This window comes from Pantoea sp. PNT03, assembly GCF_014852515.1.
Lineage (GTDB): Bacteria > Pseudomonadota > Gammaproteobacteria > Enterobacterales > Enterobacteriaceae > Pantoea > Pantoea leporis.
In genome coordinates, this window is the sequence record NZ_JACVBT010000002.1 from 576716 (window position 1) to 691432 (window position 114717).

The window sequence follows — 114717 nt, forward strand, 5'->3', positions numbered from 1 at the left end:
AACTATGACCGGCGTCTATATTCTTCACTACTCGGTTTTCCATCTGCTCACCGCGCTGATTCCCATCACCTCGCTGGCGACTAAGCTGACGCTGATTGCCGTGACCTTTGCCGCTTCGGTGCTGCTCTCCAGAGTGATCCTCGCCAGCGGCTGGCTGAAAAAAGTCATAACCCTTTGATGCAGGCCGGCAGATTGCTCTGACTGCTGCAGTCAATGCGCCCCTTGATTTGCAACATCATGTAATCGAAAAACGGATTGGAGGTGTTGCGCATCAGCGTATCCAGCCCAACGATCAGGCTGGCGGTTTCACCGCGCAGCGAGATGGTGCCAAAGCTAATGCCATAACGATTCTTTTCCGTTGGCTCGCGGCCATACAGCGAGTCGCTGAGTGGGAACGGCACGGCAATGTGCGACAACGAATAGGTATCCTGCGGCCAGGCTTCATGCATCGAACGCACGATCTCTTGCGTTTGATCTGCCGCTGTAATGCGCGCCACGGTTTGATAGGTGGTCGGTGACGCGTTGGTGATGACCGTTGAGGCATAGCGGCGCGGCGCAGGCGGCAACAAATTATTGACCGCTGAGTAGAGCGCGGGCCTGAACAGCGCGCGCAAGTTCGCCGCCTGGTTGACGTCGAACATCACCAGTTCACTGCCGTTATCCGGCAGATAGCGATAGAACGCATTGACCACCGCGCGGGTGCTGACGGTGGAATCCAGCACTGACTGGAAGGTCAGCACCGGAGGAAACGCCGGCATGCTGCCGCCGCGAATCACATGCAGCAGCTGATCCTGCATCGCCAGCGTCAGCAACCACGATTGCCGCGCCGCGCGCACCGGGAACGAGTTGTACTTGAAGGGATTGTATTCCGGAATGATGCTCAGCCACGCCGCTTTGGCGAAGCCGGGAATGATAGCGGGCCAGCCGGCTAAGCCGGCAAATCGCGCATAGGCGGTGACGCCAATCATCGGTGACAGCAATACCAGCTGTTGCGGCTTGCGCAGCGCGTTATTTTGCAATGTATCGAGGCTGTATTTCACCGCCAGCGCGCCGCCGTTCGAGTATCCAACCAGATGCAAAGGTACGTTGCTGCCCGCCAGGCGTGTCGCTTCGCGCACCGCTAAGCGGGTTGCCGCCATCCACATTTGCCAGTCAACTTTGGTGAGCGAACCGGGCGCCGTGCCGTGTCCCGGCAGTCGCGGCACTACCGCCACAAAACCCTTCTGCTGATACGCCTGCGCCAGATAGCGCATGCTGTACGGCGAATCGGTTAATCCATGCAGCAGCACCACCGCACCTTTCGCTTTTCCTTCTGGCTCAAGGATATATGAGCGATTCCAGTCGGTGTCGAATCGCGCCGGATAAACCGGGCTTTGCGCGTTAAAGCGGTTGAGCGCCGTTTTCTCATCGCCACTAAGCTGGTCGGTCACGTTGAGCTTCATGTCGTGGAAAATCGCTGCTTCACGCGTCAGATAATCCGCGAAGCTGGCGCGATCGATCTCATCCACCGACATTTCATCCGCCGACCACGTATGCCAGCGATGCAGCGGCGGTCCCTGTTCGGATTGATAACCACGGATCACCAGGAACATCACCAGCAAAGCCAGCAAGCCTAACGCTACGCGCTTGAGCACTTTGCTGATGCGATCTTTATGCAACGCGTTGACGGAATCAGAAGGCATAGCGAACCCAGGCAAACAGCACGTTACCGTTATTGTAAGTGCCGGGAATATAGGTGAACTGCACGTTGAAACGTTTATAACCAGCGGAGAACAGCGGCAGCACGATAGGCAGCGGCACGTAATTGGCGAAGTCATCGCGCGCGGTGATACCGGCGGTTAGCCCAAGTCCGAGACGAAAATCGCGCGATTGATCCAGATACCAGCCTTTCTCCCAGCCATAACCAATGATCGGCTGCCATTCGTTATGGGAATCTTTAAACGCCATCGCGTAGAGCGCGCTCCAGTTACCGTCTTCATTGATGCGCGAGACGCCCAACCCGCCGCCCCACGGCGTTTCATTGTAGTTATCGGTTTTATCTTTATCGTATGCAAAACGAGCATGCCAGCTGATGAAAGGCAGATAGAGATCGTAATACTGCGGTTCCTGCCAGGTTTGTGAAACGTCCTGCTTGAGCCATTCCCAGCCATCGCTGATCGTGTTGGCCGCCGAGGCGGGACAGACAAACAGGGACAGAGTAAGCAACCAGGCCGCCTGAAGAGTACGCATCATGTATGCCTCTGAAATTCACCGCCGCGAAAAGGAGTGGAAAAGCTGATGTGCTCACAAAGCAGATCAAGCCACTTAACCGGTGAGATTATAGTTGCTTGTTATTGCTATAAGTAGCATCACCACGCAGATAACAAACCACCTTGTGATAATCGGCGCGGCAAAGCGCAGCCAAAGATGAAGCGTGACCGGCCGTTCAGCCATCCAGGTCTTTAAATGGTTAAAATAAATAAACATATTCGTTGCTAAATTATTATCGCTATGTCTTAATGCGTCATCGGTTTGGAACACAGACCTTATGAAAGCAGTTTTAGTAAAGCAGTCCTCAGTTCAAGTGTTATCCCTAGATATCCTTCTTCGAGAGCCTCCTCCTAAGTGCCCAATAAGTAAATCTTTCACTTCAGGCCAATTTTCGCCGCTACAAGTGGCTCATCAATTAAGGAATTATCTATGTCTAACAAAATGACTGGTTTAGTAAAATGGTTTAACTCTGATAAAGGTTTTGGCTTTATCACTCCTAACGATGGCAGCAAGGATGTTTTCGTCCATTTCTCTGCAATCCAGAGCGACAACTACAAAACTCTTGATGAAGGTCAGCAAGTTTCCTTCACCATTGAAAATGGCGCCAAAGGCCCAGCAGCGGGCAACGTTACTCCGCTGTAAGCCGCGCTCATTATCAGCAGCGCTTACAATAGCGATGAAGACAATAGTCTGAGCAGATAAGAACCGCTGATAATAAAAAAACCCGCCTCGTGCGGGTTTTTTATTGCCTGAAATTTGGTGTGACTAAGGTTTGCGTAGTGAATAAACTGCTCGCCAGCGGAATTTACGTAGTAGCAGCGCCTTCCAGTCGTTAAAGCTGCAATGCAGGTAATGTACGTCTGTGGTTGTGCGACTTTACTCGGATCGAATGTGGCATTAGCCAGTATCTTGCGCACAGCTCAAGCCCAACTCTGCATAGAAGATTACGGTTTTGAATCTAAGAAAAAATGAGGTAGGTTTTTTTTTGCCTTATCCACAAGCGAAGAGCTGTAAAAACAACGATGTTAGAATTGCTTGTTTATAAAAATCTTTTTAAGCGTAGCTTTGATGGTTATATTTACTACGATTTGATTATGTGCGTAGCCAGGAAGTTACCGCTAATCCAGGTATCTAACGTAAACCAAGGGAATGAAATTAATGAGAGCAGTCGAGTTATTGCAGTACATTCTGAAGCCAGGCACTGGACGAGAATTCCATACAATCATGGTTGAAATAAGTGCTCCTCTCCATCGTGGAGCGGATATCGACATCATTGCATTTGGCAACTCGATTCATGATGAGGATTTTTACTTTCTGATTCGGGCATTTGATGATATTGAACATATGAAAGCGTCTCAGGAAAAATTTTATATGAGTGATAAATGGCCCTCGAGAAGCAATCATCGAACGAATTCAAACCAGCGTAAAATCGGTATTGATGCTACCGACTATGGCAATTGAGGCGCTTAGAAGTAATTAAAAACAAGGTGATAAAAGGGACATTACATGCATTGTTGATATAAATTACCTTATCGCTTTGGATGATGAAGCGTGAAAACTATAAGATGTCACCAGATATTAGTTATGAGATACCTCGCATCACTCATGCCGGACAGCGTTAAACGCTGTCCACTTTGGCCAGAAGCCGAGGCTGTCTGTATTAAGGCATCATCAGTGCCATCACTTTTCGGAAAACAATAAAACTACTCAATGGTGGCTTAAGTGCGGATGACGCATTTAGAGGTATTCGATAATTTCAAATCCTTCGTCAACTGTAGGTTCTGAGAAATAACTCGTAATGGTATTGAACTGTTGATCTGTAGCTGCAAAGTCGTGCGTACCTTCTGCGTTACGGGCGTGTAACCGGGCTCTGCAGACTTCATCAGATACGTTCAAATAATGCAGACGATTATCAGCACCTGACTCCTTAATAATACTCATCATCCATTCACGCTGTGTCCGTGTGTTTGCCGGAAAGTCCAGAACAACGGATAAACCCGCTTTAAGTAGTGCCACCAGGTGGGGCTTCATAGCCCTTCTGAGCTTTGAAGAACAATGAATATAATCCGCCAATGATTGCATTTCATTTTCATAGATCGCAGCCAGCCAGTTGTCCTCACTAACAATTACGGAGCCAGGTAAAGTACCTAATTTTGCAGATAATGTGGATTTGCCTGATGCAATTTTTCCGCATAAAAGATGCAGGGTTGGTTTTGCTGAAGTTGCCACTGTGTCGAAGTCCATATTTACCTCAATGGTTTGTTCGTTAAGGCCCATTTTACTGGCGGGAAATGGCGAACGTAATCCCACCTAAAAATTGGAAGTGATGATAATGAGTGGGTGAGATTGTACTGAGCCGGTTGCTGCATTTTTCCAGGCTAACAGGCGACAACATAAAAATCAGCTTTTTTTTAAATTTTTACTTTTAAACGTCCGCTGCTCGCTCAAAGCTGCCCATTAACGCCTCTCTGCTTAAATAACAAGCGTACAGAGAGAAGTTTTCCTTTTGCTAATCGGATCCCCTAAACTCCATCGTGTAGATCGCAACATATGGGCATTGACCTTAAATGAATTTACCATCAGAAAATTAGACTCGTAACTTAAAGCCATTGCCACAATCTCCATCAGTGTCTGTTATGAGAGCCTTTCATTTAGTTCACGCTGACGCGCCAGACAGCTTCACCGGACGTAGAAAGTGGACACCGGTTAATAAGAAGGAAATAGGATGCTTTTGCCCGGTTTGAATTTCACACAAACGCTACATCACCCGTCATTTCGACTATGAGCCGTCCGCTATTTGTTTCTCTGGATGGACCCAAAGGCGTTGGTAAAACCACGCTGTTGGAAGCCATCACGAAACTACTTCGGTCAGATAACATTAAGGTAATCCGGCTTTGCGAGAAAAAAAGCGATCCCTTCAGGAGAGAAACAATGGCTCTGGTGAACAGGCTGGCCAGAAATCCCTCCATGGATTTAGAGTGGGAAGTTTGTGCGCGCTTTGCTGATAGCCGTGCATGGATTTCCCAACATGTGCTGACTAAACAGCCACCGGACAGCATCATTTTGATGGATCGCTGGTACCCGTCCGATGCCGCGTTTCGCAGGATGGTTCCATTTGCAGAGATTTTACAGCTAAACATTGATCGAAATGTGCAAGCGCCGGACCTGCATGTCGGGGTTGTTACTGCGCCTGAAATTTCATGGGCAAGGGCTGCAGCCAGAACGCGCGGGTTAAGTAGTACGGTGATGCATAAACTGGAAGATCATGTAGCTTGTACTCAGTCGTTCAGGCGAGCCGTTGCAGAACACGGCTGGGTTTTATGTCGTAATGAAGGGATGATCGAACACGCAGCCATGCAGGTTGTCAATGAGATCTACAAACTGCTGAATGCCCTTTAGGCATCAGTTCTGAGACCCTTTTTCTGCCGCATTCGGTTAAACCTATTAGTGGAAACACATCACTCTGACTGCACACTGAACACATCCGTCTATGGTTATCAGTTGCTACTCGGGCAACCTATACATCGGGGCAGTCCCTGAAAGTTCTACAGACGCACGTCTTGTGGATACGCTATGGCTGGGTGGGGCTCCAGATATAACAGCGCGGTGCATAATATGCAGCTGGTGTCCGCCAACTTCCGCGTAATAAGCTGGCTTTCCGTAAATGTAACGAAACCAATATCGTTACCTGCAAAGGGTTTTATTGCATCCTTGCGCTTTCATATTTATACAGCTGTTCATGGATTACTTTAGAATTAAATATATCAGCCCTTTTTGTAGTGCCTTCCCATTATTTCACCGAGTTAATATCCATCATTGAGAAGCGCTTAACACCTTTAACATTAAACCTCTTTCATGCAAAATTGTACATAATATCACCCTGCATTAGCACCTAATAACGGCAGTGAATAGTCACTCAGAAAATATATAAATCTAAGATTTCATGACTTTTAGGAATTAACCTTTAGCTAAATCCGTCATAGCGCCTACAGTTTAAGTCGAGGTTGTCATAAACGTGAAAATGGAGGATGGTTAATGTCTTTTCAACACGACGGGAAAGGCTACGTCATTATTGGCGAAGCGGCACTGAGTATTGCCTTGGGACAGAGAGTTGTCAGCGTACAATCGCTGATTGACGAACTGGAACATATGGCAAATGCAGGCGGCAGCAAGGCAAGGTTGTCTGATATTTCTGAAGCCACAAAATGGCTGAAGAGTTTCGAAGAGCCCGATCGCGCTGTCCATAACGTGCCATACCTGCAAACGCTTGCAGGCTTGAACGACGAAACGAACTGACGCCTAAGGACGTAGTCCGGCTCTGGCCGGAAGACGACGACGAAGATGACCTCAACGGTCGCGTTTAACGTGTACCGGCTGGAGAAAATGTCAGGGACGACACTCTCCCCTTCCTTAATTAATCCCCACCTGTCATTTGGCAATATTCATTTCCCATTCCCAAATTACGTATCAAAATCTTCATTAATTGAGGCAAGTTTTGTCTTGAAAACGATTTCATTATTTTCCCTCGAAATTTGAGACTTTTCTTTATCATCAAGCAATGCGTTTACATCTGGCATAATTTAAGATAATTATCAGCAAGTTGAGCAGCAACGTTAACATGCAAAATTTGATAAACCGTAATCTCTAAACAATCTTAAAGACCTTAAGGAAGTTTGTTACTACACTATTCCTACGGTAATCGAAAATATTGGAGGAAACGCAGTGTTATTTCATGACGAAGAACAAGGCCATATCATTATTGGCGAGGCAGTGATTAATCTTGCTGTGAGTCAGAAGGAAATCAACATTCACTCCCTCATCATTGAGTTGGGCACCATGGCCGAAGGCGATGCCAGCGACAATAGACTTGCTCAGATAGCCGACGCCAGACGCTGGCTAAAAGCCTTTGTCGAAACCTCCCCACGAAACCGCGAAGAGCTACGTTGGCTTTCAGCATCCAGACATTTACGCGCTATCAACAATGATCGTTAATGGGTGACTAACGTTGATTCAGGTTAAGGATGCGCCTCAGGGCGCTCCGCATTATGTCGATAAGTAAGTGAGTTAAACAGACTTCATTCCCTGAACCTTTCAATACCCCCTCCTCCAGTTAATCGCCTCCTCTCTCTTTGTACAAATTTACCCTTATCTTCAACAACCAGAACCCGACAGCCGATCTCACAACCAAACATAACTACCTGAATAAAAAGGATAAGCATCTTTTGCTTGAAAAGAAAATCTGTACAGATAAATTAATCCTGTACAAGTTTTAAAAGATTGTCTAACTTTATGTTCAGACAGAATCGACTATCCCAACTTTTACGAGGTTCGCATGCGTCAGAGTGTTTCTAAATTTCCCGATACAGCCAGCGATATTGCACATTATTTTAGCAAAGCAAGCGCGCCAACTCAGCAAGAAACGCTAGGTCAAATTGTTGTCGAAATCCTTCGGGCAGGCAAGAACCTTAATCGTAAGGCTATCTGCACTAAACTGTTAAGACGTCTCGAAGTCGCAGCCACTCAAGAAGAAGAACGCCACTATCAGACACTAATCGGCATGCTCTTTGATCGCTAAGTTTTATCTGTTGGCGAGATAAGCCAGTCACGATCCCGTCGAAGGGATTCAGGCTTTAAACCGCTCATTAATGGATTTTTATCCATGAAAGGCGTGCCATAACAGAAATATGCGCTAAATTTAGTTTTGAATGACTTTTAACTGGGTAAATAGCCCTGAAAGCAAGGGTTTGTTTAGCCAACACCCAACGCAATAGCGTAAACATCTTTCAAACGTTGCCGCAGAAATATCTGATCACAAGGAGAGAAAATGCAACAAAGCGCACAGCAAACGTCCCGCGAAATAGACATTACTGACTATCTCCAAAACGCAGGTGACAACCTTTCTGCGGAGAAGACACTGATTGACTCCGCCATCCAGACGCTTGAGAGTCAGGGTAAGAGTGTCTCCAATAGCGCCATTATTTTGTACTTCATCTCGGAAATTGAAAATACCACGGACCCGTTGCAACTTGACGCGTTACTCAACGCGTTGAAAATGGTGGTGGGCTTTACTCCGGGTGAAGAAGAACGTTGGGCATTTTTTTACTGGTGAGTAAAGTCTCAGGGAAATGAGGATCAGTATTTTTAATATGGATGTAGCGGTCAGAAAAGCGGGGAATTGACACAACTCTCCCCGCTGATAGGCAAATAGAATAGATTGGTTTTATTAATCATCATCATTAGGCGTACGGCCTACAACGATTTCAAGGCAGTTGCGCAGCACATCGAGTTGCTCAATATCTGTCGCACTCTCCAGCTCCGCTATCAGACTCATAATGATGGCCTTGTTCGTCACTCTTCCTCTCTCTGCGATCAATGACTTTACGATGATACCAATGACTTCTTTTTCCTCTGCATACTGGTCACCGGTGCTGTGTAAATAACTCTGCAGGTCTGACTCGATAGTATTCTGCTGCATAAAATATCCTTACTGAGTTGCGCATTTTTGTCTCTCTTCCACGCACTTAAGCCCTTAGCCGGCGTTAATGTCGGGTTGAGTCGTCATTACCGAATTTGTCTATATCAAAATTTGCCATGTGCTCCCGGTCTCCAACTTTAGGGGATTCACTCTCGGCAATTTCTTTCTTAACATCCTGCGTAGCGAGAAGTATTACGCGCGCACGTTCTTCATCCTTTTCAGCCTTCAGCATGCATTCAAGCTTCGAGAGGAGCGCACGTCGCGAGATGCCGGCTTTTTCGCGCAGCAATGCTATTACCGCCTCGCCGATGAGAAGGTCACTCAACTTTTGTTCATGGTGATTTTTCATATCACTCTCTGTTCAACATTTAGTGTTGAGAAGAGAGAGAGATGCGGCTGAAAAACGCTGCAATATCATTTACTGAATGGCATTTTCCCAGGTTCTGTTGCAAGGAAACCTCACGTGTTCATAATTTAATCAGATCGTCATGCAGTAAACTTATACAATGATCGCAATGTTGTACAGCTTTATTGGCGTGAATTGATGAATATTTAATATGAGATAGGGCAAGTAAAACAGGATTGGACTTTTATGGCAGGAAAAAATGACCTCTGAAAGTGGAAATCTCTAACGCTTTCAGAGGCGATGCAAAGCATCATTCGTTACGTGCGGAGAGTACCGCTGGGTCAATTTATAGGAGATTAAAAAAAATGCACGGGTTATATTTTTTTATTTTAGCTCCTATTACAGTCATTTAAATTGCATCTTTATCAAAATGAAACCGCTTCGGTTATTTATGAAATCAATCATCAAGAATATTGATAATTTTTATTTGGCCATTCCAAATAAATGCCACTTATTAATCGATTTCTCATTTTTGAAAGAGCACGTTGATAAGTAACGCTCGGGTTTTACTGACGAGGATAAACGAAGCCAGGCAGTGATTTCAGGACTGTCTACCAGACCATTGCTGTGATGATTGAAGTGATAAAGGCCTCGTGCCCGAGCCTTTTCATTTTTATTTGTGGACCTGAGTTGCAGGCGTTAAATACTGCTACTACTCTTTTATCGCTTCATACTTGGTACGAAGGTTACACACAGCACGCACAGCGTGCGAGAGTCTTTGCATATTGTTCATACTTCCTTCCCCGCTCCAGGCGGGGATTTTTTTCAGCATTAGCCTACCTGACACGGAACCAGATGGCATACATCGCCGGTAAAAACACCAGCGTCATAATGGTGCCGCCCAGCGTCCCGCCAATCAGCGTGTAAGCCAGCGTGCCCCAGAACACGGAGTGCGTCAGTGGAATAAATGCCAGAATCGCCGCTAGCGCTGTCAGCAGAACCGGCCGGGCGCGCTGCACCGTTGCCTCAACGATAGCCTTGAAAGGATCGTGGCCTTCCCGCTCATTTTGATGGATTTGTCCGATCAGGATCAGCGTATTACGCATCAGAATCCCTGACAGCGCGATCAGCCCAACCAGTGCATTGATGCCAAAGGGCTGCTGGAATAGCAGCAGCATGGGCACAACGCCAACCAGCCCGAGGGGCGCGGTCAGAAAAACCATCACCATCGCTGCCATGGAACGCACCTGCAGGATGATGATCAGCAGCGTCAGGGCAATCATAATTGGGAACAGCGGCAGCATCGCTTTGGTCGCTTTACCCGACTCCTCAATCGAGCCCGCCTGTTCAATACGGTACCCCGGCGGCAGTGACGCGATTAATGGCTGAAGTTCCCGGCTCAACGCACTTGAGACATCCGGTGGCTGCAATCCGTCAGCAATATCGCCGCGCACCGTTATGGTTGGCGTTCTGTCGCGGCGGCGCAGCAGCGGATCTTCCATGCGGATGTCGATTTCACCGAGTTGCGAGAGTGGAATGCGCTGCCCATCGGCTCCGGCTAGCGTCAGAGCGTCAAGGCGCGCGGGATCGAGGCGCACCTCTCCGGCTGCACGACCAACCACTTCCACAGATCGGATATCTTCACGAATCGCCGTGATCGATGCCCCGCTTAGCAGGAACTGCAGTTGACGAGCCGCTCCGGCAGCCGTTAGCCCCATCGCCTGCAGCCGATCCTGATCCAGCCTGAAATGCATTACCGGTACACGTGAACCCCAGTCGGTGTTGACGGTGCGCATCATCGGGCTGGCCTGCATCAGTACTTTCACTTTCGCGGCCAGCTGGCGCAGTACGTCTGGATCGGGACCCATCACCCGGTAAGCGACCGGATAAGGCGAATAGGGACCGAAAACCAGCTGTGTTACGCGCACCTGCGCTTCAGGCGCGAGCCCATCTGCTGCCGCTTCTCGCAGACGCTGCTTCAGCGCATCGCGATCGTGCTCGCCGTTGGTCAGCACCACGATTTTGGCAAAAGAGGGATCCGGCAATTCCGGGGCCATCGCCAGATAAAAACGCGGCGCGCCCTGCCCGATATACGCGGTTACCGTGCGGGTTTCTTTTTGCTTTTTCAGCCAGTGCTCAATTCGCGCCGTGGTCTGGCTGGTCTGCTCTATTGAGGTGCCGTAAGGCATTTGCACTTCAACCAGCACCTCAGGACGATCGGAGGTTGGGAAGAACTGTTTTTTCACCAGCCCCATGCCAATGATCGCCAGCACAAAGCAGCCAATCACCGCGCCTGCCACCCACCACTTATGCGCGATGACTTTGGTTAGCAGCCGTCTAAAGCGATTGTAGTGGCGGGTGTTATAGATTGCCGCGTGGCCACCGACTACCGGCTTGATGTCGGGCAGCATCTTCACGCCCAGATAAGGGGTAAACAATACTGCCACCACCCACGAGGCAATCAGGGCAATCCCCACTATCCAGAACATATTGCTGGTGTATTCACCGGCGGTGGACTGCGCAAAGCCGTTGGGCATGAAGCCGATCGCGGTTACCAGCGTGCCGGCCAGCATCGGCGCGGCTGTATGGCTCCAGGCGTAGGCCGATGCTTTGATGCGGTCATAGCCCTCTTCCATTTTCACCACCATCATCTCTATCGCAATGATGGCGTCATCAACCAGTAAACCCAGTGCGAGGATAAGTGAACCCAGCGTGATGCGGTCAAAGTTTTTTCCCGTGGCGGCCATCACCACAAATACCACGGCAAGCGTCAGCGGAACCGCGGCAGCAACCACGATGCCAACGCGCCAGCCCATGCTGACAAAGCACACCACCATCACCACCAGCAGAGCCACGAAGAACTTCACCATGAACTCATCGACAGCCGAACTGATGTTAACCGCCTGGTCGGAAACGTTGGTGAGCGTCATGCCCAGCGGCATGTCACTATTTATATTTCGGACCTCTTGTTCCAGCGCTTTACCCAGCTCAAGACCGTTCCAGCCTTCCCTCATTACCACGCTCAACATCAGTGCAGGTTCACCCTCATTACGGATGAGAAAATCGGGCGGATCGACATAGCCACGTTCGACCTTGGCCACGTCGACAAGCCGTAGCGTGTGATTACCGGAGACGACCGGCGTGTTGCGGATTTTTTCGAGCGTATCCAGCGCACCGTCAAGGCGGATAAACACCTCGGGCCCGCGCGTTTGTATCGAACCGGCGGGTGACAGGGCATTTTGCCCGTTCAGGGCGTTAAATATCTGTTCCGGTGTAATGCCCAGCGTAGCGAGGCGATCGCTGGAAAAGGAGACATAAATACGTTCTGCCTGCTCGCCGGTAATGGTAACTTTTTTTACGCCCGCAACGTGTAGCAGCTGCTGGCGGAGTTTTTCGGCATCACGAGACAGAAATCGCTGCGGTTCACCCTTTGCTTTCAGTGCATAGAGGGCAAAAACCACATCCGAGAATTCATCGTTAACCATCGGCCCGATCACACCTGCCGGCAGGTTGCGCGCCTCATCGCTGAGCTTTTTGCGTGCCTGGTAAAACTGCTCCTGCACTTCAGAAGGTGGCGTGCTGTCCTGTAGGGAAAGCATGGTGTATGCCATTCCGGGACGAGTATAGGTCTCGGTGCGGTCATACCACTTCAGCTCCTGCAGCCGCTTCTCCAGCGGCTCAGCCACCTGATCCTGCATCTCCTGCGCGGTGGCGCCAGGCCAGGCGGTGATCACCGTCAACTGCTTGACGGTAAACGGGGGATCTTCCGCTCTTCCCAGCCCCAGAAAAGCCACTATGCCGGCAACCGTAACGAGAATGATCAGGAACAGCGTGACCGATCGTTCACGCACCGCCAGCGCCGAGAGGTTAAAGCGATTGCGGCTCATGGCTCGGCTCCTTGCGCCCCAGGCATTACGATGCGGACGGCTTCACCTTCATGCAGCAGGTGTGCGCCCAGCGCGGCCACCTGTTCCCCGCTCTGAAGCGGACCCGACACGCGCGCACTGTCGTCGCTGATACCGAGCAGCGTCACGGCCCGCCAGGTGACTTTGGCGGGTTTGCCTTCCACCAGCCAGACGCCAGCACCGCGTCCCGCATCCCACACTGCACTGAGCGGTACTGACCAGGATTCTTGCGTCGCCGCAGATTCCGGGATACGCAGGGTTACGGTTGAACCCAGCGGAGCACCGGCTGCGGCACCGCTCAGCACATAGCGTGCTTCGTAGGTGCGGGTTGCTGCATCCGCCGAGTCTGACAACTCGCGCAGCCTGGCATCATTCTCGATCCCACTGCCATACAGGATGGCTGTGGCCGGCGATCCCACCTGCGGGCGCAATGTCTCCGGCAGACTGACCATCGCCTCACGCTGACCAGCGCGGGCGAGGCGCACAACCGTTTGACCGGCGCTAACCACCTGGCCTGGGTCGGCCAACGTATCCACCACCACGCCATCGGCATCAGCACTCAGTACGGCATATTCCGAGGCGTTGAGCGCCACGCGTGCCTGCGCCTGCGCGGCGCTCAGATCGGCACGCGCGGCATCTGCCGCTGCACGAATTTGACTGTAAGAGGATGCAGAGACCGCGCCAGAACCCACCAATCCACGATAGCGTTTCTCATCATCGCCGGTCTGGCGCGCGCGTGCCTGGGCGGCGTTTACCGCACCCTCCGCAGCGCGGACCTGCAGCGCGAGATCAGCGGGATCGAGCCTCATCAGCAGCTGGCCGCGTTTGACGCTTTGCCCCTTATCAACCAGACGCTCAAGCACCTTGCCCGACACGCGAAAACCCAGGTCGCTCTGAAAACGTGCGGCCACAATGCCGGTAAAAACGCGAGATTGACCCGCCGCAGGCTCGACGGTCGCCGTCCTGATGAGTGGCGGCCGGGAGCGCGGATCGTCAGCGGCTGATAGAGGTTCGCCGCAACCAGTCAGAATGACCGGCAGCAGGCAGATGACGGACAACAAAGGGAGATGCCGGAGCATGGGTTACCTTACTCAAGGGAAGTATGAGGACGCCATTCTCTGACTAGTGACCAATTATGTCAATGGTCACAAACTACGGAGCGAGACTTCTAAGTACTAATGCAGCCAATTGGTTTGCATCTTCTCCGGCCGTATCAAGTGAGGATTGCAATTGAAGTGGATCGGCAAGAGGTCTGAGTACCAGATAGACGGCGGCGGCCGTTTCATCCAGCGGCGTTTTACGCTCAAATTCCCCGGCAGTGCGTCCTGCGCGCAGGATGGCGAGCACGATTTCACGCAGGGAATCCTCATATTGCACAGCAGCAGGCCAGTGCTCACGCGAGGAAGCGGCGGCGATGTCATACAGCCGACGTTCGCGGAAGAACAGCTCGCAGCCTGCCACAGCAAGCGTCTGAAACAGCTGCTTTATTTTTTCCGTGGCGGAAGGTGACTTCTCCAGCGCAGCGTTCAGCCTTTCCGTGATATCCGTAAGGCAATTGGCGCAGATGACTTCACCGATTTCCTGCTTAGAACCGAAAAACTTGTAAATGTAGGCTTTTGAGAAGCCGATTGATCGCGCGAGATCGGATACGGTGGTTTTCTCAAAGCCGTAGTGGCTAAAGTATTCCATGGCGGCAGCCACAATCTGATCGCGGATGGTGTGGTCGGAAGGCCCACGCGTGGCGGCGGTAGTTTTTTTCTCTGTCATATTTCAACTTTGCTCGGTGAGCTGATGTAAACGATGAGTGACCAGTGGATATTTTGGTCACAATTTCTCATCGCTTCAAGGCCTGATTGCTATCATCACAATCTCAGCGGAATCTCTGAAAAACCGCTTTCGGTAATGTCGTGCGCCCTGCCCGACATAACGCTGGCGTAAATTGGCCGGGCTGCGGGAATTATCATCTACGCTTCTTAAGTGAAATTTAACTTTTACCCGGAGAACGTAGTGCCAACTTTGAATTCCAGTCCTCAATCCGATCTGAAACGTTCATTCATAGCCACCCTTCCACTGGGAATCGGTATGATGGCGGCAATTGATGAAGTGGTATTTCATCAGATTCTGGCCTGGCATCACTTCTTTGACTGGGGCACACCCGCGTTTAGCCTGCTTTCAGATGGATTATTGCACGCAGGCGAGCTGATTCTTTTCGTGCTTGGTTTTTTCATGTTTGCGGACCTGCGAAGCCGTGGAAAACTCAACCGCACGGCAGCATGGGCAGGATTCATTGTGGGGTTGGGTGCGTTTCAACTGTTTGATGGAATTGTTGATCACAAGCTGCTCAGGCTGCATCAGATCCGCTATGTTGATAACGTGCTGCTTTATGACCTCATCTGGAATCTGTCTGCTGTGCTGTTATTGGTGGCAGGCTTGCTGATTTATCGTCACGCGCGGTCTGCTCTATCCGCTAAAACGGAAGTTTGATCCGTGGATCCCATGATGCATCCTGCGGCGATGCCCCATTCAGTCGCGCTATTTACTCTTCTGATCATAGCTCCGGCTGTCATCCTCTTTTTTTATTTGATCGCCGCTGTCCGTTTACGGCGGGTTGCCCACTGGAGCGCCTGGCGCATGGCCAGCTTCACCGCCGGCATCGTCACGATCGTGGCATCCATGCTGCCGCCTTTGGCTAACTGGGCGCATCATGACTTACGCGGTCATATGTTGCAGCATCTGTTACTTGGTATGTTTGGACCTCTCGGATTGGTATTTGGGGCGCCCGGCTCACTGATATTACGCACTCTATCCGCACGGTGGGCGCGCGCTATGATGACTATTCTCCGCACCCGCCCGATACGCTTTTTAATCCATCCATTTACCGCTGCTTCGCTGGATATTGGCGGGATGTATCTTCTTTATCTCACTCCGTTATATGCGTTGAGCATGGCCATTCCTGCCCTGTTTATTTTCCTGCATCTGCATTTTGTCCTCTCCGGCTACCTGTTTACCTGGTCTGTTGCCGGGCCCGATCCCGCGCCTCACCGTCCATCGAGAACTGTGCGTCTGGCGGCAATTTTTTTTGCTACGACCGCTCACGCTATTCTTGCGAAGTTGATGTACGGCTTCGGATACCCACGTGGAACCTTAGCCAGCGCTGAAGAAATTCAGCAGGCTGCGCAGTGGATGTATTACGGCGGAGATATTGCCGAGTTTTGCATTATCGTCGGCTTTTTTGCCGCGTGGTTCCGGCAACGCAGCACGCTGCCAGAAATGCTGGCGGGGAAATAATGACCATTTCATGGCAAAATTATTTGCCAACATAAGAAGTAATAACATTTGTAGGTAAGACGTGGTTACCGTAATCAATAATGTGGCTATCATTGCCCCTTTGAACACCCGCTGGCTCCAAAGGACTGTCTGCTGCTATGCCTGTAAACTTTGACCTTAACGATCTTTATGCCTTCCGTGCGCTGGTTGAATACAGTAATTTTCGGCTTGCCGCTGAGTCCATCTGCCTTTCACAGTCAGCATTGAGTCGTAGGATAGAAAAGCTAGAATCCGCGTTAGGGATTAAGTTGTTCGACAGAACGACCCGGCGTGTCACGTTGACACTATATGGACGGACCTTTGCTGAACGCTCAGATCAGCTGCTGGCGAATGTTGAACTGGTATTAGCGGATATTAATAAGGTGAGTCAGGATCGTGTAGGGCTGGTCACCGTTGCCACTGTGCCCTCGGCAGCCTACTATTTTATGCCCGATGTTATCCGCCGTTTCCAGACACGCTATCCACGAGTGCGTGTGAAAATCATTGATAGTAGCGCTGGAAACGTCATTGAAGCAGTGGCCAGTGGTCAGGCAGACTTCGGCATCTGTTTTGCCAGGGATCTGCAAACCACTATCGAATTTATACCCTTGACGAGCGATGTCTACGTGGCGGCCTGCAGGCGGGATCATCCATTAGCCAATAAAAAAAACCTGACCTGGCGAGAGTTTTATCAGCAGGATTACATTGAGCTGGATAAGACCTCCGGTAACCGCCATCTACTTGATAAGATGCTGGATCACATCGTTCCTGAGCGCCCCAGTATCTGCGAAACCCGTCATGTGACCACCATGCTAGGTATGGTTGAAGCGGGTATCGGCATGGCTGCCGTACCCGCTATGTCGATGCCGATGTCAGAGCATTCAGTACTCACACACCTTTCACTCACTGAGCCGGTGGTAAAGCGTACGGTTGGCCTGATCAGGCGCAGTGGCCGTATGCAATCCTACATTGCAGCTGAGTTAGAGAAGTTGATCACTGAACAGTATCGTGTTGTTTAACCGGCAGTTCAGCCGTCACCGATCGCAATCCGGTAGCGCGCACAGTATCTTGCGCCTCAGCCGAAGAGAGGAAGTTGAGTAACGCTTTGCCCTCCTGCCCGTTTGTTGCTTTGGCGGTCACCGCACCGGCAAAACGGGTAACGTATTGCACATCTTCAGGCAGTTCACCCACAAAGGTGACGCCCGGTACGGGTAGCAATTCACTCACTTGCTGGAAACCGACGGCATAATTGCCTTTAGCCACTTCGGATGCCACCGGAATGCGCTCTATCCTATGCGCTTTTGTTTTTACCTGGTCTTCTATACCCAGCTTTTTAAACAGTTGGCTGCTGACATAGCGGCCGCTGGCACTGTCAGAATAAGCAATAGATTTGGCCTGCAAAAGGGCATTACGCAGATCTGTATCCGTTTTAATATTTAGTTTAGGCTCACCTTCTTTAACGACCATACCAATTGAAGAGTCGGCTAGCTCAACGCGCGAACCCGGCTGAAGCCAGTTATCCTTCTCCAGGTTTTTCAGCGCATCACCGACCATAATCACCACATCCGCCTTCTCCCCGCGCGCCAGGCGCGCAGGAATCGCCTGAGGCGTTCTCCCCATCGAGGGGCCAGAGATCAAAATGATCTTGTCGCCGCTTTTTGCTTCAAATTGTGGGGCCAGTTTTTCCAGCGCCGCTTTAAATCCGCCCGAAATCATAACGGTGACATCTTTGGCCGCCGCTGAAAAACTAACGGAACTCACTAACAGCGTAATGAGAAGTGAACGATGTATTTTTTGCATGATGTTATTCCTGAACTAACCAGCGGTTTGAAGTGATAACGCGCTGCGACGGTATAAATAGAGGGTGGCCAGTAATGCACAAATCGCAGCAAAGCTCATCCAGTAGCCGGGTGAAGCTTTATCGCCGGTGTACTCAATCAGTGCAGTTGAAATGACTGGCGTAAATCCACCGAAAATAGCCGTAGCCAGACTGTAGGCCAGAGAGAAGCCTGCAACTCGCACTTCTACCGGCATAATCTCTGTTAATGCCGGGATCATGGCGCCGTTATACAGACCGTAAAGGAAGGAGAGCCACAACAGCACTGTCAGCATCATGGAAAAGCTGGGTGCTTCAGCAAGCAGGTTAAGTGCCGGATAAGCAGTCATCAGCGCTAACATCGCCATGGTCACCAATACAGGCTTACGGCCATAGCGGTCTGACAGGGCTCCCCCAACCGGTAGCCAAAAGAAGTTTGATACCGCAACCAGCAGAGTCACCAGCAGGCTGTCAGAAGCGCTCAGCATCAGCACCTTTTTACCAAAGGTAGGGGCATATACGGTGATCAGATAAAACGCGGTGGTGGTCATGGCGACCATCAACATTCCGGCGATAACCACCTGCCAGTTTGCTAACAGCGTTTTAAACACGTCACGCATCGCCAGGTGGTTGCGGCGAGCAGTGAACGCTTCGGTCTCTTCCAGTTTACGGCGCAGAACAAAAATGAACGGAACAATCAGGCAGCCGAACAGGAAAGGCAAACGCCATCCCCACTCGCGAAGGGTGCTTTCTTCCATGGCCGCATTCAGTGCGAAGCCCATGGCCGCTGCCACCATAATGGCCACTTGCTGGCTGCCAGATTGCCAACTGGTGTAAAAACCTTTACGGCCGGGCGTGGCAATTTCTGCCAGATAGACGGATACGCCGCCTAACTCTGCGCCCGCTGAGAAGCCTTGCAATAAGCGACCACATAGCACTAAAAAGGGTGCCCAGAGCCCAATCGTTTGATAAGACGGAATGAGAACAATCAGGAATGTCCCCGCCGCCATGATCGACAAGGTAACAATGAGCCCTTTACGTCTGCCAACTTTATCAATATACGCGCCCAGCACAATCGCGCCGACCGGACGCATTAAAAACCCTGCGCCAAAGACCGCAAAGGTCATCATCAGCGAAGCAAATTCACTGCTGGCCGGAAAGAAAGTATGGGCGATATAAGTGGCATAAAACCCGAAAAGGAAAAAATCGAATTGTTCCAGAAAGTTGCCAGAAGTCACCCGCAGTATCGCACTGCATCGGGTTCGGGCCGTCATGGGTAGGTTAGAGGAATGCATGTTTATCTCCAGTTTGTCATTAGCGCTTTTACAGCGCCTGCTTCTGCAGACTGGATGAGCAAAACAAACTATATAAGCGCAATAAACTCATGGGTTGATGCGTTTGATGCATTAATCTGCGTTAACAAATTCATTAACAAGCTGCAACGGGCCTTTAACAGCCCCTTACTTCTTAGCGTTACTTTTTGAGGGCTAAAAACGTCATACGTATTTTGTGACAAGGCTCATATCTGGTGAGGATGAAAATGACGGCGGTCGGGAAACGTCGTTTTCGGAATCTTAAAATCGCCAGGAATGCGCTGCTGTTCACATTCCGTGCAAATAAAATTTCTGGCACCGCCTTCTTCGCTGCAAGAAAGATACGACGCGGTCAAATATTTCTCTTTTGTTGCTTTATTGGAAATAAATTGTTAATAGAAACACCCCATCACCTCTGAAATTCGGGATGCCGGGAAAGGAAGGAGTGTTTATTTACTTTTTATTAACATAAGTAAGCTTTAAATTTAACAAAAATGGGCATCGTTCACATTCTGATCACAATCATGCGAAAACCGGTGTCTCCTTCAGTTAATCTCTGAGTGTGAATTGAATACCAACCGTCCGCTCCCTACTGCAAAACATCATAAGAAAGGTATCGCAATGAAATTTAACCTCGCATTAGTCAGTGCATGTGTGGTTTCAGCATGCATGTTATTCACAACACCCTCTTTCGCCGCTAAGCCTTACGATATTGCCGTGGTCGCCAAAGTCACCGGCATTCCATGGTTTACCCGCATGGAAGTCGGCGTGAAAGAAGCCGCGCAAAAACTGGATGTCAACGCTTATCAAGTCGGCGGCTCCACTCCAGACCCGGCCCAGCAAGTCAAAGTGATTGAAGATTTGATTGCTAAAAAAGTCGACGCCATCATCGTGGTGCCAAACGATGCCAAAGTATTGGAGCCGGTATTAAAGAAAGCGCGTGACCAGGGCATCGTGGTATTAACCCATGAATCGCCGGACCAGCAAATTGGTCAATGGGATATCGAAACCATCGACAGCCAGAAATATGCTGAAGCCAATATGGACGAACTGGCAAAAGATATGGGTAGCAAAGGAGGGTACGCCATTTATGTTGGATCCCTGACTGTGCCGCTGCATAACGCGTGGGCGGATGCTGCGATCAAATATCAGAAAGAAAAGTACCCGGATATGCATGAAGTAACGTCTCGCCTGCCGGTGGCGGAAAATATTGATAAGTCATACTCGACCACGTTGGATTTAATGAAGACCTATCCCGACCTGAAAGGGATTATCGGTTTCGGTTCGCTCGGCCCGATTGGTGCGGGTCAGGCGGTTCAACAGAAACGCGCTAAAAATAAAATCGCCGTTGTTGGTATCGCTATGCCCGCTCAAGCTGCTCCGTATTTAATGCGCGGTGATATTAAGAAAGCGCTGCTGTGGGATCCGAAAGATGCCGGCTATGCCTTAGTAACGGTTGCTGATCAGCTATTGCAGGGTAAAGAAGTCACCAAAGATCTGACTATCGAAGGGCTGGGGAAAGCCGACGTAGATATGGATAAAAAAGTCATTCGCTTTAATAAAATTCTGGAAGTGACACCAGAGAATGCGAAATCACTTGGATTCTGATCAGGCTTTTTAATTCAGGTATATTCCGGAGACAGATTATCTCCAGCGCCACACCAGGCTAAGAGAAATAAATACGGCGTTGTATGTTGTGCCGTATTTAGATCTCGACTCAGACATGAAAATTTATACCCAAAATAATTCCAGCCAGGGCAAAGTTGCCAATGAGAAAATGTAACTCATTGATTCAATTAAAACTGTGCAGCCAACGCCCACTGGAATTATAAAGGATATGCTTAAGGATCGGTGATGAATACGCTTAATACGTCCCCTGCCCCTTATGAGGCCTTTATCAGCCTTGAAAGAATCAGTAAAGAATTTCCCGGCGTACTAGCATTAGACAATGTCAGCCTGACGTTAAATAAAGGCGAAGTTCATTGCCTTGCTGGTCAAAATGGCTGTGGCAAAAGTACCATCATTAAAGTCATTTCTGGTGTTTATCAGCCGGAAAAAGGCGCGGCCATTACGCTGGACGGAAAACTATTTCATACTCTTACGCCCCAGCTCTCTTCGTATTACGGCATTCAGGTTATTTATCAGGATTTGTCTTTATTTCCCAATCTGTCGGTAGCCGAAAATATTGCCATTCACCGTTATTTACCAGGCGGAGATTTTTGGGTACATCGCGAGGCAATGCGCAAAAAAGCGGTGGCAGCGATGCAACGGGTCGGAGTCTCTCTGGATCCGGATCGTAAAGTCGAAAAGCTGTCGATCGCCGATCGCCAATTAGTCGCCATATGCCGCGCTATCGCCGCTGACGCCAGTTTAGTGATTATGGATGAACCGACCGCATCGCTGACTCGTACTGAAGTGAATGGTCTGTTGCGCGTGGTGAATGAGCTCAAATCCGCCGGTATCTGCGTGGTGTTTGTCAGCCACCGTCTTGATGAGGTGATGGAAGTGGCCGATCGCATCAGCGTGATGCGCGACGGCAAACTGGTTGGCACCTATCCGGCCAGCGAACTCGACAGTAATGAACTGGCGTTCCTGATGACCGGACAACGTTTTACCTACAGTCATCTGCCGCATCGTGCGCCAGCCAACGTAACGCCACTCCTTGAAGTCAGCCAACTAAGCCGCAAAGGTCAGTATCAGAATATTTCAGTGGCGCTGCGCCAGGGTGAAATCACCTCGATTATTGGCCTGCTCGGTTCGGGCCGGACGGAACTCTGTCTGAGCCTGTTCGGCATGAGCCAACCAGATAGCGGAGAAATCCGCGTTAACGGCAATGTGGTGCAATTCCACAGTAACCGCGACGCCATCCGTCACGGCATTGCTTATGTTTCAGAAGACCGTCTGACGCAGGGTCTGATCATGGAGCAATCCATTTATGACAACACGCTGGTGTCCATTTTCGACAAGCTGCACACCGGCGCAGGATTAATGGACCATAAGAAAGCCGCAGCGGTGGTAAGAGACCTAATCCGCGATTTGAACATCAAAGTTTCGGATAGCCAGTTACCCGTTAAAACCCTTTCCGGTGGTAACGCGCAGCGGATCGCCATCGCCAAATGGGTAGCAACGCGACCCCATATTCTGATCCTCGATTCCCCGACCGTCGGCGTAGATATTGCCAACAAAGAGGGAATTTATCGCATCGCACGCGATTTGGCGGAATCTGGCATGGCGGTGCTGATGATTTGCGATGAAATTCCGGAAGCCTATTACAACAGTCATCGCGTGCTGGTGATGCGCAAAGGCGAACTGGTAGCGGAATTCGCGCCGCACCAAAGCAGCGAAGCGCAGATTGCGGAGGTGATTAATGGATAATAAATCTCTGTCGAAACTGTTTTCCCAGCACGAATTCTGGCTGGGATTACTGGTTCTGCTGCTGGTGATTGGCTTAAGCGTCAGCACCAGTGAATTTATGACCCTGGGTAACCTGACTGACGTCGCCACCAGTTACGCCATTCTTGCCATTCTGGCCTGTGGACTGTTTGTGGTGTTAATTGCCGGAGGCATCGACATCTCCTTTCCGGCCATTACCTCAATCGGTCAGTACGTGATGGCCAGTTACATCATCCATCACGGCGGTAGCTTTCCGTTGGCATTTGCCCTGTCGATGGGCAGCGGGTTGCTGCTCGGGCTGGTCAACGGTTTTCTGGTGTACTGGCTACGCGTTCCGGCCATCATTATCACCATTGCCACGTTAAACCTGTTTTACGGTCTGCTGGTGTATGTCACCAATGGCACCTGGTTATACGGGTTTCCCGACTGGTTTATGAACGGTATTAATTGGTTCTCCTTTACCGCCGCCGACGGTTACGACTATGGCCTGACTCTGCCGCTGCTTAGCTTGCTGGGCGTGATCATCGCCACCGGCGTGTTGATGAACCGCACACGCGTGGGGCGCCAGATTTATGCCATGGGCAGCAACCGTGACGCTGCGTCGCGTCTCGGCCTGAACATCCTGCGACTGCATTTTTGTGTATACGGATTTATGGGATTGCTGGCGGGTATAGCGGCCGTGGTTCAGGCGCAAATCACCCAGTCTGTCGCGCCTAATTCCCTGCTGGGTTATGAGCTGACGGTGCTGGCGGCGGTGGTATTAGGCGGCACCAGCATGACCGGTGGCCGTGGCTCGCTGACCGGCACCATTCTAGGGGTAATGCTGCTGGCCTTCCTGCAAAATGGTATGACCTTGCTGAGCATTTCATCTTACTGGCATCAGGTTTTCAGCGGCGTGATCATTCTGGTCAGCATCAGCAGCACCGCATGGAATGAAAAACGCAAACTGGCAAAGGGAATGTGACATGACAACCTTAAACCGCTTCTTTCCTGGCGATCGCATCATCCGCTTGCAGTTATTGATCATCGTCGCCGTTGCCGTGCTGTTCTCGTTCACGCTGGGCGGCAGTTTTTACAGCGTCGGCAATTTCCAGTCGATCTCCTCTCAATTACCGATTCTGGGCATGCTGGCGCTGGGGATGGGTATCACCATGCTCACCGGCGGTATCAATCTTTCGGTCATTGCCGGAGCCAATGCCTGTTCGCTGGCGATGGCGGCCATTCTGGTCGCGCACCCGAACCAGCCAGAATATTTCGCGCTGGCGATGCTCGCGGGTCTGGTCATCGCTGTGCTCATTGGCGCGCTCAATGGCGCACTGATCGCCTATATCGGTGTTTCGCCGATTCTGGCGACCCTCGGTACCATGACGCTGATTGGCGGGCTGAATATTCTGCTAACCAATGGTGCTGTGATTTCCGGTTTCCCGGCAGCCATTCAATATCTCAGCAACGGCAGCCTGCTCGGCATTCCGGTGGCGCTGCTGTTATTCCTGCTGGTGGCGCTGCTGTTGTGGGTGTTACTGGAACATACCACGCTGGGACGCAGCCTCTATCTGATGGGTTCTAACGAACAGGCCACGCGGTTCAGTGGTGTTAACACCCACAAAGTTACCCTCGCGGTGTATGTGCTTTCCGCGCTGCTCGGATGGGGCGCGGCACTGCTGATGATGTCCAAATTCAACTCGGCCAAAGCAGGCTATGGCGACTCCTATTTGCTGGTGACCATTCTGGCTTCTGTACTCGGTGGAATTAATCCCGACGGCGGGTTTGGCCGGGTCATCGGACTGGTACTGGCGTTGATCGTCCTGCAAATGCTCGAGAGCGGCCTTAACCTGATGGGCGTTAGCAGTTATCTGACCATGGCGCTGTGGGGTTGCGTTCTGATCCTGTTTATCGCTCTGCAAAACAGAAAATCATAAGCGAAAGATTTTTACGAAGGGAAAAAACATGGCGACATATTTTATTGGAATAGACGTAGGAACCGGCAGCGCCCGCGCAGGCGTCTTCGATATGACCGGCCGCATGGTCGGCCAGGCCAGCCGTGAGATCACGCTGTACCGCCCGAAAGCCGATTTCGTCGAACAGTCTTCCGATGAGATTTGGCAATCCGTCTGTAACGCCGTAAAAGACGCGGTTAATCAGGCAGATATCAATCCTATTCAGGTGAAAGGCATCGGTTTTGACGCCACTTGTTCGCTGGTGGTGCTGGATAAAGAAGGTAAACCGCTGACCGTCAGCCCGTCCGGGCGAAGCGAGCAGAACATTATTGTATGGATGGATCACCGTGCTATCACGCAGGCAGAACGCATCAATGCCACCGGCCACCGCGTGCTGGAATTTGTCGGCGGAATCATCTCACCAGAAATGCAGACGCCAAAACTGCTGTGGCTGAAGCAACACATGCCGACGACCTGGAGCAACGTCGGGCATCTGTTCGACCTGCCTGATTTTCTTACCTGGCGCGCCACGCAGGACACCACGCGTTCGTTGTGCTCTACCGTCTGCAAATGGACGTATATCGGTCACGAAGACCGCTGGGACTCAAGCTATTTCCGCCAGATCGGTCTGGAAGATTTGCTGGAAAACAACGCGTCAAAAATCGGTAGTGAAGTAAAAACCATGGGTGAGCCGCTGGGGCATGGATTAACTCAGCGCGCCGCTGCAGAAATGGGGTTGATTGCCGGTACGGCGGTCAGCGTCTCCATTATTGATGCCCACGCGGGTAGCCTCGGCATTCTGGGTGCCAGCGGCGTATCCGGCGAATCAGCGGATTTCGATAATCGCATCGCGCTGATTGGCGGGACATCCACCGCTCATATGGCGATGTCGCGTAGCGCGCGCTATATCGGTGGGATCTGGGGGCCATATTATTCGGCGATTCTGCCGGATTACTGGCTGAATGAAGGCGGACAATCGACTACCGGCGCGTTAATTGATCATGTCATTCAGTCACACCCGTGTTATCAGGATTTACTCAAACAGGGAAAAGACAGCGGCAAAACGATTTATGAAATTCTGAATGGTATTTTGCGCAAAATGGCGGGTGAGCCAGAAAATATCGCGTTCCTGACCAAAGACATTCATATGTTGCCCTATTTCCACGGCAACCGCTCACCGCGTGCTAATCCAACACTCACGGGCACGTTGACTGGCCTGAAATTGTCTCGCACGCCGGAAGACATGGCGCTGCATTATCTCGCCACCATTCAGGCGCTGGCGCTCGGCACTCGTCATATTATTGAAACCATGAACCAGAGTGGTTATTGCATTGATACCATGATGGCGAGTGGTGGCGGCACTAAAAACCCGATTTTTGTGCAGGAGCATTCCAACGCGACAGGCTGCGCAATGCTGTTGCCGGAAGAGAGTGAAGCGATGTTGCTCGGCAGCGCCATGATGGGCACCGTTGCAGCGGGTGTCTATGATTCGCTGCCGGAAGCCATGGCTGCAATGAGCCGTATTGGTAAAACCATCACACCTCAGACCAACAAAATTAAAGAGTATTACGATCGTAAATACCGCGTATTCCACGAGATGTATCACGACAGCATGAAATATCGTGACCTGATGCAGGGGAAAACCGAATGAATGCGGAAGAAGAATTTACTCAGGCATGTCAGGCCTGGCAGACCTATAGCGAGGAATTACTGGCGTTACAGCGTAATCTTGATGCCGAAACCTGGCATCAGCTCCTGATGCTGGTTACCGGATGTCACGGTAAAATTGTTGTGACCGGTGTTGGCACCTCGGGCATTGCCGCGCGGAAAATCGCCCATATGCTGGCGTGCGTCGAACAACCGGCAGTGTACCTCAACGCTACCGATGCAGCCCACGGTGACCTGGGATTTATGCGCAACAACGACCTGATGATCCTGATTTCACGTGGCGGTAATTCTGAAGAACTGACGCGCCTGCTGCCGACGCTTAAAACCAAAGGCGTTGCTATCATCAGCGTGACGGAAAACTTGGACTCAGCGATTGCCGACGCCGCTACGCTGGTGGTGAAAACGCATATTCAGCGGGAGATCGACCCGCTTAATATGCTGGCTACCACTTCTATCATGCTGGTGCTGGCGGTGTTCGATGCGCTGTGCTGTAACATCATGCTGCGTAACGGCTTCGATCAGCAGCGGCTGCTCAACGTCCATCCGGGCGGAAATGTCGGCAAAATACTGCGCGAACAGGATATGTGATCGACACCTTCATCCTGTAATTTCTTCCGCTAATAACATGCCAACACTACTTAATCATTTGAGGAGTGATACCCGATCGACATCACTCCATAAAACCGTTAATGCTGACTTCAGGCAGTGGTATTAATGTTGCGCCCAATTGCAGGGTTTGCAGGCAACTGAGGAATCGAATCCAGAATGCCGCTCGCCATCGATTGCTGATTATCTAATGTCTTTTTCAGTACTAACGTGCTTATTTTATTAGCCAGTTCCATGTTATCAAGGCCGGTAGCCAGTGATGTAATTTGTGATACATCCATCTTGCTCTCCTGATTAATACGAATATTGAGTACAAAAACAGTTTTTAAAAGCCTGAAAGGCTTATCGGCATTTGCACGCATTACTTTAACGTTCATTCATAAGGCGATTCCGCAGAATCGCCCCTCAAGCCACTCACCGCATTATGAATGTCTGCGAGGCCAGCACCACAACAAAGCTCAGCTGCAGCAGGCTGTAAGCCACAGCGGTACTGACGTGGTCAGAAATCAGCCTGATGAAATAGGGCATAATCGCGCAATGAATTGCGCCGCTACACTGTGTGCTCTCGGTAATTAGCCCCGTTAAAGAAAATCATGATCATCATCACAATATATAGAGTCGAACACAATTAAATAATGGACTCAATATTTGAAAACGCACGTCATTAATCTGATTAATAAAAAATCCCTTCACTAATTGGATATCAGCAGCCACACTGTCAACCTAATTAATTTAGCCTACAGAATAAACAGTGACATTGGATGTTTTTTATATGAATATTTCGCAATAAAACACAACATAAATGCATATAGAAGAAAGCTTCAATTTTTGCGGATGGCTTGTAAACAGTCCTTAACGCTATCAACACAGCTCTGTAGATGAGAGACATGCAATGTACTCTAACTCAATATGGATCATGTTAGAAAAGTCAGTCAATATCATCGGGCTACTGTATATTAATGCGCTGATGGCAAAATACGTTGGCCCTGAAGACTATGGCAAAATAAACATTTCAACTTCTCTGTTTATATTTGTGCAAACGCTATCGTGGTTTGGCGGTCAGAACATCATCTTTAAACGCATGAGTGAAAAGAGTAAGTCTGGGATCGCATTAGCGATACACACACGAAATCAACGGCGATTTTTCTTTCTCCTGTCATCAAGCGCGGTGTTGATCTACCTCTACTTCTTCACTGACATCATTGTGTTTCTATTTGGTATGGCCAACTGTATTGCCACTTACTACATTGTGATGGACTTCTTTTCCATCTACAACAACACGCAATTAAAATCAAAAATAAACACTATCACCAATGTGATCGGCTTATCTGTTGCCTTGTTGATTCGATTCTCTATTTCATACTTCAAAATGCCCGTGTACTACTTCACCATTCCTATTATTATCATCCCGCTCATACCTTATTTCCTGCGTCTTATCTATTTTAACTACACCACAAAAGTAAATGAGAATCGTAAAGGCGCCGGAATGTATAACCGTCATATGTTATTCACCGGCGGTGCGCTGATTTTATCAAGTCTATCGGCTGACATCTATACGCAGATATCGAGCATTTTTTTGGCAAAAATCCTTTCTTACTCAAATCTGGGCGTGTATAGCGTCGCGTTAACCATAGGAGGTGCCTGGTCATTTATCGTATTGGCATTAATAACAAGCTTCTTCTCAAAGATATACAGTGAAAAAGATCAAATCACCGTTGAAATGCTACTCATTAAAATCAACCGAATTGTCATCTTGTGTTCGCTTATAGCGTTAGCTGGATTCTACTTTTTTGGTGAATACTTCATCCATTTATTGTATGGCGATAAGTATATGGATTCCGTGAGTATCATTCCCATCATTATCATCGGCACTATGTTCTCTGCATTAGGTACAATTTGTTATCGCTATATGATCAAAGAGTCCGGATACAGTTACCTGGCTAAAAAGATGTTTTTATGTTGTGTCTTAACCATACCGCTTTCATGGCTAATGATTAATTCCTTCGGCATTAATGGGGCCGCATACTGTTTTTTGATCGTTGAGATTATGTCTTGCACTTTACTCAATTACTTCTTCAGAAATAAAACAATCATCAAAATGCATCTTAACATTTTCAAACTGAGATAATTTTAATGAAAATGATAAAACACACAGTCAAATCAGCGTTAAAAATCAGCGCATATATGTACCCAGAATTTTGCGCTAAAACACATTACTATATTAAGTTCAAGAAAAAGCTGAACTTAACCAATCCAATCAATTTCAATGAAAAAATTCAGTGGCTCAAATTCAATGAGTTAAATGGCGACATTTATACCTTGTGCGCGGACAAGTATAAGGTTCGGGAGTATGTGATAGCGAAAGGGTGTGGTGAAATCCTGAATGAACTCTACGGCGTGTATGATGACCCAATGGATATTGACTACCGCGCATTACCCAATAAATTCGCACTTAAGTGTAACCATGGCGCAGGTTACAACATAATCTGTGATAGCAAAGCATCGCTGGACATTGAAAAAACCAACAAGCAACTCAGTAAGTGGTTGAAGCAGGATTTCTCCTCCCATTTCATTGAGCCGCAGTATAAGAAAATTGACCGTAAAATCTTATGCGAAAAATACATTGAGAATGAACGTGGTGGATTCCCAGAGGATTATAAATTCTACTGTTTCAATGGAAAACCTTATGCGGTAATGGTGTGCATGGAGCGAGAGAAAGGTACACCTAAATTCTACTATTTTGATATGAACTGGCATCCGCTTCCCTTTGAAGATACTGTTGAATTAATCAATACCAACAGCTATCCAAAAATGCCGGAAGGTTTCAATAACATGAAAGAGTATGCGGTTAAACTGGCCGCTGATTTTAAATTTGTTCGTGCTGACTTCTACCTTCTCAACGGTAAGGTTATTTTTGGCGAATTGACATTTACGCCCTCTGCGGGACTCGATGTGACACTGCAGGAAGCCGATGCTATTTTAGGCAGCCAGCTAAAGTTGTAGTTTCAAAGTGATTGATTTACCTCCTTTCGTAACAGGTGCGCATCAATGCGCACCCTACAAAAACCTCGCCAAACTGCCTAAGGGTCGCCATTGGTGGCGACCGATGCATACGCCACCCATCCCCTGCCTGCTACAGCGTCTATACTGATAAGTATGAATAAATAATCTGCAGATAACCGATATCAGAATGGTTACTGAATTTTTTGACTTATCTGACAACCACGGTTGTTGGCTTAATAAAAGGGAAAGTAATGCCATTATTATTTGATGAGTTATCTGGTGCCCCAACATGGGTGCCTGCTGTTATGCTTGTCACTCTCTCACTCGCAATAGGATTTCTGGCGCGATTTATTCTCCTTAGATTTATTCGCTACTGGCAAAAACGTGACAGAAAACTGTTCAAGTCACTGGAAAAGCATCTGCGCGGGTCGCTGTTTCTGTTTATCCCTTTACTGTTAATTAGTGCTGGACTTAATTATGTTAATATCCAGCCAGGATCTCTGAGCTTTATTACCACCACCGTTAATATTTTCATTATCTTATCCTTCTGCTCGGTGCTTATTCGATTGATCAATGTGGCGCAGGATATGCTATTTATTCGCTATGACATCAATCTTTCGAATAACCTTCGTGCGCGAAAAATTCGCACGCAGATAATGTATGTGAAAAAAGTCGCGATTGTCGTACTGGTGACACTGTGTCTTTCGCTAATTTTGCTCAGTTTCCCTGGCGTGCGAAAATTCGGCACGACCATTCTCGCCGGTGCCGGCGTTGCCGGTATAATCATTGGCTTTGCTCTGCAGAAATCGCTGGTTAACCTGTTCGCCGGGATTCAGATCGCCTTTACCCAACCGATAAAAATTGATGATGCTGTGGTGGTGGAAAATGAATGGGGCTGGATTGAAGAGATCAACCTGACTTATGTTGTGGTGCGTATTTGGGATCTGCGTCGTTTAGTTTTGCCCATAACCTACTTTACCGAAAATGCCTTCCAGAACTGGACGCGCAATAACGCCCAAATATTAGGCTCTGTTTTTCTTTACCTTGATTATTCGATGCCATTAGATCCTCTACGTAAGCATTTTGAAAAAGTCCTCAGTGAAACTAAACTCTGGGATCAACAAACTCAGGTGCTTCAGGTTACGGATACCACTGACAAAACCATGACCATCAGATTATTAATGACGGCGCAGAATTCCCCCACCGCCTTTGATTTACGCTGTTACGTGCGGGAAAAGATGATTGAGTTTATTCAGCAAAATTATCCGCAGAGTCTTCCTCATGTGCGGGCGACATTGACTGATGCCGGGTTTAGAGAGGCGAGTCAATGAAGTTGTTGTGGAAAATCTTATACAGCACATGCTCAGCTAGCACGTGATCGGCAGGTAACGCGGGATGGAGAAAGGTAGTGCGTTTCTGCATCCCCAATCGCTGCATCAGCTTCTCAGATGGCGTGTTATGAGTACTGGTGAACGAAACGACCTCGGGAAGATGCAAAACATTAAACGCGTAAGCCAACGATGCCTGGGCGGCCTCTTTGGCGATTCCCTGCCCCCAGAACTTTTTATTGATACGCCAGCCAATTTCCGTGCAGGGAGAAAAATCGAAGCGATCTGGCTGCTGTGCTAAACCCACGCTGCCGACAAATTCGCCGGTGGCTTTCATCTCAACGGCCCAAAAACCCCAACCCTGGTTTGCACCAATCATCGCCTTAAATCTTGCAACGACGTTGTCGCTTTCCTGACGACTCAGCGTTTTCGGGAAATACTTCATCACTTCGGGATCGGCATTGAGTTCGGCAAAGGGTTGTAAGTCTGTTTGCTGCCATTGTCGGAGGATCAGGCGGTTTGTCTCTAACATGGTAAATTTTCCCTTAAACGATATCCGATTCCTTAAGTTTACCTAACAGCCTTCGCTATAAACAAATTACACGGCCCCTTTCCTTTCATGAAAATCGATATCACCAATCGCAGGCGTTGTAGCAGCAATTCCTGATAGTCTGCTGATGTCATGTTCATTTTAAAAGGAGCATCAGTAATGGCAGCAAAAGAACACCATTATCAGGTCACGGTGCGCTGGACCGGCAACCGCGGCAACGGCACCGCATCTTATACCGCTTACGATCGTAACGCGGAGCTGATTGCCGCTGGCAAAGAGACGATAGCGCTAAGCGCCGATCCAGCGTTTCGCGGGGATGCGACGCGCTGGAATCCGGAAGAGTTATTGCTGGCTTCGGCCTCGGCATGCCACAAATTGTGGTATCTGCATTTATGTTCTGACGCCGGAATTGTGGTGGAAGCTTATGAAGATGCAGCGGAAGGGACAATGATTGAGGGCACGCGCGGTCGGTTTACCAACATCACGTTGAAACCGCGCATTGCGCTGCGCGATCCGGCGGATGCGGACCGCGCGCGTGAACTGCATCATCAGGCCCACGAAGCCTGCTTTATTGCTAACTCGCTTAACTTCCCAGTGAACTGCGAACCCGAGTTCGTGTAATTCAGGCCGCGCCGGCCAGCGACGGTTGCCACAAGCGCACGCCGTTGCGTCCGGCGCGTTTCACCTCATACAGCGCTTCATCGGCATGCCGCAACCAGTGACGTATGGATTCTGCATGCGCTGCCGATGCAATACCTATACTTACCGAACAACGAAACTCCGCCGATGCCGGTAAACGCACCTGCGCAATCTTCTCCTGCAAACGTTGGGCCAGCGCCACCACCGATTCGTCGCTGGCATGATGCACAATCACGCCTAGCTCATCGCCGCCAAAACGCGCCGGAATATCCTGCAATCCCACATGATTTCGCAGCAGCGATGAAATTTCCGCCAGCAGGAAATCCCCCGCCTCGTGTCCCCACGTATCGTTTACCGATTTGAAATAATCGAGATCTATAAGCAGTAAATAGCCAGCGCTGTCGCCACGACGCGTGCTGAGAAATTCGCTCTCCAGCCGACGTTCAAACAAGCGACGATTGGGAATCCCCAGACCGGGATCCATCAGCGCAATGCGCTCCAGCTCGCGGTTGCGTTTGCGCAGTTGCCAGGTGAGATTGTACGAGGTGACGCTGAGTACCAGCATGTAGCAGGTTGCCAGCGGCAGGCTCAGCCAGACGGTTCGCGTGCTGAACGCCAAATCAACGCCTGCGCCATCTACCAGCCATACCAGCACAAAGGCGCAGAGAAATGCCTGCATCGCTGCAATCAACTGGGCAGCACCGCCCGCTGCATAGCGGTCCGAGGCTAGCACCGCCATGATGACAAAGGAAGGCAGCGGACTCAGCGCCATCAGCGCTACCCAAATGCCACCAAAGGCGGCATCAAGGGTTAAGTTGTGTCGCTCGGTGGCGGTGGAATCTTCGGCCCGCAGCGCGCGCTGATATGCCAGCCACGGCCAGAGAAACGCATTGACAAATAACAGGGCGCTAAACGCCAGGCCACGATCCCGCTCCATCAGTACCGAGAGAATCGGGAAAAAACATAACATCGTGCCGAGCTGACGCATGATAAACATGCGGCGGACGAAGCGTTGGGAGCGCCGCTTCAAATGGCTATCGTCAGGTGAGTAGTAGTTCATGCAAGGAAAGTATCAGGACGACAAGAATTGCAGTTTAACGGGAAATATCGGCGGCAGGTCGCTTTATTTTAAGAATATTTACCTTGCATTTCTGCGGCCGAAAAAAAGTATTGCAAGCTGACCCAAAGAAAGACCGTGGAAGTAAATCTGGAGCTACTTCCACGCTGTTTTTCTAAAGTGCAGCACCTTGCAGGCGGAACTGCGACACCAATCGCTCCAGCATCAGCGCCTGCTCTTCCAGGGAGTTCGCCGAGTGCGAAGAGGCGCTCACCAGCGTGGCGTTCTGCTGCGTGGTGGTATCCAGCTCGCCGACCGCGCGGGCAATTTGCTCGATTCCGCGGCTCTGTTCATCCGACGCCGCGGAAATCTCTTCCATAATTTGATTCACACGCGCAATGCTGCCGAGAATCTGATCCATGGTTTCACCGGCGCGCGCCACCTGCTGATGGCCATTGCTGATGCGTCCGACCGATTCATTGATCAACTGTTCGATGTCTTTCGCCGCCCCGGCGCTGCGCTGTGCCAGATTGCGCACTTCGCTGGCGACCACGGCAAAACCGCGTCCCTGCTCGCCGGCACGCGCGGCTTCTACCGCCGCGTTCAGTGCGAGGATGTTGGTCTGGAACGCGATGCTGTTAATCACGGCGGTGATATCGGCAATCTTCTTCGAGCTGTCAGAGATTTCGCCCATGGTGTTCACCACATCACGCACCGCGATGCCGCCTTTATTGGCGTTGTACGAGGCTTCCGCCGCAATCTGACTCGCCTGTCGCGCATTGGCGGCGTTGTTTTTCACCGTGGCGGTGAGTTGCTCCATGCTGGCAGCGGTTTCCACCACCGCCGCCGCTTGTTGTTCGGTGCGTGAAGACAAATCGAGGTTGCCTTGATTAATGGCGCTGGCCGCCTGCGATACACTGCTAACGCTGCTCAGCACATCGCCGATCATGCTGCGCAGCCGTTCGTTCATGCGTCCCATCGCCGAAGTCAGCTTGCCGAACTCATCATGCCGATCGGTGGCAAACTGCGAGCTGAGATCGCCATTGGCAATGCGCTCCGCCAGTTCGAGGTTATGGAATACCGGACGCGTGATCTGACGAATGATGTACCACGCCACCAGCACGCCGAACAAAATCGCCAGACCACCAATCAGCAGCGAAATTGCCGCCGAGCCGTTGGCCAATTCATCGTTACGCGCTTTGACGATGGTAATGATCTGTTTGATCGCTGCACTGCTCTTGTCGCCCGCCACTTTGACGGTGTCTTCCGCCGCACGCAGCTGGCCATAGGCATCCGCCGCTTGCAGACTCAGGCTTTTGAATTTCTCGGTGTCCTGCCACAGTGCGGTGAATTCGCCCTGCTGTTCCGGCGGCAACTGCGCCAGCAGCGCTTTCATGCCTTGATCCGCCTGCTGGAAATGATTCTCCAGCGTTTTACGCAGCGCATCGCTGACGTTAAAACGCAGCGCCCAGGCTTCTTCGCGCACATTGCTGATAGCGAACAGCTGCTGGTAAATTTGATTGGTAAGTTCAGGATTAGTAACCGGTGTGCGAATCAGTTGGGTGTAGCGCGAAGTCATATCTTGCCGGCTTAAAGCGTCAAGTTGCGAGCGCAGGCTATTGAGTTGCTGCGTGGCTTGCGTCATCGCGCCAATGCTGTTCTGGAAACTGGCGAGGTGCGTTCCCAGTTCATCCACCCGCGCTCTGGCACCTTCCGACCATGAAAGCTGCTTCGCATCGCTGGTGAGTTGCTGCGCATGCGTGACGTAATTTGCCATCACCTGGCCGGATTTGTCATCGCCATACAGATATTTGAGGCGGTTAATTTTGGCCTGGAACACTTCAATGTTGATGTCATAAATCAGGTTGGTTTTCTGATAGATGTCATGAATGGCGTTAAAGCGCTGCACGCTTAATCCGGTTGCCAGCGCCACTAACAACAACACGATGCCGAATCCTGCCGACAGCTTACGCGTGATGCGCACGTTACGTAATCGGGATACCAGCCCCATCTTCCCTGCTCCTGCGTTAATTATTTTTGTATGGTTTGTAAGGGAGTTATCGGAGCGTTGCGGGAAATGTTTATTCAGGATGGTGCAAAAAGTGATTGCAGGATGTGACGCGCTATTGAGAGCAGTGCGCAAAATTTAGGGGCAAACCTGTTGCGCTAACTGGCTAAAACCTAAACGGGGTGGTAACCCCATCACCCACGACTTTTCTTTTTTTCCTGACTAACCCAAACCAGCTCGTTAGCAAAAGTTTGCTCTACTGGTTAGCATTTCACATTAAAGTATGTTGTAACTATATGAGCTAAAATCTACGTTTGTCGAAAATATTGGTCTGTCTTGCTTTAAAATTCAATGATATCAGCAGTTTGTGTCTCGGCAAAGATGGCGATTTCAGGATGAACTCGCCTGCGGAAAAGCGCAGGCGTTAATGGTTTTACCAGCGTGTCGCTTGCATATCGATAACGAAACGATATTTCACATCGCCCTTCAACATGCGCGCGAAGGCTGTTTCGATCTCTTGACCGGCAATCACTTCAATATCGGCAGTAATATTATGTTTGCCGCAGAAATCCAGCATCTCCTGAGTTTCCTGAATGCTGCCAATCGATGAGCCGCTAATGCTCAAACGACGATTTACCAGCGGCGTCACATTTGGAGACTGGTGCGGTTGCTCCGGGATACCCACCAGCACCAGGCGACCGTTGGTTTTCAGCGTGGCAAGGTAAGGATCGAGATCGTGCGGAGCCGAGACGCAGTCTACGATGAAATCCAGTGAAGTTTGCGCGGCGGCCATCTGCCCGGCGTCACGTGAAACCACCACGCGCGTCGCACCCAAGCGCAGCGCATCTTCACCTTTGCCGGGTGAAGTGGTGAAAAGCGTGACTTCCGCGCCCATTGCGCTCGCCAGCTTAACTGCCATATGCCCTAATCCGCCCAAACCGACTACGCCAACTTTATCGCCGGCTTTTACGTTAAAGTGACGCAGCGGCGACCATACGGTAACGCCCGCACACAACAGCGGTGCAACGCCAGACAGTGGCAAGGTTTGCGGTACGGACACCACAAAGTGCTGATCGACCACCACATTCTGCGCATAGCCGCCCCACGTGCTGTCGCCGGTGTATTTGTCGATGCCGTTATAGGTCGCCACAAAGCCGGATTCACAATATTGCTCTTCTTGCTGCTGACAGAAATGGCATTCGCGGCAGGAATCGACCATTACGCCGACGCCAACTACATCACCGGCTTTGAAATTCGTTACGTCCGCGCCGGTTTCAACAACGCGTCCGACAATTTCATGTCCCGGCACCAGCGGATAGCGGCTGACCGCCCATTCGTTACGGGCCATGTGCAGATCCGAATGGCACACACCGCAATACAGAATTTCAATTTTGACATCCTGCTGTTGCAGCGGTCGCAATGCAATCTGGCCTGAAGAGAGCGGTTGGACCGCGTCGTGCGCGACTAATGCATTGATTTTCATAAGGCCTCCGAAATGAGTTGGCTTTGGCTAGCTGAAGGCGGCAGACTATAGTGAACATGGTGCAAAATTGATAGTAGTTACCTTTTGGTAACCATTCAGGAGAAGAGAACTATGCCCGCGATGGTAGACGGTAAACTGTTTTTTTATGCGGATTCGCCGCCGCGACGGTTAATGGATCTGTTTTCGGTGAAATGGAGCAGCATGGTTCTGCATGCGCTCTATCATTGGCCTAACCATCGCGCGCGCACCGGCGAGCTTCAGCGCAGCCTACAGGGAATTTCGAAGAAGATGCTGTTTCAGACGTTGAAAGAGCTGGAGCAGCGCGGGCTGATTGCGCGTCACGTTTATGATGTGGTGCCGCCGAAAGTCGATTATCGCCTAACACCGCTCGGCATGACGTTCGCGGCACCGATCGAGCAGATGTATCAATGGGGGCTGGAGAATCAGGCGGCGCTGGATGAGATGGAAGCCCACTTTCGCGCTGCTACGGACGTGCCATCAGCCGCGCCACACATTCCCGATCGTGCTGCTGACGCGGATTAAACACCACCAGGCTTAAACCCGGTTTACCTTCAACCGCAAAGGTGCTGTATTCCAGCTCGAGCACGCCTTCGTCCGGCAGCCACAGCTGTTTAATACCTTCGCCATGCTGACTCACTTCCTGTGATTGCCACAGCTGGCGGAAGGTGTCGCTCATCTCGCACAGCTCCTCCACTAGCGCGCGCACATGCTCGCTGGCGCCGGTGCGCGCCACATCTGCGCGGAAGTTGGCCACCATGCCGCGTGTCACTTTATGCCAGTCCGGCAGACGCTTTTTCATCTCCTCGTTGCGAAACATCATCAGCAGGATATTGCGCTGGGCAGGCGGCAGTTCAGCGTAATCGACAAACACTTTGGTTGCCGCACGGTTCCACGCCACCACTTGCCACTCTGCGGTTTTGACCAGCGCTGGCGTGTTCTCCATGCTGTCGAGCACGCGCTGCAGCGATGGCGAAACATCCACGCCCGCCTGCCATGTCACGCCAGGCAGACGATTTTGCGCCAGCAAAAACAGATGATCGCGCTCGGCGGCGCTCAGCTCTAATGCGCGGGCTAAGCGTTCCAATACTTCTTCCGATGGCGCGCCGCCTCTGCCCTGCTCCAGCCACGTATACCAGGTAGTGCTGACACACGCGCGCACCGCCACTTCTTCCCGGCGCAGGCCCGGCGTGCGGCGACGAAGTAGGGTGTAACCAAGTTTCGCCGCATCCAGCCGCTGGCGACGTTCACGCAGATAGTTGCCGAGCAGGTTGTCATCTTGGGGAGTCATGCCTTTATCCTGTTAGTGCGTATACCAGTATAAGCTCACGACTTTTCGTCGCGTTGCAGACTTTTATGATAGTGCTTCAACTTTGAAAAAGTGGAGCACCAATATGCGTATTTTTGTGACCGGGGCGAGCGGCTTTATCGGTTCCGCCATTGTGAAAAAACTGCAGGCACGCGGTTATCAGGTGCAAGGTCTGGCGCGCAGCGAAGTTTCCGCAGAAAAACTTCAGCAGCAAGGTGTGCAGGTAATTCGCGGCGATCTGCAAGATCTCGACGGCCTGCGTAAGGCGGTCGAACAGAGCGATGGCGTGATCCACGCAGGATATATTCATGATTTCAGCCGCATGGATCATGCCGCCGAGGTCGACCAACGCGCGATTCAGGCGATGGGTGACGTATTGGCAGGTTCAGATCGCCCGCTGATTGTCACCACCGGCACCGCGCTGGTGTCGCCGGGACGTCTCGCCACCGAACAGATTCAACCAGCAGCGGGCGCGCATCCACGTTCCAACTCCAACGTCGCCGCGCTGGCGCTGGCCGACAGCGGTGTGCGCGTGGCGCTGGTGCGTTTACCGCCAACCGTACATGGCGCAGGCGATCACGGATTTATTCCGATGATCATCAATATGGCGAAGGAAAAAGGCGCAGCGGTGTATGTCGGCGAGGGTGAGAATCGCTGGCCCGCGGTGCATCGCGATGATGCCGCTGAACTGTTTTGCCTCGCGGCTGAAAAAGCTGAGCCGGGCGCGATTCTGCATGCAGTGCAGGAAGAAGGGGTGCCATTCCGGCAGATTGCCGAAACCATCGGCACCGGATTATCACTGCCGGTGAAAAGCCTGACGCTGGAAGAAGCAAAAGCGTGGTTAGGCTGGATGGCATTTTTCGCCTCTACCGATAATCCGTCATCCAGCGCGTGGACGCGTCAGACGTTTAACTGGCAGCCGAGCGGGCCGGAGTTATTGCAGGATATGCGTGAAGGCGGGTACTTTGCATAAGGTTTAAAAGAATGAGTAGCGCACCTTGATTGGTGCGCTTATGTCTACTTTCATTATCAGAAATTTCAAAAATATGGCGCAGTTAAAAAAAGAGAATTGGTATGTTAACTTTCATATTCATATCATGAATATGATAATCATCAGGGATAATATATCGATCATTCAGATTACCTGGCTCAAGTTCTTTCATTACAAAACTTTCAACTTCTTGCTTATAAGTTGCATCATCCTCGATCTCTTCAAGCCCTTCTATTTCCTTAATAAGGGCATGCAAGCCAGTCAAACACTTTTCAAAATCCATTATAGCTTTGCCAGAAGAATCGCAAATGCTAATACCATGCCCTCGGCGTTTAAGCCAGGAGAACAATAAAACCCCAGTTGCCGCATCAAAATTACTCGTCGCATCGTGTTGAGCAGGGTAACGGACCAACCTCTCAAATAAAATAAACTCGGTCACTTCTCGCCACCAAGGATAATGCTGCTGTTGCACTCTAATAATGGTTTGGCAATCAACTTTTATTTCTTCTAAAACACCTACCCAAAAATTCATTTTAACGTGAATATTTTTATTAAAAGGACGGGGTCCGCAGTGGTGATAATAGTCGTGCAAGTATCCCCATACCGAGCGCGCTGCATAGCAATTCTCTGCGCTTAGTAAATGAGATAATTTCCCTTCAAACTCCAATAATGATTCTACTCTACGCAATGTGTCTTTTTGATAGATAGCATGAAATTTATTAAAAAAGAACATCGCAAAATGTTGTTTAACAACCCTATTTTTTGTTTTTACGTTTTCTGGAAAGAAGACTAAGCAGTGTCCAACACTGAAACCAGAAGACGAAGCAATCAGGTGCATTGTTTGGCTGACATTTTGTGGGTGTGGTAAATTAGACATAATTGGCAGCAAGACATCGGGTTGTTTTCGTTGAGCCAAAAAGCACTCCAGCCAATATCCTTTTTCTTTATGACTATTAGGCGTAATGATTGTAGCCAGGTAAAAAGTTTTGCCGCCATCTACAGGTGGTTCATAGCTATCTAATGACCGTTTAAAACATGGTACAGTATTTAATCCAGCTTTTTCCATTCACGAAGGTCGGTATTCAATTGTAGGGCATAATCGGATTGTTTCAGAGCAGACAATATCTCACCAGCCAAACCTATAATTTCATCCAGCAAATACTCAGCTTTATCTATGTTACATACTACCGCGCCTGTAGCACTTTGCAATTTATTGAACTCATGTATTCGAGGACATAATTCAATAATAACCTTATCCTTAACCCATTCCATAAAAATACTCCTTAGCGTTTATGACCATGAAGAGTGAAACACATTGGTACTTCACCAAAGTCTTGAATGACCTTTAAATTATTATCTTGTGCAGCTTTTAATGTTGTTATACACGCGGAAGCCTTTCCACTAACACACTCCAGCGCTGCCTGTACATTACTTGATACAAAACGAACATTCTGGCTGTATGTATAAGCGAGATGGGATGGCGCAGGATGGCAAGCAATTATAATTTTTTCCATATTTGACGAACTACTATGATTTTTTGCTAATACCATGTTCCATGTTGGCATTACAAAACTATCCTGAATTTCTAAAAAGTCTAAGTTCTCAAATACAATTTGATGTAAGTCTGGATAGACGGCACATCCTAATAATAGATCATGTGTATTCTTCCTGACTTCAATGAGAGCATCCTCAAGAGTTGAATAAAGCTTAACATCACCATAAACCTTCTTACTTTCCAGCCAAAGATAACCTGCTTTCTCACAATTAGTTCCTTCTGGCCCTAAAGTGTGGATTATTATTTTACGATCCATATCATTCTCCTTAACTATGGAATCTATGAATATTTAATTTTTAGATTTTTTTGCAAATCGTTATAAAAAGATTCACAAGCTTCATGGTCAGTATGACGTGTTAAAATAAATCCTGGGTAACCTGAAAAATGAGGGTATGGAAGAACTTTATGCCCAGGCTCCATAAATTCAAAAACATATTCCACCTCAGATTTCTCACGGGCATTTGCTAATCCATCAATCTCGACAAAGATTCCATCCCCCTGCACAGGAATAATATAATTTCCGGCAGTAGATATCGGTTTTACTAATGCCCCCATTTTTTGGGAAAATTCCATACCTAAAGCGTAGCAAATAACCAACTGCAGGAAGTTTATATCCGTGCTTGCTTTCACAATATAATGTGATATTCCGGATCCACCCACGCGTGGTGCGACTTCTATAACAAAAGGCATTTGCTTTTGGTCAATACGCAGTTCCACATGTGCTGGTCCCTCATTAATTCCTAACGCCTTAACTGCACGTCTAACTTCATCTACGATTTCATCTCGCAGTTTCTCATCAATATCAGCAGGTGCAATATAAACACCTTCTTCAAAGTATGGACCTTTGCCATTACCTTTATCGCCGATTGAGAGCACTGTTACCTCACCACGATGCGAAAATGTTTCGATTGCGAACTCCGGCCCATCGATAAATGACTCAAGTAAAACACCACCCTTGTCATAGATGAAATTTTTCAATTGCGTGCGGTTAATTTCCCATACTTTATCAATAGCATTTCTCAATTCATCAGGGTTGTTAGCTCGTGTAACACCTTGACTGGAAAATCCATTAGTAGGCTTCACTACAAGCGGAAGTTTTATTTGATCAATGTCTGGGTATTCTCCTTCTTTTATCTCAATAAAGGAGGGTGTATTTAGGCCGTTATCATGCAGAACGCGCCGAGTCATATTTTTGTTTCTACATTGCTCTACTACGAATTCAGGTAAGAAAGGTAATCCCAACCTGTTAGCAATTTTAGCGGCGAAATCTAACGCCGGTTCAAATAGTGTTAAAACACCATCAATTCGGCGCACTTTATTTTCTAACATGACTATATTTAGTGCTTTATCTTCATCTTCAAACAATGGCAAAGCAATGCTTCTCACAACACCGGGAATTTCCGGCGGTGGAGACTCATTATCGTTATAAAAAAATGTAATTTCGACACCCATTGCCTTAGCTTCTTCAAACACAAATGGTAGCTTTCTATTCTGACAGATTATGGCCAGGTTTTTTTGTAGAGTTGACATTAAGAGTTTCCTTTTCGCGTTTTGGCAAAACGATTAACATTACTCCGAGAACAACAACCGCGGTGCCTATAATCACAGTCGTGGTAATATTTTCATCAAGAAGTATGAAGCCCATATACAATGCAATAACTGGGGAGATGAATAAATGAGATGTAGCTTTAGAAATATGCCAATGTTTAAGCAAAGTAATATTAAGCGTAAATCCTAATACTGATCCTATTACTGCTAAATAAAGGAGCGCTCCTAAGCTCTCCCCATAAAAGAAACGGTTACCACTTTCAATTATTAAGCTCGTAATCAAGAGTAAAAAACCACCACTCAGCATGGAAAATGCAACAAAACTAAGAAGTGGAAGAGTTTTAATATGCTTTTGAACTTTGAGCGTTATAGCGGCTGAACTGCCTATGGCTCCTAACACTGCTAACATAGCAATTATACTTTTTTCATTGCCCGGTAAAGATGCTCCTTCACCAAAAACCACACATACACCTATGATGGCAAAGAAAACACCTGATAATTGCCTTCCAGTTGCTGGCTTTCCGCGTAAGAAATGGTTTAGAAGTAGTGCATATACGCTAATTCCAGAAGCTAAAACAGCTACCAATCCACTAGGTATATATGTTGATGCCCAATAAACTGTTCCAAATGGAATCGAAAAATAAAACAGGCCGTTAGCTGCAGCAAGACTGAAAACGGCGTAATTAATATAAATCCTTTTACTTAAAATCAAATAAAAAATAATAATTACACTTGCAATCAAAAACCGCATCCCTGCTGACCACAATGGAAGGCTATTATTTAGCCCAAGCTTTTGCAATGCCCATGTTGTGCCTCCAATAAAGCAAAGAAGGATGAAAAACAAATAAAAACGAATTCTTATTAGAAAGTTAAATGGAGATGACATAACTCGAGCACTCCCTGCGATGAATATTAATGCATAAGATTGAATAAAGATATCATCTTAAGATTAAAATCAATCCTCTGCGATCTAAAAGTTAATCTCAGCTTATCAAAGCATAATTAAAGCTGTAACCATTATTTAATTACTTTTAAATTAAAAGAAAAAAACACTCAGTTAATCGAGTCAGCATCGAGCATTAAATTGCCTTTCAATTATAATAATTATTTTTTCAACTGGATGAACTTATAAAAACAGAGCAATAAGTTAATTCGAGGGAATTTTCCCACCTAATTATAAGACAAGTGAAGTTATAGCAAGACGTGTTGAGGGTAAAAAAGCCCTCAAACCATTGCATTATAATGCTTTTATTTTATCAGTAAATTTCGGATTCAATTCCAATAACACTTGATTGTCTTGTATATAAAGGAAAGATTAGAACGACAACATTGGTCACTTTTGACAAATCAGGCGGGTTTATGCGTTATAACCCTTTTTCAATGAGGTATATGACGGGTACTAGTAAGTGAGATGAATTAACAACAACCATTCTGCTTGAGCGTCATTGCCTGCAATGACGCTCCGCATCAGTAACATCAGCCAAACGGCACTTCGCGCGCCAGAATGCGGGCGATCACGTTAAGCGCGCCTTCGTCATTGTTGCTTTCGGTTCTGTAACGCGACACGGCGCTGACTGGCGCGGCGGCGTTCGCCATTGAGAAGCTGTAGCACGCCTGACGCAGCATTTCGATGTCATTGGCGCTGTCGCCTATCGCCACCACTTCACAATCATCAATGCCCCATTTTTCCTGCAGCAGCGCGATTCCGTGCGCTTTGTGGCAGCCGGGAATGATCAAATCCACAAACCCAAAACCACTGGAAACCGGATGCATGATGTTTTCAATCGCGCCCAACTCAGCGTGCAGACGTTCCATCAAGGCATCAACGCCTTCGTGCGCCAGATTCAGCGAGAACTTAAAGATGGTGTCGTCGATATCGTAGAGATTGTCGCGCTTTTCCAGACGATGATAGTGATTCGCCAACATGGCAATCACTTCGTCGGACATTGAGGTGTGCACGTATGCGCCGTTGCGGCCACAGACTACGGTGCTGATGTCCGCCTCTTTGGCGAGGATGTCGAGAATTTGATGCACGCGCTCCTGCGCCAGTTCGCCGCAGAAGATCTCTTCATTACTGTCAGAAACCCAGGCGCCGTTTTCCGCAACAAAAGCGATCTCGTCTTTGATATCAGGAAAGTAGCGCAGCAACTGATAATACTGATTGCCGCTGGCGACCACGAAACGAATGCCCTTCTCTTTCAGCAACGCATACTGACGCGCAAAGCGCTGCGCGTTGTATTGTTTGTTGTCATCGAGAAAAGTGCCATCCATATCCACCGCAATCATCTTCACTGCCATTTTGCTCTCCCGTTTGCTCATTCGGCTCAATAAAGTTTTGTTAAGCTTACTCGCGGTGTGGATTATTGAGAATGTGAATAATGAGTTTGTTAACCGCTTTCAGAGATTTCCAGTCCATCTTTTACTGTAAATCGGCGCCTTTTTCCCTGATCCAGGCACAAAACATCGCCGCCATCTCTTGCGCGTAAGCCTGAATCTCTGCTGGCGTGCGCGGCGATTCGGAAAAATGTTTCCCAACATTGCCCAGCGTACTGTTCAATAAATCTGCGGCGCGCGATCGTTCACTTTCCTCTGAGTGCGGTAATACTTCACGCAGAAAATCACTGATGACGTTTTGACCCGCCGCGCGCGCTTCCTGCACTTCCGGCGCATCACGATACAAAGGTGCGGCGTCATTCAGCGCGGTGCGCATCGCCGCCTCTTCACATTCCGAATGCAAAAACGCCAGTGTGAGATCGTGCAGTCGTTGACGCGGCGTGTTGGCGGTATTGCGCAGAATCGCACCTAACAAATCGCTAGTGCGTAGCCACTCTTCGCTTTGTAATCGGAAAAGAATAGCTGCCTTATTGGGAAAATATTGATACAGCGATCCAATACTGACGCCCGCGCGTTCCGCCACCCGCGCCGTGGTGAAACGCGTGGCGCCTTCCAGCTCCAAAACCTGAGTAGCTGCCTGCAAAATGGCGGAAACCAGCTCGCTGGAACGCGCCTGCCTGGGTCTTTTTCTCTCTGAAATCTTAATGTTACGTGGTTCAGTCACTATCATCTCCTGAACACGAATAGTGAAATGCGAATGATTCATCGTATTCTGTTGGCACAGCAAAATCCATTTGTCTGCACGGAGAACAACATGAATACCTTAACCTCTGCGCCACTGGCGCCGCTGCTGAATTACTTGTTTGAACTGGCCGATAATATGGCGCATCCAACCAATAACGCCTTCAGAACCATGACTGACGCCGAACAACATCGCCTGCTACACAGCAAAACCGATTACCTGGAACTTTATGGACATCTTAAAGAGGTGCCGTTAGCGGTATCGCGTGAAACCGGCAAGTTGCTGTATATGCTGGCGCGCAGCAGCAATGCCAAAACCATCGTTGAATTTGGCACCTCATTCGGCATTTCCACGCTGCATCTGGCGGCGGCGCTGCGCGATAACGGCGGCGGTAACATCATCACCTGCGAGTTTGAACCGGGGAAAGTGGCGTTAGCTCGTAACCATTTCGCCGATGCCGGCGTCAGCGATTTGATTGAGGTGCGCGTGGGCGATGCGTTGCAGACATTGAGCCGCGATCTACCGGCCACCATCGATATGCTGGTGCTGGACGGTGCAAAAGCGATTTACCCGGAGATTGTAACGTTGGTGCAGCCGTTTTTGCGTCCCGGCGCGCTGATTGTTGCCGACGATGCCGACTTCAGCCCGGAGTATCTGGAGCTGGTGCACAGTAATCGTGGTTTTATGTCGCTGCCGTTTAACGATGGGGTTGAGGTGTCGATGTGGGTTGGGAATGTGTAATTATGAAGGTCGCCAGGAATGGCGACCTGACTAATCAGTTAAACCATGGCTGGAACGGGTCGGGGAATTCCACCCAGTTATCGGGTCCGAGCGCCATTTCCTCATCGGTTAACAGCGCCTGTTCCAGTTTGCTAAGCAGCGCGTTTTCATCCATTTCTATGCCGATAAACACCAGTTCCTGTCGCGCGTCGCCGCTGCCGTCAACCCAGTTCTCTAAGATGTAGCCAAGGTTTTCCGCATCTTCCGGCCAGCGATCTTTTGGCACGCTGGCCCACCACATGCCGGCTAAACCCTGACGCGATACGCCGCCTGCCTGCGACCATAAACCGGCATGACGCGGACGGCTGGCAAGCCAGAAGTAGCCTTTGGAACGCACCACGCCGTGCATCTCATTTTCAATCAAGTGAGCAAAACGCATCGGATGGAATGGACGACGCGCGCGGAACACGAAGTTACGAATGCCGTACTCTTCGGTCTCGGGCGTGTGTTCTCCACGCAACTCCTGCAGCCAGCCCGGCGCCTGCGCGGCGGCATCAAAATCAAACAAACCGGTGTTGAGCACCTGATCCAATCCCACTTTGCCGAATTCAGAGGTGATAATGTTGGCGCGCGGGTTGAGTGACGTCAGGATTGCCATCAGCCGCGCTTTTTCCGTCTCGTTAATCAGGTCGGTTTTATTAAGGATCAGTACATCGCAGAACTCGATTTGATCGACCAATAAATCCACCACCGTGCGCTCATCCTCAGCACCCAATGATTCTCCGCGCGACTGAATGCTCTCATTCGATTCATAGTCACGCAGGAAGTTAAAGCCATCGACCACCGTCACCATGGTGTCGAGCGAGGCAACTTCAGACAGACTCTGCCCCTCTTCATCAGCGAAGGTGAAGGTCTCCGCCACCGGCAACGGTTCAGAAATGCCGGTCGATTCGATCACCAAATTATCGAAGCGGCCATCTTTCGCCAGACGATTAACCTCCAGCAGCAAATCTTCACGCAATGTGCAGCAGATGCAGCCGTTACTCATTTCCACCAGCTTTTCGTCGGTGCGCGACAGCTCTGCCCCGCCCTCGCGCACCAGCGCGGCATCGATATTCACTTCCGACATATCATTGACGATCACCGCCACACGACGGCCTTCGCGGTTATTGAGAATATGATTGAGCAGCGTGGTTTTACCTGCGCCAAGAAAGCCGGAAAGCACGGTGACGGGAAGTTTTTTGAAACCATCCTGATTTTGGGTTAATGCTGACATAGCAACTCCTCTAAATGACAAGGTTCACAAGACGTATAGGCATACGCGCAATGGTGCTTTTAGTTATGTTATAACATAACAATTAACGTTGTCATTGAGGAATGTTGAGCGATGGGATTGGTCGCCATGAATGGCGACCTTACGGCGAACGGGGAAAACCTGCGATTACTGGTTGTCGGGATAACTCAAATCAATCGCGTTATCCGGCAACGTGGTGAAATTTTTAACGATGGTGCGGAAATCCGCGTTCGGTTTGAGATCGGCAAACTGTTGCGGATAGAGATCTTTCGCCAGAATTTCCATGCCGATGATGTTGTACGGATGATTATAGAAGTGGTGGTACACGCCATATACGCGGCCCTGTTTCACCGGCTCGATCTGCGCCAGGCCGGTGCGCTTCAGCAGCGTCTGGAAGGTGGCTTTCACTTCTTCCGGCTGCACGCCATAACCAAACGGCAACACATTGGCGTTTGGACGTTTCGATCCGGTCATGATGTAGACATCCGGTTTCATGGCGATGATTTTTTCCAGCGCCACAAATCCGGCATTGCCCGGCAGCAGTTCAGAGCCGATATTTTTGCCGCCCACCGCTTCCACCAATCCGCCCCAGCCATTGTGGCTGTGCGTAAAGCAGCAGTTGTCGCTATTCCCGGCTATCGGCTCGATAAACACCGTTGGCTTCTCTTTTACTTGCGCCACGCCTTGGGTGATGCGCGCGAATTTCTGCTGATAGAAATCGGTATAAGCCCTGGCCTGGCTTTCGCGGTTCAGCACTTTACCAAGCAGCGTCACGCTCGGCGCGGTGTTCTGCGCGGGATGCAGTTCATAATCCAGGAACACCACCGGGATATGCAGATTTTGCAAGGTGCCGAGCACGCCCGATTGCTGTAACGCCGGCTTGGCGCGCAGTTGCGCAATCATCAAATCGGGTTTCTGCGCCAGCACGCTTTCGAGATTAACCTGGCCCTGATCGTTAAAACCCATATCGACGATTTTCGTCGCTTGCGGCCAGCGCCCTTTCAGTAAATCCCAGGTTTGCGTGTCCTGCTTTTTCGGCAGATTATTCCACGCCACCACGCGCTTAAACGGATCCTCGCGATCCAGCAGCGCCAGCGTCAGAATGTCGCGCCCATCCTGCAATATGATGTGCTGCGGCTCTTTGTTGATGGTTTGCGTGTTGCCGTCCACATCGGTGACAGTCAGCGGATACGTGGAGGCAGCCGCCGCCGTTGAAGCCAGTAATCCCATTGCCAAAAGCAGGCGCGTTTTCATGCCAAAACTCCGTGGTAAAAAGAATAGTTATTATTATCAATTACCTTAACACAACCTTAAGTGGCGAGAATAAACGCCACTTCAATCAGTTGTAACAGAGTTTTATGCGGGTGCTGTTAGGTGAAATCAGAGAGTTTTTGTCCGGAAGTGATCAGTTCCTGCAGCAGCATCTGGCGACGCTCCTGCGGCGTATCGCGGCTGACCATAAAGCAGATAGCAGCAACGGCCTGACCGCTGCGTGAACGGATCGGCGCCGCCATACAGCAGGTGAAGCTTTCCGACAAGCCTTCGGTCATGCAGTAACCGAGTTTTCCAGCGTGATGAATTTCATCAAGAAACGCCTGCTTATCGAGGATCTGGCCGCTGGCGAGGCGATAATCCTCCTCCGGGATCAGATCCAGAATCGCGCTGTCCGACCAGTTACTCAGCAGCAAACGCCCGGTCGCGGTCCAGGTAATCGGCACACGCACGCCGATATCGGAGGTGATTTTAAACGGATGCGCATTGCTCTCAGAGAGCACCACGGTGTATTTGTTGCCCTCCAGCATGCAGAGCTGCACGGTTTCACCGTGGCGCGCCACAATCTCCACCATGAGTTGATGCGCCCGACGGATCAGATCGTTATGCGCCATATAATCCGCACCGTAATAGTGCATCTCACGGCCAAAGAACACTGCGCCTTCGGCATCCAGCTCCACCAAACCAGCTTCACTTAGCAGGCTGACTAATTCATAGATGCTGGAACGGGGTGCGCCGGTGGCGTCGATCAACGCGCGCATCGACATCGGCTGACGTGCGCTGTGCAACTGCCGAAAGATATCAATAACCCGGTCAACGCCGCGCGCCCGCGAGGGTTTTTCGTCCGGCATAAACTCACTCCTTGGTGGCTTGGGTACAAAAGGTAAAGGCAATGAAAGAAGGGCATGATACACCGCGCATCGGCTTTTACCCATCCCGGATTAAATAAATATTAATTACCTGCCATTAATTAGCACGATCAATTTTGGTGCCTCATTATGGCGCTATACGCTCACTCAACGTTTATAAAACTACGATAGCGATCACACTCCAATATAAACTCACGCTCAGGTTAATTTTATTTTGCGATCCCGACGACATCACAAAAAATTAAATCGCTGTGCACATATTGCAAAAGAAAATTTCCTGTGCAAATCTTGCCCTATCCAGTATTGCAGATAGCAGTCTGGTATATCAGACAACACAGTAAGCAGATATTCGCTGCTACAGGAGCAGAAAGGGATGACGATTAAACGTTATGGCGTAGAAGGCGGAACCGGTACCGGCGGGCAGAAACTGCCGTTTGCCCGCGCGGTTGAAGCCGATGGCTGGCTCTACATCTCTGGCCAAACACCGATGCGCGACGGCGAAGTGGTGGAAGGTGGCATCATCGAACAGACGCAGCTGGCGTTCGAAAACTGTCTCACCATCATGCGCGAAGCCGGTTATCGCGTCGAGGATGTGGTGCATGTCACGGCGGTATTAACTGATGCGCGTTATTTCAGTTCATTTAATAAAGTATTTAGTGAGATATTTAGCGGAAATCCCCCGGCGCGTATTTGTAGCGTGCAGGATTTAGTCGTTGACTGCAAAGTCGAAGTCGATATGAAATGCTTCCGCGCCGATCGTAAATAAACATTACCGTTAAAACAGGCTGGCGAATTTTTACTTTCTCCGCCCACACCAGGACAGCCTGTTATTAATTGATGCCTTTCTATTTTGCTGTGAAATAACGGTATTACACCGTCTCGTCAAAATTTCTAAAGAGAGCATAACAATGAAGACAACATCGCTAAAAGTGAGCCTCAACGCGCTAGCCGGCGCGCTGGTATTACTGACGCTGGCGGGCTGTACGCCAACCGAAGAGAAAAAAGAAGCGGGCGCCGCGCCGCAATCAGCGCTGCAGACCGTGTTGCAACGTGGCACGCTGCGCGTCGGTGACTGCCTGAGTTTCGCCCCGTTCGGTTTTTACGATAAAGACGGTAACCCGGACGGCTACGATGTTGATCTCGCCAAAGCGCTGGCCAAAGAGATGGGCGTGAAACTGGAAATGGTCAACACCACCAGCGCCAACCGCATTCCTAATCTGCAAACCAATAAAGTGGATGTGGTGTTCTGCAACTTCACCCGCAATCTGGAACGCGCCAAAGAGATCGGCTTCACCAACCCGTATGTGGTGGCGAGTGAAGCGATGCTGGTGCGCAAGAACAGCGGCATCCAGTCCGCACACGATATGGGCGGCAAAACCATCGCCACGGTAAAAGGCTCGACCAACGGTGACGAAGTGCGCAACCTGGGCATTGACGTGAAGATTCAGGAGTACGACTCATCGCAGGCTGCCATCCTCGCGGTGAAACAGGGCCAGGCTGATGCGATGATCGAGGATAACAACTTCCTCGCCTATCAGGCCAAGCTCGACCCAACGTTAATCGTGACCAATGAAGCGCTGGTGCCGCTGGAATACAACGCCTTTGGCGTGAAGCAGGGCGATCAGGTCTGGACCAACTATCTCAACGAATTCCTGTTTGAAATTAACGCCTCCGGTGAAAACGCCCAGCTGTATCAGAAATGGTTCGGCAACAAACCGCGTTATCCGCTGAATCCGCAATATTGATCCCCACGCGGCGCGGCAACTGCTGCTGCGCCGCCCGAAGGAGCAGAACCATGAGTTATCAATGGCTAACCCTGTGGCGCTACGCCGACACTTTTCTTGCCGCCGCGTGGCTCACCTTGCAAGTGACATTGCTGGCGTTTGCGCTGGCGGTGGCGCTCGGTTTGCTCTCGGCGCTGGCGAAAGCGTCGCCGCTGGCCCCGCTGCGCTGGATCAGTCACTGCTACGTTGAGTTCATCCGCAACACGCCGGTGCTGCTGCAGATCTTCATCATCTTCTTTGGTCTGCCGTCGCTCGGCATCACCATGAGCGCCTTTACCGCTGGCGTGCTGGCGCTGGGGATTAACGTCGGTGCCTACCTGTCCGAAACCTTCCGCGCAGGTATTCAATCGGTGCCGAAAGGCCAGCTTGAAGCCGCATGGGTGCTGGGCATTCCCCGTCGTCAGGTGTTTCTCACCGTGGTACTGCCGCAGGCGGCGCGCGCGGTGTGGCCCGCCATTATCAACAACCTGATTCAGCTGCTGCTCGGCACCTCTTTGCTGTCAGCGATTGCGCTGCCTGAACTGACCGGCACCGCCACAGTGATTAATGCGCGCACGCTTCTTTATATCCAGACATTTAGCGTCGTTGCCCTGGTCTATCTGGTGCTGAGCAACCTGTTCTCCTGGCTGGGAACGATGGCAGGACGGCGCATGTTCCACCCGCCGCTGGTGACCCCGATAAAAAAGTCCGCCTGGTGGTGGGCAAGAAAATGGCTGACTAATCCAGTGAAACGGGAGAACGCGCTATGAACGAGTTAATCATTAGTTCGTTACCGATTCTGCTAAAAGGGCTCGGTATCACGCTGCTGCTGTCGGTGGCCGCGATCATTGGCAGCACGCTGCTGGGCTTGCTGGCGGCGGTGTTGCGCACCAGCCGCTTGCCCGTTCTGAAGCAGATTGCGGTGATCTACACCGAGCTGTTTCGCGGCACGCCGGTGCTGATCACACTGATGTTCATCTACTTCGGCGTCGCCTATTTCGGCTATGACATCAACCTGTTTGCCGCCGGTATTCTTGGCCTGAGCATCTATCAGGGCGCCTATATCGCCGAAGTATTCCGCGCCGGCATCGAAGCGGTGCCGAAAGGCCAGTGGGAAGTGTCATGGATTTTGGGCCTGTCTAAGCGTCAGACCTTTATGAACGTGATCCTGCCGCAAACGCGCGGCATCGTGCTGCCGCCGCTGGCGGGCCAGTATCTTTCCCTGATCAAAGACACCTCGATCGTCAGCATGATCGGCATGTCCGAACTGATGCATCAGGGCCAGGCGATTGTTGATCGCATCGGTCAGCCGGTGGTGGTTTACGGTCTGGTCGCCCTGCTCTACTTCGCCGTCTGCTTCCCGCTTTCCCGCTGGGTTCAACATCATCAAACCAGGAGCCAAATCTCATGAGCAAATCCGCCATTACCTTAAGCCGGATAACCAAATCGTTTGGCGCAACCCAGGTGCTGAAAGAGATCAGCCTGGATGTTTCACCGGGCGAAGTGCTGGTGCTGATTGGCGCATCCGGCTCTGGCAAAAGTACCGTGCTGCGCATCATGAGCGGGCTGGAAGTGGCCGACAGCGGTGAAGTGTGGGTCAACGACGTTCCGCTGCACCAACGCAAGCGCGCCAGCGAAATCTGCGGTCACGTTGGCATGGTGTTCCAGCAGTTCAACCTGTTTCCGCACAAAACCGCGCTCGGCAACGTCACGCTGGCGCTGATCAAAGCGCAAAAGCTGTCGGAAGCCGAAGCCAATAAACGCGGCATGGCGGCGCTGACGCGCGTCGGACTGGCCGAGCGCGCGCATCACTATCCGGCGCAGCTTTCCGGTGGTCAGCAGCAGCGCGTGGCGATTGCCCGTGCGCTGGCGGTAGAACCGAAAATCATGTTCTTCGATGAAGCTACCTCGGCGCTGGACCCAGAACTGGTAGGCGAAGTCATGGAAGTAATGCGCAGCCTGGCGCGTGAAGGCATGACGATGGTGGTGGTGACGCACGAAATGGGCTTCGCGCGTAAAACCGCTGACCGCGTGGTGTTTATGGATCAGGGCGTGATTGCCGAGCAAGGTTCGCCCGAGCAGATTTTCGTCAATCCACAGAACCCGCGCACGCAGCAGTTTTTATCGCGCGTACTTGAGCACTAACAGGAGGATCTATGTCGATTCGCTTTCCGCTGCAGGCGGATGGATTACTGGATGCGCAGCAAACCGCGCCACGTTTTAAATCGGTTGCCGGAACCGGCGAGTCGCCGCTGGCTCTCGGCACGGCAGTGCTGAGCAGCGATCAGGTGTTTTCGCCGCTGATGATCATGAAACAGTCGGCGCTTGAGAACAATCTGCGCCAGCTGGCAGACTTCTGCCGCGAAAACGGCGTGATGCTGGCCGCGCACGGGAAAACCTCGATGTCGCCTGCCGTTTTGCGCCGCGCGATTAGCGATGGCGGCGCGTGGGGTTTGGGTGCCGCCACGCCCGCGCAGGTGCGCGCGCTGCGTCAGTTCGGTATCCGCAATGTGTTTCTCGCCAACGAGTTGGTCGATCCGGCGGGTATTCGCTGGATTGCGCAATGGCAGCAGCAGCACCCCGATCATGGCTTCCTGTGCTACGTCGATTCGCTGCAAGGCGTGAAGCTGTTGGCGCAGAACCTCGGCGACAGCCAGATTTCGGTGCTGCTGGAGATGTCTGTCAGCGGCGGCCGCACCGGTTGTCGTTCTCAGCAAGATGCGCTGGCGATTGCCGAAGCGATCGCCGCCTGCCCGGCGCTCAAGCTGGTGGGCGTGGCCGGTTATGAAGGCGCGCTCGGTGCAGGCCGCGATGAAAGCGGCATTCAGCGTGTGAAAGATTACTGCCAGATGATGATCGCTACCGCTGAATTGCTGGCGGAAAAGCAGCTGTTTGCCAGCGATCACATCATCCTCAGCGCCGGTGGCGGCGCCTGGTTTGATGTGGTGACAGCGTGCTTCACCGCGGCGAAACTGCCGCTGCCGATGACGCCGCTGATCCGCTCCGGCGCCTATATGGCGCACGACAGCGGACTCTATGCACGCATCGCGCCCTTTGCTCAGCCGGGCGCAACGCATCATTTTGCTGCCGCGCTGGAGATTTGGGGCCGCGTATTGTCGCGTCCGGAGCCGGGCCTGGCATTCGTCGATTTTGGCCGCCGCGATGTCCCGTTCGATCAGGATCTGCCCAATCCGCTGTGGATCCGCAACGCCGATGGCAGCGCCCCACGTGCGGCGACGCATTTGCGTATCAGTGATGTGAACGATCAGCATGCTTATCTGTTATTGCCGGAGGATGAGCCGCTGCAGGTAGGCGATTGGGTCGGCTGCGGTATTTCGCATCCTTGTACCGCTTTTGATAAATGGCGCTATCTGCCGCTGGTGGATGATGATTATTGCGTCACAGATTCACTGGAAACAGCGTTTTGATGGGTAATTAGTCGGTGTTCGTAGCGGCGCAATTTTATTGCGCGATAAATCGCGCCGCTACGGAATGGTGCATCTGTTGTAGCGGCGCAATTTATTACATCAGCGCCAACCTAACTCCGGTGCAACGTGGGTCAAAATGCTCTCAATCACGTGCGCACAATAATCCACGCCTAACTGGTTCGGAATGGTCAGCAACAGCGTATCCGCTTCGGCAATCCCCTCATCCTGCGCCAGCTGTTTGATCAACTGATCCGGCTCGGCGGCATAACTGCGACCAAAAATGGCGCGGGTTTTCTCGTCGAGGAAACCCACCGAATCCCGATCCTGTCCACTGCGACCAAAGTACGCGTGGTCGGTGTCGTTGGTCAGCGCAAAGATGCTGCGGCTCACCGAAACACGCGGCGTACGCTGATGACCTGCCGCTTCCCACGCCTGACGATAAGCACGAATCTGCTTCGCCTGCTGCACGTGGAACGGCTCGCCGGTTTCATCATCTTTCAGGGTGGAGCTTTGCAGGTTCATACCCTGCTGCGCCGCCCAGATAGATGTCGCGTTGGAGCCAGAACCCCACCAGATACGCTCACGCAAACCGGCCGAGAACGGCTCAAGACGTAACAAGCCCGGTGGATTGGGGAACATCGGCTGCGGATTCGGTTTAGCAAAACCTTCACCGCGCAGCACTTCCAACAGTTCCTCGGTATGGCGACGGCCCATATCGGCATCGCTCTCACCGTTTTGCGGATCAAAGCCAAAGTAGCGATAGCCTTCGATAACCTGCTCCGGCGAGCCACGGCTCAGGCCGAGCTGCAGACGCCCGTTGGAAATCAGATCCGCCGCACCGGCATCTTCCGCCATATACAGCGGGTTTTCGTAGCGCATGTCGATCACGCCGGTACCAATTTCAATCTTTTTGGTGCGCGCACCGACCGCCGCCAACAGCGGGAACGGCGAGCTTAACTGACGCGCAAAGTGGTGCACGCGGAAGTAAGCGCCATCGGCACCCAACTCTTCAGCGGCGACTGCTAAATCAATCGATTGCAGCAGCACGTCCTGCGCCGAACGGGTGGCGGATTGTGATGATGGGGTCCAGTGACCAAAAGATAAGAAGCCAATCTTTTTCATGCTGAAATTCTCCTCGTGAGCCGTGCCGGCTCGAACGTTTCCAATGCAGCAAGGTTACGCCACAGACGAGGTGACTGATAGCCAATAGATTTCGCGCGCTTCATCAACTTTTTTGCATAACTAAGAAAAAGAGATTCTTTGTGTTCATCACGGTGATCAATCATCGTCAATAGCCTAATCACTGTTTACAGGTTCGGCTTCACCATGAGTAAAGGGACATCCGCCTATCTCAGTGCGCAACAGCGTGACGTGGTGCATCAACTGGCACGCAGCTGGTTGTGGCGTAGCGAATTGCCAACGTGGCTATTGATGGTGGCGGTGTACGGCGGTTGGTTCGCCAGCGTTGTCTATTGGCGAACGTTGGGGTTAACGCTGAGCACGCTGCTGCTGGTCCTGTTTACCACCTGGTATATGTCGCTGCAGCACGAGTTGATTCACGGCCACCCGACGCGTTTTCCCCGTCTCAACCAGCTGTTCGGCACGCTGCCGCTGGCGGTGTGGTATCCGTATGGCTTATACCGCGACTCGCATCTGGCGCATCACCGCAACCACACGCTGACCGATCCCGATGAAGATCCGGAAACCTACTACCTTTCGCCGGCGCGCTGGGCGCAACTCAAACCTTGGCAGCAGCAGGTGATTCATCTGCGCAACACTTTTCCCGGCCGCTTGCTGATCGGCCCGCTGCTGGATATGGCCGCCACCCTCAAAAAACTGGTGCATGCCTTTATTGATCGCGATAAACCGGCGATGGCGATGTGGATTATTCATCTCACCTTACTGAGCGGGCTGTTTTACTGGATGGCGCTGCATGGCTTCTCGCCGCTGTGGTTGGTGCTGACGGTGAGTTATCCGGCGCTGATGCTGACCAAAGTACGATCCTTCTACGAGCATCGTGCCGACGAGGAGCCGCTGGCGCGCTCGGTCAATAACGAAGCCGCGTTGCCGTGGCGTTTGCTGTTCCTCAATCTCAACTATCATTCTGTACATCACGATCTGCCCGGTTTGCCGTGGTACGGATTACGCAAAGTCTATTTGCTGTATCGCGATGGTTATCACCAGCGTAACCACGGTTTTCGCGTCGCCGGTTATGGCGAATGGATAACCCGCTTCTGGCGCAAATCGGTCGAGGTTAATGCCCATCCGGGTACGCAAAAGGATGCACAGGATGCCCACTCTTTCGTTACCGATGTACGACATCAACCATCAGGTGACTCTCGGCCTGACCTCAGCGCTAACGACGCTGCTGCAACAACGCGGCGTGCCAGCTGAAGTTAGCTGGCCGCAGGATTTACTGCCGCACTGGCGCGATGACCAGCTGCTGCTGAGCCAAACCTGTGGTTATCCGTTGGTGGAGCTGCTGCCCGATGTGCAGCTGGTTGGCACCTTCCTCTCCAGCGCCCAGGGCTGCGACGGCCAGCGCTATCGCAGCTGGCTGGTAGTGCGCAGCGCAGATGAGAACCTGACGCTAAGCGACTTTCGCGGACGGCGCGCGGTGTGCAACAGCAACGATTCCCACTCCGGTTTCAACTCGCTGCGCTACGTGATTGCGCCGCTGGCGCAGGACGGGAAATTCTTCAGCGCAACCCGCTTCAGCGGCAGCCATCGTCAGTCGCTGGCGGCGTTGCGCGCGGGCGAGGCGGATATCGCGGCGATTGATTGCATCACCTGGGCGCTGCTGCGCCGCAATTTCCCGCAGGAGCTGGCGGGGCTGGAGATCATCGGAGAAACACCGCTGTGCGCCGTGCTGCCGCTGATTACGTCAGCCAAAACCGATGCAGCAACCCTTGAGAAATTGCGCAGTGCGTTGAGCGAACTGACCAGCTATAAGCGTTATCAGGATCTGTTAGCGGAGAGTTTGATTAGTGGATTCAGCGTGAGCGATCGGGCGTTTTATGACGAAGTGCGGGAGTGGAAAGATCGCGCCGCCGCGCTGGGCGTGACGGCGTTGTGATGTTCAACATTGCGCAATAAATTGCGCCGCTACGGAATGTGCGGTGATTGATTACCGTACACATAAAGCGCACATATTCGTAGCGGCGCGATTCATCGCGTTCATTTGACCTTTAAGCCACTTCGACACGGTGCCGCTGCGCCGCAAACTGATTCTCGGGTTCGGGCAAGCCGAGGTTTTCGCGCAACGTCGCGCCTTCATATTCGCTGCGATAAATACCCCGCGCCTGTAACAGCGGAATGACCTGCGCCACAAAATCATCAAACGCCGTTGGCGTACCGCCACGCACGATAAAACCGTCGGTTGCGCCCTGCAGGAACCAGTTTGCCAGCCCTTCGGCAACCTGCTCCGCCGTACCCAGGAAACTCGGACGCGGCGTCGCTTCTTCCAGCGCCGCCTGGCGCAGCGTTAAGCCACGTTCGCGCGCGTTCTGTTTGATCTTGTCGGTGGTGCTGCGGAAGCTGTTGCTGCCCAGCTTGCCAATGTCCGGGAAAGCTTCATCCAGCGCGTACTGGCTGAAATCGTGATGCTCGAAGTAGCGACCAAGATACTCCAGCGCTTTATCGATGGTCACCAGCTCGGCGGTTTGCTGATAGCGGCGCTCGGCATCCTGTTCCGTTTCGCCAATAATCACGCTGATGCCCTGGAACACACGGATATCATCGGCATCGCGCCCGCGTGCCACCAGCCGGCGGCGCACGTCTTCACGAAACTCGCGCGCCTGCTCCAGCGTTTCCTGGCGCGTATAAATGGCATCGGCGGCTTCGGCGGCAAAGGCTTTGCCCGCTTCCGACGCGCCCGCCTGGAACACAATCGGACGGCCCTGCGGCGAGCGACCGACGTTGAGCGGTCCCTGCACCGAGAAGTAGTGTCCTTTATGATTTAGCGTATGCAGCTTGTCGGCGGCGAAGAATTCTCCGCTCTGTTTGTCGCGCACAAAGGCATCCCCTTCCCACGAATCCCACAGCCCTTTCACCACCTGCAAATACTCGCTGGCAACGCGGTAGCGCTCGTCGTGTTCTGGATGGCTGCTACGCGAGAAGTTTTTCGCCGATCCTTCCAGCGGCGAAGTCACCACGTTCCAGCCGACGCGACCGCCGCTCAGATGATCGAGGCTGGCGAACTGGCGCGCCACGGTAAACGGCTCGCTGTAGGAGGTGGAAAGCGTAGCGACCAGACCGATTTTTTGGGTCACCAGCGACAGCGCCGACAGCAAGGTGATCGGCTCAAAACGGTTGAGGAAGTGCGGAATCGACTGCGGCGTGATGTACAAGCCATCGGCGACAAACAGGAAATCGATCTTCGCCTGCTCCGCTTTACGCGCCAGATCAAGCACGTAATCGATGTTAATGCTGGCATCCGCCACCGCATCGGGATGACGCCATGCCGACATGTTGCCGGATACGCCCTGAATAATCGCGCCCAGCCGCAGCTGGCGTTGTGTCTGACTCATTCTGCTCTCCTTAATATGCGTTCGCGGGCTGCCAGTCAGGAATGACCGGCAGTGCCTGTAACAGTTTTTGCGTCCACGGATGCTGCGGCGCGGCGAACACCTGCTGCAGCGCCCCGCTCTCCACCACTTGCCCGTTCTGCATCACCAGCACGCGATCCGCCAGATGCTGTATCACGCCAAGATCGTGAGAGATAAACAGCAGTGCGGTGCCGTGTTCAGCCTGCATATCGGCCAGCAGATCCAGCACCTGCGCCTGTACCGAAACATCGAGCGCGCTGAGCGGTTCATCGGCCACCAGCAGCGCCGGATTCGGTGCAAAAGCGCGCGCAATCGCCACGCGCTGGCGCTGACCGCCGGAAAGCTGTTGCGGGTAGCGCTGCAGGAAGCGGTCGCCGAGCTGCACTTCATCGAGCAGTTGACGCACGCGCTGACGCCGCGCATCGCCGTAAATTCCGGCGCTATCGAGGCTTTCGCCAATAATTTTCTCTACCGTGTAGCGCGGGTCGAATGAGCTGAACGGATCCTGCGCGATCAGCTGCAAGCGCGCACGCCGGGCGCGGCGCGCTTTCTCCGGCAGACGATCCCAGCGCTCACCTTCCAGCAGCAGCGTGCCGCTGTCCGGTTCGGTTAAGCCCATCACCACTTTCACCAGCGAGGTTTTGCCGGAGCCGGATTCGCCGACCACGCCAAGCGTCTCTCCGGCGTGCAGCGTGAAGTTGATGTCGTTGAGCACCAGGCGATCGCCATAGGCTTTATGCAGGCCGATGCCTTCCAGCAACGGTGCGCTGCTGGGTGTCGGGCGCGGCGGCAGCGGCGTCGGCTCAGCCGCGCTCAGGCGCAAACCGCGCGTGGCGGGCGTTGGCACCGCACGCAGCAGGCGCTGCGTCCAGGCGTGTTGCGGACGATGGAGCAGCGGACCGCTGTTGCCCTGCTCCACCACTTCGCCATCGCGCATCACCAGCACGCGATCCGCCAGTTCCGCCACCACCGCCAAATCGTGGCTGATCAGCAGCAGGCCGTGGCCGTCGCGACGGCGCTGCGCCAGCAGTTGCAGAATCTGGCGCTGCACCGTCATATCCAGCGCGGTGGTCGGTTCATCGGCGATCAATAAGGTTGGCGTACCAGCCAGCGCGGTAGCAATTAACGCACGCTGGCGCTGGCCGCCCGAAAGTTGATGCGGATAGCGTTCGAGGCGACTTTCGGCATCGTGAATGCCCGCCGCCTTCAGCAGTGCGAGGCTTTTGTCCTGCAAATTGTCGCGATGACCGGCGGCGCTTAGGGCATCACTCAGCTGCTGACCAATGCGGCGCAGCGGATCGAGCGACACCAGCGCGTCCTGCAACACATAGCCAATGCGGCGACCGCGCAGCGCGCGCCAGTCGCTGCGGCTGGCGTGGCGCATATCGCGCCCGTCGATGGTGAAACGGTCAGCGGTTAACACTGCGCCCTCCGGCAGCAGGCCAAGCAGGCTGCGCGCGGTCAGGGTTTTGCCGGAACCGGATTCCCCGACCAGCGCCACCGATTCGCCCGCCGCGACCTGCAGGTTGAGGTTTTTCACCACCTGCTGCGGCCCGAAACGAATCGAGAGATTCTGGATATCAATAAACGGCTGGCTCATGCGGATCGTCCTTCAAAACGTGCCTGCCAGTAACGACCCAGCGTATTCACCGCAATCACCGTCAGCGTGATAAACACGCCCGGCCACACGGCGATCCACCACGCGTTACGCAGATAATTGCGTCCTTCCGCCAGCATCAGGCCCCATTCGGCGGTCGGTGGCTGCGGCCCCATGCCGAGGAAACTCAGTCCGGCGGTACCGATAATCGCGGTGCCGAGCCCCAGCGTGGCCAGCGCCGGCACCTGCGCAATGGCGTGCGGCAAAATGTGGCGCGTGATCAGCGTGAAGCGTGACAGGCCAAAGGTGCGCGCCTGTTCAACATAGCCGGAGGTCATCACGCTGTAGGTTTGTGCCCGCACCACGCGGGCAAAACGCGGCACCGATGCGACGCCGAGCGCGATAATCAGGTTGTTAGTGCCGGGCCCGGTAAAGGCGATCAGCATCAGCGCTAGCAGCAGATCGGGAAAGGCGGAAATCACATCCACCGCGCGGCTCAACAGCTCATCAACTACGCCACGCGCCAGCGCCGCCGCCAATCCCAGCAAGGTGCCAAACACCACCGCCAGCGCCATCGCCGCCACGCTGATCAGCAGCGAATAGCGGCTGCCGTAGATCACGCGCGTCAGCAGATCGCGTCCCAGCTGATCGGTGCCCAGCCAATGCTGCGCCGACGGCGGCAGCTGCGCGTTAACCGGATCGGCCAGCAGCGGATCGCTGTGCGCCAGCCACTGCGGCGCGATCACCGCGATAGCCAATACAATCAGAAACAGAATCGCTGCCCACACCGCGGCGGGCAGCGCAACCGGAAGACGTTGCAGCACGGCAATCATGATTTGCTCTCCCCGCGCAGACGCGGATCAATCCACAGCGACAGGATGTCAACCAAGGTGCTCATCACCACGTAGATCAGCGCCGAGAGAATGGCTACCGCCAGCACCACCGGCAGATCCTGCGCCAGCACGGCATCGACGGTCAGTTTGCCAAGGCCGGGACGACCAAATACCTGTTCAGTAATCACCGCGCCGCTCAGCAATCCGCCCACCAGCCAGCCGGTTAACGTGACGGCAGGCAGCGCCGCATGACGCAGCGCGTGGCGGAGACGAAGGGTGGTTTCCCCCACGCCCCATGCGCGCAGCGTCAGGGTGAATGGCGCATCCAGCGCGCGCTCCAGCTCGCGGCGCAGCAGTTGAGCGATCACCGCGCCCTGCGCCAGACCGAGCGCCAGCGCCGGTAGCACCAGCGACGACAGCGAGCGATCGCCCGCCACCGGGAACCAGCGCAGCGTAAAGCTGAAAATAAACAGCAGCACGATGCCCATCCAGAAAGAGGGCGTGGAGGCCAGCAGCAGCTCGACACCGTTAGCCACGCGGCGACCAATGCGACGATGCGCGGTGCCGACGGCAATCACTACCGCAAAAATGATGCTGACCAGCAGCGCCGCCAGCGTCAGTTTGATGGTGGGCCACAGCTGCGTGGCCAGCAGATGGCTGACTTCAGTGTTGAGCATGTAAGAACGGCCAAAATCGCCGTGCAGCACGCGCCACATATAGTGCAGATATTGCCACCACAGCGGTTCGTTCAGGCCCCATTCGGCGCGGATCGCCGCCTCAATGGCTGGCGTACGCAGCTGCTCACCGATCAGCAGGCTGACGATATCGCCCGGCGCCAGATGCACGCCGAGAAAGGCCAGCGAAACCGCCGCCCACAGCACCAGAACGCCGCCCAGCAGGCGGCTGACGATGCGGCGCGTCAGGTCGCTGCGCCACACCGATGGCCGACGCGCGCGTGGCGTGCGGGTGACAATGCTTTCCAGACTCATCTTCGCCTCCTGTTAGTGGTCGCTGAGCCAGATGTCGTACGCGTTCTCCGGCATCTGTTTAAAACTGCGGAAACCGGCACCGTGCACGTAGCTGGCGGTGGCGATCTGGTCTTCTGGTTCATACAGCGGGATCGCCAGCGCCTGCTGTAGCAGCGCGTATTGCTGCAGCTGGCTGTAGAATTTACGGCGCTGATTAATATCCAGCGTCGCTGCCGCCTGATCGAGCCAGCCGTTGATTTGCGGGCTGTTGACGCGGCTGTAGTTAATCGGCCCGCCAGCTTTCACCGGGCGATAGTGGTTTTCGATATCGATGCCGTCGGTTTCGGTATTCGAGTTAGCAATCGAGCCGAAGTGGCCGGTGTTGCGCACCTCGGTGTAGGTGCCAGAATCGACGTAGCGCAGTTTGATCTCCACGCCGAGACGCTGGCGCGCCTGCGCCTGAACCGCCTGCAGCAGCACATCGCGCTGATCGCGCACCGTTGCCTGCGCCTGAATCACTTCAATGCTCAGGCGCTGGCCGTCTTTGGTGCGGAAACCGTCGCTGTCGCGCGTTTGCCAGCCGGCTTCATCCAGCAGCTGGTTGGCGGCAGCGGGATTGTTACCATACTGACCTTCGAGATCGTTGTTGTAGAGCGGATCGACCGGCGAAGTAATCCCCCACGCGCGGGTGCGTTCGCCGCGATACACCGACTTCAGCAGCGGATCGATGTCCAGACCTTGCAGTAACGCCTGACGCACGTTCACATCCTGCGTCGGGCCGTATTCCACATTAAGGAACAGTGAATACGGCGTGCCGGTGTTCAACGCGTGCTGATAAGTGAAGTCGGGATTGTCTTTGAATTCACCGGCGTCATTGCCAGAAATCCCTTCAATCGCGTCCAGCTGCCCGGACAGCAGCGCCCCGGTGCGCACCGAGGATTCCGGCAGGAAGCGATAGGTCACGCGTTCCAGATAGGCCGGGCCTTGATGCTTAGCGGTGGCGGGCGCCCAGTTGTAGTGCGGGTTGCGTACGAATGTCACCTGCTGGCCTTTTTCGTAGCTCTCGATAATAAACGGCCCGGTGCCCGCAATCTCTTTGCCACCGGCTTTCAGCTGCGGCGAGTTCCAGCTGGCCGGTGCCAGAATCTGCAATTTGGCGGCGAACGACAGGAACGGCGAATAGCCCTGCTTCAGCGTGATGGTGACGGTGTGATCGTCTGGCGTCGCCACGCTGGCAATTCTCGCGCCCAACGCGCAGATGCTGCTGCCGGCGCAATACTTTGCATCCTGCACATGGCGGAAATTCTCGGCCACCGCGTTAGCATCCAGCTTCTCGCCGTTGGAAAAGGTGACGTCGCGGCGCAGGCTAAAGCGATACACTTTGCCGTCCGGACTGACCTCATAACTTTCTGCCAGCCAGGGTACGAAACTGCCGTCGGTTCGACGCGCCAGCAGCGATTCCCACACGTTACGCAGCGTCACTTCCGCTTTGGATTGCCCATTCAGCTGCGGGTTAAACGGCACGGGTTCAGTTTCGACGCCGAAGGTTAAGCTGCCGCCGCTGCGCGGTTGCTCAGCGGCTAAAAGAGATGCGCTTCCCAGCAGGCAGGTCACACCCAGCGCGAGAGTGATTGAATTCGCTTTCATAAGATCCTTGGTGGTTGCAGGTGCTTTTTTAGTTATTCAGGCGATTTTGGCGATGGGTTGATCGGCTGGCGGGTTGAATTCCTTTTTCAGAAACACCAGCGCTTCGCCTAATGGATTGGTGCGGTGATGGAACGGTTGATAACCGCGACGCAGATAGAGCTCGCTCAGCCATGGATGCTTGATGGCGGTGGCGAGATAGACGCCCGGCGCTTTCAGCGTCTCTTTCAGCAGGGTTTCTTCGGCGTAGGTAATGATGTCGCGGCCGTAGCCCTGCCCTTTGTAATCAGGGTCGACGGCGAACCAGTGGATAAACGGCAGCGACGAAGGCGCATGTTCATCCTGTTGCCACGGAAAACGCACCGTGACGGTTGCCACCGCGCGTTTCCATTTGCGTAGCACCAGCACGGTTTCCTGCTCGATGACGCGGCGCACCTGCTCGACGTTGCCCTGTGAAATGGTGAAATGCACATCCAGCGCCACCAGCGCAGCATAGGCGCGTTGCAATAGCGCAAATATTTCTTCCGCATCGTCGGGCTTGGCAACTTCAATTAGCTGACTCATGGTGACCGTTTCCTTATTCAATCCTGCCGAAAGTATTAAAATCCGGCGGATTAAAGTAAACCGAGAATAACGGCAATCGATTTGTTGAATATGGCAATGCAATAATTTAGCGGCAGATGAAACTATTTAATTAATGCACATATCGTAGCGGCACAATTAATTACGCTGTTTTGACTTTTAAAAATCAACTGAGCGCGATAAATCGCGCCGCTACGAATATATGCGGTTTTTTTAGTGCTTGCTCACCCACACATCGTAAACGCTTTCTGGCATCTGCTTATAGCTGCGGAAACCGTAGCCGTGCACGTAGCTGGCGGTGGCTAACTGATCTTCCGGTTCGTAGAGCGGCACTGCCAATGCCAGTTGCGGTAATGCGACCTGCTGCAGTTGGCTGTAGAAATCGCGGCGTTTCTTAAGATCCAGCGTGCTGGCGGCTTTATCCAGCAAGCCATTGATCTTCTCATCGTTGACGCGGCTATAGTTAATTGCGCCGCCCTGAGCGATCGGACGATAGTGGTTTTCGATATCCACGCCATCGGTTGGCGTGTTGGAGTTGGCGATGGTGCCGAACTTGCCGCTTTTACGCACATCGGCATAAGTACCAGAATCAACGTAGTTCAGCTTGAGATCCACGCCAAGACGCTGACGCGCCTGCGCCTGAATCGCCTGCAGCAGCACATCGCGCTGGTCGCGCACCGTTGCCTGTGCCTGAATCAGCTCAATGCGCAGACGCTGACCATCTTTGGTGCGGAAGCCTTCGCCATCGCGGTTTTTCCAGCCCGCTTCATCCAGCAGCTTGTTGGCCGCATCCGGATTGTTGCCGTATTTGCCCTCTAGCTCTTTGTTGTAAAGCGGATCGATGGGCGACGTGATGCCCCACGCGCGGGTGCGCTCGCCGCGATACACCGACTTCAGCAGCGGATCGATATCCAACCCTTTTAGTAATGCCTGACGCACTTTCACATCCTGCGTCGGGCCATATTCCACGTTGAGGAACAGGGAATATGGCGTACCGGTGTTCAACGCATGCTGATAGGTAAAGTCGGGATTGTCTTTGAACTCACCGGCATCGTTACCGGAAATGCCTTCAATGGCATCAACCTGACCAGACAGCAGCGCGCCAGTGCGCACCGAAGATTCCGGCAGGAAGCGATAGGTCACGCGATCGAGATACGCTGGTCCCTGATGCTGCGCGGTGGCTGGCGCCCAGTTGTATTTCGGGTTTTTAACGTAGGTCACCTGCTGGCCTTTCTCATAGCTTTCGAGAATAAACGGCCCGGTGCCCGCCAGATCTTTGCCGCCCGATTTCAGCTGTGGAGATTTCCAGCTGGCCGGCGCCAGAATCTGCAAGCCCGCAGCGAAGGACAGAAACGGTGAGTAGACCTCTTTCAGGGTGATCACCACCGTGTGATCGTCCGGCGTTTCAATCTTCTCAATATGCGAACCCATCAGGCACAAACTGGTGCCGGCGCAGTATTGCGCGACCTGAGTTTGACGGAAGTTATCTGCCACCGCGTTGGCATCAAACTTCTCGCCGTTAGAGAAGGTGACGTCCTGACGCAGATTAAAGCGGATCACTTTGCCATCCTGGCTGGCTTCATAACTCTGCGCCAGCCACGGCACAAAGCTGCCATCCGGGCGGCGCGCCAGCAGTGATTCCCAGAAGTTACGCAGCGTTATTTCCGCTTTGTCCTGACCGTTAAGCTGCGGGTTAAAAGTGGTCGGCTCAGTTTCAACACCGACCGTCAGGCTGCCGCCGCTAACCGGTTGGTCGGCGGCTACCGCGTTAATCGTGCTTCCCAGGAGGCTAAAACCTAATGCCAAAGCTATTGAAGTGAATTTCATAGTGTCCTTGGTAATTGCAGGTAAATATTATGTAAGGCCTTAATCTGGCCTGTATTAATTTCCGCTGAATTATTAAAACCCGGACAAATAAATGTAAAACGACAATAGTGGCAATCGATTTGTTGAATTTGGCAATTCACCAGTCAGCAAAAAAACAGATTATCGTGACAGGCTCGCCGGTAGTGGAGGCACACCCGATAAACCGCGTAATCCGTACTCGACCATGGCCATATAGACCGCAAAATAATCCAGCGCCATGTGCATAAAGGAGAGATGCAAAATGAGCGTATTACTGGTTTTATTCAGCGTCAGCAACCCGGCTGCTTCAGCGTCCTGCAGGCAGCGTTTAATGTGCGAACGCGAAACCCCACATTTCACTGACGCTTTCAGGTAGTTGTACTCAATAACAGTGGTTTTTTGTTGCAGACTCTCGATGTACAGATCCATCAACAGCATGTGCCCGGCATCCCTGAAAATGAAGGCTTTACTCTCTGGCACCATATCGAACAAGTAAACATGCTTGAGCGTGATTTCAGCGTATTTTTTGAAGTATTCGGCATGAAAGTTTTCCATTTTCAGGCAAGCCGAAACATCGAAATCGTCGTACAACATACCGTAAGGAATCATCATGGTATTAATTAAAGCCCGCGTTTCATCCAGCGCTTTGCGGGTCACCGTGTAGGTTAACTTTCGTTTATCCTGCGCGTCCTTTTTAACTTCCATACGCCCACCGACCCGAATAAAGAGCAGAAAGGAATCAATAGTGTTGTCGCTAATCAGACCGGTTTTTTTACAAAAGTCTTTTACATCACGCAGCGTTGGGTTTGCTGAGGTGAAGGCGTACGCCATGATGGCCGAGCCAATAATAAAGCGATTAGCTTTGAAAATGACTTTAAAATAGAGCGGCTTAGTCAGATACAGTCTGAACAACAGTTTGTAATGCTTCTGCATAACAAATGAGATGTTGTCATTTGACTTAATCTCGGCTGCGCGTTGGTGAATTAATGCTGTGAGTTGCTGTTTGCTTTTCATATTGCTGTGTGGTGTGCCTGGTTATCAATTATAAAATTTTTAGAAAATCACTCTCATGCTCCTGGATTTATTTAAATCCTGTTGAGAGGCGGTTGATGATGCTTTATGGAGGTATTATTTCTGAGGTTAATATTTTAAGATTAACATGGGTCTTTTTGCCCTTCTGGGCACGATCTTACCATCAATGGACTATTTTATGTAAAGCTTGATTTATTCTGAGCTGACATGCCCGTTCTAAGCCTGAAAATTGATCTTTGTTTTTACAATTATTTCATTAAGTTAGGTCGCGATATTTCCTCAAGTATTCCCTTTGTAGCACGGCTTAAAAAAATTAACCACAAAAATGGACAGTGACTTAACAAAGCCCCTATGAGAACTTTCTTAACGCACGGTTATTCCACTTGGTTAAGTGAGACTGGTTTATAGCTAGTCCGATTCACACAGGGAATATCCGACAGATTTTTGATGGAATTTATAAGGATTTATCATGGACGACTCACCGCATAAGACACTGCGTCACGGCCTTTCAATGGCTATTTTAAGCCATAATACCCTGGTAAAAAAACTCGCTTACCCACTGATTCTCATGGGTTTTATTTCCATGCCAGCGGCATGGGCGAATATGAGTGTCTATCCGATGGAAGTCACCCTAAATAATCAGGGTGCGGCACAGGTGCAGACATTATCGCAAAGCGGTGAAGCGCAGTTTATTCGCGTCAGCATCAAGCGAATTGAGCGCCCTGCAACACCGTTTGAAAAAGAAATATTGGTTGAAGATGCCGTTTCGCCATCGCTTATCGCCACTCCAGATAAATTCGCGCTGGCTTCCGGTTCACAACGCATTATTCGGCTGATTTCATTACAACCGCCAGAAAAAGAGACCGCCTGGCGCGTTTACTTCGAGGCCGTGGCTGCCCCGGATGAATTGAAAGATAAATCGCCGCAGAATAATAACATCAGCAACCAGGTCGGCATCAATTTAGTCTGGGGCGTGCTGGTACATATTCCGCCGCGTAATGCCAGATTATCGCTCACGCAATCAGCATCAGGCGAAGTCAAAAACGCTGGCACGGTTCGCGTAGTGATTCGTGAGGTCGCGGTTTGCTCAAAACAACATAGCAGCAGCAGCTGTCAGTGGAAAAAAGAACACGCCTCGGTTTATCCGGATGAGACATTGCGTTTTAAAGCCTGGAGTTCGGCAGAATTAGCTGCTGCTCAGGAAGTCAGAATAAAACATGTTGATCTCAATACGCGGAATATCGCCGAGTACGTTATCGGACACTGATCAACACGTATTAAAGGAATAACAACCTGTTTGTTATAAAGCAGTTCATTACCCATGAGACGGTCATTTACGGCCAGTACAAGGATTTTCACGGAGCTACAAATGCAAAAATTAATCAAACCACTAGTCATCGCTGCTGCGTTAACGGCTGTATTTAATGCACAGGCGGTGCAGAAAGATATTACGGTGAATGCGAATGTTGATTCGACGGTGGATATGACGCAGGCGGACGGAACCGCATTACCCGGCACCATTAATATGCAATATATTCCGGGCCGTGGTTTATCTACCTATTCTCTGGACACCAAAATCTGGTCGAACTCGCAAACTGCCAATATCAACGTTGCGCTGGTGAGTGCCGCTCAGCTTAACAATACCGTTACCGGTACAGCGGTACCTTTGACCGTCACGCTGGGTGCGGATTTAAAACCGATCACCACCACGAACACGGCCCTGACTTACGCCTCGCTGTTCCCGGCGGGCACCGCAAACGGTTCGTCAGTATTGCCACTGAAAATTTCGCAGACCACGCCGGGCGTGCTGGCAACCGGCACCTATACCGGCGTAGTGAGCCTGTTAATTACACAGGCCACCACGCAGAGCTAATTTGTCGGCATTGACTGATCAATTATTTCGGGGGGCCGCTCGGCCCCCTTATTATTCTTTTTCAGCAGGATGCTGTAATGAAGGTCAATATTCACGTCGCTTTAATAGCCTCTTTCATTACCCTGATCCCTTCTCTCGCTCCTCGTGCTGCCACGCAGGTTCCGCCTGGTTTCGAATCGCTGGTCACCGGCCAGACGCTGTGGGTCAACCTTTCTGTTTACGGGCAATCGCTTGGCTTGTTTGAAGCTTCTGTTTCGCTGGATAGCGTCAGGTTCTTGAAACCGCATCAGGTTGCACGGGCGGTGATGCAGCATTATCAAAAGGATCCGCAGCAGGAAAAGCGCTTAGACCATCTCATCAGTGAACCTTTGGCACGCAACGGTAATAAGGCATGCAGCAGCAACGGCGGCGCAGCGGGCTGTGACTATCTGGAGACCGATTCCCTCGCGCTGATCTATGACGAAAATAATGCCAAAGTGGCGCTGTTTCTCGGCCCGGAATTTGTGCCGCTTGCGGCTGACAACGCATCGCCCTATTACCAGCAGACCGCCGAAACGGAAGCGGCGTTTATTCATCAGCAGAATATTAACTTCGTCACCAACCGCGATGACCAGACGTTATCGCTGCAGGGGGCGGGCGCGCTAGGATTCACTGAAAACAGCTATGCCGGAATTGACTGGGACTATCTGGCGCAAAAATACCGGCAGCAAAGTCATCAGGAAGTGCGTTTTAACAACGTGTTTCTGCGCCGCGATCTCGGCAAGCGCTATTATGTGCAGGCCGGACGCATGGATTCGCGCGATATCTTCAGCAACGCCGGCGGCAACATTACCTTAAGCCAACTGCCGCTCAGCACCATCGAAGGTGCGCGCGTCGGTTCGACGCTCGCCTGGATGAACCGCGCACAGGCGGCGCAAGGCACGCCGGTCACTGTCTTTATTACGCGCCCGTCGCGTATTGATGCTTATCGCGGGCAGCAACTGCTTGGCACCTTTTACCTCAATGCCGGCACGCAAAATCTTGATACCAGCACCTTTCCCAATGGTAGCTACAGCGTGACGCTACGTATCTATGAAGATAATCAGTTGTCGCGTACCCAACAGGTTCCTTTCAGCCGCACCGGTAATGCCACCAGCCAGAACATTGAATGGTTTGTGCAAGGCGGCTCCATTCCCGATCGCGAGATGCAGGGCAACGGCGCTGCATCGCAATCGGGTGCCGATCGCCGTGTGATGCAGGCGGGCATCAAAGTGCCTGTGATGCAAGACGCTGCGCTGACCGGCGGTGTCGCCGTGACCAACCTCAACCGCTTTATCGAAAGCGCACTCGACTGGAGCCACGGATTTGATAATCCGCTGCTCGACGGCATCCTCACCACCCGCTTTAGCTACCTGAAAGGCAGCGAAGGTTCGCGCGGCAATATCCAGCAGGTCGCTTATAACGACGGATTCTCCCTCAGTTTCTACCGCAGCGCCCTGTATGCGCAGGATTGCTACAGCAACAACGGTGGGCAATACGGTTTTAGCGGGTGTTACCAGAGCAGCAGCCTGATGTTCAGCGTGCCGGTGAAAAGCTGGTATCTGAATGCCGGTTATAGCGCCAGCAAGAACGAGGGCCGCAATGTACTTCCGGTGCAGTGGGATGATAACGGCGTCGTGCCGCAGTGGGCGCGCCGCAACATCTACAGTAAAACGCAGACCACCACCTGGCAGGCTGGCCTGGGGCGCGGCTTCAGTGTCAACGGACTCAATATTAATACCAGCGCCAATCTCTTTACCCGCACCAGCAGCAGCGGAACTCAGCGCGACAACGGTGGCTTCCTCTCCGTCTCACTCTCGCGCGTCAGCACGCCAACCATCAATTCACGTTCGAGCTACAGTTCGCTCGGCATGACCTACCAAACCGATCGCAACAACAAGGATCAGGTTGGCTATAACGTGGCGCAAAACTGGTATTTCGATGCGCAGAATCAGCAGGAGATCGGCGTGAACCTTAACGGTAATCAGGAAAATACTTTGAATGCTTCCGTTTACGGCAAAACTGCGGGCGAATACGGCAGCGGCAGCCTGGCATTCAGCTCTGCGTCGTCCGGTTCATCCGCTCAGCGCTTCAGCAGCAGCGGCAGCTACAACTCCTCATTGGCGGTAGCACGTTCCGGCCTCTATTGGGGCAAATGGGGCAACGGCCTGCCCGGGGCGGCGGTGGGCGTGCATGTGGCAAGCAGCGATGAAAGCCGCGACACACGGGTGGATGTCTCCGTTGATGGCGCGGGCAGCGCCAGCCTGCATGGCACCGGCCGCACTTTATTCAGCGTACCGGCTTACACCCAGAGCGCGATCAGCATCAACGATTCCATCGAATCCACCGACGGTATGCGCAGTGAAATCACCCAGGGTGCCGGACGACGCACGCTGTTTATCGCGCCGGGCCGCATGCTGGTGAGCAAAGTGAATATTGTTTCGCGCTACACCTGGCTTGGCAGGCTGATGATCAACCAACAGCTTCCACTGGAAGGCGCCACGCCGCTGAATGTTGCCAGCTGGTCCGGTTTAGGCCAGGGCGGATTCAGCGCTGAGACCGATCACCGCATAAAAAATCTGTACATGGTGCGCGGCATGCAGATGTACCGCTGTGAAATGAAGGTGAAAAGCACCCATGACGTAGTGCGCTATGTCGGCGACAGCGACTGCAAACCCATCGAACTGGCTTCAGTGCCGCAGGATGTGCAGCAACGGGCAAAAATGCTGATTGTCACCCGCCAGGCGGATGAGGTTCCGCTGGCACGCACCGCGCCTTCTTCGCAGCAACAACAATAGGGATTTTGGATGAAAAGTAGATTTCTTAGCGCGCTGACGCTGTTGGCCCTCATCGCGGGCATGCAGGTGCAGGCCGCCATGCTCACGCCTTCAGGGCGCAATACCAACGTTGCCGTAACCTTTGACCGCATGTCAGTACCGGCGCAATTGCCGATCTGGACCAATGAAAATGGCGGTTACGATACCAATGACGCACCAAAATGGGGCCGCAATACGCTGGTTTGCCAGTCGCGCACCAGCAATCAATATGGTGCCTGCCTGACATTACCTGTCTGGCTTGAAGCGTCGCCGTCACCCTATCCCGTGCCGCTGTTGTTTACCGAAAGCAGCACCAAACAGACGCTGGTACTGAATGTCTATCTCACCAAAAGACGCTCGCTGAATAATGTGGTGGTGGCGACTAATCTGGTGCCGATGAATGCCTTTGGCGGGGCCGTCACGCCACGTGGCGATGGGACCGATTATTCGGCTTATCTTCCCTCTTCAGAGCTGAGTAAATTCCCATCGGCGGGCACCTGGAGCGCGACGCTGAAAATGTCGCTGATGCAGTGGCCAGTGACGTCCTGCACCGGAAATTCGCAAAACGTAAACGTGGGTTGTACCAACGTGACGAAAATGGGTGACTGGATCGCCAACATGACCTTTAAGGTGACAGATTACGGCAACCAGCAGATCTATCTGCCGGAGTTCGGCAATGCAGCCGCCACTGTGGATCTCGGTTTAAAAACCTTCCCCGGAGCGCGCGCCACTACCATCGTTAGCGGCAGCCGTTCGCTGGATATGTGCCTGTACGACGGCAATAATTCTGGCAGCAACCGGGTTAGCCTGTTGTTTCAGGACGAAGGTGCAGCCGCGCCCGGCCGGGGAACGGGGTTGTTTTCGCTATATCGCACAGGCGCGGATAAAACTCTGGCGCAAAATCGCCTCGATTATGCGATTGAAGTAATCAACCCGCTGACCAAAGCGCGTCAGGTGGTTGAGAACGGCAGTGAGATTATCTGGAGTGGCACCAACAGAGGTGTGTTGCGACGGGTGGTGTTACCGGGACAGAGCAATTCAGTGCTGTGCGTTCCTGCGCCGATGCAGCTTGTTACACCCGCCTTCACGTTATCGTCAAAAACAGCGGGCCGTTATCAGGGGACGTTGAGAATTATTTATACCCCGACGACGCAATAATGGCGCGGGCGGTGATGTCATAAAAACTGCAATTACCGAGCGCACACACTGTAGCGGCGCAATTTATTGCGCGATAAATCGCGCCGCTACGGAATGTGCGATGATTAGACGCAGTTATCAAATTATCGACATTATGCATTAGATTAGTGATTAAAAATTATTGGTGAAACGCTGATAGAGGTGCAGGCTGTTTTTCAGATTGAGTTTTTTAACGATTTTATTCTGATGGCTATAAAGCGTTTTTTTATTTATCCCGGTTATTTTCGCCACATCTTCAATCGATTCGTAAGTGAATAAGCATCGCAGAAAGTTAAACTCTTTCCTGGTTAAATGATTATTTAATCCGGGAGCCGTCATTAGCTGGTCGCTTTTGTGCTGGCACAGCATCATTGCCAACTTAGTACTAATGGTACCGGTTGAAGATTTTTTATCGATAAAACAATCGGCTGCGATGGCATGGCTGCTATAGTTAATCTTGTTTTTCACTGAATCTGAAAAGAAAATCAGCGTCGCGTTCAAGGTGATTTTTAGTCTGGTCAGATAATCTATCTGAGCCAGCGCCGCGCGGAAGTTTTCTGGCAGATCAAAAATAATGATTGGCGAAAGAGTGGCGATTTTTTCCCTGTCACGCATCAGCGCCTTCATTTCTCGAAGCGTATTACAGCACGTGATATTTGAATGTTCCAGCAGCGCAATTAAGCCCTGCTGGTGATAGCAAGACTGATCCAGATAAATGACATCCATGATTAATTTCCGATAAATATCCCTGATTCTGCGAATACTATCGGCTTCCTGGCGGAAATTAACTGTCCATTTTTGGTGCTAAATGACTCACGCGATCGACAGGTCGATTTAAAAGTAGGCCGGGTACAAAGTGTTACCTCTGTGCCCGGTCTGATTTCATACTAAAGCTTAGGCGCGCGCGGCAATGATGCTCTCAGCCACGTTGCGGGGTGCTTCCGCATAGTGCGCAAACTCCATGCTATAAGTGGCGCGGCCTTGCGACATCGATCGTAGCGTGGTGGCGTAGCCAAACATCTCGGACAGCGGCACTTCGGCGCGAATAATGCGTGCACCAAAGCGTTCATCCATGCCTTGCAGCGTACCGCGCCGCGCCGACAAATCGCCCATCACGCCACCGGCATACTCTTCCGGCGTTTCCACTTCCACCTGCATCAGCGGTTCGAGGATCACCGGATCGGCCAGTTTCGCGGCGGCTTTAAAGCCAAAGATCGCCGCCATACGGAATGCCATTTCCGATGAATCGACATCGTGGTACGAACCAAACGTCAGCGTGGCTTTGATGTCCACCACCGGATAACCAGCCAGCACGCCGCTGTTCAGCGCTTCACGAATCCCCTTCTCCACCGAAGGAATGAACTCGCGCGGCACCACGCCGCCTTTGGTGGCGTCTTCAAAGGCAAATCCGGCCCCCGCCTGCTGCGGTTCCAGCGTCAGCACCACATGGCCGTACTGACCTTTACCGCCAGACTGGCGCACAAACTTACCTTCCACTTCACGCACCGTTTTGCGGATGGTTTCGCGATAGGTAACCTGCGGCCGACCTATGTTGGCTTCCACGCCAAACTCGCGCTTCATGCGATCCACGATAATCTCCAGATGTAGCTCGCCCATGCCGGAAATAATCGTCTGGCCCGATTCCTCATCGGTGTGCAGACGGAACGACGGATCTTCGGCCGCCAGCCGCTGCAGCGCCAGGCCCATTTTCTCCTGATCGCTCTTGGTTTTCGGCTCAATCGACAGCGAAATCACCGGATCGGGAAATTCCATGCGCTCCAGCGTGATCACCGCATGGGGATCGCACAGCGTTTCGCCGGTGGTGACCTCTTTCAAACCCACGCAGGCGGCGATATCGCCGGCACGAATCTCTTCGATCTCAATACGGTCATTGGCCTGCATCTGTACGATGCGACCGATGCGCTCCTTGCGCCCTTTCACCGCATTCCACACGCTATCGCCTTTGCGCAGCACGCCGGAGTAGACGCGCACGAAAGTCAGCTGGCCCACGTAAGGATCGCTCATCAGCTTGAACGCCAGCGCCGAGAACGGCTCACTGTCATCCGCATGACGTTCATCGTGTTCGCCCTGCTCGTTGACGCCGTTCACCGCCGGTACGTCGAGCGGCGAAGGCATCAGTTCAATCACCGCGTCGAGCATGCGCTGCACGCCTTTGTTTTTGAACGCGCTGCCGCACAGCATCGGCTGAATTTCACCGAGCAAGGTGCGCTGACGCAATCCGGCAACCACCTCCTCTTCACTGAGATCGCCCTGCTCCAGATAGCGATCCATCAGTGCTTCGCTGGCTTCTGCCGCCGCTGCCACCATGTTCTCGCGCCACTCAGCAGCGAGTGCCTGCAACTCAGCAGGAATCGGCGCATAGCTGAAACTCATGCCCTGGCTGGCGTCGTCCCAGTAAATAGCGCGCATTTTGTTGAGATCGACCACGCCGCTAAAGTGCTCTTCCGCGCCGATGGGGATGACAATCGGCACCGGATTGGCGTGCAGGCGATCTTTCATCATCTGCACTACGCGGAAGAAGTCCGCGCCTTGACGGTCCATTTTATTGACGAAGGCGATGCGCGGCACATGATATTTGTTGGCCTGGCGCCACACGGTTTCAGACTGCGGCTGCACGCCGCCAACCGCGTCATACACCATCACCGCGCCATCGAGTACGCGCATTGAGCGCTCAACTTCAATAGTGAAATCAACGTGTCCGGGCGTATCGATGATGTTGATACGGTGCGGCGTAAAGCTGCCGTCCATGCCCGGCCAGAAGCAGCTCACCGCCGCCGAGGTAATGGTGATCCCACGCTCCTGCTCCTGCGCCATCCAGTCAGTGGTTGCCGCGCCATCGTGCACTTCACCTAACTTGTGGCTCATTCCAGTGTAAAACAGGATGCGCTCGGTGGTGGTGGTTTTACCGGCATCGATGTGCGCGGAGATGCCGATGTTGCGATAACGTTCGATGGGGAGGGTTCGGGGCATGATGCGTCCTTAGTCATTCGACTCGTTCTGCGGCGCGCACCATTGCCCGCCGCTGCGCAACAGCCTAAACCTATTGTACGAGTAAATACGAACAGTTTGAGCCTTTTTTAAACATCGTTAAAATCTTGTAGGTGATTCAGCATTTACGGGCTGGAAAGCCGTCGCCGGTCACTTTAAGGTAAGACTTTCACTCACAACGGGAAAATTGACCATGCGTATTCTGGTAGTGGGCGCTGGCGCCACTGGCGGCTATTTTGGTGCACGTCTGGCGCAAGCAGGACGTGATGTGACTTTTCTGGTGCGCGAGCGCCGTTTTCAACAGTTGCAGCAAACCGGTCTGGTGCTGAAAACGCCCGGCGGCAGCGAATTGATTCAGCCGCAGTTGGCGCAGGCCGGTTCGCTTGATGGCCATTACGATCTGATTATCTTGACGGTGAAAAGCTTCGCGCTGGATCAGGCGATGAATGACATCGCGCCCGCCGTCGGTCCGGACACGCTGATCATGCCGATCCTCAACGGCATGCGGCATATCGATACGCTGCGCGCGCGTTTTGGCGACAAGGTGATTGGCGGCTTGTGCAAAATCAACGCCACGCTGGGAGAAAATGGCGAAGTGATGCAGATGACACCGCTGCATATTCTCTATTACGGCGCGCTGGACGGTCACAACGATGCGCGTTTGCAGCGCGTGGATGAAGCGCTGCGCGCGGCGCAGTTTGATACGGTGTTTGCCGACAACATCATCAGCGAGCTGTGGGAAAAATGGTTGCTGCTCAGCACGCTGGGTGCGGTGTGTTGTATCGCGCGTGGCAATACGCAACAGGTGCTGACGTCACAAGGTGGCGAAGCGCTGCTGCAAGGCGTTTTTGGCGAAGTGTTGGCGGTGCTGAGTGCGGAAGGTTATCAGCAGCGTCCGGCGGTGACGGCGAAGATTTATGAGACGCTGAACAATCCTCAAGCGGCGATGACCTCGTCAATGTACCGCGATTTAACCCAAGGCTTTGAGATTGAGGCCGATCAGGTGATTGGCGATCTGCTGGTGCGCGGCGCACGCAGCGGCGTAGTAACGCCGTTGCTGAACGCGGTGTATGTCAATTTGCAGGTGTATGTGCAGAACCGATAACGTTGGTCGCCATTCATGGCGACCGAAACATCACAACCGTGACTGCACGCCGGGCAACTGCTTCAGGCGTTGCCAACCGGCTTCCACCGCTTCTGGCACCTCGACGTGGCCGAGGAAACCTTTTCCGCGCGGCCCGTAACCGTTTTCATCGTCGCGCAGGCGCTGGATTTCACCCATCAGCAGCGACAGAAAACGCTCCATCGACCATAACCCTTGCGGCGGCGCACCGATGATGCGCAGCATGCCCGCGTCCATCATCACCTGCGGCACAAATACCGGCCAGCTGATAAATTCCGGTGCATCCGCACGATCGCGCCATTGATAGCGGAAGGTTTCCCAGGTGCGACGCTGCATCAGCGGATCCTGCACCAGCAGCACGCGCTGCGGCTGCCAGCTGTGCTCATCCAGTAGCTTTTGGCTGAAGGCGGCGTTTTCCCCGCAGTTGCGTGAGGCGGTTTCCAGCAGTAGCAAATCGTCCGGCAGCGCGGCAAATACGCGGGCGACATCGCCCAGCAACTCGGCTTCGCTTTTGCCTTTGCTGTCGATTTGGCGATACAGCGGATGTGCGGCGAGCATCTCCACCAGCAGCGAGGTTGAGTGACCGGTGCCGCCGCTGATCAATAACGGCAGCTGATACTTTTTCGCCACGGCAATCACCGCTTCCACGTTCGGCAGGACCGCGTGACCAGCGAGAATGGCTAAATCGATGTCGAGCGTGCCATCTTGTGGCATCTGATCCAGCGCCAGCCAGGCCGCCAGGGTGTTGATATCCTGAATCTGATGGTTATTGAGCTGCATCCGGTTCTCCTCTTTTTACCTTTGGCAGTGTAGCGGCTTAAGTGCGTGTCGGCAGGGAAAAATTTGCTACACTCGCAGCTCAATCTTCAGGAGAGATTCATGACTGCGCGCTCCGTAACCCTCGACGATGTTGCTCATCTGGCTGGGGTTTCTTATCAAACCGTTTCCCGCGTTCTCAACCATTCCGAACAGGTTTCGCCACGCACCCGCGCCAAAGTAGAAGCCGCGATGCAGCAGCTCAACTATGTGCCGAATCGCGTGGCGCAGCAGCTGGCGGGCAAAAACGCCCGCACGCTGGGTCTCGCCACCAGCGATTTAGCCTTGATGGCGCCCGCGCAGATCGCTTCGGCGATTCAGCAACGGGCGGCGGCGCAGGGTTATCATCTGGTGATCGCCATGGCGAATCCCGATAATGCGCCGCAGGATACAGTGAATGAACTGCTGGCGCAGCGCGTGGATGCGCTACTCATTAACCTGCCGCTCAATGCGGCGCAGGCTGCGCAGATTCAGCAACAGTGCGACAACAAGCCGGTGCTGTTTCTCGATGTGGAGCGCAGCGCTGAAGTGGCGCAGTGCCAGTATCAGAGCGAATCCGGGGCGCAGCAGGCGGTCGATCATCTGGTGGCGCTCGGCCATCGCCAGATTGGCGTGTTAAATGGACCGGCAAGTTCTGCCTCGGCGCGCGCGCGTTTCGCCGCGTGGCAACAGGCGCTGGCGGCGCATCAGCTCAAGCCATTCTGCGTGCTGAGCGGTGACTGGAGCGCGGCATCGGGTTATCAGGCGCTGCTGGCGCGGTTGCCCAACACTCTGCCGCAAGCGCTGCTGGTGGCTAACGATCAAATGGCGCTCGGCGCGATGCGCGCGCTGCATCAGCACGGCGTGAAGATCCCGGCGGAGATTTCGCTGATTGGCTACGACGATACCGCGGAAAGCGCGTGGTATCAGCCGCCATTAACCACCGTGCGTCAGGATTTGCAGCAGTTGGGCGCGGTAAGCGTTGATCGCTTGCTGGCGCAGCTGGAAGGCGACGATGTGGCAGAGAAGACGCTGGAAACCGAGTTAGTGTTGCGGGAAACCACCGCGACGCCGCAGCAAGATGAGGTGGATGTGGCGGAGATTGCGCAACAGTTGCAGATTTTGGCGCGCAAGTTAAAGCGCACCTCATAGATAGGTTAGGTGCGCAGATTTGCGCACCTGGTCGTAATTACCCGAGTGCGAGCTTTACGGCGTCTTCTGCGTGAATCAAGGTGGTATCGAACAGCGGCACGCTGGCATCTTCCCCTTTTACCAGCAAGGTGATTTCGGTGCAGCCGAGAATGATCGCCTCTGCGCCCTGCTCCACCAGCTCAGCAATAATCTTGCGGTATTGCGCGCGAGATTCATCGCGGATCACGCCAAGACAGAGTTCCTGATAAATGATGTCGTGCACCACTTTACGACCGGCTGCATCGGGAACCAAAACGTCGATCTCCGACTGATGAAGTCGGCCTTTGTAGAATTCCTGCTCCATGGTGAACGCCGTTGCTAGCAAGCCGACTTTTTTTACGCCCGCCTGACGAATGCGCTGTGCGGTGGCATCGGCGATATGCAGCAGCGGAATGCTGACCGCATCAGTGATCTGCTGCGCGACTTTGTGCATGGTGTTAGTACAGAGCACAATGAAATCCGCGCCGCCCTTTTCCAGACTGAGCGCCGCTTCTGCCAGGATCTCGCCGGCTTTTTGCCACTCGCCAGCGGCCTGTAGCTTTTCAATTTCGTGGAAATCGACGCTGTACATCAGGCTGCGCGCGGAGTGCAAACCGCCCAGCTGCTGCTTCACCTGCTCATTGATAATTCGGTAATAGAGCGCGGTGGATTCCCAGCTCATTCCGCCAATCAAACCGATCATTTTCATCTGCTTAACTCCGTTTTAAACATGCTGCTCAGCACTGTAAGCGAAAAAGAAAAACTGCGCGATAAATCGCGCCGCTACCGAAACGCGCAATGTTCGTGTAGCGGCGCAATTTATTGCGCAAACTTTTCCGGCCAGCGCGCTGCAGGAAACAACGATAAGCGAATATTGAACAGGTGGAACATTGGCGCAAACAGCGTGTTCTCCTGCAACGCTGCCGCTTCCAGCCGCAGCAACAGCGTATTCAATTCCGCTAACAATTCCGGCTGCGGCGTGGTTTGCAGCGATTTTAACCGACGCTTAAGGAACTGGCTCAGCTCATGGAACATCGCCGCGCTTTCGATGTGATGCGCCAGCAGCAGTTCACGATGACGCGTGTAATAGTCGTAGCAGTTTGCGCCCAGCCAGGCTTCGGCAATCAGATTGCCGCCGGAGACCAACTCTGGCACCGGATCGACACGCTTACGCGGCAGAATAATGTTGACCTTATCCAGCGTGCGCGAAACAAACTGCTGACGCGCGGTCAGTGTGACGCTGTTGAGGCGCACCGTGGCGATAAACTGCAGCAGCTCGCGGATACCTTTGCGCACCGCGCGTTTGGCGGTCCACGACGGGCGCTTGTTGCGGATCAGCGCCGTGATTACCACCGCGAAGGTAATGCCCACCAGCGTCGAAAGAATAGCGTTCACTATAAGCTGTAGATCGGGCTTGAAGTTATGGCTCATGCCAATCAGCCCGGGAATCTGCGTGGCGACAATCAGGCCAATCAGGTTGGTTGACGGATTGGCGATAACCAATCCCAGCGCCAGCAAGCCCGGCGCAAGGCAAATCACCAGCGCTTCGAAGGTCACCGCCTGCGGAATCAGTAAGGTGATATACAGCAGGCTGATCACCACAGAAATCAGCACCCCTTTCAGGAACAGCTTCATCGGCGCAATCGGGCTGTCCATGCCGGCAAAGAAGGAGCACAGCACCGCCGCCATCATCGGTGCGGTGGCACCATCCACCCAGCCGCTGCCGATCCAAAATACGCAGGTAACGAAGGTGGCAATAAACGCGGTAAATGACGACAGCAGCAACAAACCCTTATCGACGTGTTTGTGCGCGCGCGCCATTTTTCCGGCTTTAACCGCGGGCGTCCATTCACTGACCCGCTCGCTCACGCTTTGGTAGGCATCAACGATGCGCACAAAGTTGAGTAGGCGCTCCAGCAATCCGCTCAGCAAAATGCTCTCTTCACTGTTTAGCCTGCCCTGTTGCCACGCCCGTTTCAGCTGATCTTGCGCGTGGCTGAGCTGGTCGCGCACCGGCAGCTGATCTTCACCATTTAGCCACAGCAAAAATTGCTGAAACACCTCGGCGATAAAGTCGGGGAAACGGATTTGCTGCTGCGCCAGCAAATTGAGGCGCGATTCGATTGCCGTCAGCGTGGGGATGAAATAGGAGAGATGCTGATACTGCACGCTGACTAAACGCACCAGACGCCGTGCAGCATCGCCTTCATACACGCAGTGCGTGATGAGCGTTTCGACGTTAAGCGGATAGTTGGCCATCTGAATCAGGATATCTTCGCGCTCCACCGACTTCTCTGCGGGCATCGCCGTGACCAGTTCACTGCACAGCTTGCGCGCGTTCTGATACCACAGGTTCACGCTCTGCTCTAACAGATTGCGCATCGAGACCGGCCACAGCAGGCGATGCACCAGGCTGCTGCAGACGATGGCGACGGTGATCTCCTCAACACGCGAGATCACCGTGTAAGTGATGGCCGAGGGCGACACCACATCGGGAAAACCCATGATCGCCGCGCTGTAGCCCGCCAGCATAAACACATAGCTTTTCGGCGTGCGGTCATGCAGCGAAAGATAGAGACAAACCGCGACCCAAAGGGAGATGCACAGGCTGAACAGCAGCGGATCCTGCACCGTGGCGGGGTAGATCAGTAGCGTAAACAAGCCGCCCAGCAGGGTGCCGAAGAAACGGAAAACCGATTTCGATACCGTCGATCCCGAATAGAGCTGCGAGGCAACGTACACTGTAGTCAGTGACCAGGCCGGTTTATCGAGATTGAGTTCCAGAGCAATGTAAAAAGCCAGAAAGGCAGCAAGACAGGTTTTGGCAGAAAACAGCATTGCGCTTCGTGAAAACCACTTCATAGAACGGGTAAAACCTTATGCAGGCAGCGGAATGGCTTATCCTGACAGAAGCTTTTGGCAATGGCATTTTGATTTGTTATACAAATTATTACCGTGCTAATTATATGGGCATCTATGGAAATGGCGGACGCGCTTGCTCATTACAGTGAATGATCCAGAACACATAGATAATAGTTATAAGCGATCGAAATTAGTTATTTATTGGTTATATAAGGGCTTTGCTAAGGTGGCAAAAAACCACGTGAGAATCATCATGAAAGCAAAACTTCCTGTCCTGAGCGCTTTAGCTCTCAGCTTTGGCCTGCTCTCCACGCACGCTTTCGCCGCTAACCCAGAAACCGTCACCATCGGCTATCAAAAAGCCAACATCTTTGCCCTGCTTAAATATCGCGGCACGCTGGATGAAACCTTTAAGAAGGAAGGTATCGCTATCCGCTGGGTGGAGTTCCCGGCGGGCCCGCAGATGCTGGAAGGCTTAAACGTTGGCAGCATTGATTTGGCGGCAACCGGCGATGCGCCACCGGCCTTCGCGCAGGCAGCGAAAGCCGATTTGATCTATCTCGGTCATTCACCGGCTAACCCAAAAACCGAAGCCATCGTGGTGCCGAAAGATTCCGCCATTAAAAGCGTGGCGGATTTGAAAGGTAAACGTGTCGGTCTGAACAAAGGCTCTGACGTTAACTATCTGCTGGTGAAAGCGCTGGAAGATGCTGGGCTTAACTACAAAGATGTGACGCCGGTGTATCTGCCGCCCGCCGATGCACGCGCGGCTTTCCAGAAAGGCGCGATTGATGCGTGGGTGATTTGGGATCCGTACCTTGCCGAAGTGGAAGCCAATGCCGGTGCGCGTGAAATCCGCAATGCGGAAGGATTAGTGCCACATTACACCTTCTATCTCGCCAGCCGTCCGTTCGCGGAAGGTCATCCTGATACTGCGAAACAGGTTGTCGATGAGTTGAGCAAACTCAGCGATTGGGCCAACAAGAACCCGGATGACGCGGCAGCGATTCTGTCGAAATCAACCGGCCTGGATAAAGCCATCTGGCAAACCACCATTAAACGTCTGCCTTACGGCGCGTCACGCATGTCGCCGCAGGTGTTTGATGAGCAGCAGGCGTTAGCGGATACCTTTACGCGCGTGGGACTGTTGCCGGTGAAAGTGGATGTGCGCAGCGCGACCTGGTCGCTGGATAAGAAGTAAGTCATTACCAACAACCAGGTCGTCATGAATAGCGACCTTGCATGCCCGGTGCGCATTTATGCGCACCGGGTTTTATCAGCCCTCGCCTCTGCCAATCTGCCAAATCCCCGTCGGTGCGGTGCCATTCACTTTCCAGTCGCCGATATCACGCGCTTTGTACACCACCGGATTATGTGACGACAGGGTGCGCGCGTTGCGCCAGTGACGATCCAGCGCTTTGCTGACGCGCGTATCCGATGCGCCCAGTGCGTTAAACAGCTCGGTGGCGGCGCGCGTCACCCATTCGCTGGCAATCACCTGCGCCTGCCCCGCTTCGGCTTCGGCCAGCACATTCGCGGCGGCAATTTGCGCTTCATCGTTGCTGACGTGGGCAACATATGCTGATTGCAGTGAATGTGTCGCGCGGATCACCGTGGCTTCCACCGCAAACGCCAGGCTGGTGATTTGCCCGATCACCTGCAGAATCTGCGCATCCTGACGCGCAACACCGCCGTTGCCGTGACTGTAAACCCGATTTCGCGCCGCCACCGCCTGCGCACCGTCGCGCGCCACCGCACGGCCAATTCCCGCCAGCGTGGCCAGCAAGACATGCTGATAGAAGGCGGTTTGATAACGGAAGCGGGTGGCGAAATCGTAGACGTGTTCCTGCTCGACATGGGCGTTAGCGAAACGCGTGGTGCCGCTGCCGGTTAAGCGCTGGCCAAAGCCGTCCCAGTCGTCCTCACGCGTCACCCCGGGTTGGTAAGTGTTCACCAGAGCGATAACGTCGCCCTGATTGTCATTGCGGCGCGCATAGACATCAATCCAGTCGGCGAACAGCGTGCCGGTGCTGTAAAACTTCTCGCCGCTCAGCGTCCAGCCGCTTTCGCCTGGCGTGACGCGCGTGATGACATCGCCGAGTTTTACCGTGCCAATTTCCGTCCAGCCGCTGCCCACCAGCTCGCCATCAATAAAACGGCCAAACCAGCGATCGCGTTCCGCGCTATCCGGCTGATTCAATCGATCTTCGACAAAAGCGAAATGCGCGCGCAGCGCCTGCGGCAGATTCGAGTCGGCTTCTGCCAGCTCGGTTAACAGCTGGAACAGCTGCGGCAGCGATGCGCCCCAACCGCCCTTCTCTTGCGGAATGCGCACCGTGCCGAATCCCGCCTCTTTCAGCCAGCTAATCGGTTGATGCGGCAAAGTACGTTCCCGCTCGCGTGCTACCGTTCCTTCAGCGATGCGCGCGAAAATCGGCCGGAAGTGCGCCGCCAGCGCCTCATAATCGGTGCCTGTTGCCAGTAAACTCATGGTGACTCCTGATGTGAAAGATCGTCGATGTCATGCAGCGTGGGCTCGTGGCGCACCGCCAGCAGGAAGAAGATTGGGATGATCGCTGCCAGCGAAACCACCCAAAACATGTTGGTGCCGAGCGCGGCCTGCAGAAGCGGCAGGATGAACAGCGCTAACGCGCTACCGATGCCGGAAAGCGCGCGGCTAAAGCCCACGCCGGTAGCGCGAATCGAGGTTGGATAGGAAAGCGCTGGATAGACCATCAGCTGCGCGCCCGGCCCGAAGCCCTCGGCAAACAGCCACAAGCCGAGCATCAAAACTGCAAAGACGATTCCGGCGATGGCTTGCGGATGACCAATTAACGCCAGCGCGATCAGCGCAAAGAATTGCAGGGCAAAGCCAGCGATGGCGACGTGGCGCGACGGATATTTCCACGCCAGACGCATGCCAAGCAGGCCGCCGGTAAAGGCGAACAGCGCGTTGAGTCCCAGCGATGCCGAGATGGTTTCAAACACGCCCGCGCCGAGGAACTGCGCCAGAATCGACGGCAGGAAGAAGGCAATGGCGGTGTATTCAAACGAGATACAGATGTTCATCACGCCCGCGACGATGGTGCGTTCGCGCCACGGCTTCTCAAACAGCACGCGGAAACTCACTTTCGGTGCCGCAGCAGCCGGCGGCGCTTCGTGTTCCGCTTCGTGGGCGTGAATGCCGTAGGAATCACGCAGGATGCGCACCGCTGATTTCAGGTCGCCCTGATTCGCCGCCCACAGTGGCGATTCGTTCATAAATTTGCTGCGCACCGCGATGATCAGCAGAGCCGGCACCGCACCGAACAGCAGCGACGCGCGCCACAGCCAGTCAAGATGCTCTTTCGGCAGCAGGAAGTAGAGCGCGAAGATCAGCAGGAAGCACAGCGTTGACGCGGCGTACCACATCGGACACCAGGCTGCGAGTCGGGATGCCTTGTTGCCTTTACCAGCGAATTTGGAGAACTCCGCCAGATATGACATCGCCACCGGCAAATCGATGCCGACGCCCACGCCCATCAGGAAGCGCGCGCCAATCAGCACCCACACGTTCGGCGCTAACCCCGCCGCAATCGCTGAAACCACAAAGAACAGCATGTCGGCCATGAACACCGAATAGCGGCCATATTTATCCGTCAGCCACCCGCCCACCAGATTGCCGACGATGGTGCCAACCATAATTGAGGAAGTGACTAAGCCGGTGAGCAGCGGCGAGAGCTGAAACTCGCGCACCACATCATCGATGCCGTACGACAGCGTGGTGAGATCGTAAGCGTCGAGGAACACGCCGCCGAGCGCGAGGAACACAATCATGCGCGCGTAGTTGTCATTTTTGGTGCGAGTGTTGATCAGCCTTGCCACATCACTGACCGAACGTACCGGTTCGGAAACCGGAATGGTGTTTTCTAAAGGAAGAGAACTCATAACGCCTCACGTTGTTGTTTTGTAGTGCAGGTGAGGTTGTTATAAGCGTTTTTCTGGCTGCGCCAAAACAACAATTCTTGATATTAATTTACATTAAAATCAATTAGATAAATGGTTTTTAGCCAACACAAAAACCCGGGCGCGCCTGACGCGTCCGGGTGTTCAAACAACAACAATTTATTCGGCTGAGACCGGCACCAACACGCCTTTTACCAGCGGATCGTCGGTGGTCTTCAACCACTGCTGGACGCGCGGATCGGAGAAGGCTTTTTTCAGCTTCTCAATGTTTTCCTGGTCCAGATAAGGCGTGCCAATCACCAGCTGTGAGGCGAAAGTGCGCGGCGCAGGCGGGAAGAGAATGCCTTTTTCGCGCGGCACTTTACCGGCATCAAATTGCGAAACGTAACCAATCGCCGCATCCACCGAGTTGAGCGCACGCGGCATGGTCAGCAAATCGAGCTCTTTAAACACGAAACCGTGCGGATTGCCGACAATGTTCTTCAGTTTGGCCGTGCGCGGCTCGACGTTGGGATCGAGCGTGATTAAACCCTGACGCGCCAGCAACCATAATGCCTGGCCCTGATTGGCGCCATCATCCGGCACCACGATGGTCGCGCCCTGCGGCAGATCCGCTACCGATGTGTAGCGATCGGAGTAGATGCCAAACGCCCACTGGAACAGCGGCAGCGTTGAGGTGAGCGCAAAACCGTTGGCATCCACCACTTGCTTTAGCCACCACTGATGCTGATATATGGTGGCGGCATACTGCCCTTCCGCTACCGCGCGGTCGGCTTGCACCGGATCCTGCACGCCAACCGCCTCCAGCTTCAGGCCGTAATCGGGCGCGATGTGCTCGCCAACGTATTCAATCAGCTTCTGCTCGCCCGCCATCGCCGGTTCAAAATGCACCTTCAGCGTGGTGCCAAAGACCACCGCCTGCGCCTGTTGGCTGCGCCAGAACCAGCCGCCTGCTGCAAGTAAAACGACCACTATAATCAGTAGCAGCCACGGCCAGCGGCGGGTTTTACGCAGCTCGAAATCTTGTGTTGTCATAACGATGTCCCCTGAGGATGGCGTAATGCGGTGACCAAACGGTCGCCGAGAAATTGAATGGTTTGAATTAAGGCGATCAGCACCACGATGGTGGCGATCATGATGTGATTATCGAAGCGCTGATAACCGTACACCACCGCCAGATAGCCGATACCGCCCGCGCCGATGGTGCCGGCAATGGCGGAGTACTCAATCATTGAGATCAGGTTGAGCGTCACTGCCGCCACAATCGCCGGCAGCGCTTCGCTAAGTTGTGCCGAGCGGATGATCTGCCAGCGCGAACCGCCGCACACCAAGCCCACCGCCGTGACTTCACCGGGCAGCTCACGCAGCGCGTTGTCCACCAAACGGCCAAAGAACGGAATACCCGCGGCGATCATCGGCACAACGGCGGCAGGAATGCCGATGGTGGTGCCGGTAAGCCAGAAGGTGAACGGAATGATGGCCGCCATCAGCACCAGAAACGGCAGCGAACGGCCCATGTTGACGATCCAGCTCAACACTCTATTAATTCCGCGATGCGGAAACAGACCGCGCACCGAGGTGTTGAACAGCACCACGCCGACGATGCCGCCAAACGTGATCACGAACAGCATCACGATCGCCACCATCAATGCGGTTTCGCCCAGAGCGGGCAACATCAGCGCCGGGATGTCTGGCCACGGCGTATCCTGACTCATCACTGATACGCTCATACCGCCTCCCGCAATAGCAGCACGCTGCCGGAAACGCTGGCAACTAAGCCCAGCTGTTCCAGCTGCGATAGCAAACGCGCCAGCGGCACGCGTTCCTGTTGATAGTGAATGCCCACCTTGAGGCGGCCAGCTTGCAGACCATTCACCTGCTCAACGTGCGCGCCGAGCAGATCAATACGCAGACCAAACTGCTGGCTGAGGCGCGAAATCCAGTCGCTGGCGACTGGCACATCGGTGCGATAACTCAGCTGCAACACCAGTTCGGCATCGCCCGCCTGCGCCGCCAGCGGGAACAGGCGCTGTCCCAATAGCGAATCGGGTTGCGCCAGCAGCTCTTTCACCACGCCGTACTGCACGATTTGGCCGTCGCGAATTTCCGCTACCGCATCTGCCGCCTGACGCACCGCGTCCATTTCATGGGTGATCAGCACAATCGCCAGCTTGTAGTCATCACGCAGTTTTTTCAGCAGGTCGAGCACGGTGACGGTGGCTTCGGGATCGAGCCCTGAAGTGGCTTCATCCGCCAGCAACACCGACGGGCGCAATGCCAGCGCACGCGCGATACCAATACGCTGCCGCTGACCACCAGAAAGCTGTCCCGGATAGGCTTTGGCTTTGTGGCTGAGGCCGACGCTATCGAGCAATTCGCCCACGCGCGCGGCGATATCGCGATCCACTACGCCAAGATAGTGCAGCGGCAAGGCGATATTCTCCCACGCGGTTTTGCGTTGCAGCAGCGCGGAAGACTGGAACACGGTACCAATTGAGCGACGCGCCTGACGTAGCGCTTCGCCATCCAGACGTGAGAGATCGCTGCCGTTTACACGGATGCTGCCGGCGCTCGGTTGTTCCAGCAGGCTGATGCACTTTGCCAGCGTCGATTTACCCGCGCCGCTGGGCCCAACTACCGCGGTGATGTTGGCTTGCGGTACTTGCAGGCTGATGGATTTCAGCACCTCGGTGATGCGGCCGTCGGGCGCGCGATAGTGTTTGCTAAGCTGATCTATTTCGATCATGAGACCTCCTGCGGCGTGGAGGATTTAACGCGATAGCCCGCGCCCGGATGCGGTGCTTGCAGCTGCGGGCCGGCGGAGAATAACTTCTCGCGCAACGTGCCCTGCGCGTACTCTTTTTTGTAGACGCCGCGCTTTTGCAGCTCCGGGATCAGCAGCTCCACCACATCTTCAAAGGTTTCATGGGTCAGTGCGTAGGCGAAGTTGAAGCCATCTACGTCGGTCTCTTCAACCCAGCTTTGCAACTCATCCGCGATGGTTTCCGCGCTGCCGACAATCAGCGGACCAAAACCGCCGATGCCGACCCAATCCGCCAGTGCTTTTACCGTCCACTGACGTTCGGGATCGGCGGTGGAGAAAGTTTCGACCGCCGATTGAATGGCATTGGTGTGGATATATTTCAGCACCTGATCCGGCTGATACTGGCCGAAGTCGATACCGGTCCAGCCTGATACCAGTGCCAGCGCGCCTTCGTAGCTGACCCAACTGGTGTACTCTTTCCATTTCGCCTGCGCCGCCAGATCGGTTTCGCCAACAATCACGGTTTGCAGATTGAAGATTTTGATGCTGTAAGGATCGCGCCCCGCTTCCGCCGCGCGGCGGCGAATATCGGCGACGGTTTTCTTCAGCAGCACTTTCGACGGCGCGGCAACAAATACGCATTCGGCATGTTCTGCGGCAAACTGTTTGCCACGACTCGATGCGCCCGCCTGATACAGCACCGGCGTGCGCTGCGGTGATGGTTCGCACAGGTGAATGCCCGGCACGTTGAAGAAGGTGCCCTGATGATTGATGGGATGGATTTTACGCGGGTCGCTGAAGATACGGCGTTCGCGGTCACGCAATACTGCATCCTGCTCCCAGCTGCCTTCCAGCAGCTTGTACACAACTTGCAGATACTCGTCGGCGTAATCGTAGCGGCTGTCGTGATCGGTCTGGGTTTTGTGCCCAATGTTGCGCGCCCCGCTCTCCAGATACGAGGTGACGATGTTCCAGCCGATGCGGCCTTTGGTCAGGTGATCGAGCGTGGATAAGCGGCGCGCAAACGGATAGGGATGCTCAAACGACAGCGACGCCGTAAGACCAAAGCCGAGGTGTTCGGTCACCAGCGCCATTGGCGTAATCAGCGCTAACGGATCGTTGACCGGCACCTGCGTCGCCTGGCGGATCGCCGCATCGCCGTTGCCGTTGAGTACATCGTAAACGCCGAGCACGTCGGCGATAAACAGGCCGTCAAATTTGCCGCGCTCCAGCAGGCGCGCCAAATCGACCCAATACTCCAGATCTTTATATTGCCAGGAACGGTCACGCGGATGCGCCCACAGGCCCGGCGACTGGTGTCCGACACAGTTCATATCAAATGCATTCAAGCGAATTTCACGTTGCGATGGCATAGCAATCTCCATAGCGAGGCCGTGATCGTGTTACGACCCGGCGTTCGTCAGTTAATTTTTAGGATGTTGAGAGATTAAAGCGCTGAAGGGGGACATCGCTCGGCGGGAGCGATTTGCAGTTCTTGTAAAATATGTTTCGCCACAGCGGCGGCGTGATCGGCAACCTGCGGCAAACCCATCAGTTCACCGAAGCGTGCACGCGCAGCGGGACCGACGACAAACAGGCGCGCATTGGGCTGGCCGGTAACATTGAGCGTGTGCGACTGGCTGTCGACATCAATACCAAAACCGAGCAGGTCAGCACGGATTAGCCCTTGCTGGCTGAGCGACTGCAGCAGCGGCTGGCTGGCAGTTAAGGCTTCATGGCCGGGACCGGTTGTGACAATCAGATGATCGAGGCGGTGGATTTCGCTGGCGCCCTCGCGCGTGCGTAGCGTGATTTGCAGTTGGTTGCCGACATCGGAGATTTCGCTAAGGCGCGCGGCCAGCACCTTCAAACTGCCCTGCTGACGTCGTGCGCTGATCACCGCTGACACCTGCGGCGCGATGCGATAGCGATGCACATCCCACCACGAGCGCAAATGACGGACAAAACGTTGCTGCTCGCGCAGCGGCAGCGATTGCCAGATATCCTGACCTTGCACGCGCACCTGATCGAGCACGCGCTGCCACGGCAAATCCTGCTCAGCGGCACGCGCGACTTCGGCACGAATATGTCGCAGCCACAGACGTGCGCTGGACGCTTGCTGCGGGGCTAACATCCATTCGGGCCATTCACCGCTCAGGTTGTCGCGCGAGAGCTGTCCACGGCGTGAGAAGGCGATTAACGGGCCACGATGCTGTCGGGTGCCCAATGAAGCCACCACGTCCGCCATGCTCAGGCCGGTACCGATAATCGCCACCGAGGATTGAGGATCGATGGCGTTTAATACGCCGTGCTGCCACGGATTGGCAATCAGCGCCGGATGCGCCGAGAACGGTTGCAGCGCACGCGGCAACGATGGTGGCGGATGACTGATCGCTAACGCCAGTACATCACCCCGCAACGTTTCGCCGTTGCTGAGCAACAGCTGCTCGCCTTCCCAGGCTACGGCGCTGGCCTGAACATGGCGCAGCGTGACATGCGGATACGCCTGCGCAGCTTGCGCAAACTGTTCTGCCAGATAGCGACCGAACAGGCTGCGCTGCGGATAAACTGCGCCGTCTTCACAGTGCGCTACTGAGTCCAGTGAACATTCCGGCTGTTGGCGATACCAGCGGTCAAACGCGCCCTGCTCTTCACCGCTTAACTGCATGCGCGAAGCGGGTACGTTGATGCGGTGCGCAGGCTCCTGCGTGGAATAGGCAACGCCGCCGCCGAGGTTGGCGCGCGGTTCGACCACTGTAATCAGTAATCTGCTCGATGAGGTTCGTGCGAGATGAATCGCCAACGCTGTGCCGCTAAAGCCACCGCCAACAATGATTACCCGTGCCATTGCCTTCTCCTGCATTAGCTGGCGCTCGTCTGTTTTGACGGACGCTTATCGCCGCCAATGGTTTCACCAAACGGGCCGGTGTTAATGGTGCGTTCACGCTGCTGCTGTGCGTTAGCCAGCGGTAGCAGCGGCAACAGTAATTCGGCCACGCGATGCGCTTCTTCCAGATGCGGATAACCGGACAGAATGAAGTTGGTGACACCCAGCGCCTGATATTCGCGGATACGCTCAGCCACCTGCTCCGGGCTGCCGACCAGCGCAGTGCCCGCGCCACCGCGCACCAGACCCACACCCGCCCACAGATTTGGCGAGATATAGAGGTTGTCGCGCGAGCCGTTGTGCAACGCGCTCATTCGTGCCTGACCGGCGGAATCCATACGCGCAAAGATTTTCTGCGCCTGCGCGATGGTCTCTTCATCAAGATGACCAATCAACTTGTCTGCCGCCGCTTTGGCTTCTTCTTCGGTCTCGCGCACAATCACGTGCAAACGAATGCCGTATTCCAGCTTACGTCCGCGCTGTTCCGCACGTGCGCGCACCACTTCCAGCTTCTCAGCAACCTGCGCTGGCGGCTCGCCCCAGGTGAGATAGGTATCGATCTGTTCCGCTGCTACATCAATCGCCGCCTCCGATGAACCACCAAAATAGAGTGGGAGACCCTTTTCCTGCACCGGCGGGAACAGCACTTCCGCGCCTTCAACGTGAATGTGTTTGCCTTCGTAATCCACTTTCTCACCGCGCATCAGACGGCTGTAGACGTCGAGGAACTCTTTGGTGACTTCATAACGTTCACTGTGGTTGAGAAAAATGCCGTCGCCTTTGTTCTCAATCGGATCGCCGCCGGTCACCACGTTAATCAATAAACGCCCTTCAGACAGACGATCAAGCGTGGTCGCCATGCGGGCTGCCAGCGTTGGCGGCTGCAAGCCAGGACGCACCGCAACTAAATAGCGCAGACGTTTGGTGATCGGCGCTAACGCCGAGGCCACCAGCCAGGAATCTTCACAGCTTTTGCCGGTAGGAATTAATACGCCGTAGAAGCCAAGATTGTCGGCGGCGAGCGCCACTTGCTGCAAGTAGGGTAAATCGACCGGGCGTCCGCCTTGCGTGGTGCCGAGATAGCGTCCATCACCGTGCGTCGGTAAAAACCAGAAGACATTAATTTTATCGTTCGCGGAATCGGCCATTATGCTTTTCCTATATAACTTTATTAAAAAATGATCATTTTGAACTGCTTATTTGGTTATATAGCTGTTAGCAGAAAGCGTGCCAGGTTGTTAACTGGCGCGAATCGCCGTATTTCAGGCGGTTAGCCTTGTCGCCGTCAACCAAAACAGTTGCATTTGCGACTCTGGCGCAACAGCTATTGCTGCATATGCAACTGCTTATGCTTTTTATATGGTGTTAATAGTCAGCGTGAGCATTTAGGTTAACGATATGCTCGTTACAGGACTCAATATCATGTTAACCACCTATAACCACACCGATTCACCGCGCTTAGTCGATCCCGCTTCTCTGGCGTTTCAATCGCTGCTGGATAAGTTCGCGCCCACAGATGCCACCGTGCTGATTGTCGGCGAAACCGGTACAGGTAAAGAAGTGGTGGCGCGCTATCTGCATCATCACAGCCAGCGACGTCACGGCCCTTTCCTCGCGGTTAACTGCGGCGCACTGACGGAAAGCCTGGCTGAAGCCGAATTGTTCGGCCATGAGAAAGGCGCTTTTACCGGTGCGACGCAGTCACATCCCGGCTGGTTTGAATCAGCGCAAGGCGGCACCTTGCTGCTGGATGAGATTGGCGAGCTCAGTCCTTCACTGCAGGTTAAATTGCTGCGTGTGCTGCAGGAGCGTGAGATTACGCGCGTGGGCTCGCGTAAAGCGATCAAAGTGGATGTGCGAGTTATCGCAGCTACGCATGTGGATTTGGCGCAGGCGATTCGTGAACGACGCTTCCGCGAAGATCTGTTCTATCGCCTGAATATTGCGGTGGTGCCATTACCGCCGCTGCGTCAGCGCCGTGAAGACATTCCGCTGCTGGCGCAACACTTCCTCGCCCTCTACGCACGACGTTTAGGGCGCCCGGCACGGCGTCTTTCTCCTGATGCGCTTGAAGCGCTGCGCGAATACAGCTGGCCCGGCAATATCCGTGAACTGGAGAACACGCTGCATAACGCCGTATTGCTAAGCCGCGAAGAGACGCTGGCGCCCGCACAGCTACGACTTGCTGGTTACAGTGAACAAGGTTTTAGCGAGTCAAACGATTCAACGCTCGACAGTTTTCTTCAGCAGCAGCTAACCAGTCAGCCGCAACAACTGTTTGATCGCGTTATCAGCAGCCTGATTAGCAACGCGCTGTCGATGACAGATCACAATCAAACCCAGGCTGCGGCGCTATTGGGTATCAGCCGCCACACATTGCGCACGCATCTGGCGAATCAGGGAATGATTAAAGGACGGCGAAAAGCGCCGGTAACTACGTCGACATCTCATACACACGGGACGCAGGAGCGTGAGCTGCGCATTGGCTACCAGAAGTTTGGCAATCTCGGGGTGTTAAAAGCCCGTCAGAGCCTCGAACACTGTTTCGCTCAGCAAGGCATTAGCGTGTTGTGGAGTGAGTTTCCCGCCGGGCCACAGCTGCTGTATGCGCTGCAAAACAACGAAATCGATTTTGGTACGACCGGTGAAGTACCCCCGATCTTCGCCCAGGCAAGTGGCAATGCGGTGACTTATATTGCCTGGGAGCCGCCAGCGCCGAGCAGCGTTGGCATTGTGGTGCCTCATGACAGCGATATTCGCACCATCAACGATCTGCGCGGTAAGCGCATATCGGTTAATAAAGGCTCGAACGTTCACTGGCTACTGCTGCAGCTACTGGAGGAAGCGGGCATTGGTCTGGATGAACTCAAAGTGGTGTATACGCCGCCGAAATATCCGCTCACCGCCAGTGATTATCTTTCGGTTGATGCCTGGATGATGTGGGATCCGTTGCTCAGCGCTGCGGAGAGCAATCCCGAACTGCGGGTTTTGGTTAATGGTGAAGGGCGCGTACATAATCATCAGTTCTATCTGGCGCGGCGTGATTACGTTGAACAGCACGATGACATCCTCAGACAGCTGGTGGAGAGTTTGCAACAAACGGGTTTGTTCATCGATAGCCATCGCCAAGAAGCGTCAATGTTATTGGCTCAGGAGCTTGGATTGGAAATCGCATCAGTTGAACGTGCCTTGACTCGCCGCAGCCACAAAACACGTGCGATGGCCTTCGAAGTAATCAAAGAGCAGCAGACCATCGCCGATCGCTTTTATGCGTTGGGGCTGATTAATAAACCGGTGCGCGTGCGCGATGCGGTCTGGCAATTTTCATCAGCTTTAACGTTAATTGAGTAAGGTGAGTCTTGAAAGTTATCCACGTTTTCTGTGGATAAATCATTGAATATCATCTGGCTAATCTCGCCTATGGATTTTTGAGGGTGGCTGAAACTAAAAGTTAATTGGCGATTTCAGCCTGAAATTTTAGCTAAAAATCCTTAAATTTCATAACAATAGAGATGAAATCGATTAGGCGAGCAGATGACATTTCACTCGCTGGCTGGACGGCAATTCTGCTGTTGCTGGCTGTTGTCGCTTTCGCGCACAGCTGGTTAAATTGGCTGCAGTCAGTTAATCGGTATTGGTGATTTATTAATGGATACCTTGAGCTGCTGGCTAAAACAGTGGCGATTTCAGGCTGAAATTTCCGCGGCGATAAGCTATATTTCATACAGTTAGCGATGAAATTGCGCTGGCGAGGCATTGAGAAGGGCATAAAAAAACCGCCCGGAGGCGGCATTTCAATTACTGATTAAGATACTTATTGAGCGTCTCGTTAATCACTTTATCCAACTCTTCCTGCAACTCTTTTGACTGGCGATTAAACTCGTAGCTGAACATGCGTCCGCGCGTTTTCTTACGCGCAAAGCGGTCTTTATCGGCGAAACTCCACAATGGCGTCGCCACGGTTTTATCTTTTGCCGGTGACTGAATCAGCGTCTGGCTGCCGTTACGCACTAAACGCAGAATGCCATTCTTCACTTCGTCTTCGGCCAATCCATCGCGCGCGCATACGGTATCAACATCCATGCCGATAGTATCGATCAGGGCATCAACCGTTTGTCCGGTTTCCTGCAGCTTCTCATACGCCTGCAGCAGCGATTTATAATCAGGATAGGTCAGCTCTGAATGATTCGGGAACAGCGTTACCAGCTCAAGCGGCACGCTTGCCGCTTGCAATGCACGCGTTACCTTGGCCTGCGATAAGCCTTCGCTTTGCGCAATCTCTCTCTGCGACAATCCACTCTCTTTAAGCGATAGCAGACGCATGCCCACTTCGCGCAAATTGTGCTCGCGCGCGGTCTGAATATCCTGGGCTAAACGACGCGCTTCTTCCGCCGAGATAGCCACGTCTGTAACCAACACATCAAGCCCAGTTTTGCAGTGCAGAGCCGCTGCACGACGGCGTGAACCATCGAGAATCTCAATGCGATCGTCACGCTTTACGCCAATCGCCGGGAAAAACTGCTGCAATTTGATGGTGCGAATGATGTCGCGCAGCGATTCTGGCGTCAGGCCAGACTGATCGCGGCCGTTGGTTTCCATCTTCACGAAGGTTTTCTCTTCGATTTCCTTCGCTGGGATGTGCTCCAGCGTGAACAGGGCGCGTTTACCCGTCGCCAGAATAAATGTCTGAGAATGGCCATCGGCGCTTTCCTCAGTCTGCAATGGTGTCTGGCTGAAGGTTCGGCCAATAGTGATTCTTTTTGCGCTCATAGTAACCTCAGTTCAGGCGAATGAATTCAATACGGTCAAATACGGCTTTCGCGAAATCTTCCGCCGCTGAACGCGCATTCTTTAAGGCTTCAGTGCTGCCCACGTAGGTTGATGGATTGGCTGAGATAACCGTATCAAACGACTCTCCGCAGCGCTCAAAGCCATCCAGACGCGGCAATGCAGCATCAAGCATATCGCCGCCAAAAATCTCTTTCGCCAGGCTGTGACACAGCTTGTGGTCCGCTTTATTCGACAGTTTAGACATAAAGCCAATGTTGCCCTGCAAACGGCAGGCTGCGCCCGATTCTTCAATGATGCCAATCAACTCCGGCAAACGCGTTAAGTACTTCAGCGTGGAGTGGAAATCCACCTGCGCGGGCGGCACTGGCGTCATTAGTAAGTCTGAAGCAGCAATGGCGTTCTTCAGGAAGGCATCAAGATGCGGGCCGCTGTCGATAAAGATAAAGTCGTAATCTTTCTTCAGCTTGGCCACTACATTGTCATACAGCACCGCGTGGATGTTTTGATCGGGCAGGTGAGCAGCACACAGTTCTTCCCAACGCGAGGCAATAAAGGCGTCATCAATTGACGCCGGCAGCACATCGACGCCTGGAATAATCGAGGAAACGATAAACTCGTTGAGCAACTCTTCGCGGCTGACGTTCTGCAGCATCGCCTGGGCGGCGGTCGCTTCCACTAATCCCACTGAACGTTGATGGTTCAGGAACATGGTGGCGGAAGATTGCGGGTCCAGATCGATGACCAGAATACGCAGATCTTCAAACAGCAGATGCGGATGCGCACGTAATGCGTGTGCCAGCGAAACGGTAGAGACCGTTTTCGAAACGCCGCCTTTGAGGTTGCCAACAAAGATGCTAAAGGCTTCATGGTGGCGATCGCGGTACTTGGGCACACCGCGATGGTGATAGATATCGATGATATTCTGGATCGACATCGCATACTTGGTTGAGCTGCCAGCTGCACGCTTATCGAACGGATAACCATTTTCTTCCATTTCGTTGACAGCGTAATCCACGCTCGCACGCGTCAATTTGGGCAGTTTGGCTAACGCCGCTTTAGCGTAAACCTGATAGAACGTGTTTTCCCGCAATTCTTCTTTCTGCGCCTGAATCTGTTCAGTCAGGCTCATCAGCATTCTTTCTGAACGTTGCGCGACCTTCAGAACTTGCTTCTCATCGTTAGCCATACTTGCTCCACACATGTAGGATTTACGACTTTATACATAAATCCAGCACACGAGGCAAATATATCTCTTCTGCACAGGAAGAATAAGTTATGTGAAAACACCTTGATTAAGAGCACGTTAACGAAAATATTCACTGTAATCAGTGATGGTAATTTAGCCATATTGGTTTTTTGTACGATTTTGAACCGCTGATTTATCGTTGATTGGGGCAAAGATTCACTGTAGTCAGTAGCTGATTTCTACCCTGTATGCTTTAAGTAGAGAAAGGAGAAGGGTTGTGGCGGCTGAAATTGCTGGAACGTTCACTGTAATCAGCTAGCAAAAATGCGCCGATGCCCAACGTTCACTGCAATCAGTAAAAGGTTCACTGTGATCAGCGAGCGGTGGCTGAAGATTCACTGTAATCAGTAAATGATGCGTGGAAATAAAAAGCAGGTGAGAGAACAACGATAAGTGTCATGCTGGTGAGATGTTCACTGTAATCAGCAAATCCTGAAGACGTTTTCACATAACGCTAAACGTTCACTGTAATCAGTAAAAGCCTTGTACTCGTCATCGGCAAAGATTCACTGTAATCAGTAGACGTTGTCGCACTGCGATAAACCGTTCACTGTAATCAGTAAGTCAATTTGGCCAGACCGAGATAACATTCACTGTAATCAGTAAAAGTTATGACGCTGAACAGAACGTTCACTGTAATCAGTACAGCCAGACAAGCATGATGAGACGAACGTTCACTGTAATCAGTAGAGTGTTATTTGCCGACAATCTGATATGCCTGGAAGCGCCATATGCGTTACAGCGAAATACCCAGAATGTCGTCAACAACATTCACTGTAATCAGTAAAAGTGCGCTGTTGATTTAAACGCCCAACGTTCACTGTATTCAGTAAAAAAACTACGCGCTGAGCGAGTTTGTTTCATGCTGCAAACCTGGCAGGGCAGGGGACGAGTTGGTAACGTTCACTGTAATCAGTGACAGCGTGACATGTTATTCAAGCGGCATATGAGAGTCAGTACGAACGTCTCTCGTTTCAGTTCACTGTACTGAGAAGACAGACCAAACGTTCACTGCAATCAGCATAGTGGCCAACCCTGTCACTTTTACTGGCTGTATTCACAGTCAAACTGCTGATTACAGTGAATCAGTTCGAAACAGGCATTTTTAATACTTATAAATCATAAAGTTGCATTTGATCGTTCACTGTATTCAGTATGCAGCCTCTAATTGGCATTCACTGTAATCAGTGAAAGCCAGCGCCCCAACAAACGTTCACTATGATCAGTAGAAAGGCAGTGAAAGAGGGAAGTTGAGTACTACGCCACCGCCCTTGTAAGTACTCACTATCTTTATAAGTCGCTTAGAAAGACTATAGTGCGGTGCAAAACATCGCATAAGACACAACAAAAGCAGAAGGTTTCTGATTACAGTGAACGTTGCTGATTACAGTGAATGACGCGAGGACAGCTGATTGCAGTGAATGTTAGCGGAGGAGCATGTGTCACTTTTGCTCGAAAAGTGACACAGCTTGAAGGGGATTACTTATTACAGTGAACGGGCAAGATCACTCTTCAAACTCGATATCTTCCAGCGAATCGATACTTTCAAGATTGCTGATGCCGTCGAGTTTTGGCGTCCTGCTGTGGATGATGAAGAACACTGAGCGGCCGCGTTTCACTTCCGAATAGTCGAGATAGCCGATCTCTTTGAGCTGCTCCATCGCACGTCGCACCACGTGGTTTTGCGTGGTGGTTTTCGAGCCCAGATTTAAACGCATACGCAAACGCGCCAGAGAGATGGGCGCCGGATTCGTTGGCAAACTTTCGAGATAGGTATACAACGCCTGAGCCGATTCTTTACGTTTTAAACGCGAAATGGCTCGCAGCTGCAGTAACACTTTATGGTCGAAGTTGTAGAGCTCGAACAACTTTGGATCGGCCTGAATACGCACCAGATCCTTTTCACGATCGTAATACGCCGATTGCACAAGGTGAGTGTGATAGGCTTTGCCATTACCTTCAAAGGACAACGTATTGGTCGCAATACGTCGCAGAGAGGCATCTAAGCGCTTACGTAGCGCAGCCGAAGAGTTTGCCGATGGGATCCCGCACATCTTGACGAAATCGATAAACGGCAGCGTCACGGTGTCGCCCTTAGAAGGATAACGCGAGAAAGACTGAATAATTCCGGCCCAGGTTTTGAAATCATTATCCATGTCCAGCCTTGCGCCGGTAATGGTAATCTTTTCATAACCTTCCGATTTCACTAAAGAAAGGTTCTTTAGCTCTTTCGTTGCATCGGTCGATGCCATTGCGCCTGATTTACCGCGCGCGGTGGACTTCAATGTAGGAACAAACAGACCCAGGCGCATTAAAGCGACCGGTTGTACGGTGTTATTTTTATTGGGATGGAGTTGAATAACTTCACCGCTATTTTTTGTCACCGACAGAAAAGGCTCGAGTAACGCCTTGTTTTCACTCTCTTTATCTGCCATAGCCTGAGATCTTCATTCTGTGGATGAAAAGGGTCGTTTTCTGATTACAGTGAACATTAACACTGTTTATAGTGAACATTCTACTCTCTATAGTGAATAAACTACTGACTCCAGTGAACACTTTACTCATTATAGTGAACGCGATCACCTTCTGAGCCCTTGTGGGGTGCGGCCTGCGACGATCGGGGATCTCTTAGGATCTCTTTAAGATCTCTATATGATCTTTCTTTAAGATCTATTCACTGTATAACTTAATAACGCCCGGACTGACGCGGCTTTAGACCGGCAAAATGTTTAAAACAGCTCCATTGCAATAACATCCCCTTTGATCCCACCAAATCATCAGTTATGTGCGATCAGGATCCTTATTCTTCTTCATAAATGAACAACTTCCTCATTATTATTCATTTTTAAGAAACTTTATCCCGGCGTAAAGTGAACTTCATCGAACAACACATCACTTATGACGAGGTTATATTTCATGACTGACAACGTTATCTCCCGCAACCCTACTACCGGCGACATCCTCGCAAGCTATCCGCTACAGAGCGCAGCCGAGTTGGAAGCCGCATTGCAGCAAAGTGCTGATGCCTATGCAGAGTGGCGCTATACCTCAATGCCACAGCGAGTGAGAGTGCTGCATCAACTGGCAGAACAGATCCGCCAACGTCAGGATGAGCTGGCAACCATGGCCACGCTGGAAATGGGCAAACCTATCGCTCAGGCACGTGCTGAAGTACTGAAATGCGCCAATCTGTGTGACTGGTATGCAGAGAACGGTCCGACGATCCTTGCCGACAAACCAACATTGGTGGAAAACCAGCAAGCGTGGCAGTCATTTCGCCCGATTGGTGTGATTCTTGCTGTAATGCCATGGAACTTCCCTTACTGGCAGGTTCTGCGCGGCGCAGTCAGCATGTTGCTGGCAGGCAATACCTACGTGCTCAAGCACGCGCCGAGCGTAATGGGATCCGCCAACCTGATGAAGTCGCTGTTTGACGCCACCGAACTGCCTAAAGGCGGCTTTACCGTGATCAACGTCGATAACGATGGCGTTTCAGCCGCGATCAAAGATCCGCGTATTGCCGCTGTAGCGGTAACCGGCAGCGTGCGTGCAGGCGGTGCAATTGCAGCGCAAGCCGGTGCAGTACTGAAGAAAACTGTACTGGAGCTGGGCGGCGCGGATCCTTTCATCGTGCTAGCGGATGCAGACCTGGATGCTGCAGTGGCCTCAGCGGTCACAGGACGCTATCAGAACACAGGACAGGTCTGCATGGCAGCCAAGCGGTTCATCATTGAAGAAAGTGTCGCAGAAGCGTTTGAGGCGCGTTTCAGCGCAGCGGTGCAGGCATTGAAGATCGGCGATCCTTTGGCAGAAGATACCTACATCGGACCAATGGCGCGTTACGATCTGCGTGACGAGCTGGATAATCAAGTGCAGCAGACCATCAAGGAAGGCGCACGTTTGGTATTAGGCGGCCATAAGATCGACGGCCCAGGCAACTATTACGCCCCGACGATCCTCGCCGATGTCACACCAGCCATGACCGCATTCCAGCAAGAGATCTTTGGCCCGGTCGCAGCAATTAGTGTCGCTCGTGATGCACAACATGCCCTTGAGCTGGCAAACGACAGCGAATTCGGGCTGAGTGCAACAGTGTGGAGCGGCAACGAAGCGCTGGCCAACGAACTGGCGGAAAAACTCGAGACCGGCGCGGTATTTATCAATGGCAATGGTGCGTCAGATCCGCGAGTTGCGATTGGAGGCGTGAAGAAGAGCGGCTATGGTCGTGAACTGTCAAGCTTTGGCGTCCACGAATTCTGCAATATTCAGACGGTATGGAAAAACCGCCGCTAAGCATCACAGGGCGCGTCAGGCGCGCCCTTACTCCCATCCTCCGCCCCCAGATATCTCGCATCTCATACCGTTGCCCATCATTTAAAATGTTGTGGACCAGTTCAAAAAATCCACCAATGGTATTATAAAGGTATTATTTCCGGTGTTAGATTTGCCTCCACCTACACCGGGGAGTCCTTTTAAATGAAAACAACAATCCCAAAACTGTCGTTCATGATGTTTCTTGAGTGGTTTATCTGGGGCGCATGGTTTGTACCGCTCTGGGCATTTCTCAGCAAAAACGGCTTCTCGCCGGTTGAGATAGCCTGGTGTTACGCCTGTACTTCGATAGCCGCCATCCTGTCGCCGATCCTTGTCGGATCGCTGGCCGATCGCTTTTTCCAGGCGCAAAAAGTGTTGTCGCTGCTAACAATCGTCGGATCGATTCTGATGTTCTTCGCAGCCCAGCAAACGCATTTCGGCGGTTTCTTCCCGTTGCTATTGCTGTATGCGCTCACTTACATGCCAACCATCGCCTTAACCAATAGCATCGCGTTTTCGCACGTCGCGGATGTGGAGCGTGATTACCCGCGCATTCGCGTCATGGGCACCCTTGGCTGGATCGCGTCTGGCATCGTTTGTGGTTTCCTGCCGCCGCTGCTGGGCTATGGCGATATCTCAGCCAGCAACGTGCCGTTATTGATCACCGCCGCAAGCTCGCTGTTGCTGGGCATTTTTGCCCTGACGTTGCCCGCCACCGAGCCTAAAAGCACCGGCAAATTCAGCCTGCGCGTCGCGCTTGGTCTGGATGCGCTGCATCTGCTAAAGGATCGTAGCTTCCTCGTGTTCTTCGTCTGCTCCTTCCTGTTCAGCATGCCGCTGGCGTTTTACTACATTTTTGCCGAAGGCTATCTGACGGAAGTCGGCTTACCGCACGCCACCGGTTGGATGACGCTCGGCCAGGTTTCGGAAATCTTCTTCCTGCTGGCGCTGCCGTTCTTCATCAAACGCTTTGGCATCGGCAAAGTGCTGCTGCTGGGATTAACAACCGCCGCACTGCGCTACGTGTTCTTCGTGTTCGGTGGCGATCAAAACATGCTGACTTACGGCTTGCTGTTCATGGGCATTCTGCTGCACGGCGTCAGCTACGATTTCTACTTCATCACCGCTTACATCTATGTTGATAAGAAAGCGCCAGTGGCGATGCGTAATGCTGCGCAAGGGCTGATCACGCTGGCTTGTCAGGGCATCGGCAGCCTGCTCGGTTATCGCCTTGGCGGCTATCTGATGCAGGAAATGTTCGCCTACGACCAACCCCGCAACGGGCAGACTTTCAACTGGGCCGGCATGTGGATGTTTGGCAGCGTGATGATCGTAATGATCACCATCGCCTTTATCGTCCTGTTCCGCGACGGCAAAAAACGCAGCGATGAACTTACCGCTTTCGAAAATTCAGCAACCGCTGACAGCCATAAATAAGGGATTTCACCATGACGATGACAACGCAAGAAAAACGGATTTTAGGCGCGTTTTACGGCCAGGCGCTGGGCGATGCGATGGGCATGCCATCGGAATTGTGGCCGCGCTCACGCGTGAAGCAACACTTTGGCTGGATCGATCGCTTCCTGCCCGGTCCGGCTGAAAACAACGCCGCCTGCTACTTTGGCCGGGCGGCCTTTACCGACGACACTTCGATGGCGCTGGCATTGGCTGACGCGATCGTCACTCACGACGGCGAGATCAACGTCCAAACCATTGGTGCGAATATTTTGCAGTGGGCCGAGTCGTTTGATGCCTTTAACAAGAATGTGCTTGGACCGACCTCAAAAATCGCGCTCAAAGCTATGAAAGCCGGCACACCGGTGTCGCAGCTGGAAAATAACGGCACGACTAACGGCGCAGCGATGCGTGTGTCACCGCTCGGCTGTCTGCTGCCAGCACGCGATTTTCCGGCATTCATCGATGCCGTCGCACTGGCGTCAAGTCCTACGCACAAATCGGATGTCGCGATTTCCGGCGCGACGGTGATTGCGTGGGCTGTTTCACGCGCCATTGACGGTGCCAGCTGGGCAACGATCCGCGATGAACTGCCCGCGATCGCTCGCGCGGCGCAGGAAAAGCGTGTCACCACCTTTAGCGCGTCGATGGCGGCACGCATCGAACTGGCGTTAAGCGTGGTCGTGCAGGGCAGGGGCGTGGAATCCACCATGCAGCAGATTTACGATCTGGTAGGCACCGGCACCAGCACAATTGAATCGGTACCGGCGGCGATTGCGATGGTGGAATTGGCCGAGACCGATCCTAATCGCTGCGCGATCCTTTGCGCTAACCTCGGCGGCGATACCGATACCATCGGCGCGATGGCGGTGGCCATTTGCGGCGCGCTGCACGGCATCGACAGCATCGACGTTGCCTTGAAAGCCGAGCTGGATGCCGCTAACGCGCTGGATTTCACCCGTTATAGCGCTGCCTTCACGCGTTTCCGCCAGCAGCGCGAGGCCGCTTATGTTGACGCCTGATGATCTGCAGAGTCTTGAAAGCCGTCTGCCAGTGCTTGTGATTGGTGCGGCTGTAGTGGATGTGATTGCTGATGCTTACTCGTTGCCCCATCGTGGCAGCGATATTGAGCTCCACCAGCAGGGCGTCAACGTGGGCGGCTGTGCGCTGAATGTGGCGATTGCGCTGCACCGGCTTGGCATACCGTCCATCAATGCGCTGCCGCTCGGCAACGGTACCTGGGCCAGCATTGTGCGGCAGAAGCTGACGGAATATGGCATTCACAGCGTGCTGGAAACGGCGAAAGGCGATAACGGCTGGTGTTTAGCGTTAGTGGAGCCCGACGGTGAGCGTACTTTTCTTTCAGTGAGCGGCGTAGAAAATCAGTGGGATGCAGCGCTGCTGAACACGTTGCCGCAGCTGGCCAATCGCTGGATCTACCTTTCCGGCTATCAGCTCACCAGTAAAAGCGGTGATGTGCTGATCGCCTGGCTGGAGCAGCAAAGCCAGCCGTATCAGCTGCTGGTGGATTTCGGTCCGCGTCTGGCGGATATCGGTGATGCGCAGTTCGAACGCGTTATGGCGTGCCATCCACTGATTACAGTGAACAGACAGGAAGCCGAACTGCTGTGGCATGAACGTTTTAATCAAACAAAATCCTTTGATGCACATCTGTTAATGACGTGCTGGCAGCAGCGATTCGATGGCGCGATGGTGGTGCGACTTGATAGCGAAGGCGCCGGTTTCGTTAACGCGGAAACACAGGGCTGGATGCCGGCGCTGCCGACAAAAGTGGCCGATACCATCGGCGCAGGCGATAGCCACGCGGGTGGATTACTGGCGGGATTAGCTTCGGGTTGGTCGCTGGCAGAAAGCGTCGCGCTGGGCAACGCGGTGGCATCTTATGTGGTGTCACAACGCGGCGGGGATTGCGCGCCCGATCGCGCCACGTTAACAGCTTACTGGCAGCAGCGCCTTACTCCGCAATAAACACATACATATCGCTACGACAGTAGCTAATGCTGTACTCCAGCGGATTGCCCTGCGCATCTAACGCCAGCTGCTTGATCACCAAAACAGGCACGTTGTCGGGTAGGGCGATCTGCTGCTGCAGCGCCTCATCAGGCATGCGAGCACTCACTCTGCTTTGCGATTTTACCGGCAGAATTTGTTGCTGGTGGAAATAGTCATACAGCGAAATGCCAATCTCATCCGCATTAGCGATATAGCGCGCCGGCACCCAGGATTCTTCCACCGACACCGCTTGCTGATCGACATAACGAATACGTTTCAGCAAATACACTTCGCTGCCTTTGTCCAGCCCCAATTTCTCAGCGATTTCTGCATCGCAATGGATTTTGCTTTTGTTAATCCACACGGTGTCGGGCTTTTTACCACGCAACACTGCTTGCTGGGACAAGCCTTTCGGCTCTTTCAGCGAATACTCGAACTGGCTGCAGATCTGCGTGCCGTAGCCTCGAGAGCGCAATACCACGCCCTCTTTTTCCAGTGCATCCATGGCTTTACGCACGGTAATGCGCGAAATGTTCAGCGACTGGCTGAAGTCACGCTCACTCGGCAGGATCTCTTCATGCACTAACAAACCATCACGCACCGCATCTTTGATCGCAGTGGCAAAGCGTCTGTACAGCGGCGTGCGGCTGTCATCAGCAAGGGTAGAAGTAAGCCGCGAAAATAGTGGAGTTTGGTCGGTCATAGCGGGCGGATTCACTCATTCTGGTAAGCGGCAGAACGTCTATGATACTGACTTTCAGGCGATTGGGATACGCCAGCAAGCGCATGAAAATTGATCTTATCCGTAAGCATGACTATAGTAATGCTTACGGATGAAAGAGTGGCAAGGAAGCGACCATGGGAATTTATCTCACGCCAGAATTTCAGGAAGAACGTTTAAAAGCACGCATCAACGACAAAATTTTGTGTAAGGCAGCGATGTCCATTTTTGCCGGGCTTCACGGCGATTGCCTGGGTCGATTTACTTATAAGAAGCGAGTCGGTTTACCTGGCATCGGTGCTTCTGATGGGGCGCGCTGCATAGTATTTTTCAATGATGGGAAGAATCTTTACTTTTTTGATATGTATTTAAAAAGCCAGCTTTCGAAGAAGAAAGGCAAAGAGTTAGAAGACGTTGAAATTGATGCCTATTGCAGCATCGCGCGAGATTTCATTGCTATGCCCGACGAGCTAATCGAGGCGTTAGTTAAAGTTAAAGAGTTGATTGAGGTAAACTGTAATGACTGATCGTTTAAAAAAAATCCAGAGCATGGCGCAACGCTATAATCAGCTTGGAGCAGTGAAAGATGAAACAGTTACCGAAATTAACGCTGCTATAGAAGCGCGTAACATTCCTCCAGTACGTACGATGAGTGGTATTGAAATTAAAGCAGTGCGACTGCGCTGGAATATGTCGCAAGCAGCGCTGGCGTTAACCACCGGAATGTCTGTGGAAAGCGTATCCAAGTGGGAGCGCAACGAAAGCAAGCCAAACAAAGCGGCATTACGCATTCTCAACACGATTGAAGATAAAGGGCCAGCCGTCTTTATCCTCTGAATAATAAAAGCCCCATTGGGGCTTTTAGGCATACACCCGACTCAACGCTCATCAAACGGCACGCCACCTTTCGACTTATGATGTTTTGGCGTTTCGATAATGGAAACCGTCACTGAATTAGCATCGATCTCAAACGAATCAGCCACCGCCGCGGTGACGGCTCTCAACAACTTCTTTTTCTGCTCAATCGTGCGACCTTCTGCCGCATACACAACGATTTCTGGCATCTCTGCTGCTCCATAAAGTAAACGTTCGTTTTCAGCATAGCGCAGCAAAAGCACTGCGCGCAGTGTCAATCACCCGTCTTTGCCAGCAATCTGTGTTGAAATGTGTATTGTTATGTTATAACGTAATTAACTCACATAATTTGTAGCGGCTTCAGTCGGAAATCTCAATGAAATCAATGAAAAATTTGCTTATCGCTTCGGCGTTAGGCCTGGCTTCTTACGCCTCAATGGCGGCTGAACATCAGGATAAAACGGTGCGCATTGCGGCACCGTTTGAAATCAAAGGCGCCGATCCCGCACTCTCCGGCGACATTTTGTTGCGGATGGATGTGGTGGAAACGCTGGTGGAAGTGAACGAACGCGCCGAGCCCATTCCGGCGCTGGCGCAAAGCTGGCAGGTATCGGCAGATGGTTTGCAATGGCAATTGAATTTGCGTCCCAACGTGCGCTTCCATGATGGATCGCCATTGGATGCGGCCGCGGTGGTGAAATCACTCAACACCGCGCGCAGCAAAGCGGGTCTGCTGGATAAAACGCCGATCACCGCTATCAGCGGGGAAGGGCTGCGCGTCACTATCACGTTGCGTGAACCTTTCACGCCGCTGCTTTCGGTTTTAGCAGAGAGCCGTTCCCAGATTCTGGCGTTGGCTAGCTGGGATGCGCAGGGCAACATCACCCGCATCATCGGCAGCGGCCCGTTTATGCTGACGTCATTCCAGCCACCGCAATCGCTGGCGGTAAAACGGTTTGACGATTACTGGGGCGAAAAGCCGGCGATTGCGGCCGCCAGCTATCTCTCTTCCGGACGCGCCGAAACCCGCGCCTTGCTGGCGGAGAGCGGGGACGCGGATTACGTATTCAACCTGGATGCTGCCAGCCGTCAGCGTTTAGCACGCAAGCCAGCGCTACAGCTGCCCGCCATTCCGGTGCCGCGCACGCTGATGCTAAAACTGAATGCGGGCGATCCGCTGTTAGCCGAACAGCCGGTGCGTGCAGCGATCAGCATGGCGATTGACCGTAACGCGCTGGCGATGGCGGTATTGCGTTATCCAGGCGCGGCCAGTCAGTTATTCCCGCCGAATATGGGTGAATGGCACAACAACGCATTGCAACCGTTGCAATTCAATCCGCAGCAGGCGGCACAGCAACTGCAGGCGGCGGGTTGGAAAATGGGTGCAGATGGCGTGTTAGCACGTAACGGCCAGCGCTTTAGTGTGACGCTGCTGACCTTCCCCGATCGTCCCGAACTGCCGCTGATGGCGATGGTTATCCAGCAGCAGCTGCGCAAAGTCGGCATTGAAGTGAAGATCAATTCCACCAACGCTAGCGAAATTCCGGCGCAGCATCACAGCAATCGTCTACAACTGGCGCTGTTTTCCCGCAACTTTGCACTCACGCCTGATCCCACCGGCACGTTACTGCAGGATTATGCGGAAAAGGGCGGCGACTGGGGCGCGATGAACTGGCATCCGGCCGGTTTTAGCGCGGCGTTGCACAGCTTAACGCAATCCACTGACTCGGCAGAACGTGCGCAGGCGCGTAACCTGATCACTGCCTCGTTACAGCAGGATCTGCCAGTGATCCCGATTGCCTGGTATCAGCAATCGGCCGCGATTAACAGCAAGCTGAAAAACGTCACGCTCGATCCGTTTGAACGCCACTTTGGTCTGCGTCAGATGCAGTGGGAGCAATGATGTTCAAACTACTTGGCTGGCGCGTAGCGCAGGCGGCTTTTGTGGTGTTGGCGGTGGGATTACTCACCTGGTTTTTGGTGCAGTCCTTGCCCGGCGATATGGCGTGGCGCATTGCCAGCGGTCGTTATGGCTACGATCGGGTGGATGCCAGTGCGGTGGCGCGGGTGCAGCAGGAGCTAAGTGACTCGCTGCAGCAGGGCAGCGCGTTGCTGCACTGGCTATTCGATCTGCTGCAGTTCAACTTTGGTCGTTCGCTGGTCTCCGGCGAACCGGTGATGGATGAACTGCGCTGGCAGCTGAGTCAAACGCTGGCGCTGGCAGGTTCATCGCTTTTCCTGACGATTCTGTTCACCTTGCCGCTGGGTATTTGGGCGGGATGTCACGCCAATGGCAAGCTCGACCGCGCGTTATTCTGGCTGAGCGCGCTGCTGAAATCGGTGCCGCATTTTGCGCTGGGCATGCTGCTGATTGTCCTGCTGGCGCTGCAGCTCGATTGGCTGCCCAGCGCCGGGCATGGCGAGCTGCGTCATTTTATGTTGCCATCGTTGACGCTGGCATTGTCGTTAACCGCGGTGGGCGTGCGCGTGGTGCGTGAAGCCACGTATCAGGTTGTCAGCTCGGGCTATTACCGCTGGGGCGCGCAGAAAGGATTAGCGCCCGCAACGCTATTGCGCCGTCATGGATTGCGCAACCTCGCATCGCCGGTATTGACCTGGTTCGGCATGCAGTTTGTCTGGCTGGTGGAAGGCGTGGTGGTGGTAGAAACGCTGTTTGCCTGGCCTGGCATTGGTCACGCGCTGGTGCATGCCATCTTCGCCCGCGATGTGCCGGTGATTCAGGCCAGCGCCATGACGCTCGGACTGCTGTTCGTGCTGCTGAATATGCTGGTGGATGCGGGTTGTCATCTGCTTGATCCCAGAGGAGCGCGCGCATGACAATTTCATTTTCGCGTCTTATCGGCCTGCTGCTGTTGTGCTTGCTGCTTGGTTTCGCCTTCCTGCTGCCCCTGATTCATCACGGCGACCCGCTGGAACAGGATCTGCTGCAGATGCTGCACGCGCCGAGCGGTGCCAATCTTCTCGGGTTTGATCATCTTGGTCGCGACATGCTGCCGCGCCTCAGTGCCGCGTTGCGCCTTTCGCTGGGTCTCGCGGCGCTCTGTGTGATGAGCGCACTGCTTGCGGGCGTGCTGGCTGGCGTATTCAGCGCACTGTATGGCGGCTGGCTGGATCGTCTGCTCAGCATGCTCGGCGATATGTGTCTGGCGCTGCCGGGATTGCTGCTGGTGCTGCTGTTAGCGGCGATTGCGCCGGATTCTCCCGGCATGTTGTGGCTGGGGATTTCGCTGGTGCTGTGGGTGGAGTTCTTCCGCGTCACGCGCGCAACCCTGCGCCCGATTGTGCAGGCACCCGGCATGCAGGCCTCAAAGTTGCTCGGTTTTTCGGCGTTCTACCGTTTCCGCCGACACCTGTGGCCAGCGTTAGCGCCGGTATTAACCACGTTGACTCTGTTCTCGTTCAGCAGCGCCATCATGGCGGTCTCTGCGCTTGGCTTTATCAGCGTCGGCGTACGTCCGCCGACGCCAGAACTGGGTTTGATGATGACCGAACTGCTGCCGTTTGCCTGGGAAGCACCGTGGCTGCTAATGCAGCCGGTAATCGCGCTGTTTCTGCTGTTGATCAGCCTGAATCTGTTAATGAAAGAGGAGCGTAAATGAAAGGATTACAGGTTATCGGCATCAGCGTCACAACCGCCAGCGCTACGCTGGTGGAACCGGTTGATTTCACCCTGCAGCCCGGACAACCGCTGACCTTGCTGGGTGAAACCGGTTCAGGTAAAAGCCTGCTGGCACAAGCGGTCATGGGCATTTTGCCTGACGATTTACAGTCCAGCGGTACGCTAATCATCAACGAACAGCGTTTTACCCTGCCGCAGGATGCCGGATTGTTGCGTGAATTATGGGGCCGCACATTAGCGTCGCTGCCGCAGGAGCCGTGGCTGTCGCTGGATCCCACAATGTCAGTGCTGCAGCAGGTTGCGGAAGGCTATCGTTATGTACGCGGAAACGCGAAATCCACCAGCGCACTGTCGGCCCAGCGCGATTTACAGCAGCTTGGTTTACAGGACGCGGCGCCGCGTTTTCCGTGGCAACTCTCCGGCGGGATGGCGCAGCGCGCCGCCTTTGCCGCCGCACGGGCAGGTGGCGCGGAGATACTGATTGCCGATGAACCAACCAAAGGGCTGGATGTGGCGCGTCGTGATGAAGTAGCCGCTTTGCTGCGCCGGGAAGTGGCCGACGGCGGCACACTGCTCACCATCACCCACGACATCGCGCTGGCGCGCCAGTTGGGCGGTGAGGTGATCGTGATGCATAAAGGCAAGGTGATCGAGCAGGGCAGGGCGGAACAGGTGTTACATGAACCGCAGCAGCGCTATACGCGTGAATTACTCGCCGCCGATCCCACCGCCTGGCCTGCACGGCAACAAACCGTTATGGGCAGTAAACCGGTGGTGAGCGCTGAGGGCATCCGCTTGCAGCGCGGCGGTAAATCGCTCGGCGTGCCGCAAGACTTCAGGCTGCACGCCGGAGAAATCGTTGGATTACACGGTGCCAGCGGCAGCGGTAAAAGTAGCTTTGGCGATGTGCTGCTCGGCCTGCTAACGCCGCAGCATGGCAAGGTGACGCGCCATGCGGCGGTCGATGGGCTGAAATACCAGAAGATTTATCAGGATCCGTCAGCGCTGTTTCCACCGACCCGCACGCTGGCGCAAAGCCTAAACGATGTGTTGCGCCGTCATCACATTGCCTCCACGCGGCGGGATGCGCTGATGGAGCAATTGGCGCTGACGCCGGAACTGCTGACGCGTCGTCCCGATTCACTGTCGGGCGGCGAGCTGCAGCGCTTCTCGCTGTTACGCGTGATGCTGCTGGATCCGGTATTTCTGTTTGCCGATGAACCTACATCGCGTCTGGATCCGCTGGTGCAGCAGCAATCCATCCAGCTCATCACCTCGCTGGCGCGCGAGCAACAATGCGCAGTGTTGTTGGTGAGTCACGATCGCGATCTGCTGGAAAAGGCCACGCATCGTATGATCGCGATGGAGGCAGTAGCTTAACGTTCTGGCGGCTGGCTGTCGCCGTGACCGAGTGAACGCTGCATCACTACGGTATCTAGCCAGCGGCCATGTTTGAATCCCACTGATTTCATTACACCGGTGTGCTCAAAACCGAGCGCCCGGTGTAATCCCAGCGATCCGGCATTCGCGCTATCGCCAACAATCGCGATGATTTGGCGAAATCCCGCCGCTTCTGCCAGCGCAATGGCTTTTTGCAACAGTGCGCGACCAATGCCTCTGCCGGTTTGCTGCTGATCGAGGTAAATCGAATCCTCCAGCGTGAAGCGATAGGCATAACGCGGGCGATACGGCGCCAGATAGCAGTAACCCAGCACATGATCATCCTCCTGCGCCACCAGCCAAAAACCGCCGCGCTGCTGCACATCCTGCACGCGATTCTGCATTTCGCTCGCCGAAGGTGGTTCAGTTTCAAAGGTCGCGGTGCCGTGCAGCACATGCCAGGCGTAGATTTTCTGAATGGCAGCGGCGTGATGAGGACGGGCGGGAATAATGTCCATATGTTCCTGATTCTTAGCGGCGAAAACCACAGCATGCCACCGCGCCGCACGCGAATCATCGGATTTGATAATAGGAAATTCTGATGGTCACTCTGCAATTCCATAGTGGCGCCATTTATGGAGAGCTGACCAACCTTCGCTCAATTCTGCTCCGACAACTGCACCGCCATGGTATCCGGCTCTAAGGCTTCGAACACATGCGGTTCGTCAGCGGGATAGCAAATGTAGTCGCCGGGATGCAGTTCGACCGGTGCATCGCGCGGCCCAACCAGCGCCCGGCCACGCGCGATAATCACATGCTCCACCGAGCCCGGCGGATGCGGTTTTGAATCGCGCGGCGCGCCCGGTTGGCTGGTGACCAGATAGAGATCGCGGCGTCCGCCGGGCGGGCAACTTGCCAGCAAAGCTGCCTGATAATCCGCCATCTCCGCCGAGACGATCATGCCTTCGCCACGGCGAATTACCTGCAATCGCTTCACTTCCGGCTCCATCAAACGCGCGAAAGGAATGTTCAGCGCCACACACAGCGCCCACAACGTTTCAAGGCTGGGATTGCCATTGCCCGCTTCGAGCTGCGACAGCGTAGATTTGGCGATACCGGCGCGACGCGCCACCTCTGTCAGTGAAAGCCCCGCGCGCTGACGTTCGCGCAGTAATCCGACAGCAATAATATCAATTGGCGTGGTCAAACCCTCTCCTGTTCTTTATATCGAACGATTTGTTCGTCTTGTAAAACGATTCTGGCGCGTTCATTATAACGGCTTTCCTGTTCGATATGAGATCAAATTGTGATGCGTCTGGGTGCAGTACCGCTTGATCGCGGAGTAATAAAAGCCATTTTCCTGGTTTGTCTTGCCGACGGCATTGTCGGGCTCTCTTACGGTTCGCTGGCGGCAGCGGAAGGGTTTCCGCTGTGGGTGCCGATTGCACTATCAACGCTGGTGCTGGCGGGCGCGTCGGAATTCCTGTTTATCGGCATCGTGGCTGGCGGCGGCAGTCCGTTAACGGCGGCGGCGGCGGGTTTGCTGGTCAACGCGCGTCATCTGCCGTTTGGCATTGCGGTGAAAGATCTGGTTGGTAAAGGCAGCCGCAGTTTGTTGGGATGCCACATCATGAATGATGAAAGCGTGGTGTTTGGTATTTCCCAGCCAAAACTGGCGCAACGTCGTGCCGCGTACTGGATTTGCGGATTAGGTATTTTCACCATCTGGCCGCTGTCGGTCATTGGCGGTGCGGTGATCGGGCGCTTTATTCCCGACGTATCGGCCATTGGTCTGGATGCGGTGTTCCCAGCGATCCTGATTGCCCTGATATTCCCGGCGCTGCGTCAGCGTCGTACGCTGATCCCCGCTACGCTGGGCACCACGCTGTC

At 53.0% G+C, this 114717-nt stretch carries 106 protein-coding genes (2 of these 106 only partly in view); 51 read left to right on the forward strand and 55 right to left on the reverse strand.

Annotated elements, in window-relative coordinates; translation table 11 throughout:
* Nucleotides 1-178, forward strand: partial view of an acyltransferase gene (locus IB226_RS10660; protein ID WP_192235262.1) — the final stretch only. The gene continues 788 nt to the left of window position 1, outside the view; only the last 178 of its 966 coding nucleotides appear in the window; the start codon falls outside the window, past its left edge; it ends in the stop codon at nucleotides 176-178.
* On the opposite strand, the gene IB226_RS10665 is transcribed toward IB226_RS10660, so the two are convergent.
* Nucleotides 165-1682, reverse strand: a complete 1518-nt coding sequence (locus IB226_RS10665) for a carboxylesterase (protein ID WP_192235264.1) — start codon at nucleotides 1680-1682, stop codon at nucleotides 165-167. The two genes, IB226_RS10660 and IB226_RS10665, sit on opposite strands and share 14 nt — an antisense overlap.
* The gene (gene pagP / locus IB226_RS10670; protein WP_370579606.1) at nucleotides 1672-2229 is read right to left on the reverse strand and encodes a lipid IV(A) palmitoyltransferase PagP; all 558 of its coding nucleotides are present in this window, start codon (nucleotides 2227-2229) and stop codon (nucleotides 1672-1674) included. Before pagP ends, IB226_RS10665 begins: the two co-directional genes overlap by 11 nt.
* A 450-nt stretch (nucleotides 2230-2679) precedes the next feature.
* Here pagP and cspA point away from each other — a divergent pair, with 450 nt between their 5' ends.
* Nucleotides 2680-2892, forward strand: a complete 213-nt coding sequence (cspA, locus tag IB226_RS10675) for an RNA chaperone/antiterminator CspA (protein ID WP_007885867.1) — start codon at nucleotides 2680-2682, stop codon at nucleotides 2890-2892.
* Nucleotides 2893-3408: 516 nt separating this feature from the next.
* Nucleotides 3409-3711, forward strand: a complete 303-nt coding sequence (locus IB226_RS10680; RefSeq protein WP_370579522.1) for an NIPSNAP family protein — start codon at nucleotides 3409-3411, stop codon at nucleotides 3709-3711.
* 276 nt (nucleotides 3712-3987) lie between these two features.
* On the opposite strand, the gene IB226_RS10685 is transcribed toward IB226_RS10680, so the two are convergent.
* Complete coding sequence (locus IB226_RS10685) at nucleotides 3988-4494, reverse strand: ATP-binding protein (protein ID WP_192235268.1); 507 nt, start codon at nucleotides 4492-4494, stop codon at nucleotides 3988-3990.
* A gap of 537 nt (nucleotides 4495-5031) precedes the next feature.
* Here IB226_RS10685 and IB226_RS10690 point away from each other — a divergent pair.
* The 5 genes from IB226_RS10690 (at nucleotide 5032) to IB226_RS10710 (ending at nucleotide 8359) form a co-directional block, all read left to right on the forward strand.
* Entirely contained in the window at nucleotides 5032-5649 is a 618-nt protein-coding gene (locus IB226_RS10690) for a dTMP kinase (RefSeq protein WP_192235270.1), read from the forward strand.
* Between the two features lie 636 nt (nucleotides 5650-6285).
* Nucleotides 6286-6546: a hypothetical protein gene (locus tag IB226_RS10695; protein WP_192235272.1), complete on the forward strand. Its 261-nt coding sequence runs from the start codon at nucleotides 6286-6288 to the stop codon at nucleotides 6544-6546.
* A 426-nt stretch (nucleotides 6547-6972) separates the two neighbouring features.
* Nucleotides 6973-7242, forward strand: coding sequence for a hypothetical protein (locus IB226_RS10700; protein WP_101761242.1), 270 nt, complete (start codon nucleotides 6973-6975; stop codon nucleotides 7240-7242).
* A 340-nt stretch (nucleotides 7243-7582) separates the two neighbouring features.
* A complete protein-coding gene (ycgZ, locus tag IB226_RS10705) occupies nucleotides 7583-7825 on the forward strand; it encodes a regulatory protein YcgZ (RefSeq protein ID WP_101761241.1) in 243 nt (80 codons plus the stop codon).
* Nucleotides 7826-8074: 249 nt separating this feature from the next.
* Entirely contained in the window at nucleotides 8075-8359 is a 285-nt protein-coding gene (locus IB226_RS10710) for a biofilm development regulator YmgB/AriR family protein (RefSeq protein WP_101761240.1), read from the forward strand.
* A gap of 114 nt (nucleotides 8360-8473) precedes the next feature.
* Here IB226_RS10710 and IB226_RS10715 read toward each other — a convergent pair whose 3' ends face one another.
* From IB226_RS10715 to IB226_RS10735, 5 genes are all read right to left on the reverse strand, one after another.
* Complete coding sequence (locus IB226_RS10715) at nucleotides 8474-8725, reverse strand: biofilm development regulator YmgB/AriR family protein (protein WP_192235274.1); 252 nt, start codon at nucleotides 8723-8725, stop codon at nucleotides 8474-8476.
* Between the two features lie 64 nt (nucleotides 8726-8789).
* Nucleotides 8790-9074, reverse strand: a complete 285-nt coding sequence (locus tag IB226_RS10720) for a hypothetical protein (RefSeq protein WP_192235276.1) — start codon at nucleotides 9072-9074, stop codon at nucleotides 8790-8792.
* An 833-nt stretch (nucleotides 9075-9907) separates the two neighbouring features.
* A complete protein-coding gene (locus IB226_RS10725) occupies nucleotides 9908-12958 on the reverse strand; it encodes an efflux RND transporter permease subunit (protein ID WP_192235278.1) in 3051 nt (1016 codons plus the stop codon).
* Nucleotides 12955-14055: an efflux RND transporter periplasmic adaptor subunit gene (locus IB226_RS10730; protein WP_192235280.1), complete on the reverse strand. Its 1101-nt coding sequence runs from the start codon at nucleotides 14053-14055 to the stop codon at nucleotides 12955-12957. Before IB226_RS10730 ends, IB226_RS10725 begins: the two co-directional genes overlap by 4 nt.
* A 73-nt stretch (nucleotides 14056-14128) precedes the next feature.
* Nucleotides 14129-14743 carry a TetR/AcrR family transcriptional regulator gene (locus IB226_RS10735; protein WP_192235282.1) on the reverse strand — a complete coding sequence of 205 codons (615 nt, stop codon included), beginning with the start codon at nucleotides 14741-14743 and terminating at the stop codon, nucleotides 14129-14131.
* Nucleotides 14744-14983: 240 nt separating this feature from the next.
* Here IB226_RS10735 and IB226_RS10740 point away from each other — a divergent pair, with 240 nt between their 5' ends.
* From IB226_RS10740 to IB226_RS10750, 3 genes are all read left to right on the forward strand, one after another.
* A complete protein-coding gene (locus tag IB226_RS10740; protein WP_217547842.1) occupies nucleotides 14984-15460 on the forward strand; it encodes a DUF2243 domain-containing protein in 477 nt (158 codons plus the stop codon).
* Nucleotides 15461-15472: 12 nt separating this feature from the next.
* Nucleotides 15473-16264: a cytochrome c oxidase assembly protein gene (locus IB226_RS10745; RefSeq protein WP_225608258.1), complete on the forward strand. Its 792-nt coding sequence runs from the start codon at nucleotides 15473-15475 to the stop codon at nucleotides 16262-16264.
* 137 nt (nucleotides 16265-16401) lie between these two features.
* Nucleotides 16402-17301: a LysR family transcriptional regulator gene (locus IB226_RS10750; RefSeq protein WP_110867105.1), complete on the forward strand. Its 900-nt coding sequence runs from the start codon at nucleotides 16402-16404 to the stop codon at nucleotides 17299-17301.
* Here IB226_RS10750 and IB226_RS10755 read toward each other — a convergent pair.
* Nucleotides 17276-18082, reverse strand: coding sequence for a substrate-binding domain-containing protein (locus IB226_RS10755; protein ID WP_192235284.1), 807 nt, complete (start codon nucleotides 18080-18082; stop codon nucleotides 17276-17278). The two genes, IB226_RS10750 and IB226_RS10755, sit on opposite strands and share 26 nt — an antisense overlap.
* A gap of 15 nt (nucleotides 18083-18097) precedes the next feature.
* Nucleotides 18098-19393, reverse strand: coding sequence for an MFS transporter (locus IB226_RS10760; RefSeq protein WP_192235286.1), 1296 nt, complete (start codon nucleotides 19391-19393; stop codon nucleotides 18098-18100).
* A 639-nt stretch (nucleotides 19394-20032) separates the two neighbouring features.
* Here IB226_RS10760 and IB226_RS10765 point away from each other — a divergent pair.
* From IB226_RS10765 to IB226_RS10790, 6 genes are all read left to right on the forward strand, one after another.
* Nucleotides 20033-21019: an autoinducer 2 ABC transporter substrate-binding protein gene (locus IB226_RS10765; RefSeq protein ID WP_192235288.1), complete on the forward strand. Its 987-nt coding sequence runs from the start codon at nucleotides 20033-20035 to the stop codon at nucleotides 21017-21019.
* Between the two features lie 246 nt (nucleotides 21020-21265).
* Nucleotides 21266-22786 carry a sugar ABC transporter ATP-binding protein gene (locus tag IB226_RS10770; protein WP_192235291.1) on the forward strand — a complete coding sequence of 507 codons (1521 nt, stop codon included), beginning with the start codon at nucleotides 21266-21268 and terminating at the stop codon, nucleotides 22784-22786.
* Nucleotides 22779-23768, forward strand: a complete 990-nt coding sequence (locus IB226_RS10775; RefSeq protein WP_192235293.1) for an ABC transporter permease — start codon at nucleotides 22779-22781, stop codon at nucleotides 23766-23768. Before IB226_RS10770 ends, IB226_RS10775 begins: the two co-directional genes overlap by 8 nt.
* 1 nt (nucleotide 23769) lies before the next feature.
* The gene (locus IB226_RS10780) at nucleotides 23770-24723 is read left to right on the forward strand and encodes an ABC transporter permease (protein WP_110867099.1); all 954 of its coding nucleotides are present in this window, start codon (nucleotides 23770-23772) and stop codon (nucleotides 24721-24723) included.
* 28 nt (nucleotides 24724-24751) lie between these two features.
* On the forward strand, nucleotides 24752-26392 hold the full coding sequence (locus IB226_RS10785) for an FGGY-family carbohydrate kinase (protein WP_101761226.1): 1641 nt from the start codon (nucleotides 24752-24754) through the stop codon (nucleotides 26390-26392).
* A complete protein-coding gene (locus IB226_RS10790) occupies nucleotides 26389-26997 on the forward strand; it encodes an SIS domain-containing protein (protein ID WP_110867098.1) in 609 nt (202 codons plus the stop codon). The genes IB226_RS10785 and IB226_RS10790 overlap by 4 nt, the downstream gene beginning before the upstream one ends.
* A 110-nt stretch (nucleotides 26998-27107) precedes the next feature.
* Here IB226_RS10790 and IB226_RS10795 read toward each other — a convergent pair whose 3' ends face one another.
* Entirely contained in the window at nucleotides 27108-27296 is a 189-nt protein-coding gene (locus tag IB226_RS10795) for a YjfB family protein (protein ID WP_110867097.1), read from the reverse strand.
* A 611-nt stretch (nucleotides 27297-27907) separates the two neighbouring features.
* Here IB226_RS10795 and IB226_RS10800 point away from each other — a divergent pair.
* The 3 genes from IB226_RS10800 (at nucleotide 27908) to IB226_RS10810 (ending at nucleotide 31349) form a co-directional block, all read left to right on the forward strand.
* A complete protein-coding gene (locus IB226_RS10800; protein WP_192235295.1) occupies nucleotides 27908-29143 on the forward strand; it encodes an oligosaccharide flippase family protein in 1236 nt (411 codons plus the stop codon).
* A 5-nt stretch (nucleotides 29144-29148) separates the two neighbouring features.
* Nucleotides 29149-30018 carry an ATP-grasp fold amidoligase family protein gene (locus IB226_RS10805; protein WP_101761223.1) on the forward strand — a complete coding sequence of 290 codons (870 nt, stop codon included), beginning with the start codon at nucleotides 29149-29151 and terminating at the stop codon, nucleotides 30016-30018.
* A gap of 251 nt (nucleotides 30019-30269) precedes the next feature.
* A complete protein-coding gene (locus IB226_RS10810; protein ID WP_110867095.1) occupies nucleotides 30270-31349 on the forward strand; it encodes a mechanosensitive ion channel family protein in 1080 nt (359 codons plus the stop codon).
* On the opposite strand, the gene IB226_RS10815 is transcribed toward IB226_RS10810, so the two are convergent.
* Nucleotides 31330-31878: a GNAT family N-acetyltransferase gene (locus tag IB226_RS10815; RefSeq protein WP_192235297.1), complete on the reverse strand. Its 549-nt coding sequence runs from the start codon at nucleotides 31876-31878 to the stop codon at nucleotides 31330-31332. The genes IB226_RS10810 and IB226_RS10815 overlap by 20 nt on opposite strands.
* A gap of 177 nt (nucleotides 31879-32055) precedes the next feature.
* Between IB226_RS10815 and IB226_RS10820 the strand changes: the two genes are divergently transcribed.
* Nucleotides 32056-32517, forward strand: coding sequence for an OsmC family protein (locus IB226_RS10820; RefSeq protein ID WP_192235299.1), 462 nt, complete (start codon nucleotides 32056-32058; stop codon nucleotides 32515-32517).
* A gap of 1 nt (nucleotide 32518) precedes the next feature.
* On the opposite strand, the gene IB226_RS10825 is transcribed toward IB226_RS10820, so the two are convergent.
* The 3 genes from IB226_RS10825 to IB226_RS10835 all read right to left on the reverse strand — a co-directional run bounded on the left by IB226_RS10825 (nucleotide 32519) and on the right by IB226_RS10835 (nucleotide 37083).
* Entirely contained in the window at nucleotides 32519-33595 is a 1077-nt protein-coding gene (locus tag IB226_RS10825) for a diguanylate cyclase (protein WP_101761219.1), read from the reverse strand.
* A 172-nt stretch (nucleotides 33596-33767) separates the two neighbouring features.
* Nucleotides 33768-35603, reverse strand: a complete 1836-nt coding sequence (locus IB226_RS10830; protein WP_192235301.1) for a methyl-accepting chemotaxis protein — start codon at nucleotides 35601-35603, stop codon at nucleotides 33768-33770.
* Nucleotides 35604-36033: 430 nt separating this feature from the next.
* Nucleotides 36034-37083, reverse strand: coding sequence for an NAD(P)-dependent alcohol dehydrogenase (locus IB226_RS10835; protein ID WP_192235304.1), 1050 nt, complete (start codon nucleotides 37081-37083; stop codon nucleotides 36034-36036).
* A 111-nt stretch (nucleotides 37084-37194) separates the two neighbouring features.
* On the opposite strand from IB226_RS10835, the gene IB226_RS10840 reads away from it, so the two are divergent.
* Nucleotides 37195-37626, forward strand: a complete 432-nt coding sequence (locus IB226_RS10840) for a helix-turn-helix domain-containing protein (RefSeq protein ID WP_110867090.1) — start codon at nucleotides 37195-37197, stop codon at nucleotides 37624-37626.
* Here the strand turns inward: IB226_RS10840 and IB226_RS10845 are convergent.
* A complete protein-coding gene (locus IB226_RS10845; protein ID WP_192235306.1) occupies nucleotides 37568-38392 on the reverse strand; it encodes a helix-turn-helix transcriptional regulator in 825 nt (274 codons plus the stop codon). The genes IB226_RS10840 and IB226_RS10845 overlap by 59 nt on opposite strands.
* 103 nt (nucleotides 38393-38495) lie before the next feature.
* Between IB226_RS10845 and IB226_RS10850 the strand changes: the two genes are divergently transcribed.
* Complete coding sequence (locus IB226_RS10850; RefSeq protein WP_192235308.1) at nucleotides 38496-39383, forward strand: SDR family oxidoreductase; 888 nt, start codon at nucleotides 38496-38498, stop codon at nucleotides 39381-39383.
* Nucleotides 39384-39465: 82 nt separating this feature from the next.
* On the opposite strand, the gene IB226_RS10855 is transcribed toward IB226_RS10850, so the two are convergent.
* The 7 genes from IB226_RS10855 to IB226_RS10885 all read right to left on the reverse strand — a co-directional run bounded on the left by IB226_RS10855 (nucleotide 39466) and on the right by IB226_RS10885 (nucleotide 45562).
* Nucleotides 39466-40467: a DUF6421 family protein gene (locus IB226_RS10855; RefSeq protein ID WP_192235310.1), complete on the reverse strand. Its 1002-nt coding sequence runs from the start codon at nucleotides 40465-40467 to the stop codon at nucleotides 39466-39468.
* Nucleotides 40449-40673, reverse strand: coding sequence for a hypothetical protein (locus IB226_RS10860; protein ID WP_192235312.1), 225 nt, complete (start codon nucleotides 40671-40673; stop codon nucleotides 40449-40451). The genes IB226_RS10855 and IB226_RS10860 overlap by 19 nt, the downstream gene beginning before the upstream one ends.
* Before the next feature lie 11 nt (nucleotides 40674-40684).
* Nucleotides 40685-41212 carry a hypothetical protein gene (locus tag IB226_RS10865; protein WP_192235314.1) on the reverse strand — a complete coding sequence of 176 codons (528 nt, stop codon included), beginning with the start codon at nucleotides 41210-41212 and terminating at the stop codon, nucleotides 40685-40687.
* A gap of 23 nt (nucleotides 41213-41235) precedes the next feature.
* On the reverse strand, nucleotides 41236-42486 hold the full coding sequence (locus IB226_RS10870) for an ATP-grasp domain-containing protein (RefSeq protein ID WP_192235316.1): 1251 nt from the start codon (nucleotides 42484-42486) through the stop codon (nucleotides 41236-41238).
* A complete protein-coding gene (locus tag IB226_RS10875) occupies nucleotides 42443-43390 on the reverse strand; it encodes a DMT family transporter (RefSeq protein ID WP_192235318.1) in 948 nt (315 codons plus the stop codon). The genes IB226_RS10870 and IB226_RS10875 overlap by 44 nt, the downstream gene beginning before the upstream one ends.
* 590 nt (nucleotides 43391-43980) lie before the next feature.
* A complete protein-coding gene (locus IB226_RS10880) occupies nucleotides 43981-44802 on the reverse strand; it encodes a Cof-type HAD-IIB family hydrolase (protein ID WP_192235320.1) in 822 nt (273 codons plus the stop codon).
* A 121-nt stretch (nucleotides 44803-44923) separates the two neighbouring features.
* A complete protein-coding gene (locus IB226_RS10885) occupies nucleotides 44924-45562 on the reverse strand; it encodes a TetR family transcriptional regulator (RefSeq protein ID WP_336768007.1) in 639 nt (212 codons plus the stop codon).
* A gap of 90 nt (nucleotides 45563-45652) precedes the next feature.
* On the opposite strand from IB226_RS10885, the gene IB226_RS10890 reads away from it, so the two are divergent.
* A complete protein-coding gene (locus IB226_RS10890; RefSeq protein ID WP_192235324.1) occupies nucleotides 45653-46321 on the forward strand; it encodes an O-methyltransferase in 669 nt (222 codons plus the stop codon).
* 34 nt (nucleotides 46322-46355) lie between these two features.
* Here the strand turns inward: IB226_RS10890 and zigA are convergent, their stop codons facing one another.
* The 3 genes from zigA to IB226_RS10905 form a co-directional block, all read right to left on the reverse strand.
* Nucleotides 46356-47576, reverse strand: coding sequence for a zinc metallochaperone GTPase ZigA (gene zigA / locus IB226_RS10895; RefSeq protein WP_192235326.1), 1221 nt, complete (start codon nucleotides 47574-47576; stop codon nucleotides 46356-46358).
* Nucleotides 47577-47741: 165 nt separating this feature from the next.
* Nucleotides 47742-48848, reverse strand: a complete 1107-nt coding sequence (locus IB226_RS10900) for an ABC transporter substrate-binding protein (RefSeq protein WP_192235328.1) — start codon at nucleotides 48846-48848, stop codon at nucleotides 47742-47744.
* 116 nt (nucleotides 48849-48964) lie between these two features.
* Entirely contained in the window at nucleotides 48965-49717 is a 753-nt protein-coding gene (locus IB226_RS10905) for an IclR family transcriptional regulator (RefSeq protein WP_176973282.1), read from the reverse strand.
* A gap of 391 nt (nucleotides 49718-50108) precedes the next feature.
* Here IB226_RS10905 and IB226_RS10910 point away from each other — a divergent pair, with 391 nt between their 5' ends.
* The 6 genes from IB226_RS10910 (at nucleotide 50109) to IB226_RS10935 (ending at nucleotide 54926) form a co-directional block, all read left to right on the forward strand.
* Complete coding sequence (locus tag IB226_RS10910) at nucleotides 50109-50501, forward strand: RidA family protein (protein ID WP_008109150.1); 393 nt, start codon at nucleotides 50109-50111, stop codon at nucleotides 50499-50501.
* Nucleotides 50502-50643: 142 nt separating this feature from the next.
* On the forward strand, nucleotides 50644-51480 hold the full coding sequence (locus tag IB226_RS10915; protein WP_192235330.1) for a transporter substrate-binding domain-containing protein: 837 nt from the start codon (nucleotides 50644-50646) through the stop codon (nucleotides 51478-51480).
* A 50-nt stretch (nucleotides 51481-51530) separates the two neighbouring features.
* Nucleotides 51531-52268, forward strand: a complete 738-nt coding sequence (locus tag IB226_RS10920; protein ID WP_192235333.1) for an amino acid ABC transporter permease — start codon at nucleotides 51531-51533, stop codon at nucleotides 52266-52268.
* A complete protein-coding gene (locus tag IB226_RS10925) occupies nucleotides 52265-52909 on the forward strand; it encodes an amino acid ABC transporter permease (protein ID WP_137387122.1) in 645 nt (214 codons plus the stop codon). The genes IB226_RS10920 and IB226_RS10925 overlap by 4 nt, the downstream gene beginning before the upstream one ends.
* Entirely contained in the window at nucleotides 52906-53643 is a 738-nt protein-coding gene (locus IB226_RS10930) for an amino acid ABC transporter ATP-binding protein (RefSeq protein WP_192235335.1), read from the forward strand. Before IB226_RS10925 ends, IB226_RS10930 begins: the two co-directional genes overlap by 4 nt.
* An 11-nt stretch (nucleotides 53644-53654) precedes the next feature.
* A complete protein-coding gene (locus IB226_RS10935) occupies nucleotides 53655-54926 on the forward strand; it encodes an alanine racemase (protein WP_192235337.1) in 1272 nt (423 codons plus the stop codon).
* 99 nt (nucleotides 54927-55025) lie between these two features.
* Here IB226_RS10935 and IB226_RS10940 read toward each other — a convergent pair whose 3' ends face one another.
* Nucleotides 55026-56048 carry an LLM class flavin-dependent oxidoreductase gene (locus tag IB226_RS10940; protein WP_192235339.1) on the reverse strand — a complete coding sequence of 341 codons (1023 nt, stop codon included), beginning with the start codon at nucleotides 56046-56048 and terminating at the stop codon, nucleotides 55026-55028.
* Nucleotides 56049-56252: 204 nt separating this feature from the next.
* Here IB226_RS10940 and IB226_RS10945 point away from each other — a divergent pair, with 204 nt between their 5' ends.
* Together IB226_RS10945 and IB226_RS10950 are read left to right on the forward strand one after the other, a co-directional pair.
* A complete protein-coding gene (locus tag IB226_RS10945) occupies nucleotides 56253-57320 on the forward strand; it encodes a fatty acid desaturase (protein WP_192235341.1) in 1068 nt (355 codons plus the stop codon).
* A complete protein-coding gene (locus tag IB226_RS10950; RefSeq protein ID WP_370579539.1) occupies nucleotides 57217-58002 on the forward strand; it encodes a phosphate/phosphite/phosphonate ABC transporter substrate-binding protein in 786 nt (261 codons plus the stop codon). Before IB226_RS10945 ends, IB226_RS10950 begins: the two co-directional genes overlap by 104 nt.
* A gap of 112 nt (nucleotides 58003-58114) precedes the next feature.
* Here the strand turns inward: IB226_RS10950 and IB226_RS10955 are convergent, their stop codons facing one another.
* From IB226_RS10955 to IB226_RS10990, 8 genes are all read right to left on the reverse strand, one after another.
* Nucleotides 58115-59455: an LLM class flavin-dependent oxidoreductase gene (locus IB226_RS10955; RefSeq protein WP_192235346.1), complete on the reverse strand. Its 1341-nt coding sequence runs from the start codon at nucleotides 59453-59455 to the stop codon at nucleotides 58115-58117.
* Nucleotides 59456-59465: 10 nt separating this feature from the next.
* Nucleotides 59466-61073, reverse strand: coding sequence for an ABC transporter ATP-binding protein (locus IB226_RS10960; RefSeq protein ID WP_192235348.1), 1608 nt, complete (start codon nucleotides 61071-61073; stop codon nucleotides 59466-59468).
* On the reverse strand, nucleotides 61070-61903 hold the full coding sequence (locus IB226_RS10965; protein ID WP_192235350.1) for an ABC transporter permease: 834 nt from the start codon (nucleotides 61901-61903) through the stop codon (nucleotides 61070-61072). Before IB226_RS10965 ends, IB226_RS10960 begins: the two co-directional genes overlap by 4 nt.
* Nucleotides 61900-62892 (reverse strand): ABC transporter permease, encoded by a 993-nt coding sequence (locus IB226_RS10970; protein WP_192235352.1) that lies wholly within the window; start codon nucleotides 62890-62892, stop codon nucleotides 61900-61902. Before IB226_RS10970 ends, IB226_RS10965 begins: the two co-directional genes overlap by 4 nt.
* A gap of 12 nt (nucleotides 62893-62904) precedes the next feature.
* Nucleotides 62905-64518: an ABC transporter substrate-binding protein gene (locus tag IB226_RS10975; protein ID WP_192235354.1), complete on the reverse strand. Its 1614-nt coding sequence runs from the start codon at nucleotides 64516-64518 to the stop codon at nucleotides 62905-62907.
* Nucleotides 64519-64554: 36 nt separating this feature from the next.
* The gene (locus IB226_RS10980; protein ID WP_101761768.1) at nucleotides 64555-65079 is read right to left on the reverse strand and encodes a GNAT family N-acetyltransferase; all 525 of its coding nucleotides are present in this window, start codon (nucleotides 65077-65079) and stop codon (nucleotides 64555-64557) included.
* A gap of 231 nt (nucleotides 65080-65310) precedes the next feature.
* Complete coding sequence (locus IB226_RS10985; protein ID WP_192235356.1) at nucleotides 65311-66924, reverse strand: ABC transporter substrate-binding protein; 1614 nt, start codon at nucleotides 66922-66924, stop codon at nucleotides 65311-65313.
* A gap of 159 nt (nucleotides 66925-67083) precedes the next feature.
* Nucleotides 67084-67956, reverse strand: coding sequence for a hypothetical protein (locus tag IB226_RS10990; protein WP_192235358.1), 873 nt, complete (start codon nucleotides 67954-67956; stop codon nucleotides 67084-67086).
* A gap of 487 nt (nucleotides 67957-68443) precedes the next feature.
* On the opposite strand from IB226_RS10990, the gene IB226_RS10995 reads away from it, so the two are divergent.
* The 4 genes from IB226_RS10995 to IB226_RS11010 all read left to right on the forward strand — a co-directional run bounded on the left by IB226_RS10995 (nucleotide 68444) and on the right by IB226_RS11010 (nucleotide 73839).
* Nucleotides 68444-69241, forward strand: a complete 798-nt coding sequence (locus tag IB226_RS10995) for a fimbrial protein (RefSeq protein WP_192235361.1) — start codon at nucleotides 68444-68446, stop codon at nucleotides 69239-69241.
* Between the two features lie 102 nt (nucleotides 69242-69343).
* Nucleotides 69344-69847, forward strand: coding sequence for a CS1 type fimbrial major subunit (locus tag IB226_RS11000; RefSeq protein WP_192235365.1), 504 nt, complete (start codon nucleotides 69344-69346; stop codon nucleotides 69845-69847).
* A 77-nt stretch (nucleotides 69848-69924) separates the two neighbouring features.
* Complete coding sequence (locus tag IB226_RS11005) at nucleotides 69925-72663, forward strand: TcfC E-set like domain-containing protein (protein ID WP_192235368.1); 2739 nt, start codon at nucleotides 69925-69927, stop codon at nucleotides 72661-72663.
* A 9-nt stretch (nucleotides 72664-72672) separates the two neighbouring features.
* Nucleotides 72673-73839: a CfaE/CblD family pilus tip adhesin gene (locus IB226_RS11010; protein ID WP_192235371.1), complete on the forward strand. Its 1167-nt coding sequence runs from the start codon at nucleotides 72673-72675 to the stop codon at nucleotides 73837-73839.
* A 150-nt stretch (nucleotides 73840-73989) separates the two neighbouring features.
* Here IB226_RS11010 and IB226_RS11015 read toward each other — a convergent pair whose 3' ends face one another.
* Complete coding sequence (locus tag IB226_RS11015) at nucleotides 73990-74583, reverse strand: LuxR C-terminal-related transcriptional regulator (protein WP_192235373.1); 594 nt, start codon at nucleotides 74581-74583, stop codon at nucleotides 73990-73992.
* Between the two features lie 168 nt (nucleotides 74584-74751).
* The gene (gene fusA / locus IB226_RS11020; protein WP_192235383.1) at nucleotides 74752-76848 is read right to left on the reverse strand and encodes an elongation factor G; all 2097 of its coding nucleotides are present in this window, start codon (nucleotides 76846-76848) and stop codon (nucleotides 74752-74754) included.
* Nucleotides 76849-77059: 211 nt separating this feature from the next.
* Between fusA and IB226_RS11025 the strand changes: the two genes are divergently transcribed.
* Nucleotides 77060-77971: a ketopantoate reductase family protein gene (locus tag IB226_RS11025; RefSeq protein ID WP_192235386.1), complete on the forward strand. Its 912-nt coding sequence runs from the start codon at nucleotides 77060-77062 to the stop codon at nucleotides 77969-77971.
* 30 nt (nucleotides 77972-78001) lie between these two features.
* On the opposite strand, the gene IB226_RS11030 is transcribed toward IB226_RS11025, so the two are convergent.
* Complete coding sequence (locus IB226_RS11030; protein ID WP_137387139.1) at nucleotides 78002-78769, reverse strand: YdcF family protein; 768 nt, start codon at nucleotides 78767-78769, stop codon at nucleotides 78002-78004.
* A 99-nt stretch (nucleotides 78770-78868) separates the two neighbouring features.
* Between IB226_RS11030 and IB226_RS11035 the strand changes: the two genes are divergently transcribed.
* Nucleotides 78869-79936 (forward strand): LacI family DNA-binding transcriptional regulator, encoded by a 1068-nt coding sequence (locus IB226_RS11035; RefSeq protein ID WP_192235389.1) that lies wholly within the window; start codon nucleotides 78869-78871, stop codon nucleotides 79934-79936.
* Between the two features lie 37 nt (nucleotides 79937-79973).
* Here the strand turns inward: IB226_RS11035 and IB226_RS11040 are convergent, their stop codons facing one another.
* Together IB226_RS11040 and IB226_RS11045 are read right to left on the reverse strand one after the other, a co-directional pair.
* Nucleotides 79974-80663 (reverse strand): aspartate/glutamate racemase family protein, encoded by a 690-nt coding sequence (locus IB226_RS11040; protein WP_192235391.1) that lies wholly within the window; start codon nucleotides 80661-80663, stop codon nucleotides 79974-79976.
* 110 nt (nucleotides 80664-80773) lie between these two features.
* Nucleotides 80774-82816 (reverse strand): FUSC family protein, encoded by a 2043-nt coding sequence (locus IB226_RS11045; RefSeq protein WP_192235393.1) that lies wholly within the window; start codon nucleotides 82814-82816, stop codon nucleotides 80774-80776.
* Between the two features lie 253 nt (nucleotides 82817-83069).
* Between IB226_RS11045 and IB226_RS11050 the strand changes: the two genes are divergently transcribed.
* Nucleotides 83070-84017 (forward strand): sulfonate ABC transporter substrate-binding protein, encoded by a 948-nt coding sequence (locus IB226_RS11050; RefSeq protein WP_101761175.1) that lies wholly within the window; start codon nucleotides 83070-83072, stop codon nucleotides 84015-84017.
* A 75-nt stretch (nucleotides 84018-84092) separates the two neighbouring features.
* Here the strand turns inward: IB226_RS11050 and IB226_RS11055 are convergent, their stop codons facing one another.
* The 8 genes from IB226_RS11055 to ssuD form a co-directional block, all read right to left on the reverse strand.
* Nucleotides 84093-85307 (reverse strand): acyl-CoA dehydrogenase family protein, encoded by a 1215-nt coding sequence (locus tag IB226_RS11055; RefSeq protein ID WP_192235395.1) that lies wholly within the window; start codon nucleotides 85305-85307, stop codon nucleotides 84093-84095.
* Nucleotides 85304-86743 carry an MFS transporter gene (locus IB226_RS11060; protein WP_192235397.1) on the reverse strand — a complete coding sequence of 480 codons (1440 nt, stop codon included), beginning with the start codon at nucleotides 86741-86743 and terminating at the stop codon, nucleotides 85304-85306. The genes IB226_RS11055 and IB226_RS11060 overlap by 4 nt, the downstream gene beginning before the upstream one ends.
* A gap of 177 nt (nucleotides 86744-86920) precedes the next feature.
* Complete coding sequence (locus IB226_RS11065) at nucleotides 86921-87796, reverse strand: MetQ/NlpA family ABC transporter substrate-binding protein (protein ID WP_110867053.1); 876 nt, start codon at nucleotides 87794-87796, stop codon at nucleotides 86921-86923.
* Nucleotides 87793-88491, reverse strand: coding sequence for a methionine ABC transporter permease (locus tag IB226_RS11070; protein ID WP_192235399.1), 699 nt, complete (start codon nucleotides 88489-88491; stop codon nucleotides 87793-87795). The genes IB226_RS11065 and IB226_RS11070 overlap by 4 nt, the downstream gene beginning before the upstream one ends.
* The gene (locus tag IB226_RS11075) at nucleotides 88488-89507 is read right to left on the reverse strand and encodes a methionine ABC transporter ATP-binding protein (RefSeq protein WP_192235401.1); all 1020 of its coding nucleotides are present in this window, start codon (nucleotides 89505-89507) and stop codon (nucleotides 88488-88490) included. Before IB226_RS11075 ends, IB226_RS11070 begins: the two co-directional genes overlap by 4 nt.
* Nucleotides 89504-90898: an LLM class flavin-dependent oxidoreductase gene (locus IB226_RS11080; protein WP_192235403.1), complete on the reverse strand. Its 1395-nt coding sequence runs from the start codon at nucleotides 90896-90898 to the stop codon at nucleotides 89504-89506. The genes IB226_RS11075 and IB226_RS11080 overlap by 4 nt, the downstream gene beginning before the upstream one ends.
* Before the next feature lie 74 nt (nucleotides 90899-90972).
* Nucleotides 90973-92373 carry an FAD/NAD(P)-binding protein gene (locus tag IB226_RS11085; RefSeq protein ID WP_370579550.1) on the reverse strand — a complete coding sequence of 467 codons (1401 nt, stop codon included), beginning with the start codon at nucleotides 92371-92373 and terminating at the stop codon, nucleotides 90973-90975.
* Nucleotides 92374-92387: 14 nt separating this feature from the next.
* Nucleotides 92388-93560 carry an FMNH2-dependent alkanesulfonate monooxygenase gene (gene ssuD / locus IB226_RS11090; RefSeq protein ID WP_192235407.1) on the reverse strand — a complete coding sequence of 391 codons (1173 nt, stop codon included), beginning with the start codon at nucleotides 93558-93560 and terminating at the stop codon, nucleotides 92388-92390.
* Between the two features lie 274 nt (nucleotides 93561-93834).
* Here ssuD and IB226_RS11095 point away from each other — a divergent pair, with 274 nt between their 5' ends.
* Nucleotides 93835-95763: a sigma-54-dependent Fis family transcriptional regulator gene (locus IB226_RS11095; protein ID WP_192235409.1), complete on the forward strand. Its 1929-nt coding sequence runs from the start codon at nucleotides 93835-93837 to the stop codon at nucleotides 95761-95763.
* A 447-nt stretch (nucleotides 95764-96210) separates the two neighbouring features.
* Here IB226_RS11095 and IB226_RS11100 read toward each other — a convergent pair whose 3' ends face one another.
* From IB226_RS11100 to IB226_RS11110, 3 genes are all read right to left on the reverse strand, one after another.
* Nucleotides 96211-97182, reverse strand: coding sequence for a ParB family protein (locus tag IB226_RS11100; protein ID WP_192235411.1), 972 nt, complete (start codon nucleotides 97180-97182; stop codon nucleotides 96211-96213).
* A 7-nt stretch (nucleotides 97183-97189) separates the two neighbouring features.
* Nucleotides 97190-98389 (reverse strand): AAA family ATPase, encoded by a 1200-nt coding sequence (locus tag IB226_RS11105; protein ID WP_008109176.1) that lies wholly within the window; start codon nucleotides 98387-98389, stop codon nucleotides 97190-97192.
* 1565 nt (nucleotides 98390-99954) lie between these two features.
* The gene (locus IB226_RS11110) at nucleotides 99955-100884 is read right to left on the reverse strand and encodes a RepB family plasmid replication initiator protein (protein ID WP_007886110.1); all 930 of its coding nucleotides are present in this window, start codon (nucleotides 100882-100884) and stop codon (nucleotides 99955-99957) included.
* Between the two features lie 481 nt (nucleotides 100885-101365).
* Here IB226_RS11110 and IB226_RS11115 point away from each other — a divergent pair, with 481 nt between their 5' ends.
* The 4 genes from IB226_RS11115 to IB226_RS11130 all read left to right on the forward strand — a co-directional run bounded on the left by IB226_RS11115 (nucleotide 101366) and on the right by IB226_RS11130 (nucleotide 106207).
* The gene (locus IB226_RS11115; RefSeq protein ID WP_192235413.1) at nucleotides 101366-102742 is read left to right on the forward strand and encodes an aldehyde dehydrogenase family protein; all 1377 of its coding nucleotides are present in this window, start codon (nucleotides 101366-101368) and stop codon (nucleotides 102740-102742) included.
* A 183-nt stretch (nucleotides 102743-102925) separates the two neighbouring features.
* Nucleotides 102926-104200, forward strand: a complete 1275-nt coding sequence (locus tag IB226_RS11120) for a nucleoside permease (RefSeq protein WP_101761161.1) — start codon at nucleotides 102926-102928, stop codon at nucleotides 104198-104200.
* Between the two features lie 17 nt (nucleotides 104201-104217).
* The gene (locus IB226_RS11125) at nucleotides 104218-105240 is read left to right on the forward strand and encodes an ADP-ribosylglycohydrolase family protein (RefSeq protein WP_192235621.1); all 1023 of its coding nucleotides are present in this window, start codon (nucleotides 104218-104220) and stop codon (nucleotides 105238-105240) included.
* Nucleotides 105227-106207: a PfkB family carbohydrate kinase gene (locus tag IB226_RS11130; protein ID WP_192235415.1), complete on the forward strand. Its 981-nt coding sequence runs from the start codon at nucleotides 105227-105229 to the stop codon at nucleotides 106205-106207. The genes IB226_RS11125 and IB226_RS11130 overlap by 14 nt, the downstream gene beginning before the upstream one ends.
* Here the strand turns inward: IB226_RS11130 and IB226_RS11135 are convergent.
* On the reverse strand, nucleotides 106194-106934 hold the full coding sequence (locus tag IB226_RS11135; RefSeq protein WP_192235417.1) for a GntR family transcriptional regulator: 741 nt from the start codon (nucleotides 106932-106934) through the stop codon (nucleotides 106194-106196). The genes IB226_RS11130 and IB226_RS11135 overlap by 14 nt on opposite strands.
* A 155-nt stretch (nucleotides 106935-107089) precedes the next feature.
* Between IB226_RS11135 and IB226_RS11140 the strand changes: the two genes are divergently transcribed.
* Both IB226_RS11140 and IB226_RS11145 read left to right on the forward strand, forming a co-directional pair.
* Nucleotides 107090-107479, forward strand: a complete 390-nt coding sequence (locus IB226_RS11140; protein ID WP_192235419.1) for a type II toxin-antitoxin system RelE/ParE family toxin — start codon at nucleotides 107090-107092, stop codon at nucleotides 107477-107479.
* Nucleotides 107472-107789 (forward strand): DNA-binding transcriptional regulator, encoded by a 318-nt coding sequence (locus IB226_RS11145; RefSeq protein WP_192235421.1) that lies wholly within the window; start codon nucleotides 107472-107474, stop codon nucleotides 107787-107789. Before IB226_RS11140 ends, IB226_RS11145 begins: the two co-directional genes overlap by 8 nt.
* A gap of 41 nt (nucleotides 107790-107830) precedes the next feature.
* Here the strand turns inward: IB226_RS11145 and IB226_RS11150 are convergent, their stop codons facing one another.
* A complete protein-coding gene (locus tag IB226_RS11150) occupies nucleotides 107831-108085 on the reverse strand; it encodes a tautomerase family protein (protein ID WP_225608259.1) in 255 nt (84 codons plus the stop codon).
* Nucleotides 108086-108183: 98 nt separating this feature from the next.
* Between IB226_RS11150 and IB226_RS11155 the strand changes: the two genes are divergently transcribed.
* Genes IB226_RS11155 through IB226_RS11170 form a run of 4 tightly spaced genes read left to right on the forward strand, consistent with a single transcriptional unit; the run spans nucleotide 108184 to nucleotide 112827 of the window.
* Nucleotides 108184-109710 (forward strand): ABC transporter substrate-binding protein, encoded by a 1527-nt coding sequence (locus IB226_RS11155; RefSeq protein WP_192235423.1) that lies wholly within the window; start codon nucleotides 108184-108186, stop codon nucleotides 109708-109710.
* Nucleotides 109710-110645 carry an ABC transporter permease gene (locus tag IB226_RS11160; RefSeq protein WP_192235622.1) on the forward strand — a complete coding sequence of 312 codons (936 nt, stop codon included), beginning with the start codon at nucleotides 109710-109712 and terminating at the stop codon, nucleotides 110643-110645. Before IB226_RS11155 ends, IB226_RS11160 begins: the two co-directional genes overlap by 1 nt.
* The gene (locus IB226_RS11165; RefSeq protein ID WP_101761154.1) at nucleotides 110642-111427 is read left to right on the forward strand and encodes an ABC transporter permease; all 786 of its coding nucleotides are present in this window, start codon (nucleotides 110642-110644) and stop codon (nucleotides 111425-111427) included. Before IB226_RS11160 ends, IB226_RS11165 begins: the two co-directional genes overlap by 4 nt.
* Nucleotides 111424-112827, forward strand: coding sequence for an ABC transporter ATP-binding protein (locus tag IB226_RS11170; protein WP_192235425.1), 1404 nt, complete (start codon nucleotides 111424-111426; stop codon nucleotides 112825-112827). The genes IB226_RS11165 and IB226_RS11170 overlap by 4 nt, the downstream gene beginning before the upstream one ends.
* Here IB226_RS11170 and IB226_RS11175 read toward each other — a convergent pair.
* Nucleotides 112824-113345, reverse strand: a complete 522-nt coding sequence (locus IB226_RS11175; protein WP_192235426.1) for a GNAT family N-acetyltransferase — start codon at nucleotides 113343-113345, stop codon at nucleotides 112824-112826. The genes IB226_RS11170 and IB226_RS11175 overlap by 4 nt on opposite strands.
* A gap of 140 nt (nucleotides 113346-113485) precedes the next feature.
* On the reverse strand, nucleotides 113486-114034 hold the full coding sequence (locus IB226_RS11180) for a helix-turn-helix domain-containing protein (protein ID WP_192235427.1): 549 nt from the start codon (nucleotides 114032-114034) through the stop codon (nucleotides 113486-113488).
* Between the two features lie 102 nt (nucleotides 114035-114136).
* Between IB226_RS11180 and IB226_RS11185 the strand changes: the two genes are divergently transcribed.
* Nucleotides 114137-114717, forward strand: the 5' portion of a protein-coding gene (locus IB226_RS11185) for an AzlC family ABC transporter permease (RefSeq protein ID WP_110867038.1). It continues 94 nt past the right edge of the window; the window shows 581 of its 675 coding nt (coding positions 1-581); its start codon is at nucleotides 114137-114139; the stop codon falls past the right edge of the window.

What these genes read in the sequence shown, in the direction of transcription:
- IB226_RS10665 (WP_192235264.1), bottom strand. Translation starts at nt 1,682, where the DNA reads ATGCCTTCTGATTCCGTCAACGCGTTGCATAAAGATCGCATCAGCAAA.
- pagP (WP_370579606.1), bottom strand. Translation starts at nt 2,229, where the DNA reads ATGCGTACTCTTCAGGCGGCCTGGTTGCTTACTCTGTCCCTGTTTGTC.
- cspA (WP_007885867.1), top strand. Translation starts at nt 2,680, where the DNA reads ATGTCTAACAAAATGACTGGTTTAGTAAAATGGTTTAACTCTGATAAA.
- IB226_RS10680 (WP_370579522.1), top strand. Translation starts at nt 3,409, where the DNA reads ATGAGAGCAGTCGAGTTATTGCAGTACATTCTGAAGCCAGGCACTGGA.
- IB226_RS10685 (WP_192235268.1), bottom strand. Translation starts at nt 4,494, where the DNA reads ATGGACTTCGACACAGTGGCAACTTCAGCAAAACCAACCCTGCATCTT.
- IB226_RS10690 (WP_192235270.1), top strand. Translation starts at nt 5,032, where the DNA reads ATGAGCCGTCCGCTATTTGTTTCTCTGGATGGACCCAAAGGCGTTGGT.
- IB226_RS10695 (WP_192235272.1), top strand. Translation starts at nt 6,286, where the DNA reads ATGTCTTTTCAACACGACGGGAAAGGCTACGTCATTATTGGCGAAGCG.
- ycgZ (WP_101761241.1), top strand. Translation starts at nt 7,583, where the DNA reads ATGCGTCAGAGTGTTTCTAAATTTCCCGATACAGCCAGCGATATTGCA.
- IB226_RS10710 (WP_101761240.1), top strand. Translation starts at nt 8,075, where the DNA reads ATGCAACAAAGCGCACAGCAAACGTCCCGCGAAATAGACATTACTGAC.
- IB226_RS10715 (WP_192235274.1), bottom strand. Translation starts at nt 8,725, where the DNA reads ATGCAGCAGAATACTATCGAGTCAGACCTGCAGAGTTATTTACACAGC.
- IB226_RS10720 (WP_192235276.1), bottom strand. Translation starts at nt 9,074, where the DNA reads ATGAAAAATCACCATGAACAAAAGTTGAGTGACCTTCTCATCGGCGAG.
- IB226_RS10725 (WP_192235278.1), bottom strand. Translation starts at nt 12,958, where the DNA reads ATGAGCCGCAATCGCTTTAACCTCTCGGCGCTGGCGGTGCGTGAACGA.
- IB226_RS10730 (WP_192235280.1), bottom strand. Translation starts at nt 14,055, where the DNA reads ATGCTCCGGCATCTCCCTTTGTTGTCCGTCATCTGCCTGCTGCCGGTC.
- IB226_RS10735 (WP_192235282.1), bottom strand. Translation starts at nt 14,743, where the DNA reads ATGACAGAGAAAAAAACTACCGCCGCCACGCGTGGGCCTTCCGACCAC.
- IB226_RS10745 (WP_225608258.1), top strand. Translation starts at nt 15,473, where the DNA reads ATGATGCATCCTGCGGCGATGCCCCATTCAGTCGCGCTATTTACTCTT.
- IB226_RS10750 (WP_110867105.1), top strand. Translation starts at nt 16,402, where the DNA reads ATGCCTGTAAACTTTGACCTTAACGATCTTTATGCCTTCCGTGCGCTG.
- IB226_RS10755 (WP_192235284.1), bottom strand. Translation starts at nt 18,082, where the DNA reads ATGCAAAAAATACATCGTTCACTTCTCATTACGCTGTTAGTGAGTTCC.
- IB226_RS10760 (WP_192235286.1), bottom strand. Translation starts at nt 19,393, where the DNA reads ATGCATTCCTCTAACCTACCCATGACGGCCCGAACCCGATGCAGTGCG.
- IB226_RS10765 (WP_192235288.1), top strand. Translation starts at nt 20,033, where the DNA reads ATGAAATTTAACCTCGCATTAGTCAGTGCATGTGTGGTTTCAGCATGC.
- IB226_RS10770 (WP_192235291.1), top strand. Translation starts at nt 21,266, where the DNA reads ATGAATACGCTTAATACGTCCCCTGCCCCTTATGAGGCCTTTATCAGC.
- IB226_RS10775 (WP_192235293.1), top strand. Translation starts at nt 22,779, where the DNA reads ATGGATAATAAATCTCTGTCGAAACTGTTTTCCCAGCACGAATTCTGG.
- IB226_RS10780 (WP_110867099.1), top strand. Translation starts at nt 23,770, where the DNA reads ATGACAACCTTAAACCGCTTCTTTCCTGGCGATCGCATCATCCGCTTG.
- IB226_RS10785 (WP_101761226.1), top strand. Translation starts at nt 24,752, where the DNA reads ATGGCGACATATTTTATTGGAATAGACGTAGGAACCGGCAGCGCCCGC.
- IB226_RS10790 (WP_110867098.1), top strand. Translation starts at nt 26,389, where the DNA reads ATGAATGCGGAAGAAGAATTTACTCAGGCATGTCAGGCCTGGCAGACC.
- IB226_RS10795 (WP_110867097.1), bottom strand. Translation starts at nt 27,296, where the DNA reads ATGGATGTATCACAAATTACATCACTGGCTACCGGCCTTGATAACATG.
- IB226_RS10800 (WP_192235295.1), top strand. Translation starts at nt 27,908, where the DNA reads ATGTACTCTAACTCAATATGGATCATGTTAGAAAAGTCAGTCAATATC.
- IB226_RS10805 (WP_101761223.1), top strand. Translation starts at nt 29,149, where the DNA reads ATGAAAATGATAAAACACACAGTCAAATCAGCGTTAAAAATCAGCGCA.
- IB226_RS10810 (WP_110867095.1), top strand. Translation starts at nt 30,270, where the DNA reads ATGCCATTATTATTTGATGAGTTATCTGGTGCCCCAACATGGGTGCCT.
- IB226_RS10815 (WP_192235297.1), bottom strand. Translation starts at nt 31,878, where the DNA reads ATGTTAGAGACAAACCGCCTGATCCTCCGACAATGGCAGCAAACAGAC.
- IB226_RS10820 (WP_192235299.1), top strand. Translation starts at nt 32,056, where the DNA reads ATGGCAGCAAAAGAACACCATTATCAGGTCACGGTGCGCTGGACCGGC.
- IB226_RS10825 (WP_101761219.1), bottom strand. Translation starts at nt 33,595, where the DNA reads ATGAACTACTACTCACCTGACGATAGCCATTTGAAGCGGCGCTCCCAA.
- IB226_RS10830 (WP_192235301.1), bottom strand. Translation starts at nt 35,603, where the DNA reads ATGGGGCTGGTATCCCGATTACGTAACGTGCGCATCACGCGTAAGCTG.
- IB226_RS10835 (WP_192235304.1), bottom strand. Translation starts at nt 37,083, where the DNA reads ATGAAAATCAATGCATTAGTCGCGCACGACGCGGTCCAACCGCTCTCT.
- IB226_RS10840 (WP_110867090.1), top strand. Translation starts at nt 37,195, where the DNA reads ATGCCCGCGATGGTAGACGGTAAACTGTTTTTTTATGCGGATTCGCCG.
- IB226_RS10845 (WP_192235306.1), bottom strand. Translation starts at nt 38,392, where the DNA reads ATGACTCCCCAAGATGACAACCTGCTCGGCAACTATCTGCGTGAACGT.
- IB226_RS10850 (WP_192235308.1), top strand. Translation starts at nt 38,496, where the DNA reads ATGCGTATTTTTGTGACCGGGGCGAGCGGCTTTATCGGTTCCGCCATT.
- IB226_RS10855 (WP_192235310.1), bottom strand. Translation starts at nt 40,467, where the DNA reads ATGGAAAAAGCTGGATTAAATACTGTACCATGTTTTAAACGGTCATTA.
- IB226_RS10860 (WP_192235312.1), bottom strand. Translation starts at nt 40,673, where the DNA reads ATGGAATGGGTTAAGGATAAGGTTATTATTGAATTATGTCCTCGAATA.
- IB226_RS10865 (WP_192235314.1), bottom strand. Translation starts at nt 41,212, where the DNA reads ATGGATCGTAAAATAATAATCCACACTTTAGGGCCAGAAGGAACTAAT.
- IB226_RS10870 (WP_192235316.1), bottom strand. Translation starts at nt 42,486, where the DNA reads ATGTCAACTCTACAAAAAAACCTGGCCATAATCTGTCAGAATAGAAAG.
- IB226_RS10875 (WP_192235318.1), bottom strand. Translation starts at nt 43,390, where the DNA reads ATGTCATCTCCATTTAACTTTCTAATAAGAATTCGTTTTTATTTGTTT.
- IB226_RS10880 (WP_192235320.1), bottom strand. Translation starts at nt 44,802, where the DNA reads ATGGCAGTGAAGATGATTGCGGTGGATATGGATGGCACTTTTCTCGAT.
- IB226_RS10890 (WP_192235324.1), top strand. Translation starts at nt 45,653, where the DNA reads ATGAATACCTTAACCTCTGCGCCACTGGCGCCGCTGCTGAATTACTTG.
- zigA (WP_192235326.1), bottom strand. Translation starts at nt 47,576, where the DNA reads ATGTCAGCATTAACCCAAAATCAGGATGGTTTCAAAAAACTTCCCGTC.
- IB226_RS10900 (WP_192235328.1), bottom strand. Translation starts at nt 48,848, where the DNA reads ATGAAAACGCGCCTGCTTTTGGCAATGGGATTACTGGCTTCAACGGCG.
- IB226_RS10905 (WP_176973282.1), bottom strand. Translation starts at nt 49,717, where the DNA reads ATGCCGGACGAAAAACCCTCGCGGGCGCGCGGCGTTGACCGGGTTATT.
- IB226_RS10910 (WP_008109150.1), top strand. Translation starts at nt 50,109, where the DNA reads ATGACGATTAAACGTTATGGCGTAGAAGGCGGAACCGGTACCGGCGGG.
- IB226_RS10915 (WP_192235330.1), top strand. Translation starts at nt 50,644, where the DNA reads ATGAAGACAACATCGCTAAAAGTGAGCCTCAACGCGCTAGCCGGCGCG.
- IB226_RS10920 (WP_192235333.1), top strand. Translation starts at nt 51,531, where the DNA reads ATGAGTTATCAATGGCTAACCCTGTGGCGCTACGCCGACACTTTTCTT.
- IB226_RS10925 (WP_137387122.1), top strand. Translation starts at nt 52,265, where the DNA reads ATGAACGAGTTAATCATTAGTTCGTTACCGATTCTGCTAAAAGGGCTC.
- IB226_RS10930 (WP_192235335.1), top strand. Translation starts at nt 52,906, where the DNA reads ATGAGCAAATCCGCCATTACCTTAAGCCGGATAACCAAATCGTTTGGC.
- IB226_RS10935 (WP_192235337.1), top strand. Translation starts at nt 53,655, where the DNA reads ATGTCGATTCGCTTTCCGCTGCAGGCGGATGGATTACTGGATGCGCAG.
- IB226_RS10940 (WP_192235339.1), bottom strand. Translation starts at nt 56,048, where the DNA reads ATGAAAAAGATTGGCTTCTTATCTTTTGGTCACTGGACCCCATCATCA.
- IB226_RS10945 (WP_192235341.1), top strand. Translation starts at nt 56,253, where the DNA reads ATGAGTAAAGGGACATCCGCCTATCTCAGTGCGCAACAGCGTGACGTG.
- IB226_RS10950 (WP_370579539.1), top strand. Translation starts at nt 57,217, where the DNA reads ATGCCCACTCTTTCGTTACCGATGTACGACATCAACCATCAGGTGACT.
- IB226_RS10955 (WP_192235346.1), bottom strand. Translation starts at nt 59,455, where the DNA reads ATGAGTCAGACACAACGCCAGCTGCGGCTGGGCGCGATTATTCAGGGC.
- IB226_RS10960 (WP_192235348.1), bottom strand. Translation starts at nt 61,073, where the DNA reads ATGAGCCAGCCGTTTATTGATATCCAGAATCTCTCGATTCGTTTCGGG.
- IB226_RS10965 (WP_192235350.1), bottom strand. Translation starts at nt 61,903, where the DNA reads ATGATTGCCGTGCTGCAACGTCTTCCGGTTGCGCTGCCCGCCGCGGTG.
- IB226_RS10970 (WP_192235352.1), bottom strand. Translation starts at nt 62,892, where the DNA reads ATGAGTCTGGAAAGCATTGTCACCCGCACGCCACGCGCGCGTCGGCCA.
- IB226_RS10975 (WP_192235354.1), bottom strand. Translation starts at nt 64,518, where the DNA reads ATGAAAGCGAATTCAATCACTCTCGCGCTGGGTGTGACCTGCCTGCTG.
- IB226_RS10980 (WP_101761768.1), bottom strand. Translation starts at nt 65,079, where the DNA reads ATGAGTCAGCTAATTGAAGTTGCCAAGCCCGACGATGCGGAAGAAATA.
- IB226_RS10985 (WP_192235356.1), bottom strand. Translation starts at nt 66,924, where the DNA reads ATGAAATTCACTTCAATAGCTTTGGCATTAGGTTTTAGCCTCCTGGGA.
- IB226_RS10990 (WP_192235358.1), bottom strand. Translation starts at nt 67,956, where the DNA reads ATGAAAAGCAAACAGCAACTCACAGCATTAATTCACCAACGCGCAGCC.
- IB226_RS10995 (WP_192235361.1), top strand. Translation starts at nt 68,444, where the DNA reads ATGGACGACTCACCGCATAAGACACTGCGTCACGGCCTTTCAATGGCT.
- IB226_RS11000 (WP_192235365.1), top strand. Translation starts at nt 69,344, where the DNA reads ATGCAAAAATTAATCAAACCACTAGTCATCGCTGCTGCGTTAACGGCT.
- IB226_RS11005 (WP_192235368.1), top strand. Translation starts at nt 69,925, where the DNA reads ATGAAGGTCAATATTCACGTCGCTTTAATAGCCTCTTTCATTACCCTG.
- IB226_RS11010 (WP_192235371.1), top strand. Translation starts at nt 72,673, where the DNA reads ATGAAAAGTAGATTTCTTAGCGCGCTGACGCTGTTGGCCCTCATCGCG.
- IB226_RS11015 (WP_192235373.1), bottom strand. Translation starts at nt 74,583, where the DNA reads ATGGATGTCATTTATCTGGATCAGTCTTGCTATCACCAGCAGGGCTTA.
- fusA (WP_192235383.1), bottom strand. Translation starts at nt 76,848, where the DNA reads ATGCCCCGAACCCTCCCCATCGAACGTTATCGCAACATCGGCATCTCC.
- IB226_RS11025 (WP_192235386.1), top strand. Translation starts at nt 77,060, where the DNA reads ATGCGTATTCTGGTAGTGGGCGCTGGCGCCACTGGCGGCTATTTTGGT.
- IB226_RS11030 (WP_137387139.1), bottom strand. Translation starts at nt 78,769, where the DNA reads ATGCAGCTCAATAACCATCAGATTCAGGATATCAACACCCTGGCGGCC.
- IB226_RS11035 (WP_192235389.1), top strand. Translation starts at nt 78,869, where the DNA reads ATGACTGCGCGCTCCGTAACCCTCGACGATGTTGCTCATCTGGCTGGG.
- IB226_RS11040 (WP_192235391.1), bottom strand. Translation starts at nt 80,663, where the DNA reads ATGAAAATGATCGGTTTGATTGGCGGAATGAGCTGGGAATCCACCGCG.
- IB226_RS11045 (WP_192235393.1), bottom strand. Translation starts at nt 82,816, where the DNA reads ATGAAGTGGTTTTCACGAAGCGCAATGCTGTTTTCTGCCAAAACCTGT.
- IB226_RS11050 (WP_101761175.1), top strand. Translation starts at nt 83,070, where the DNA reads ATGAAAGCAAAACTTCCTGTCCTGAGCGCTTTAGCTCTCAGCTTTGGC.
- IB226_RS11055 (WP_192235395.1), bottom strand. Translation starts at nt 85,307, where the DNA reads ATGAGTTTACTGGCAACAGGCACCGATTATGAGGCGCTGGCGGCGCAC.
- IB226_RS11060 (WP_192235397.1), bottom strand. Translation starts at nt 86,743, where the DNA reads ATGAGTTCTCTTCCTTTAGAAAACACCATTCCGGTTTCCGAACCGGTA.
- IB226_RS11065 (WP_110867053.1), bottom strand. Translation starts at nt 87,796, where the DNA reads ATGACAACACAAGATTTCGAGCTGCGTAAAACCCGCCGCTGGCCGTGG.
- IB226_RS11070 (WP_192235399.1), bottom strand. Translation starts at nt 88,491, where the DNA reads ATGAGCGTATCAGTGATGAGTCAGGATACGCCGTGGCCAGACATCCCG.
- IB226_RS11075 (WP_192235401.1), bottom strand. Translation starts at nt 89,507, where the DNA reads ATGATCGAAATAGATCAGCTTAGCAAACACTATCGCGCGCCCGACGGC.
- IB226_RS11080 (WP_192235403.1), bottom strand. Translation starts at nt 90,898, where the DNA reads ATGCCATCGCAACGTGAAATTCGCTTGAATGCATTTGATATGAACTGT.
- IB226_RS11085 (WP_370579550.1), bottom strand. Translation starts at nt 92,373, where the DNA reads ATGGCACGGGTAATCATTGTTGGCGGTGGCTTTAGCGGCACAGCGTTG.
- ssuD (WP_192235407.1), bottom strand. Translation starts at nt 93,560, where the DNA reads ATGGCCGATTCCGCGAACGATAAAATTAATGTCTTCTGGTTTTTACCG.
- IB226_RS11095 (WP_192235409.1), top strand. Translation starts at nt 93,835, where the DNA reads ATGTTAACCACCTATAACCACACCGATTCACCGCGCTTAGTCGATCCC.
- IB226_RS11100 (WP_192235411.1), bottom strand. Translation starts at nt 97,182, where the DNA reads ATGAGCGCAAAAAGAATCACTATTGGCCGAACCTTCAGCCAGACACCA.
- IB226_RS11105 (WP_008109176.1), bottom strand. Translation starts at nt 98,389, where the DNA reads ATGGCTAACGATGAGAAGCAAGTTCTGAAGGTCGCGCAACGTTCAGAA.
- IB226_RS11110 (WP_007886110.1), bottom strand. Translation starts at nt 100,884, where the DNA reads ATGGCAGATAAAGAGAGTGAAAACAAGGCGTTACTCGAGCCTTTTCTG.
- IB226_RS11115 (WP_192235413.1), top strand. Translation starts at nt 101,366, where the DNA reads ATGACTGACAACGTTATCTCCCGCAACCCTACTACCGGCGACATCCTC.
- IB226_RS11120 (WP_101761161.1), top strand. Translation starts at nt 102,926, where the DNA reads ATGAAAACAACAATCCCAAAACTGTCGTTCATGATGTTTCTTGAGTGG.
- IB226_RS11125 (WP_192235621.1), top strand. Translation starts at nt 104,218, where the DNA reads ATGACAACGCAAGAAAAACGGATTTTAGGCGCGTTTTACGGCCAGGCG.
- IB226_RS11130 (WP_192235415.1), top strand. Translation starts at nt 105,227, where the DNA reads ATGTTGACGCCTGATGATCTGCAGAGTCTTGAAAGCCGTCTGCCAGTG.
- IB226_RS11135 (WP_192235417.1), bottom strand. Translation starts at nt 106,934, where the DNA reads ATGACCGACCAAACTCCACTATTTTCGCGGCTTACTTCTACCCTTGCT.
- IB226_RS11140 (WP_192235419.1), top strand. Translation starts at nt 107,090, where the DNA reads ATGGGAATTTATCTCACGCCAGAATTTCAGGAAGAACGTTTAAAAGCA.
- IB226_RS11145 (WP_192235421.1), top strand. Translation starts at nt 107,472, where the DNA reads ATGACTGATCGTTTAAAAAAAATCCAGAGCATGGCGCAACGCTATAAT.
- IB226_RS11155 (WP_192235423.1), top strand. Translation starts at nt 108,184, where the DNA reads ATGAAATCAATGAAAAATTTGCTTATCGCTTCGGCGTTAGGCCTGGCT.
- IB226_RS11160 (WP_192235622.1), top strand. Translation starts at nt 109,710, where the DNA reads ATGTTCAAACTACTTGGCTGGCGCGTAGCGCAGGCGGCTTTTGTGGTG.
- IB226_RS11165 (WP_101761154.1), top strand. Translation starts at nt 110,642, where the DNA reads ATGACAATTTCATTTTCGCGTCTTATCGGCCTGCTGCTGTTGTGCTTG.
- IB226_RS11170 (WP_192235425.1), top strand. Translation starts at nt 111,424, where the DNA reads ATGAAAGGATTACAGGTTATCGGCATCAGCGTCACAACCGCCAGCGCT.
- IB226_RS11175 (WP_192235426.1), bottom strand. Translation starts at nt 113,345, where the DNA reads ATGGACATTATTCCCGCCCGTCCTCATCACGCCGCTGCCATTCAGAAA.